General features: G+C 47.6%; 91 protein-coding genes and 1 pseudogene (1 of these 92 running past the window's edge). 64 read left to right on the plus strand and 28 right to left on the minus strand.

The genetic code is table 11. From position 1 onward, the window contains the following. Positions 1–561: 561 nt before the first annotated feature. Positions 562–1,443: a (2Fe-2S)-binding protein gene (locus ASG89_RS12255; RefSeq protein WP_235549736.1), complete on the minus strand. Its 882-nt coding sequence runs from the start codon at positions 1,441–1,443 to the stop codon at positions 562–564. A 370-nt stretch (positions 1,444–1,813) separates the two neighbouring features. After that, complete coding sequence (locus ASG89_RS12260) at positions 1,814–2,614, minus strand: pirin family protein (protein WP_057311002.1); 801 nt, start codon at positions 2,612–2,614, stop codon at positions 1,814–1,816. 163 nt (positions 2,615–2,777) lie between these two features. Here ASG89_RS12260 and ASG89_RS12265 point away from each other — a divergent pair, with 163 nt between their 5' ends. The 6 genes from ASG89_RS12265 (at position 2,778) to ASG89_RS12290 (ending at position 8,300) form a co-directional block, all read left to right on the plus strand. Beyond that, entirely contained in the window at positions 2,778–3,194 is a 417-nt protein-coding gene (locus tag ASG89_RS12265) for a BlaI/MecI/CopY family transcriptional regulator (protein WP_057311003.1), read from the plus strand. 2 nt (positions 3,195–3,196) lie between these two features. Further along, positions 3,197–4,036: a M56 family metallopeptidase gene (locus tag ASG89_RS12270; RefSeq protein ID WP_057311004.1), complete on the plus strand. Its 840-nt coding sequence runs from the start codon at positions 3,197–3,199 to the stop codon at positions 4,034–4,036. Between the two features lie 141 nt (positions 4,037–4,177). Then, positions 4,178–4,738 carry a DUF2231 domain-containing protein gene (locus ASG89_RS12275; RefSeq protein WP_057311005.1) on the plus strand — a complete coding sequence of 187 codons (561 nt, stop codon included), beginning with the start codon at positions 4,178–4,180 and terminating at the stop codon, positions 4,736–4,738. Positions 4,739–4,863: 125 nt separating this feature from the next. Next, positions 4,864–5,118 carry a DUF3813 family protein gene (locus ASG89_RS12280; RefSeq protein WP_057311006.1) on the plus strand — a complete coding sequence of 85 codons (255 nt, stop codon included), beginning with the start codon at positions 4,864–4,866 and terminating at the stop codon, positions 5,116–5,118. Between the two features lie 304 nt (positions 5,119–5,422). Further along, complete coding sequence (locus tag ASG89_RS12285) at positions 5,423–6,127, plus strand: response regulator transcription factor (RefSeq protein WP_057311007.1); 705 nt, start codon at positions 5,423–5,425, stop codon at positions 6,125–6,127. Beyond that, the gene (locus tag ASG89_RS12290; RefSeq protein WP_057311008.1) at positions 6,105–8,300 is read left to right on the plus strand and encodes a sensor histidine kinase; all 2,196 of its coding nucleotides are present in this window, start codon (positions 6,105–6,107) and stop codon (positions 8,298–8,300) included. Before ASG89_RS12285 ends, ASG89_RS12290 begins: the two co-directional genes overlap by 23 nt. Before the next feature lie 141 nt (positions 8,301–8,441). Here the strand turns inward: ASG89_RS12290 and ASG89_RS37135 are convergent, their stop codons facing one another. Further along, a complete protein-coding gene (locus ASG89_RS37135; protein WP_200963466.1) occupies positions 8,442–8,609 on the minus strand; it encodes a hypothetical protein in 168 nt (55 codons plus the stop codon). A 551-nt stretch (positions 8,610–9,160) separates the two neighbouring features. Between ASG89_RS37135 and ASG89_RS12295 the strand changes: the two genes are divergently transcribed. The 3 genes from ASG89_RS12295 (at position 9,161) to ASG89_RS12305 (ending at position 13,475) form a co-directional block, all read left to right on the plus strand. Continuing rightward, the gene (locus ASG89_RS12295) at positions 9,161–10,912 is read left to right on the plus strand and encodes an ABC transporter ATP-binding protein (RefSeq protein WP_057311009.1); all 1,752 of its coding nucleotides are present in this window, start codon (positions 9,161–9,163) and stop codon (positions 10,910–10,912) included. 97 nt (positions 10,913–11,009) lie between these two features. Next, on the plus strand, positions 11,010–13,061 hold the full coding sequence (locus ASG89_RS12300) for an ABC transporter ATP-binding protein (RefSeq protein WP_057311096.1): 2,052 nt from the start codon (positions 11,010–11,012) through the stop codon (positions 13,059–13,061). A 99-nt stretch (positions 13,062–13,160) separates the two neighbouring features. Beyond that, a complete protein-coding gene (locus ASG89_RS12305; protein ID WP_235549737.1) occupies positions 13,161–13,475 on the plus strand; it encodes a hypothetical protein in 315 nt (104 codons plus the stop codon). A 616-nt stretch (positions 13,476–14,091) separates the two neighbouring features. Here ASG89_RS12305 and ASG89_RS12310 read toward each other — a convergent pair. Next, a complete protein-coding gene (locus ASG89_RS12310) occupies positions 14,092–14,712 on the minus strand; it encodes an NAD(P)-dependent oxidoreductase (protein ID WP_057311011.1) in 621 nt (206 codons plus the stop codon). A gap of 200 nt (positions 14,713–14,912) precedes the next feature. On the opposite strand from ASG89_RS12310, the gene rluF reads away from it, so the two are divergent. From rluF to ASG89_RS12325, 3 genes are all read left to right on the plus strand, one after another. Beyond that, on the plus strand, positions 14,913–15,626 hold the full coding sequence (gene rluF / locus ASG89_RS12315; RefSeq protein ID WP_057311012.1) for a 23S rRNA pseudouridine(2604) synthase RluF: 714 nt from the start codon (positions 14,913–14,915) through the stop codon (positions 15,624–15,626). Positions 15,627–15,813: 187 nt separating this feature from the next. Next, entirely contained in the window at positions 15,814–18,012 is a 2,199-nt protein-coding gene (locus ASG89_RS12320) for a hypothetical protein (protein WP_157276625.1), read from the plus strand. A gap of 144 nt (positions 18,013–18,156) precedes the next feature. Beyond that, entirely contained in the window at positions 18,157–20,526 is a 2,370-nt protein-coding gene (locus ASG89_RS12325; RefSeq protein WP_057311014.1) for a YcdB/YcdC domain-containing protein, read from the plus strand. A gap of 101 nt (positions 20,527–20,627) precedes the next feature. Here the strand turns inward: ASG89_RS12325 and ASG89_RS12330 are convergent, their stop codons facing one another. Next, the gene (locus tag ASG89_RS12330; protein WP_057311015.1) at positions 20,628–21,239 is read right to left on the minus strand and encodes a TetR/AcrR family transcriptional regulator; all 612 of its coding nucleotides are present in this window, start codon (positions 21,237–21,239) and stop codon (positions 20,628–20,630) included. A gap of 256 nt (positions 21,240–21,495) precedes the next feature. Here ASG89_RS12330 and ASG89_RS12335 point away from each other — a divergent pair, with 256 nt between their 5' ends. The 8 genes from ASG89_RS12335 to ASG89_RS12370 all read left to right on the plus strand — a co-directional run bounded on the left by ASG89_RS12335 (position 21,496) and on the right by ASG89_RS12370 (position 35,224). Then, complete coding sequence (locus ASG89_RS12335) at positions 21,496–22,998, plus strand: MDR family MFS transporter (RefSeq protein WP_057311016.1); 1,503 nt, start codon at positions 21,496–21,498, stop codon at positions 22,996–22,998. 507 nt (positions 22,999–23,505) lie between these two features. Then, positions 23,506–24,762: a threonine ammonia-lyase IlvA gene (gene ilvA / locus ASG89_RS12340; protein WP_057311017.1), complete on the plus strand. Its 1,257-nt coding sequence runs from the start codon at positions 23,506–23,508 to the stop codon at positions 24,760–24,762. Positions 24,763–25,072: 310 nt separating this feature from the next. Continuing rightward, the gene (locus ASG89_RS12345) at positions 25,073–26,122 is read left to right on the plus strand and encodes a BMP family lipoprotein (RefSeq protein WP_057311018.1); all 1,050 of its coding nucleotides are present in this window, start codon (positions 25,073–25,075) and stop codon (positions 26,120–26,122) included. Positions 26,123–26,257: 135 nt separating this feature from the next. Beyond that, positions 26,258–27,799: an ABC transporter ATP-binding protein gene (locus ASG89_RS12350; RefSeq protein WP_057311019.1), complete on the plus strand. Its 1,542-nt coding sequence runs from the start codon at positions 26,258–26,260 to the stop codon at positions 27,797–27,799. Beyond that, positions 27,792–28,871 (plus strand): ABC transporter permease, encoded by a 1,080-nt coding sequence (locus ASG89_RS12355; RefSeq protein ID WP_057311020.1) that lies wholly within the window; start codon positions 27,792–27,794, stop codon positions 28,869–28,871. The genes ASG89_RS12350 and ASG89_RS12355 overlap by 8 nt, the downstream gene beginning before the upstream one ends. A gap of 1 nt (position 28,872) precedes the next feature. After that, the gene (locus ASG89_RS12360; RefSeq protein ID WP_057311021.1) at positions 28,873–29,856 is read left to right on the plus strand and encodes an ABC transporter permease; all 984 of its coding nucleotides are present in this window, start codon (positions 28,873–28,875) and stop codon (positions 29,854–29,856) included. 158 nt (positions 29,857–30,014) lie between these two features. After that, positions 30,015–32,015, plus strand: a complete 2,001-nt coding sequence (locus ASG89_RS12365) for a methyl-accepting chemotaxis protein (RefSeq protein ID WP_057311022.1) — start codon at positions 30,015–30,017, stop codon at positions 32,013–32,015. 137 nt (positions 32,016–32,152) lie between these two features. After that, positions 32,153–35,224 carry a response regulator gene (locus ASG89_RS12370; RefSeq protein ID WP_057311023.1) on the plus strand — a complete coding sequence of 1,024 codons (3,072 nt, stop codon included), beginning with the start codon at positions 32,153–32,155 and terminating at the stop codon, positions 35,222–35,224. A gap of 109 nt (positions 35,225–35,333) precedes the next feature. On the opposite strand, the gene ASG89_RS12375 is transcribed toward ASG89_RS12370, so the two are convergent. Then, positions 35,334–36,251 carry a helix-turn-helix transcriptional regulator gene (locus ASG89_RS12375; protein WP_235549738.1) on the minus strand — a complete coding sequence of 306 codons (918 nt, stop codon included), beginning with the start codon at positions 36,249–36,251 and terminating at the stop codon, positions 35,334–35,336. A 153-nt stretch (positions 36,252–36,404) separates the two neighbouring features. On the opposite strand from ASG89_RS12375, the gene ASG89_RS12380 reads away from it, so the two are divergent. Then, positions 36,405–37,133 (plus strand): alpha/beta fold hydrolase, encoded by a 729-nt coding sequence (locus ASG89_RS12380; RefSeq protein WP_057311025.1) that lies wholly within the window; start codon positions 36,405–36,407, stop codon positions 37,131–37,133. Positions 37,134–37,444: 311 nt separating this feature from the next. On the opposite strand, the gene ASG89_RS12385 is transcribed toward ASG89_RS12380, so the two are convergent. Next, entirely contained in the window at positions 37,445–38,302 is an 858-nt protein-coding gene (locus ASG89_RS12385) for an AraC family transcriptional regulator (RefSeq protein WP_057311026.1), read from the minus strand. A 221-nt stretch (positions 38,303–38,523) separates the two neighbouring features. Between ASG89_RS12385 and ASG89_RS12390 the strand changes: the two genes are divergently transcribed. The 6 genes from ASG89_RS12390 (at position 38,524) to ASG89_RS12415 (ending at position 47,377) form a co-directional block, all read left to right on the plus strand. Then, entirely contained in the window at positions 38,524–39,705 is a 1,182-nt protein-coding gene (locus tag ASG89_RS12390) for a galactokinase (RefSeq protein WP_057311027.1), read from the plus strand. Then, entirely contained in the window at positions 39,706–40,707 is a 1,002-nt protein-coding gene (gene galE / locus ASG89_RS12395) for a UDP-glucose 4-epimerase GalE (protein ID WP_057311028.1), read from the plus strand. A 330-nt stretch (positions 40,708–41,037) separates the two neighbouring features. Further along, positions 41,038–42,615: a UDP-glucose--hexose-1-phosphate uridylyltransferase gene (locus ASG89_RS12400; RefSeq protein WP_057311029.1), complete on the plus strand. Its 1,578-nt coding sequence runs from the start codon at positions 41,038–41,040 to the stop codon at positions 42,613–42,615. A 715-nt stretch (positions 42,616–43,330) separates the two neighbouring features. Beyond that, positions 43,331–43,774: a MarR family transcriptional regulator gene (locus ASG89_RS12405; RefSeq protein WP_321166496.1), complete on the plus strand. Its 444-nt coding sequence runs from the start codon at positions 43,331–43,333 to the stop codon at positions 43,772–43,774. Positions 43,775–43,812: 38 nt separating this feature from the next. Then, a complete protein-coding gene (locus ASG89_RS12410) occupies positions 43,813–45,609 on the plus strand; it encodes an ABC transporter ATP-binding protein (protein ID WP_057311030.1) in 1,797 nt (598 codons plus the stop codon). Then, a complete protein-coding gene (locus ASG89_RS12415) occupies positions 45,602–47,377 on the plus strand; it encodes an ABC transporter ATP-binding protein (protein WP_057311031.1) in 1,776 nt (591 codons plus the stop codon). The genes ASG89_RS12410 and ASG89_RS12415 overlap by 8 nt, the downstream gene beginning before the upstream one ends. On the opposite strand, the gene ASG89_RS36340 is transcribed toward ASG89_RS12415, so the two are convergent. Together ASG89_RS36340 and ASG89_RS12420 are read right to left on the minus strand one after the other, a co-directional pair. Then, positions 47,355–47,561 carry a hypothetical protein gene (locus ASG89_RS36340; RefSeq protein WP_157276627.1) on the minus strand — a complete coding sequence of 69 codons (207 nt, stop codon included), beginning with the start codon at positions 47,559–47,561 and terminating at the stop codon, positions 47,355–47,357. The genes ASG89_RS12415 and ASG89_RS36340 overlap by 23 nt on opposite strands. Before the next feature lie 118 nt (positions 47,562–47,679). Further along, entirely contained in the window at positions 47,680–49,272 is a 1,593-nt protein-coding gene (locus ASG89_RS12420) for a histidine kinase N-terminal 7TM domain-containing protein (RefSeq protein WP_057311032.1), read from the minus strand. Positions 49,273–49,467: 195 nt separating this feature from the next. Here ASG89_RS12420 and ASG89_RS12425 point away from each other — a divergent pair. The 4 genes and pseudogenes from ASG89_RS12425 to ASG89_RS12440 all read left to right on the plus strand — a co-directional run bounded on the left by ASG89_RS12425 (position 49,468) and on the right by ASG89_RS12440 (position 52,727). Beyond that, positions 49,468–50,458: pseudogene (locus tag ASG89_RS12425) on the plus strand (acryloyl-CoA reductase). A 45-nt stretch (positions 50,459–50,503) separates the two neighbouring features. Next, complete coding sequence (locus ASG89_RS12430; protein ID WP_057311033.1) at positions 50,504–51,361, plus strand: carbon-nitrogen hydrolase family protein; 858 nt, start codon at positions 50,504–50,506, stop codon at positions 51,359–51,361. Between the two features lie 4 nt (positions 51,362–51,365). After that, a complete protein-coding gene (locus ASG89_RS12435; RefSeq protein WP_057311034.1) occupies positions 51,366–52,040 on the plus strand; it encodes a GNAT family N-acetyltransferase in 675 nt (224 codons plus the stop codon). Positions 52,041–52,055: 15 nt separating this feature from the next. Further along, a complete protein-coding gene (locus tag ASG89_RS12440; protein WP_057311035.1) occupies positions 52,056–52,727 on the plus strand; it encodes a hypothetical protein in 672 nt (223 codons plus the stop codon). 60 nt (positions 52,728–52,787) lie between these two features. On the opposite strand, the gene ASG89_RS12445 is transcribed toward ASG89_RS12440, so the two are convergent. Continuing rightward, positions 52,788–53,237, minus strand: a complete 450-nt coding sequence (locus ASG89_RS12445) for an SRPBCC domain-containing protein (RefSeq protein ID WP_057311036.1) — start codon at positions 53,235–53,237, stop codon at positions 52,788–52,790. Positions 53,238–53,330: 93 nt separating this feature from the next. On the opposite strand from ASG89_RS12445, the gene ASG89_RS12450 reads away from it, so the two are divergent. Beyond that, positions 53,331–54,158, plus strand: coding sequence for a helix-turn-helix domain-containing protein (locus ASG89_RS12450; RefSeq protein WP_235549739.1), 828 nt, complete (start codon positions 53,331–53,333; stop codon positions 54,156–54,158). Between the two features lie 367 nt (positions 54,159–54,525). On the opposite strand, the gene ASG89_RS12455 is transcribed toward ASG89_RS12450, so the two are convergent. Next, positions 54,526–55,731: an MFS transporter gene (locus tag ASG89_RS12455; protein ID WP_057311037.1), complete on the minus strand. Its 1,206-nt coding sequence runs from the start codon at positions 55,729–55,731 to the stop codon at positions 54,526–54,528. A gap of 338 nt (positions 55,732–56,069) precedes the next feature. On the opposite strand from ASG89_RS12455, the gene ASG89_RS12460 reads away from it, so the two are divergent. Continuing rightward, entirely contained in the window at positions 56,070–56,951 is an 882-nt protein-coding gene (locus tag ASG89_RS12460; protein WP_057311038.1) for a GNAT family N-acetyltransferase, read from the plus strand. A 67-nt stretch (positions 56,952–57,018) separates the two neighbouring features. Here ASG89_RS12460 and ASG89_RS38210 read toward each other — a convergent pair whose 3' ends face one another. Further along, positions 57,019–57,153 (minus strand): hypothetical protein, encoded by a 135-nt coding sequence (locus tag ASG89_RS38210; protein ID WP_268795616.1) that lies wholly within the window; start codon positions 57,151–57,153, stop codon positions 57,019–57,021. A 2-nt stretch (positions 57,154–57,155) separates the two neighbouring features. Here ASG89_RS38210 and ASG89_RS37635 point away from each other — a divergent pair, with 2 nt between their 5' ends. Further along, positions 57,156–57,299, plus strand: coding sequence for a hypothetical protein (locus tag ASG89_RS37635; RefSeq protein ID WP_157276628.1), 144 nt, complete (start codon positions 57,156–57,158; stop codon positions 57,297–57,299). Positions 57,300–57,359: 60 nt separating this feature from the next. Here the strand turns inward: ASG89_RS37635 and pyrH are convergent, their stop codons facing one another. From pyrH to ASG89_RS12475, 3 genes are all read right to left on the minus strand, one after another. Further along, positions 57,360–58,103 (minus strand): UMP kinase, encoded by a 744-nt coding sequence (gene pyrH / locus ASG89_RS12465; protein WP_057311039.1) that lies wholly within the window; start codon positions 58,101–58,103, stop codon positions 57,360–57,362. Positions 58,104–58,265: 162 nt separating this feature from the next. After that, positions 58,266–59,591 (minus strand): MFS transporter, encoded by a 1,326-nt coding sequence (locus tag ASG89_RS12470; RefSeq protein WP_057311040.1) that lies wholly within the window; start codon positions 59,589–59,591, stop codon positions 58,266–58,268. Between the two features lie 132 nt (positions 59,592–59,723). Continuing rightward, positions 59,724–62,579: an ATP-binding protein gene (locus tag ASG89_RS12475; RefSeq protein ID WP_235549740.1), complete on the minus strand. Its 2,856-nt coding sequence runs from the start codon at positions 62,577–62,579 to the stop codon at positions 59,724–59,726. A gap of 241 nt (positions 62,580–62,820) precedes the next feature. Here ASG89_RS12475 and ASG89_RS12480 point away from each other — a divergent pair, with 241 nt between their 5' ends. Then, entirely contained in the window at positions 62,821–64,002 is a 1,182-nt protein-coding gene (locus ASG89_RS12480) for an EAL domain-containing protein (RefSeq protein WP_162259697.1), read from the plus strand. 610 nt (positions 64,003–64,612) lie between these two features. Here ASG89_RS12480 and ASG89_RS12485 read toward each other — a convergent pair. Next, positions 64,613–67,489, minus strand: a complete 2,877-nt coding sequence (locus ASG89_RS12485) for a DEAD/DEAH box helicase (RefSeq protein WP_200963468.1) — start codon at positions 67,487–67,489, stop codon at positions 64,613–64,615. Further along, a complete protein-coding gene (locus tag ASG89_RS12490; RefSeq protein ID WP_057311044.1) occupies positions 67,477–69,075 on the minus strand; it encodes an SWIM zinc finger family protein in 1,599 nt (532 codons plus the stop codon). The genes ASG89_RS12485 and ASG89_RS12490 overlap by 13 nt, the downstream gene beginning before the upstream one ends. A 194-nt stretch (positions 69,076–69,269) precedes the next feature. Here ASG89_RS12490 and ASG89_RS12495 point away from each other — a divergent pair, with 194 nt between their 5' ends. The 3 genes from ASG89_RS12495 (at position 69,270) to ASG89_RS12505 (ending at position 71,840) form a co-directional block, all read left to right on the plus strand. After that, positions 69,270–69,563, plus strand: a complete 294-nt coding sequence (locus tag ASG89_RS12495; RefSeq protein WP_057311045.1) for a hypothetical protein — start codon at positions 69,270–69,272, stop codon at positions 69,561–69,563. A gap of 39 nt (positions 69,564–69,602) precedes the next feature. Further along, a complete protein-coding gene (gene recQ, locus ASG89_RS12500) occupies positions 69,603–71,414 on the plus strand; it encodes a DNA helicase RecQ (RefSeq protein ID WP_057311046.1) in 1,812 nt (603 codons plus the stop codon). 117 nt (positions 71,415–71,531) lie between these two features. After that, entirely contained in the window at positions 71,532–71,840 is a 309-nt protein-coding gene (locus tag ASG89_RS12505) for a 4a-hydroxytetrahydrobiopterin dehydratase (protein ID WP_082593040.1), read from the plus strand. Here the strand turns inward: ASG89_RS12505 and ASG89_RS12510 are convergent. Beyond that, entirely contained in the window at positions 71,829–72,362 is a 534-nt protein-coding gene (locus tag ASG89_RS12510; protein WP_200963470.1) for a GNAT family N-acetyltransferase, read from the minus strand. The two genes, ASG89_RS12505 and ASG89_RS12510, sit on opposite strands and share 12 nt — an antisense overlap. 205 nt (positions 72,363–72,567) lie before the next feature. On the opposite strand from ASG89_RS12510, the gene ASG89_RS12515 reads away from it, so the two are divergent. From ASG89_RS12515 to ASG89_RS12600, 18 genes are all read left to right on the plus strand, one after another. After that, on the plus strand, positions 72,568–73,041 hold the full coding sequence (locus ASG89_RS12515; RefSeq protein WP_057311047.1) for a GNAT family N-acetyltransferase: 474 nt from the start codon (positions 72,568–72,570) through the stop codon (positions 73,039–73,041). A 28-nt stretch (positions 73,042–73,069) separates the two neighbouring features. Beyond that, positions 73,070–73,906 (plus strand): sulfurtransferase, encoded by an 837-nt coding sequence (locus tag ASG89_RS12520; RefSeq protein WP_057311048.1) that lies wholly within the window; start codon positions 73,070–73,072, stop codon positions 73,904–73,906. 222 nt (positions 73,907–74,128) lie between these two features. Then, complete coding sequence (locus tag ASG89_RS12525; RefSeq protein WP_057311049.1) at positions 74,129–75,082, plus strand: helix-turn-helix transcriptional regulator; 954 nt, start codon at positions 74,129–74,131, stop codon at positions 75,080–75,082. Positions 75,083–75,146: 64 nt separating this feature from the next. Beyond that, positions 75,147–75,701: a GyrI-like domain-containing protein gene (locus ASG89_RS12530; protein WP_057311050.1), complete on the plus strand. Its 555-nt coding sequence runs from the start codon at positions 75,147–75,149 to the stop codon at positions 75,699–75,701. Between the two features lie 41 nt (positions 75,702–75,742). After that, the gene (locus ASG89_RS12535) at positions 75,743–76,162 is read left to right on the plus strand and encodes a DUF1801 domain-containing protein (RefSeq protein WP_157276629.1); all 420 of its coding nucleotides are present in this window, start codon (positions 75,743–75,745) and stop codon (positions 76,160–76,162) included. Positions 76,163–76,454: 292 nt separating this feature from the next. After that, positions 76,455–76,952 (plus strand): hypothetical protein, encoded by a 498-nt coding sequence (locus ASG89_RS12540; protein ID WP_235549742.1) that lies wholly within the window; start codon positions 76,455–76,457, stop codon positions 76,950–76,952. 3 nt (positions 76,953–76,955) lie between these two features. Continuing rightward, on the plus strand, positions 76,956–77,330 hold the full coding sequence (locus tag ASG89_RS12545) for a hypothetical protein (protein WP_057311053.1): 375 nt from the start codon (positions 76,956–76,958) through the stop codon (positions 77,328–77,330). A 33-nt stretch (positions 77,331–77,363) separates the two neighbouring features. Beyond that, complete coding sequence (locus ASG89_RS12550) at positions 77,364–78,083, plus strand: hypothetical protein (RefSeq protein WP_235549743.1); 720 nt, start codon at positions 77,364–77,366, stop codon at positions 78,081–78,083. A gap of 99 nt (positions 78,084–78,182) precedes the next feature. Beyond that, positions 78,183–79,070 (plus strand): LysR family transcriptional regulator, encoded by an 888-nt coding sequence (locus ASG89_RS12555; RefSeq protein ID WP_057311055.1) that lies wholly within the window; start codon positions 78,183–78,185, stop codon positions 79,068–79,070. A gap of 91 nt (positions 79,071–79,161) precedes the next feature. Further along, positions 79,162–79,599: a rhodanese-like domain-containing protein gene (locus ASG89_RS12560; protein WP_057311056.1), complete on the plus strand. Its 438-nt coding sequence runs from the start codon at positions 79,162–79,164 to the stop codon at positions 79,597–79,599. A 542-nt stretch (positions 79,600–80,141) separates the two neighbouring features. Next, a complete protein-coding gene (locus ASG89_RS12565) occupies positions 80,142–81,443 on the plus strand; it encodes an MFS transporter (RefSeq protein ID WP_057311057.1) in 1,302 nt (433 codons plus the stop codon). A 272-nt stretch (positions 81,444–81,715) separates the two neighbouring features. Next, positions 81,716–82,486 (plus strand): ABC transporter ATP-binding protein, encoded by a 771-nt coding sequence (locus ASG89_RS12570; protein WP_082593041.1) that lies wholly within the window; start codon positions 81,716–81,718, stop codon positions 82,484–82,486. Next, positions 82,449–83,549, plus strand: coding sequence for an efflux RND transporter periplasmic adaptor subunit (locus ASG89_RS12575; RefSeq protein WP_082593042.1), 1,101 nt, complete (start codon positions 82,449–82,451; stop codon positions 83,547–83,549). Before ASG89_RS12570 ends, ASG89_RS12575 begins: the two co-directional genes overlap by 38 nt. A 5-nt stretch (positions 83,550–83,554) precedes the next feature. Beyond that, entirely contained in the window at positions 83,555–86,470 is a 2,916-nt protein-coding gene (locus tag ASG89_RS12580; protein WP_057311103.1) for an ABC transporter permease, read from the plus strand. A gap of 1 nt (position 86,471) precedes the next feature. Further along, a complete protein-coding gene (locus ASG89_RS12585; protein ID WP_082593043.1) occupies positions 86,472–87,401 on the plus strand; it encodes an ABC transporter ATP-binding protein in 930 nt (309 codons plus the stop codon). Beyond that, the gene (locus ASG89_RS12590) at positions 87,398–88,876 is read left to right on the plus strand and encodes an ABC transporter substrate-binding protein (RefSeq protein ID WP_057311058.1); all 1,479 of its coding nucleotides are present in this window, start codon (positions 87,398–87,400) and stop codon (positions 88,874–88,876) included. Before ASG89_RS12585 ends, ASG89_RS12590 begins: the two co-directional genes overlap by 4 nt. A 30-nt stretch (positions 88,877–88,906) precedes the next feature. After that, positions 88,907–91,057 carry a hypothetical protein gene (locus ASG89_RS12595; RefSeq protein ID WP_057311059.1) on the plus strand — a complete coding sequence of 717 codons (2,151 nt, stop codon included), beginning with the start codon at positions 88,907–88,909 and terminating at the stop codon, positions 91,055–91,057. A 160-nt stretch (positions 91,058–91,217) separates the two neighbouring features. Continuing rightward, positions 91,218–91,445, plus strand: a complete 228-nt coding sequence (locus ASG89_RS12600; RefSeq protein ID WP_057311060.1) for a helix-turn-helix domain-containing protein — start codon at positions 91,218–91,220, stop codon at positions 91,443–91,445. Positions 91,446–91,494: 49 nt separating this feature from the next. Here the strand turns inward: ASG89_RS12600 and ASG89_RS12605 are convergent, their stop codons facing one another. Both ASG89_RS12605 and ASG89_RS12610 read right to left on the minus strand, forming a co-directional pair. Continuing rightward, positions 91,495–97,194, minus strand: coding sequence for a carboxypeptidase regulatory-like domain-containing protein (locus tag ASG89_RS12605; protein ID WP_057311061.1), 5,700 nt, complete (start codon positions 97,192–97,194; stop codon positions 91,495–91,497). 209 nt (positions 97,195–97,403) lie between these two features. Continuing rightward, positions 97,404–99,602: a YhgE/Pip family protein gene (locus tag ASG89_RS12610; protein ID WP_057311062.1), complete on the minus strand. Its 2,199-nt coding sequence runs from the start codon at positions 99,600–99,602 to the stop codon at positions 97,404–97,406. A 197-nt stretch (positions 99,603–99,799) separates the two neighbouring features. Between ASG89_RS12610 and ASG89_RS12615 the strand changes: the two genes are divergently transcribed. Continuing rightward, positions 99,800–100,690: a LysR family transcriptional regulator gene (locus ASG89_RS12615; RefSeq protein WP_057311063.1), complete on the plus strand. Its 891-nt coding sequence runs from the start codon at positions 99,800–99,802 to the stop codon at positions 100,688–100,690. A gap of 87 nt (positions 100,691–100,777) precedes the next feature. Here ASG89_RS12615 and ASG89_RS12620 read toward each other — a convergent pair whose 3' ends face one another. From ASG89_RS12620 to ASG89_RS12630, 3 genes are read right to left on the minus strand one after another with little or no spacing between them, the layout of a single operon-like run. Beyond that, a complete protein-coding gene (locus ASG89_RS12620) occupies positions 100,778–101,746 on the minus strand; it encodes an NAD(P)-dependent alcohol dehydrogenase (protein ID WP_057311064.1) in 969 nt (322 codons plus the stop codon). Between the two features lie 32 nt (positions 101,747–101,778). After that, complete coding sequence (locus ASG89_RS12625; protein WP_057311065.1) at positions 101,779–102,000, minus strand: helix-turn-helix transcriptional regulator; 222 nt, start codon at positions 101,998–102,000, stop codon at positions 101,779–101,781. 1 nt (position 102,001) lies between these two features. Continuing rightward, positions 102,002–102,448, minus strand: coding sequence for a hypothetical protein (locus tag ASG89_RS12630; protein WP_057311066.1), 447 nt, complete (start codon positions 102,446–102,448; stop codon positions 102,002–102,004). 176 nt (positions 102,449–102,624) lie between these two features. On the opposite strand from ASG89_RS12630, the gene ASG89_RS12635 reads away from it, so the two are divergent. Both ASG89_RS12635 and ASG89_RS12640 read left to right on the plus strand, forming a co-directional pair. Continuing rightward, positions 102,625–104,196, plus strand: a complete 1,572-nt coding sequence (locus tag ASG89_RS12635; protein ID WP_057311067.1) for an ABC-F family ATP-binding cassette domain-containing protein — start codon at positions 102,625–102,627, stop codon at positions 104,194–104,196. A 114-nt stretch (positions 104,197–104,310) separates the two neighbouring features. Beyond that, positions 104,311–104,715, plus strand: coding sequence for a VOC family protein (locus ASG89_RS12640; protein WP_057311068.1), 405 nt, complete (start codon positions 104,311–104,313; stop codon positions 104,713–104,715). On the opposite strand, the gene ASG89_RS12645 is transcribed toward ASG89_RS12640, so the two are convergent. From ASG89_RS12645 to ASG89_RS12655, 3 genes are all read right to left on the minus strand, one after another. Then, positions 104,707–105,219, minus strand: coding sequence for a hypothetical protein (locus tag ASG89_RS12645; RefSeq protein WP_057311069.1), 513 nt, complete (start codon positions 105,217–105,219; stop codon positions 104,707–104,709). The two genes, ASG89_RS12640 and ASG89_RS12645, sit on opposite strands and share 9 nt — an antisense overlap. Positions 105,220–105,367: 148 nt before the next feature. Beyond that, positions 105,368–106,024, minus strand: a complete 657-nt coding sequence (locus ASG89_RS12650) for a DUF2306 domain-containing protein (protein WP_162259699.1) — start codon at positions 106,022–106,024, stop codon at positions 105,368–105,370. 129 nt (positions 106,025–106,153) lie between these two features. Beyond that, the gene (locus tag ASG89_RS12655) at positions 106,154–106,912 is read right to left on the minus strand and encodes an exodeoxyribonuclease III (protein WP_057311071.1); all 759 of its coding nucleotides are present in this window, start codon (positions 106,910–106,912) and stop codon (positions 106,154–106,156) included. A 226-nt stretch (positions 106,913–107,138) separates the two neighbouring features. On the opposite strand from ASG89_RS12655, the gene cysK reads away from it, so the two are divergent. Next, entirely contained in the window at positions 107,139–108,077 is a 939-nt protein-coding gene (cysK, locus tag ASG89_RS12660; protein WP_057311072.1) for a cysteine synthase A, read from the plus strand. Between the two features lie 162 nt (positions 108,078–108,239). Here the strand turns inward: cysK and ASG89_RS37640 are convergent, their stop codons facing one another. Then, positions 108,240–108,485, minus strand: a complete 246-nt coding sequence (locus ASG89_RS37640) for a hypothetical protein (protein WP_057311073.1) — start codon at positions 108,483–108,485, stop codon at positions 108,240–108,242. A gap of 237 nt (positions 108,486–108,722) precedes the next feature. After that, on the minus strand, positions 108,723–109,505 hold the full coding sequence (locus tag ASG89_RS12670; protein WP_057311074.1) for a lipase family protein: 783 nt from the start codon (positions 109,503–109,505) through the stop codon (positions 108,723–108,725). 174 nt (positions 109,506–109,679) lie between these two features. On the opposite strand from ASG89_RS12670, the gene ASG89_RS12675 reads away from it, so the two are divergent. The 4 genes from ASG89_RS12675 to ASG89_RS12690 all read left to right on the plus strand — a co-directional run. Beyond that, entirely contained in the window at positions 109,680–111,395 is a 1,716-nt protein-coding gene (locus ASG89_RS12675) for an ABC transporter ATP-binding protein (RefSeq protein WP_057311075.1), read from the plus strand. Between the two features lie 371 nt (positions 111,396–111,766). Then, positions 111,767–112,843 (plus strand): ABC transporter permease subunit, encoded by a 1,077-nt coding sequence (locus ASG89_RS12680; protein WP_057311076.1) that lies wholly within the window; start codon positions 111,767–111,769, stop codon positions 112,841–112,843. Continuing rightward, positions 112,840–113,796: an ABC transporter permease subunit gene (locus tag ASG89_RS12685; protein ID WP_057311077.1), complete on the plus strand. Its 957-nt coding sequence runs from the start codon at positions 112,840–112,842 to the stop codon at positions 113,794–113,796. The genes ASG89_RS12680 and ASG89_RS12685 overlap by 4 nt, the downstream gene beginning before the upstream one ends. A 658-nt stretch (positions 113,797–114,454) precedes the next feature. After that, positions 114,455–115,343, plus strand: partial view of a methyltransferase domain-containing protein gene (locus ASG89_RS12690; protein ID WP_057311078.1) — the 5' portion only. 11 nt of this gene lie beyond the right edge of the window; only the first 889 of its 900 coding nucleotides appear in the window; it begins with the start codon at positions 114,455–114,457; the stop codon falls past the right edge of the window.

Genomic DNA, 115,343 nt, shown 5'->3' on the forward strand with positions numbered 1-115,343 from the left:
TGAAATATGCAACTCGGTGACGGGTGAAGATGACTCACTCCTGAAGATGGGGAACTGACGAAGGAAAGCCGTGTGCGGGAAATCCGCATGCACGGTTTGACGGGGAGTCCGAGGGAGTAATCCCTCGTCTTACCCTACTGATTACTCTATTCTACTTTACGCGCACTCCACTATTATTAGCTATATAATCATCATCGGCACTTGTAACAACCCAATCCATCCGTAATTCTAACGCCAACGGCAACAACGGTTTGATACAGGAGTGATAGGGGGATGGAGGGGAATTATTCTTTGAAAAATGCAAATAGGCAACCTTTTTATTGAATTTCAAGGAAATCTCCTCAAATCACACTAAATTGATTCCTATTTGCATCAATTCTCAATAAATCAAGGAAAACCTATGTCAAAACTGCATTTTTGCAGTTTTGACAGCACCAACCCGAACCCGAACCCGAACCCGAACCCCAACCCGAACCCGAACCCGAACCCGAACGTCCTTCCAACTAGCTAAACAAACCAAAGCCCCTGAGGAAAATCCCTCAGGGGCTTTGTGTATTCGTCTTATCCAGCTGTAGCTGTGCTCGCCTGCTTGCTTTTGATCGCAATGAACATTTCTTCACGCTGCGAATCCTTGAGGATCGGACAACTGAAGCATTTCGTTCCTTCTTCGCGGCGATAGTACATACAACAGGAGGAGCGTATCAGAACTTTTTTGCCTTCGTGATAAGGGCTATCTATGTACTTCGGCTCATGGACGAACGGATTTACCTTGCGACCAAAAACATCAGCCGTAAACTGTTTCGTCAACACTTCATAGTCGGCAGAGAACTGTTCGCAGACGTGGGGACGCGGGTCATTTTCCAATACGTAGTCACGAACGAATGTCATACGCGCAGCGAATTGATTCCAGATCATAGCCTGATTTACTTTCGCTTGTTCCGCGACGACTGTAATCACAGGACCAATGAGGGTTGAGAAAAGCTTGCGCATCTCCAACTCAATGAATAGGTCACGATCTTCTGTCGGAACTTCCTTCCATTGTACGTTTACAATTTGATATCCGACATGCGAGTGGTCGCCATGATTCTCGACTTGGAGTGCGAGATGATCTAACTCCAAATCCAGCCATTGATTGTATTGAGCTAGAAAAAGGTGGATGGTCGCGACCAAATTGAATAGCGTGAGTCCTAAGTACGACGCAGAAATGTCCAACCCTTTGCCGCGGAGCAGCGTTTGCCCTTGCTGCAAGACGTCCAGCATCACAGGCCCATCTAGAAGCTGTCGTGCAGGAATGTGCAGGAGGGGTTCTTCCATTCCTTTTGGTGAAATATGAAAGTACATCTCAACTAGCGAAAAATCGACGTTTGTTTCGATGGGCATCGTCAGCACGCTCCAGATATAAGAATGATTATCGTTATCATAATATTTCCCTTGATCATACAAGATGCTCGACGATAGTGTCAATTTGGTTTCTTCCAAAAAAGGAAGGCAGATCCTACAATTAGATGGAAAAATTCCATGTAATTTATAGCCTGATTTCTCTGAATCGCGAGGTTAGATGGAAAAAGTACAGCTAATTTCGCAGGTTTGGGCTTTTTGAAGGAATAGGAGAGATTTTAACTGCGTTTTTTCCATCTGTTTCTGAAAAAGATGAGAATAAGCATAAAATAACGGGAGGAAATCCAGTTATTCTGGTGGGAGGGCTGGCTAGTTGGAGAAGGTGTCGCGTTGTTGGAAAGAAGTAGCTCGCTGATGGTGTTGATGGAAAACACCTCCCCATCCTTACAGACGGGGAGGTGCGCACATAAACTGCTTACTTCCGATACAAGGCATAGCCTGGATCTTCCGGCACGTCGATGACAATAATTCGCAGGCCTTGCTCGCTACCCGCCTGAAGGTGAAGAGCTTCGCCTTCACCCGCAGCCTGCGCTACCACAAAATCCTTGTGGGACAGGCTCTTCTGACTTTGCTCTCGTTCTTGCCCTTGCCCTTGTTCTTGCCCCACAACGCCCCCCGCGCCTTCCCCGCGAATCACGAGGAACGCCGTTCTGCGTCCTAGTTCCAAGTCGTAGCTGAACGCCGCGCCAGGCTCAATCTCCCAATCATACATCCGCACATCCGTATCTAACTGGATGGGAGCATCTCCACTGATCACGGTTTTCACCGTTGCGCCAGTGACCTGGCTAACAGGAAATTTCTCGTGCTCATACTGATGATAAGTCGCCGGCTTCTTCACAGTCTCGCTCAAATGCGGCTCGAACCAAATCTGCATCGCTTCGCTGCCCGCTCTGCGGAAGGCCTCGGAGTGATAAACACCCGAACCCGCTTGAATAACTTGCGCGCCGCCGTTCGTCACGGTTTCCAAGGATCCGAGGGAATCGCGGTGCTCAACAAGTCCGTCGATTACGTAAGTGACGATTTCGAATGCTTTGTGCGGGTGCATGCCGATTTCCGAAACATCAGATGCTTTGCCCCATGCCCAGTAGAATAAGGGTCCGACACGATCTACCGCGGTCTTTTCACCAGGGAAGCTGATCGCCCGTTGTTCGACGAATTTGCCGCCATCAAATGCACCAACGCCTTGTTCACTAGCCGAATATATTTCAATGCCCATAGGAATCACTCCTTAACTAACTTATGTTTAACAACTAACTTTATGTAAGTATTATATCGTCTTTGATCCCAGATGTCAAAATATTTCCGCCCACAATATGATGAATCTTGACTTCCGCACTAGGATCACACTACAATCTATAGTGTAAGGAGTGTGGCCAAACGTGAAAATGCACAACTTTAAATTAAAGGAAAGCGGACTTAACCGCTTTTTCGGTCCGCTAGAGTCCAAAATCATGGAAATTCTCTGGACCAGCCCATCGGAAATGACGATCAAAGACGTTCAACAGAAGCTGGATGAAGACAAAGTAATTAATTTTAATACCGTGATGACGGTGATGAACCGCCTCGTGGACAAAAAGATTTTACAAAAGCATTCTGTTGCCAGGTCGTTTCACTATAAGCCTGTTGTAACGATTGAAGAGTTCATGGACACGCAATCCAAAGAGCTGACGTATGACCTGATTGAACAATTTGGCTCGTTGGCAGTTACCCATATGGTTGATGCGCTCGATAAAGTGGATCCTGAGCTGCTTGACCAGTTGGAGCAGCATATTCTACTTCTGAAAAGGGATCGATAACGATGAAGGAATCGCGATTCAAATGGCTGTACGCGGCTGCACTGGTGATAGGAGGCTCGATCCTATGGCAAATGGTGGCCTTCCTCCTAGGGCATATGTTCCACTTGCGACCCTCTCGCAATCTATTTGATTTGTGTATGATTCTGCTTCACTATCTGCATTTGCCAGGGCACGTGCCGATGACCTTAGTCAATCTATTGATTCTCTATACGATGGGAACGATGGCTTGGTTTACGGTCAGGCACAGCTATGATGTGGTCAAAGCGAATAAGCTCGTGAGGAAATATCACGACGCTGCCCTTTCCGCAGAATACGCGGCGATTTTCGATCTTACACCCCAACATCTTCAAATCGTCAGTTACAAAGCACCACTTGCCATGACTATCGGGTTATGGAAGCCGCGGATACTCGTCTCAACGGGACTGATGGACATGCTGGATCCGGGCGAGCTTCGTGCGGTGATTGAGCATGAGAAATGCCATGTACAGCACCGGGATCCTGCGGCGATATTCCTGCTGGCGCTAATCTCGAAGTCGATGCGGTATATTCCTATTTTTGCATGGATCGCGCACAAATATCCGATGATGATCGAGCTCCGCGCGGATAAGTATGCCATCGAACGGATGGAGCAAGCGACAGACCTAGGCAGTGCGCTGCTAAAGATGCTCAAACAAACCGCGAAACCCCGGTTTCCACTCACGCACGCTTCCTTTGCGGAGACTTCGATGAATGTGCGTATTCAGCATATTTTGGACCCTGAGAGGGAAGTTGCCTTGCGCTGGCCGCTTATTCGGATGGCGATATCTGCACTGATCTTTATTCTCGTAATGGGGCTTATTTGAGAAATAAGCCCTTTTTTTCACGTTATAGCCTGCGAATTTGCTTGGAAAAGGGGCTTGTCAGAAAAAGAATTGACAATTCCAACCTTTTACACTACGCTTTGTAGTGTAAACTATTTTCCGATACATAAAGGAGCGAATAGCATGGACTACATAATGAAAAATCTACATTTTATATTTACACACGTACCGATTGCGCTATTGATTTTCAGCTTTGTTTTTGATGTTGTGGCCCTTATTTTTAAAAAGAAAGAATGGCACTCAGCAGGCATGCTTTGCCTTGTCGTTGGTGCGCTTGGCGCGATTGCCAGCGTGTTGACGGGGCCAGAGATGATGATGCGGAATACGACGCTCAGCTCCCATGAATTCTATGCGAGACTAACAATGATCGTTGCTATAATACTAGCAGTAGTGCGCGTAGGCTTGCTTGTTTGGAAAAAGCTCGAATTAGGCCGCAACCCTATTTTTCTCGTTGCTTCCCTTGTCGCAGTGCTGCTCGTTAGCTACACAGGCCATCTTGGTGGCAAAATGGTGCATCGCGACATGCAAGGCGGTCCGGGCATGATGCAGGGTGGACCTGGCGGCGGCGGTCCTGGCATGCAAGGAGGTTCCGGCCAGAATGGCCAAGGTGGGCAAGGTCAAAGGCAAAGTGGCCAGGGCCAAGGCGGTCAGGGTGCTCAAGCGTCCTCTGCACCAGCTAAATAATACTGAAAAGGGATATCCGCGGTGAGGAACTGCTAGTCAACGGTGTAAATCCGCGAATAAAATATCCTCATATACCTCATCCTAGCAGGGTATTACATACCCTTTTGAGGAGGCACAACCCTAAAATGACAAAGGTTGATTCAAGCTTACAATCGCAAAATCCGATCTCATCCGCACAAAATTCCGTTGATAACGTACACCAAGCTGTAAATCACGCCCTATCTCATCCGACAGCTCAAACGACAGAAGAGGCTCAAAATGCTATTGCTAAAGCGAAAAATTCGGTAGATCAGGCGTTTGACCAATCGGATAGCCCCGCTGTGCAGCAAGCTATTGAATCCTTAGAAGAGGATAAGGCGAGGCTGACGAGTTTGGAATAAACACCGTAACCAACCCCCAAGGCCTATGAGGATCCTATCCTGCTAGGTGTTTGAAGAAGGGCCGTATCCCGTAGTTAACAACTACCGTGGAAACGGCTTTTTTGCGTTTTGGAACGATTTCTGCTTGTACAACAGACCTCATGATGAAACGAGCATTTCCGTGCTACACTAAAGAGACGAATAGCTCATCGGTCTTGTCTTCATAATTTCGTAAGAATTATGGTAACTATTTTGTAAATAGTGTCTATTATTATTAGGCTAGTACGGTGGGTTGAAGTGAAATGAAGAAAAAGGGTGCGTGGACGTGACGAAATACCAGGTGCTGGTCGTCGATGACGATATCGACATTCAGGAAGCGATTGAGATTTATTTGAGGGGCGAAGGGATGGAAATCAGCAGAGCAAACAACGGCCTAGAAGCACTGCGTGTACTGGAGGAAAAGGAAATCCATCTAGTCATACTCGATATTATGATGCCGAAGATGGACGGGATACAAGCGACATTCAAGATTAGAGAGACCTGTAATGTCCCGATTCTGATGCTATCCGCCAAAACAGAGGATATGGACAAAATTATGGGCCTGAATGTAGGTGCTGACGACTATTTAACGAAACCATTCAATCCCCTGGAGCTAATCGCTAGAGTGAAGTCGCAGTTAAGACGATACACAACGCTAGGCCCCATTAATTCGCTTGAAAAGACAGTAAACGAAGAATTAAGCGTCCGGGGCCTCGTGCTCAATCCTGTTACGAAGGAAGTGACAGTCGATGGTGAGGAAGTGCGGATGACGCCAACAGAGTTCAAAATTTTGGAGCTGCTGATGGTGAATAAGGGACGCGTGTTTTCTATCGATGATATTTATGAAAAGGTGTGGAAAGATCCAGCCTTTAATGCTGAGAATACCGTGGCTGTGCATGTGCGCAGAATTCGCGAGAAAATCGAAATTAATCCGAAAGAACCTAAATATTTGAAGGTGGTGTGGGGTGTTGGCTATAAAATGGAGAAGTAAATCACTCTCACTGGCGCTGCTGTTCGGTGTTGTGATCATGTGGACATTGACGTTATTCGCGGCAACGAATGTCTATAAGAACAGTGTCTACTTCGGTGAGGACGCCTATTTCAAAAGCGGGGCATTCGACAGGGAAATAAATTCTGTCTATGAGAACATTCAGTTGTATCATCTGGAGGCACCTCATTTTAACGAAAAAACACCAGAAGAGCAGCTAGGCAATAATGATTACTATAATGTGAAGCGTGACGCGGAACAAACGATACAGGATCGCTTCAACAATTTGCAGGAGAAGTATGGCTCGCGCATCAATACGGCTCGCGACCATAATGACAATGCAGAGGTAGATCGACTCGAAGCTGAAAGAGATACGAAAATTGCGGAGTTGAATAAGGAGAAAGAGACGACTTTTCAACAAAATCTGAAGACGGCAATTACGGCTAAACAAAAGCAATTCATGACAGCCAAGTCAAATTTGGATAACCGTCTCAAATCGCTTTACTACGTCGTGAAAAACTTGAGAACCGGCGAAACGTATAGCAATATCTCAACGGAAGCGCTGCAAAAAAAGATAGACCAACAAGCGTTTATGTATACATTGACGTTACCCAAAATCGATGAACCGAATAGATTTACGTACCAAATGAATGTTGACCAGGTCAAAGCTACGTACTACATCTTAAACCCATCACAAGGTTCTGGCATTATTCAAGCGGATTATCTTTCTTACGAGTCTCAAAAGCAGCAAGCAACAGCAACGGTTTTCTGGCTAGCAGCACTCTTGGTTCTTACCATCGGGCTAAGCTATTTGGCAAGACAATATCGGGAAGATACCCTATCGCTAAATGATATCGAAAGAGTAGTAAGGGAACGCTTGCCGATCGATGTTCGGGCTTGGACAACTTTTATTGCGGCTGCTGCTTTGCTGGGTATCCTCTTCAATGCTGAGCTTTACTATTGGTCCCCGAGCTATATCAGCTTATATCAAATTATTATCGTTCTTATCGCATCCGTGTTACTTGTCATTGTGTACAGCGGTTGTCGTGGTGCAGTCGCATTGCTGAAATACCCGGACAATCTCGCCATGGCGTGGAGAAGCAGCTTGACCGCATCATTCTGGCAAACCCTGAAAGATACGCTAGAGCAACGAGGCTTGATCTTCAAGTTAATCGTCTTCATGGCAATCATTGCGATCATGGGCTTCCTGCCTATCTGTATCGTGGCTTCTGGTGGAGAAGAGGTTGTTATCGTCTTTACGTTCGTCTGGTACATCATGTTCCTGCTCGTGGTACTACCTTATATGATGCGGAAAATTAAGCAGCTTCGTGCCATTATCAAAGGTGTGGAACAAATGTCGCAAGGCAACTTCGATGTGACCCTCCCTGCCAAAGGGAAAGGCCAGCTGTCCCGGATGGCGATGAACATTAACAATTTGAAGTACGGCCTGCAACTTTCGCTCGAGAAAACACGGGTCAGTGATCGTCTCAAAACAGAGCTGATTACGAATGTTTCTCATGATTTGAAAACACCGTTAACGTCGATTATCAATTATGTGGATTTGCTCAAAAAGGAAGGATTATCCGCTGACCAATCCACCCACTACCTCGAGGTGCTCGATCGGAAAACGCAGCGGCTCAAGGTCCTCATCGAAGATCTCTTTGAGGCATCGAAGATGGCAAGCGGAGCTACCGAGCTTTATTGGGAAAAAGTCGACGTCTCCGCCCTGCTGACGCAGGCCTTGGCGGAGTTCAGCGACAAAATCGAGGCGTCCACACTGACGTTCCGCGTGAACGTGCAAAGCCCGCATATGTATGCGCTGCTGGATGGCAAAAAAACGTGGCGCGTCTTCGAAAATCTCATCGGCAACGCCTTGAAATACGCCTTGCCGGGGACGCGTGTTTACGTCACATTGACGGAAAATAATGAGCACGTCATTTTCATCATTCAGAATATTTCAACGCATGAGCTTAATTTCGGCGTAGAAGAGTTGTTCGAACGCTTCAAACGCGGTGATCAGTCTCGCGGAACGGAAGGCTCTGGCCTTGGCCTCGCCATTGCCAAGAGCATCGTGGAGCTGCAAGGCGGCACGCTCTCGATTGATATTGATGGCGACCAATTCAAAGTTATTGCCGAGTTTGAAAAGCGGGATGTGCTATCTGCGCAGCTGGAGTAGGCGAATATATTCGCCTCGCGGGTCCCGCGCCCCGTGCGGAGCAAGTCCCGCCCGTGTGGGACCAGTCCCAGGCCACTTCGGCCCAATTATATGAAAGAGAGAGGGCCCCCGCTACATGGCTTATGGGAAGCCCTCTCTCTTTTATTTCAACTCCAACTCCTCCAAGGTATACCGGTTGTCCCACAAAAAAACCATGTCATACGCTGTTGAGTCCTTCGAGACAAACCTAGCTATGGCCGCAATGACAATGCCTATGATCGTTCCGAATCCCACAATCCATCCCATTAATGCAAACACTTGATCGACCATGTGCATTCACTCCTTTGAGGTGTGATGAACTCCTAATCTATCCATATGCCCGATGAATTTGAAACATGTGTGACAGTTGAAAGCCTTCTCATCACGAGTATAGACATCGGAAATGTCGGGCTGGGAGAGTTGCATTTTAATTTTTTTCTCCGATTGACACGTTCAGAAGAGGGATGGTAAGATCACCCTGTAAGAATCGAATAGACAGCTTTTGGAAAAAGTAACAGGCACCTAATGTGCCGGGCTCATCAAACGAAACAGGGGGGTTCACTATGGATAACATGGTTATTGCATTTAGCGCACATCATAAACGGACACACGTCCAACCTAATTTCATAGATGGTAACCCGCTGGTTAGCCCGTGAGACTGCGACTATATGCGCATGTTCGGGAGCTAGCACCCCTTCCCATACGTTAAGTTGTGAAGCGCGGGTTACGAAGTTCGTAACGAGCGCCCCATGTGTTTCTATAGAAGGCATATCGCTGCGCGCGGTATGTCTTTTTGCGTCTTTCGGTGTATATGCACCATTTGAGAGGAGTGACAAGATCGTATGTTTACAGTATTAAAGAAATTAGCTTGGTTTTTCAAAATGAATTGGAAACGCTACAGCCTCGCCATTGGGCTGCTGATCATCGTCGGCATCATTGATGTGCTGCCGCCGAAGCTGATTGGTTACGCGATTGATGGTATACACATGGGCACCTTATCGGGGGCCAAATTAGCGCAATTACTCGCTTTCTGGGGCGCGCTGATCATCGTGAGCTATGGGCTGTCGTACATTTGGCTGTACCAGTTGTTCGGCGGCGCCTTCGTCCTTGAACGTGTGCTGCGCTCCCGATTCATGCGGCAGTTGCTGCGGATGACACCTACCTTTTACGAACGTAATCGTACGGGCGATCTGATGGCTAGAGCGACGAACGATTTGCAATCGGTATCGACAACCGCAGGGTTTGGGATTCTAACCTTCGTCGATTCGACGCTGTTTATGTTAACGATTCTGAGCATGATGGGCTTCTTCATTAGTTGGAAGCTGACCCTTGCCTCAATTTTACCGCTGCCGATTATGGCGGTTGCGATTACGATTTTTGGAAGCCGTATCCATGAGAGATTCATCCTCGCACAGGATGCATTCGGTCAGATGAATGACCGCGTCTTAGAAACCATCGCAGGCGTTCGGGTGATCCGGGCATTCGTGCAGGAGAAGGCGAGCGAGCGCAATTTTGAGACGATGACGGATGACGTTTATCGTAAAAATATCGCCGTAGCTGTTATTGACGCTCTTTTTGAACCGACGGTCAAAATTCTGGTCGGTATTTCCTACCTGATCGGACTATGTTACGGAGGATATCTCGTGTTCCACAGTGAGCTGACGCTCGGAGAGCTAGTGTCCTTCAATACCTTCCTGGGTATGTTGATCTGGCCGATGTTTGCGATCGGAGAGCTCATGAACATTATGCAGCGCGGGAATGCATCCTTAGATCGTGTTAACGAGACTCTTGGCTACAAGCCTGATGTCATAGAAGTGCCGAACGCTGCGACACAGCTGAAGCCGGATTCTATTGATTTTAAAAATGTAACTTTCCGTTACCCGTCTTCATCCATTGATAATTTGGTTAACATGACGTTCCGCTTAGAACGCGGACAGACGCTTGGCATCGTCGGTCGAACTGGAAGCGGCAAAACAACGCTGCTGAAGCAGCTGCTGCGCGAGTATCCTGTCGGTCAAGGCGCGATCACGATTACGGATACGCCAATTGAGCAGATTGCAATCGACACGCTGCACGGTTGGATCGGATATGTGCCGCAGGAGCCGATTCTTTTCTCCAAAAGCGTCCGCGAAAACATTATGTTCGGCAAGGGGCAAGGCACCGAAGAAGAGTTGATGCGTGCGCTTGATCTAGCCGCTTTCCGCAAGGACGTCGAGTTCCTGCCGGAAGGTCTGCAGACGCTCGTCGGGGAAAAAGGCGTCGCCTTATCCGGCGGTCAGAAGCAGCGCGTATCCATTGCGCGGGCGTTGTACGTCGATCCGGAGATTCTTCTGCTCGACGATGCGCTCTCTGCGGTCGATGCGAAGACGGAAGCCGAGATCATTAGCGGCATTCGTACGGAACGAACAGGCAAAACGACCCTAATCACCACGCACCGACTCTCCGCCGTGCAGCATGCCGATTGGATTGTCGTGCTTGATGAGGGTTATATCATCGAAGAAGGCAAGCATGAGCAGCTTCTGGCGCTTGGCGGCTGGTATAAAGAGCAGTACGACCGTCAACAGCTCGAGGAGCAAACAGTGGGGCTTGAATAGATGCTGGGGCCAATCGAGCCCCTAGCTATACGAAACAAAAGAAAAGTAGGTGAGACTCCTGATGACACAAACGAAACAAACGATACAAGCAAAAACAATGAAACAAACCGGGAAACGGTTGTTCCAATACGCAGCCAAATTCAAGCAAACCCTGCTCATCGCGCTGTTATTCTTATCTTTGGCTGTCGCGACTGAACTGGCGGGACCTTTCATTGCGAAGCACATGATCGACACCCACATTCTCGGCATCGAGAAGCCATGGTTTGAGACGCAGTCTGGGACGAAGGGCGAGAAAGCTGTTGCTTTTGAGCAGACGTTTTATAAGCGCGGTGATAACTACTCAGAGGGCGAGCCAAAGGGCAAAGAGGTCCGCATCCTACAAGTGGGGGGCAAGTTCGTGTGGCTGGATCAAGCCCTCCCTTGGGATGGTGTCCGTAAGCTGACGGATGATGGAAAGCTGCTGGTTACACAAGGCACAGAGCAGGCGGAGTATGCCGTGCAGAAGCTGAGTGTGCAGGAGTTGTACAGCTTTTATCAACCGCAATTTGCAGAGTTAATGAAGCTAGCGTGGTTCTATGTGATCTTGATTTTCGTGGGAGCAGGCTTTACCTACGGGCAGCGATATTTGCTGCAAGCAGCAGCGAATCGGATCATACAACGCATGCGTAGGGATGTGTTTGCCCAAATTCAGCGATTGCCAATTAACTATTTTGATAATCAGCCTGCAGGCAAAATCGTTTCACGCATCACGAACGACACCGAGTCGGTCCGAGATCTGTATGTGCAGGTATTGGCGAACTTTTTTACAGGCACGATTTACATTCTGGGAATTATTGCGGCCATCTTTATTCTTGATGTTCGTCTGGCCCTCTTCACCCTGCCGGTTATTCCGCTGCTGATTGTGTGGATCATTGTCTACCGTAAGTATGCATCAACGATTAATCATGAAATTCGCGAACGGATTAGTGCGATCAATGGGATGATCAATGAGGCGATTCAAGGGATGACGATCATTCGAGCTTTTCGCCGGCAAAAGGAAACGACCGAGGAATTTGAGATTCTGAATGAAGAGTATACTCACTATCAAAATAAGCTGCTCAGCTTGAATTCCTTAACCTCTCATAACTTGATGAACGTGGTGCGGAACCTGTTCTTCTTCGGGTTGATCTGGTATGTTGGCGGCAGTTCGCTCAACGCGGTGATTACGGTTGGCGTGCTGTACGCCTTCGTCGATTATCTCAACCGGATGTTCCATCCGATGGTAGGTATCGTGAATCAACTGCCAAATTTGGAGCGAGCGCTAGTATCGGCTGACCGCGTGTTTGAACTGCTGGATGAACAGGGTATCGACGTTGTTGCTGAAAAAGCAGACCGTTACAAAGGCCACGTGAGTTTCGAGCACGTTCGCTTCGCTTACAAAGAAGGGGAGGATGTACTGAAAGACATCACTTTCCAGGCCAAACAAGGGCAGACGGTTGCCTTAGTTGGGCACACCGGATCAGGCAAAAGCTCGATCTTGAACCTCCTCTTCCGCTTCTATGAAGTCAGCGAAGGGAGCATCACGGTGGATGGCCGCGATATCCGCGAGCTATCGAAGCAGCAGCTTCGGCAGCACATGGGCATCGTGCTGCAGGATCCGTTCCTGTTCACGGGGACGATTGCGTCCAATGTCTCGTTGGACGATCCGTCCATCACCCGGGAACGGGTGGAGGCGGCGCTGCGCGAGGTCGGCGCAGCGGAGATGCTTGGCGCGCTGCCGCGCGGCCTCGATGAGCCCGTCATCGAGAAGGGCAGCACGCTGTCTGCTGGGCAGCGGCAGCTGATCTCTTTTGCCCGGGCGCTGGCGTTCGACCCGGCGATCTTGATCCTCGATGAGGCGACGGCCTCCATCGACACGGAGACCGAGGCCATCATTCAGGCCGCGCTCGATGTATTGAAGAAGGGGCGTACCACCTTCATCATTGCGCATAGGCTGTCGACGATCCGCAGCGCCGACTTGATTCTTGTGCTCGACCATGGCGAGATTGTCGAGCGCGGCACGCATGAGGAGCTCATGGGGATCCTCGGGCGGTACTACCAGATGTACCAGCTGCAGGCTGGACATCCGGAAATTGCTGCCGCTGGCGAATCGCTTGGGCAGAAGATCTAGGTCGCGAGTCGTAGATGAATCTCGACAAAAGGCTAACGACGCTAACTTTCCAATATGCTACAATGAAGCAAATTGATGCTTGTGGGAAGTGGAGGAGAAATGATGCGTTCAGATACGATTCGTTTGCTTAACCTGCTGCAGCTATTATCCGAAATAGCTATTGCAGTAGGGTATTTACTGGGGTTAATCCCATTTATGTATGCATGGTCTTGGTCATGGGTTGTTCCGTTGGTTTTTGTGAATTTGGTGTTTGCCATCCTCACGGGCAATGGGACGACGTTGAAGACTGTCATCAACATTGCCTTGGCCTTCTTAAGTTTCATTCCTGTTCTCGGTTTCATATTCCGCATTGGCGGAATCGTCGTGTCGGGCTTGAATATGAGAGATTTGTCCAAGAGAAGAAACAACTACTAGGAGTAATGAAAAAACGGATGGCGCCTAATTGGCGCGCATCCGTTTTTTTTACCACATAAGAATTTATAAGTTTCCGGGGCTCGGAAGAACAAATTCTTATTAGCGACAAAAACCACCATATATAGGGTTCTTTGGTCGGAGACCAAAGTCTCTCCGCTGAAACGCGGCCGCTCATCCTCGAAGGACTTTGATAGAAGTTTTTCTCATGTGATCTGAACATGGAGCGCCTGCTTTGAACGCTTGGTTGCACCAGTAAGGCGCCTCATTTTCACCACGCTATGTCCACCGGGGTTCAATCATGGATTAGATGGAAAACTTGCAGCTATTTACATCCAATTCGGCTGAAATAGAACAGTAGATGGATTTCCTCCAGTTAAATCTGCTCCAATAGCCTATTTGGAAGAAAACCCTTGAAATTAGCTGTAGGAAATCCAGTTATTCGACTAAAGTGACGGTATTGGCCAGATTTAGCTGCATAAAATCAAGTTAATTGCTCAGTAGTGGTCGAAGAGCGTCGTTTTCTACTGTTCCTCGGTTCCTGGGTTCCTCAGTTCCTCGGTTCCTCCTTTTCTCGGTTTCGAGAGTGGAGATTGTTTAGGTGGAATGTTGGACGTTGCTAATACGCCAATCCCACGCGACAGCCGACATACGTATCCTCCACCGCGACGCGGTAGGTGAACGCCGCGGTGTCGCCGACGGAGATGGACGTGCCGCCGTCCGGCAAGAAATCGCGCTCCGCGCGGAACTGACCCTGCGCTTCGCCGTCGGGCAAATACGTTGGACACACGACCGTCCAACTTAGGCCCGACGCAGCGAGCAGCGCCCACGCCTGGCGGTGCTCCTCCGCCGCGCGTGTCGATGAGCGCCGTGTGTCCGGCGCTTCAAAGCGGAGCAGACCCGGATGCTCCCGGCTCTGCAAGATGCCGGCTGTGCCGACGGTGACCACGCGGCTCACGCCAGAAGCCTTCATCGCCCCGATGAGCAGGGGCGTCGCCTCGGTCAGCACCGTGCCGCCATCGGTGCCAAGGCAGCTTATGACCGCGTCTACGCCGGTCATGGCGCCCTCAAGATCCCCTGCGGAGCAGGCATTACCTTGCAGCAAGGTGAGCTGGTTGGAACGCAGTGATAGTTTATCCATACTCCGCACGACTGCGGTTACCTCATGTCCATCCTGCAGCGCTTGAGCTAGAACGCGCTGACCCACGCGGCCAGTTGCTCCTAATAGTAGAAAGTGCATCATCGTACTCCTTCGGTATGTCATCTGTTTTCTAGTATAACAAACAAAGTGTAAGAAGTAGAAAACCGAAAACCGTAACTCTCCTCCTCGGTGTTTCCTGCGGACTGGTTGCAGTGGCGACTTGAACCGTCGCCTCGAATCCAGCATAATAGAAGGTATTGAATACTAATGAAGACGGAATAGAAGGGAATTTCAGGGGCATGAGAATTAATAAGTTTATTAGTGAGACCGGCGTGTGCTCCAGACGTGAGGCGGACAAGTGGGTTGAAGCTAGGCGCGTGACGATCAATGGTGAAATTGCGGGACTCGGCAGCGTAGTAGGTCCCGGTGATGAAGTGAAGGTTGACGGACGGGCAATTGGAGAGAAGAAAGAGCACGTATACATTGCGCTTAACAAGCCTGTGGGCATTACCTCAACAACAGAAGCGCATATTCGTGGGAATATCGTAGATTTCGTGGGGCATTCGGAGCGGATTTTCCCTATCGGCAGATTGGACAAAGACTCAGAAGGGCTTATTCTACTGACGAATAACGGGGATATTGTGAATCAGATTCTCCGTGCGGAGAACAATCACGATAAAGAATACATCGTAACGGTGAATCGGCCGATTACTCAGATGTTTTTGAGGGGAATGGCAAGTGGGGTGCGTATTCTGGGCACGATGACGAAGCCTTGTGAAATCATTCAAGTCAATGAACGGGTATTTCGTATTATTCTCACGCAGGGTCTGAACCGGCAAATTCGTAGGATGTGCGAAGCATTCGGATATCGTGTAGTGCGCCTGCAGCGTGTTCGCATCATGCATATTCATTTGGGCGCTTTGAAGGTTGGAAAGTGGCGGGATTTGACGCAAGGTGAATTAAAGGATCTGATGCATATGCTTAGCCAAGAGAAGTCGCAGACGAATCCGTAACTGAAAACGAATCACATAACAAGGCTTGAACATTCCGTGTAGGATGCTCAAGTCTTTTTCTATTATACGATAGAATCTAACAAGGATTTCCAATATAAAGAGGAGAAATATATATAGTGGAAATGGTTGGGAAATGTTTCTGATGATGCGGAAGCGAGATAAAGCTCGCTCGGGGAAAGGGGAAAACATGACTCGTCCATTTGCGAATGCTCGTGAATCACATGGTTCACGCAAGGAAGCAACGAGACAAGCAGACACTCAGACACAACAACAATCTGAATCTATTACACAGAAGCTCGGAGGGATTCGGGGCATTATGAGCCTGCAATCCACGATAGGAAATCGTGCAGTTGCCCAGCTTGTTAGAAATCAGGCACGCAGTCAGCCTCAACAAGTTGTTCGACAACATGCAGGGGACATGCACGTGCAGTTGATGCCTACGTTCCGAAGCGAAAAAGAGGCAATCTATTATTTTGAGGATTGGGAGGAAGATACCGTATTCACGGAGCATGCCCGTGAGGTGAAGCAGTTATTGCTGCTAGCCCAAAAAAATGGTTGGGAGGATTTAAAGGAACGAATCGAATATGCACAAAGCGAAAGTGAACTTGTAGCTATGGAGCAATTTAAGACTTGGGACTTATCGAATGACGCACTATTACCAGCGGCCATGCGATTGCTGGATAAGGCGCAGAATAAAGGCTGGGAGAAGCTTGAGGATCTTGTTATCGCTTATGTACGCAAATCGGAGGATTCACGGGATGAACCATCCATAGCATCGGACGGTTTGCTTCAGAATCAACGCGATTTTCTAATACGGTGGGCCACGAACACGCCGATTCCAAAAGAGTTGTTGAAGAAGCTCGTTCTTCATGCGGGAGAGACGGATGAGGGGCTTGCTTGGCTAACAGCGCTATTACAACTGCCGATTCCAACCTTGACCATTCCTCAATTCGACCTCATTACAAGTTATAAAGCAGATTTGAGTAGTAACGAGAAAGCGTTACGTTGGGTGGTGCGAACTGTTCATGACTCAGAGTCGATAGAGAAGGCCAAGGCATTCATTGAATTAGCCAAGGAATTCAATTATGATATGGCATTTGCCTTAGAGGCGGTTGCGGGCTCGGAAGCACATGCGGATGGCGTCAGGGAGAGTGAGTTTCAGAAGATTCGGGAGAATAAAGAGCGGCAGAAGCAAAAGGTAATGAAAATAGGCTATGAAAAGGCTTTAGAATCATTAACCAGGGCGGAGAGAAAAGAAGTAGAGAAGAACCTTATAACCGCTGAAACCAAAAGCAAAATAGAACAGAATCAGAATAAGTTCACGGAGTCCATTAATGACTCGATTGATGAGAGGGCGCAGGAAGCAGAGCAGGAGGTCATCAAGGTGATTGGCCCAGAAGCCTACGCGAAGCGGAGAGACGAATATCTGTTCTTTTTCCAACTCGTTAATTATGACCCAGCAACACTTCCCGCCCTAGAGTTATGTGGTCATAATTTCAAAGTCGCGGAGCAAATCGTCCACGACGTGCAGCAAGCACCTAATTTGTTAGCTTTTATTGGTCAAGAAGAAATCAACATGAAGCTATACGAGCGTTGTATAAGCGAAGTACAGTTGCCTACCCTGAATATGCTTCTAACCCAAATTAATGGCACTGAGTTGCTTAGCTACGCGGAGAGCGGGCCCTGCCTGCAGCTGTTAACTATGCTTCATCTGAATAATGTACCTGTCCCCCATATGAAACAACTTGCCAATCGCCCGGAGCGGCTCCAATATTGCGATCCGCAATTCACGGCGGATTACTCGCAACTGTTGGTTCACTATACGCCACACCAATTCTGCCAATTGATTGACCTAGTACCAGAAGGAGCTCAATCAACGGTAAGATTCCTTCTTACACTGCAACCGTTCGCAGCCTCATCTGCTGATCTACTTACCTGTTTGAATTTGGCTAAGCGCATGTACTGGGACCAAACCCATTTAACGACGCATATTTGTTCAATGGCACTAGGCAGAACAGGGCCACAGCTGACCGCCCAAATTTACGCTCAGAGGCTCATGGTATTCGATCGGGACACGAAATTCCATTCGTGGGTTAATACGGTAGGTATCTTAATGACAGATGAGGGATACACCGTGACTGTGGGCGAATCATTCCAACTTTCCGGGATCAACACGTATGAACGTAAGTGTAAAATCCTGGATGCAGGTGGCGTATCTCGAGGTAAGTTTGTCGTTCACTATCACCCGGGAGCTAAGCAAAGTGTGCAGCATCCTTATGGCTCAGGTGCGCATATAAAGCCAAATCGTGGAGATTTACAGACCCCAAGAATCGGAAGGGAGTTCTTACCGGAAAGCTTGAGAGGCGTAATCCCGTTGAAGAAATAAGTTATCCATTACTATTGGTATTTTTTTCACGCGTAATTGCAACCTTTTTCCAGCGTCCCCCGTCAAGTAATATATGGCAGTTGGACGCGTCCGAGCATGTGGGTCCACATGTTGTATGGAGATCACTTAAGGAGGAAGAAGACTTTGAAATTATTAAAACAAGCAGGCACGATGGTACTCGCTTCAACATTGTTGCTGACAGTTGCTCCGATGGGGGTATGGGCGGCGGAAAATGTAAATGGTACAGCTTCGGCCAGTATGACATCTCCTGCCTACCCTGGGCAAGCCGATATCTCGGCGCAAGATGCCAAAATTACGAAAGAACAAGCGCTTGAGCATGCGAAAGCTTACATAACACTACCCGCAGATTATAGTCTCCAATCGATAAGTTTAAATGCTTTTTATAGCAATGATGGTCACAATATTCCGACTTGGAATATCAGCTACTCCAAGAAGGTGAAAGATCGCTTCTATGGCTCAGCTAATATCGCCATCAATGGTTTGGATGGATCGTTGACGTCTTACAATATGAATGACAGTGATCCTGAACATAAGCCAACATATCCGCCTAAGGTGGATTTTCAAGCTGCGAAGGAGCTTGCCGCAGCATTTGTAGCCAAAGTAAACCCATCGAAGCAGAAGGAACTGTTGTACGATGACTCGGTTGAGAAAGCGTTCCGTACCCCGCTTGACGGCAATTATCAATATAACATTCGCTATGATCGATCCGTTGGGGGAGTTCCTTTCTCGGGGAATGGACTTAATGTCAATGTCAATGGTGAGGGTCAGATTACGAGCTATTGGTACAATTGGGACGATAAGGTGATATTTGATAAGGCAAGCACACCGATTTCCAAAGAGAAGGCAGATCAGTTGTTTCGTGAGAAGACGGAGCTTTCCCTCCAATATCTAATCCCTTATAACACGCAAGGGAAACGAGCTCCGATCATTTCCTACTTCATGAATAGCTTTGCTTTGGATGCTGCAACAGGCGAAATTTCGCAGCCATTTCCGAGTTTAAGTGGTGACAACAAGCCATTAACAGATAAACCGCTGGGAACGAAACCGACAGCAACGTTGAATTTGACGAAGGAAGAAGCAGTCAAGAAAGTGGCAACAACGTTTAACCTATCCTCTGAGTTCAAGCTGCAAGAAGCTTCTTATAATGAAACCAAGAACGCTGAGACTGGCGAGACTTCTTCGAGCTGGAACATGAGCTGGACCAAGGCAACGTCAGATACAGCAGCTTCTGGGAAAATGGTTGCAGGAAATACCGTTTGGGCATCTGTGAATAGTAAAACCGGCGTTATAACTAATTTCAATTTCTACATTCCTTATAGCAGTGATAACGATAAGCCTATCGAAGGCAAAGTTTCGTTGGATGAAGCGATTGCGAAAAGCACGGATTTTGTCAAAGCGCAGCTTCCTGGTTCTACCGATCAGTTAGTGCTGAATGTCCAAAAAGAGTATTCCCAGGAGATGCTGAAGCAGATGCGTACTTGGGAAGTAAGCTATAAACGCGTTATTGATGGTGTTCTTGTGAACAATGAAGAGGTGCGAGTAAGCATCGACCGTGTAACGGGAGCTATCTCGAACTATTATGTATCGTTAAGTGATATCGCGTATCCTGCTCAAAAGCCTGAGGTCATCTCCATTGATAAGGCCAAAGAGCTGTGGCTGGCACAATTCGATGTGAAGCTTGGCTACGTATTGGAGAGCAATGCTTACTTCGGCCCTATGCCAATTGAGAAGTACCGCGTGATGGTGGCGGCAGGGGAGATTCCTCCAACAGCGGCCGCGGGTGCCAAGACGGAGTTAAAGGCTAAGCTTGTGTATTCTCTGGTTCCTAAAAATGTGAATCGGGACAGCTTCCTTCTGGATGCCGAAACTGGTCAATGGCGCAGTGCGCAATCCGGCGAGGTTATCTCTTTGGATAAAGTGATTGTCAGTGATATTGATAAGCACTGGGCACAAAATGAACTTCAACTGATGCTGGATTATCAAGCTTTGGATGTGAAGGACGGCAAAGTGAACCCAGACCAAACAATTAAGCGCGGTGAGTTAGTCAAAATGCTTGTCATCGCCATGAATGGCGGCAACGGCGGCATCTATTACGGAGCTGAGCGAGCTGCTTCCTTCGCGGATGTGGGCAACGGTTCTAAATATTTTGCCTATGTGGAGAATGCCGTTGATCGCGGGCTGCTTGATGTGGGGAAAGAGTTCAATCCGGAAGCTACGATGGACCGTGAAGCGATGGCAGAATTGATCGTGAAGGCGCTAGGATATCACAGCTTAACGAAATTTGACGGTGTCTTTAATAAAGATTTCTTGGATGTTGGAATGGTAACGAATGTTGGCGATGCTGCAATCGTGTTAGGGCTGAATATTATGACGCTCAGCGATGGTAACTTTGCCCCTAAGGAAGAAGTGACGAAAGCACAGGCAGCTAGCGCGTTCTACCGCTTCTTGCAAACGAGAGCGGAATTGCAAGATAAGCCGCGGTACTACTATTAATCTTTCTATCGTGAGTCGCATAAGTGAAACGAATAAAGACCTCTCAATGCAATATTGAGAGGTCTTTCGGCTGCCCAGGCAAGGCATTTATGGCAAGAGAGCTAATCTCTTTTGAAAAGAGAGCAGCACAACTGACGATAATGTGCCTTCATATGCTCTTTCGTATAGGCTTTCTCGTTTTTGATATGAAAATAGCCGATCGGTGAGATGGAGCAAATGATCGTGTGTGCTGCAAAATCGGGCTCCGTTTGCTGATCTCGCTTGGGTCCAAGGGATTCGAGAATAAGCTCCGACAATTTATTACGTATGAAATGGTATACAGGGGATAGGAAGAAGTTGCCGCGACCATCCTCGCAGTTCATCTCAAGCTTGGTTGACATTGCAACGATTAGCTCGGCTTTTTCTTCAATTTCATCAATCCATAAATCCAAAATGCCTGTTAGACGATCAATGGGTGCGGCTTGTTTGTGTTCTTCGAGATATATCATAATCTCATTGGTAAATTGATTACCATAATGTTGAAGGATATCGAAGCAAAGGTCTCCTTTATCTGCGTATCTGCGATAGAGGGTTGCTTGTCCAATGCCTGCTGTTTTGGCAATTTGATGCATGCTGACCGATTGAACGCCATAATCATGAAAGAGTTGTTTGGCGGTTTGGAGAATTAATTGGCGATTTTCCATGGCGTCCTTGCGTTCATGACGAATGGACATCTGTAACCACCTCTCTAGATGTGAATTTATTGTGTTCGTATTGACAAGGAAACGAAATTTCTGATAGCATCATGAATGTAAACGGACATCTGTCCGTTTACAACAGAGGTTATTGATGTTCGTGTATGTCTGCCACTATTGTATTGTACAGGGTATACTATATACGGTCAACGATAGACAAGAGATAGACAAGAGATAGACAAGAGATAGACAAGAGATAGACAAGAGAGAGTAATTAATCGGATGGAGGGATTGCATGTCTTCACAAGCAACATCGAAAGAAACAGAAGCCCCGTTCTCAATGCGCAGCATTCTAGGGCCACTGATAGCGATCGTAGTCGGTATTTTCATGGTTATTTTGGACGGAACAGCGGTAAACGTTGCGCTTCCTAAGCTGCAAGAAGAATTTAATTTGCTCAATTTATCACTCGTTCAATGGACGGTTATTGGTTATGCATTAGCACAAGCCGCAGTTATTCCATTAGCAGGTTGGTTATCGGATCGTTTCGGTGCCAAGAAAATATTCTTGATTTCCGTTGGTCTCTTTACTATAGGCTCTGGCCTATGTGCATTAGCGAACTCGGTTGAAATGTTGATTGCTTACCGAATTATTCAAGGTTTAGGCGGCGGTGTCGTCGTGCCGATTGCTATGGCTTTCATTTATCGTTTATCCCCTCCAGGCAAAGTAGGGGCCGTCATGGGTATGATGGGTATTCCGATCTTACTAGGTCCAGCTCTTGGTCCAGTCGTGGCAGGTTGGTTAGTTGAGTATCACAGCTGGCAGTGGATTTTCCTTATTAACCTGCCTATCGGTGTTATTGGTATTATTTTAGGTATTCGTACATTGCCTAATATGCAGCGTCAGAGCGTTGCTTCTCTAGATTTGTTGGGCATGTTGTTAGGGCCTCTAGCTTTCGCGGCACTTGTTTATGGTGTTTCCAACGGTGGTATTGATCCAATTACGGGGAAATCCACATGGACAGATGCAGATACGCTGATCGGTTCTGGCGTTGGTGTCATTGCACTTATCCTATTCATTATTGTTGAATTGAAACAGAAGAATCCGCTCTTGGAGCTTCGTGTATTCCGTTCAGGTAACTTTACTAAAGGGATTATCGTGCAGTGGATTTCTCAGATTGCTATGTTCGGTACGATGTTCCTTGTACCACTTTTCTTACAACAAGCACATGGCTACAGCCCATTGAAAACAGGATTGATCATGCTTCCCCAAGCGTTGGCTTCCGGATTGTTCATGCCAATCGGCGGTAAGTTGTCCGACCGTTTCGGTGCTCGTCCGCTCGTTATTGCGGGGATGGTTCTTACAACGATTTCGGCGCTGTTGCTTTCCAATATTTCTGGTGATTCCGGTGTAGGTACAGTTATGCTGCCGCTTACGCTACTGGGAGCGGGTATGGGACTATTCATGATGCCGCTGAACAATCACTTGATTCAATCGGCGCCGCAGAATTTGGTTGGTCGTGTAACGTCCTTGACGAACGCGGCGCAGCAAGTTATGATGTCTTTCGCCATTGCGATCTTGATGACGATTTTCAGTACGAAATTTAAGGATTTGATGGTTGAGTCAGGCGCACAAAAGCCAGATGTAGGTTTATATGCTTCGGCATTCGGACATACGTTCCTCATTTTGCTGGGTATCGCTATTGTTGGCGGTCTGCTTGGTTTGATGCTGCAGAAGCCTAAGAAAGTGGAAGGTCAGTCCGAGAATGGCGCTGAAATTCCGATGATGGTAGGTCATTAATTCTATATATAGATGCTAAGGAGCCGCACCTCAAGGTCTATGGACTGCGAGGGGGCGGCTTTTGTTGTACGACGGCGAGGGAAGGCTGTAGTGATGAAAAACATCACTAAAGATGAAAGGCCGCGGTACATCATGGTGAATCTCCCRCGRTAGTGATGWAAAACATCACTATTGTCACAGAAACGCGAAAATGCATCTCCATAGTGATGAAAAACATCACTAAAGATGAAAGGCCGCGGTACATCATGGTGAATCTCCCGCGATAGTGATGAAAAACATCACTATTKTCACAGAAACGCGAAAATGCATCTCCATAGTGATGTAAAACATYACTAAAGATGAAAGACCGYGATACATCATGGTGAATCTCCCRCGATAGTGATGAAAAACACAGATATAAATGGAGAAGATTACTTCCTACGATATTTGCGTACAGAACGCACCGCATATGTTACAATACATGTTAAAACTTAATGGAAGCTTCAAAAAAGAAAGGGTGTTGGAAAGATGGTTGTATCTGGTAAAGTGGGTTTGGAAGATATTATTAGAGCCAATCATGTGCTCAGCAAGGTGATCGAACCGTCACCATTGCAACGCAATGAGCTGCTCTCCAGCCAGTATGAATGTAACGTTTACCTCAAACGTGAAGATATGCAAATCGTGCGTTCGTTCAAAATCCGCGGAGCTTACAATGTCATCCAAAGCTTATCGGCGGAAGAGCGCGCAGCAGGGGTTGTGTGTGCGAGTGCAGGCAACCATGCGCAGGGTGTGGCTTACTCCTGTAAGCAGTTGGGCATTGAAGGCAAGATTTTCATGCCGACAACGACACCACGCCAGAAGATCTCGCAAGTGAAGCTCTTCGGCGGCTCTTTCGTGGAAGTCATCCTCACAGGCGATTCCTTTGATGATTCCTCAGCTCAGGCCAAGGCCTATTGCTTGAAGGAGAATAAGGTGTTTATCCATCCATTCGATGATGTTCGCACGATTGCTGGACAAGGGACAGTCGGGCTGGAGATCATGAATCAGATACCGGAAACGCCGGATTTCATCTTTGCCACGATAGGCGGAGGTGGACTAGCTGCAGGTGTCTCTACTTATGTGAAGAGCGTATCCCCGCGAACGCGCATTATTGGTGCAGAGCCGGAAGGTGCGGCAAGCATGACAGAAGCATTAAAGCAGGGGAGCGTCGTAAAGTTGTCTTCCATTGAGAAGTTTGTTGATGGAGCAGCTGTAGCGCAGGTAGGCGAGATGACGTTCGATATTTGTAGAGAGAATCTAGAGGATATCGTGATTATTCCTGCTGGTAAGGAATGCACAACGATACTAGAGTTGTACAACAGCAATGCGATTGTCATCGAACCCGCAGGAGCGCTTCCTGTTGCTGCACTGGATGCGTACCGCGAGCAAATTCGTGGCAAGAACGTTGTCTGTATCATCAGCGGTGGGAACAATGACATTGATCGGATGCAGCATATCAAAGAGAGATCCCTAATTTATGAAGGATTGAAGCACTACTTTGTCTTGAATTTCCCTCAGAGGGCAGGAGCGCTGCGTGAATTCTTGGAGGAAGTGCTAGGTCCTTCCGACGATATCACACGTTTTGAATATACGAAGAAAAATAACCGTGATGATGCACCAGCGCTAGTGGGGATTGAGCTTAAAAATAAAGACGATTACGAGGGATTGATTGAGAGACTTTCCCAGAAAGATTATGGTTATATCGAAATCAATAAGGATCCTAAGCTATTTAACCTTCTCATCTAGAGAAGGTTTTTTTTGTATATAAAAAGTGTCATAAAATTCACATCGTACTATCTAGATTTAATTAACCGCTGGATGTATAATCAATAATTGGGGCTTTGAACCTATATTGTCGGGAAAAACAAAAAGTGGCATGTTAACTTGTGTGACATGACGAATTGCGTGAATCATTTAGAAGATTCGCTTTTCTGATAGCAATCCAGATGATACACTTAAATTGAAGTCAACTTACATAATTTAACTGAATTTGGTCAACCTACAGTGTGGGGCTTCATGGTTTCAATTAAATGATGATACGATGGGGGTAAAATCGATGAAGAAGATTTTTTCAACAGTTCTGATGACTGTAACGGTTTCTGCATTAGTGATTTCCGGTTGTGCCAAAAAAGAAGAGACAGGTTCATCCGCATCACCAGCAGCAAGTGCAGCAGCAAGTGACAACACAGGTAAAGACTTCAAAATCGGCATGGTTACAGATATCGGTGGCGTTAACGACAAGTCCTTTAACCAAAGCGCTTGGGAAGGCTTGACACTACTGAAGAAACAAACAAGCGCTTCCGTGAAAAACCTTGAAAGTAAAAGTGATGCAGACTATACACCTAACTTGAATCAATTCGTTAAAGATGGCTACAACCTGACTTGGGGTATTGGTTTCTTGATGGGTGATGCTGTTAAAACAGTAGCAACTCAAAACCCTAACGCAAAACTTGCGATCATTGATAACGTTGTAGAAGCTCCGAACGTAGAATCCGTTACTTTCTCCGAGCAAGAAGGTTCTTACCTTGTTGGTGTGGTAGCAGGTCTTACAACAAAAACAAATAAAATCGGTTTCGTTGGCGGTATCGACATCCCGGTTATCAAACGTTTCGAGGCAGGTTTCGTAGCTGGTGTTAAAGCAGTAAAACCAGATGCCAAAATTCAAATCAACTACACAGGTGCTTTCGACAAGCCTGACCTTGGTAAAGCAGCGGCAGCAACGATCTACAACGATGGCGCTGATATTATTTTCCACGCAGCTGGATCCACAGGTAATGGTGTGTTCAACGAAGCGAAAGATCGCGCGAAAAACGGTAAAAAAGTATGGGTTATCGGTGTAGATAAAGACCAATCCCTTGAGTTTGGTGATGAAGTAACACTTACATCCATGTTGAAGCGTGTTGATTCTGCAGTCCTTCGCGTATCTAAAGATGTCATCAGCAACAAATTCCAAGGTGGTAAAGTCGTTACTTTGGGTCTGAAAGATGATGGTGTAGGCCTTCCTGAAACATCCAAGAAAAACGTTTCTGCTGACATTTTGAAAAAAGTTGACGAGTACAAAGCCAAAATTATTAGCGGCGAAATCAAAGTTCCTGAAAAACCATAAGCGTCGAACTGACGTTAGTGGTAAGAACGATAGGTTTGCTTCTGTACAAACAAGGCTAGTTATATTAACTAGCCTTGTTCTTTAGTTTTAGCCCGTATTTTTCGTATTAAAAAAATTGATCCTTAGGGTGATCTGATGAGTGAAACAGTCCCAGTTGTTGAACTTCGCAACATTACAAAACGGTTTCCAGGCATCGTAGCGAATGATGCTATTAGCTTGAAGCTGAGAAAAGGCGAAATTCATGCCTTGCTTGGTGAGAATGGTGCAGGCAAATCAACACTGATGAATATTGTGTTCGGTTTATATCAACCGGATGAAGGTAGTATTTATGTACAAGGTAACGAGGTTTTCATCGACAGTCCGAATCGAGCCATTGAGCTCGGCATCGGGATGGTGCATCAACATTTCAAATTGGTACAACCCTTTACAGTAACGGAAAACATCATCTTGGGGATGGAACCCAAGCGTGGTATGAATGTGGATATTAAAACAGCACAAGATAAAGTGCGCAAGCTATCCGAGCAATATGGTTTACGTGTGGATCCAAAAGCCAGAATTGAAGATATTTCTGTCGGTATGCAGCAGCGTGTTGAAATATTGAAAACGCTGTATCGCGGCGCCGATATTCTCATTTTTGATGAGCCTACAGCTGTACTAACGCCGCAAGAGATTAGTGAATTGATGGTCATTATGCGTAACCTTGTGAAAGAGGGCAAGTCCATTATTCTCATTACACATAAGCTTAAAGAAATTATGGAGATCGCCGACACGGTAACGATTATTCGTCGCGGTAAAGTGATCGATTCCTTGGCATGTGCCCAGGCGAATCCGCAAATTTTGGCCGAGAAAATGGTCGGACGTGATGTCTCCTTTAAAGTAACGAAAGAAGCTGTGAAACTTGGCGAACCTGTTCTCCAAGTGAAAGATTTGATGGTGCGTAATCAGCAGGGATTAGCTTCGCTTAAAGGGCTTAATTTTGAAGTGAAGGCTGGAGAAATTCTGGGTATCGCAGGTGTAGATGGCAACGGTCAAAGTGAATTGATCGAAGCGTTGACAGGTTTGCGTAACGTGGATAGCGGCAAGGTGCTGCTCATGGGCAGCGACATTACGAACCAAACACCGAGGGAGATCTCGGAGGCCGGATTATCGCATATCCCTGAGGATCGGCATAAACACGGGTTGGTGCTTGATTTTACGATGAGTGAAAATATGGTGCTGGAAACGTACTTCCATCCTGCGTATAACAAAGGCGGTTTTCTGAACTATGAGGCCATCGATAAGCATGCGGAGGCATTGATTAAGCAGTTCGATGTGCGTACACCGAGCATTTACAACAAGGCACGCTCCTTGTCTGGTGGGAATCAACAAAAGGCGATTATTGCGAGGGAAATACATAAGAATCCAAATCTGCTGATTGCGGCACAGCCGACTCGTGGTCTGGATGTAGGTGCGATCGAATTCGTGCATCGGATGTTGATAGAGCAGCGGAATAAAGGGAAAGCGGTGTTGTTGATTTCTTTTGAGTTGGATGAAATTATGAATGTTTCGGATCGCATTGCCGTTATCTACGAAGGTCAGATTGTTGGCGAAGTGATGCCGCAGGATACGAACGATCAGGAGATCGGTCTGCTCATGGCAGGCAGTAAGCGCGCCGAGAAAGGAGCCCTTCATGAATAAAATTGTTCGCGTTTTTACAAGTGAATCAGCGGTCAATCCCTTGGTGGCAATCGTACTGGGGCTGCTATTCGGAGCGCTTGTCATGCTGGCTGGCGGTTACAATCCTATTACTGCGTATGGATCATTGTTCTCTCGGATTTTGGGTAGTCCGTATGATATCGGGGAGTCAATTCGGGCGATTACGCCACTTATTTTGACCGGTTTATCCGTTGCCTTCGCTTTCCGTACAGGGTTGTTCAATATTGGTGCGGAAGGTCAGTTCGTGATGGGGATGACGGGGGCTACCTTTATTGGTGTCAAAATCCATGGCCTGCCATGGATCATCCACGCTCCACTTGCAGTCATTGTCGGCGCGTTAATCGGCGGCCTATGGGGCGCTATTGCAGGCTATTTGAAAGCGAAGCGAGGCGTTAACGAAGTGATCACCACGATCATGTTGAACTGGATCTCGTTGTTCTTGTCCAACTATATCGTGAATGCATTCCTTCTTGAGCCGAAGCAGCAACGTTCTTATATGATTCAAGACTCGGCATCACTCAGTATCGGCTGGTTGTCGGAAGCGATGAACCATGCGAGGCTCCACTGGGGAACCTTGATTGCCATTCTAGCCGCAGTCGTCTTCTATCTGATTCTTTGGAAAACGAAGCAAGGCTACGAACTGCGTGCCGTAGGGCATAATATCGATGCGGCGAAGTATGCGGGTATGAACGTGAATAAGAACATCATTAAGGCGATGTTTATCTCCGGAGTGTTTGCAGGACTTGCTGGTGTGTTCGAAGTTCTCGGTGTCTTCCATTATCAGGTCGTTGCGGCAGGCACGCCGGGGTATGGATTCGATGGTATCGCGGTATCCTTGCTCGGTGCCAACAATCCGATAGGTGTTGTGCTGGGCGCTGTCCTTTTCGGTGGCTTATCTTATGGTTCTGCGGGGATGAGCTTTGGTGCAGATGTACCGCCAGAAATTATCCGTATTGTCATCGGCTCGGTGATTTTCTTCGTTGCTACCCAAGGTATTGTCAAATGGGTACTGATCCCGTTCTACGGCAAACGCAAGAAAGAGAGGGCTTCGTAATATGGACCTGCTCAGTATGCTTAATGCGTTCTTTACGAAATTCAGTGAACTTATTAATACAACACTGGTGTATTCCACGGCGCTTATCTTCGGGGCTTTGGGTGGTATATACTCGGAGCGCTCTGGTATCGTCAATATCGGAATCGAGGGTCTGATGGTTTCCGGCGCGTTCGCTTCTGCTGTTGGTACTTACTATGCGGAAGAAGCGAACATGGGTATCTGGTCCCCGTGGATTGGACTCTTATGTGCGCTGCTATTCGCCTTGATCTTCGCTTTGATTCATGCGGTTGCGACGATATCGTTCAAAGCGAATCAAGTCATCAGCGGTGTGGTTATCAACTTCTTGGCAGCTGGCGTGACGTTGTACTTGGTGAAAGTATTATTCGACGGTGCGGGTCAAACCGAAACCCTGAATGATGTATTCTCCAAATGGGAAATTCCGCTTCTCTCCAAGATTCCGTATATCGGGTATGCGCTTTTCACGGCGTACCCAACGACGTACATCGCGTTAATTCTCGTCTTCGTGACGTGGTATGTGCTGTTCAAGACACCTTTCGGGTTGCGCTTGCGCGCCGTTGGTGAGCATCCGAGTGCCGCAGATACCGTTGGGATTAAAGTGAAACGCATCCGTTATCTCGCTGTTCTGATCAGCGGACTGCTAGCTGGTCTCGGGGGGGCGACGATTACGCTAACGACAACAAGTGCGTTCTCGCATAACACGATCTCGGGGCAAGGCTTTATTGCGATGGCGGCGATGATCTTCGGCAAATGGCATCCATTTGGTGCACTGGGCGCCGCGGTATTCTTCGGAATGGCGCAAGCACTCAACAATTTCATGCGGTTGTTCGACTTCTCCAAGGACATTCCGCAGGAATTCCTCTACATGCTGCCTTACGTACTGACAATCCTTGTATTGGCAGGAGCTGTGGGCCGCGCGAAAGCACCATCAGCACTGGGCGAGCCGTACGATCCAGGCAAGAGATAGATTGATGAATAAGCACCATCATGGGATTGATCCCGTGATGGTGCTTTTTTATTGCAAGATGTATCGCAATAAGGAGGGGTTATGTCGAATTATGGAGAATTTTATATCTAACTGACTATTCAAAATTTTAATCGTCTGACAGAAGAAAGGATACCCTCATGCCAATTTTACGGAATATATTCAGTACCAAATCACTTAAGAGAAAATTGACGCTCCTGTTATTGGCAGTTTCGTTGATTCCGCTTCTTATTTCTATGCTCATTCTGAGTGCCCAATCCGCATCAACCATCGAGTCGGAAACGATGCAGCATCAGAAGCAAATGGTAGAGTTTAATGCAGCTGAGATCAATTCTTGGTTGAATAGTAAAATCACCTCCATACAATCCATTGTTAAAACACATCCCGAATTTATGGATAGCGATACGAAGCTGATTATGCCTGTGCTGAAGGTAATGGCGGAGAGTGACCCTGAAGTATATCGTTTTGCTTATGTTGATCCTAAGGGAATGTCCACAGACACAGCAGGAGGCAAAATAGATGCAACCAAGTTTGATAACTACAAGAAAGCTGCTGCAGAGAAAAAAGTGGCGGTTTCCGACATCATAAAAGAGGAGAGCAGTGGCAAGAGCATTCTCATAATCGATGTCCCTCTTATTGATAATGGTGGAGTATTCCGCGGGATCGTTCAGGCCTTCGTGAGTCCAGAGCAAATGCAGTCGATTATGAAACTGATTAAATTCGGAGAAACAGGGTATGGTTACTTGCTTTCACCCACTGGGACGTATCTCGTACACCCTAAGAAAACGGGGCAAAAGCTAGAGGAATCTTCCACAACAGAGAAATTAAATCTGTACAAAAATACAGTCTTTGCTGAGAAGGAAGGATATATTGAATACAAGGAGCCAGACGGTACTGCGAAATCTGCCGCATTCAATACGATCGAGGCGACAGGCTGGAAAATCCTTTTAACTGCTGAGAAATCTGAGGTGTTTCAAAAGGTTGATCAGATTCGGAACGTTTCCTACCTCATTTTAGTGATTTCTGCCTTGCTTGTTGCTGCGTTAGCTATCGTTATATCTCGTGTGGTCATCCGACCAATTACCCAGATTTCCACGCTTATGCAGCAAGTTGGTCAAGGTAATTTATCTGGAAGACTCAGCTCCAAAGGGAAAGATGAAATCGCCGCAATGCGCAACAATATTAATGCCATGCTAGATTCCTTTACAGCCATCATTAGCAAAATATCGGATGCCGTTTCACATACGGCTGCCTCCTCAGAGCAGTTGACTGCGATAGCGAGCGAGTCAACCAAAGCATCAGACCACATTAAACAAGCTGTTCAGGGAGTTGTACAAGGTTCTGAAGCGAACTACGAAGCTTCAGAGCAAATATCCACTGCGATGGGGGAGATGGCTGCAGGCATACAAAAAATTGCTGAGTCTTCTGCCGATGTTTCGGAAACAGCGCAAAATGTTGTTCAAGAAGTTATTCGAGGGAATGCTGAGATCCAACAGGCGATTACTCAAATGAACAGTGTAAGTCGATCAGTTGTGCAAACGGCTGAAGTTATGCGCCATTTAGAGGGGAAGTCGGAACAAATACGGCACATTGTCGGTGTTATTTCCGAGATTGCGACACAAACCAACCTATTATCCTTGAATGCATCCATTGAAGCAGCAAGGGCAGGGGAGCATGGCAGAGGCTTCGCTGTTGTTGCTAGCGAGGTCAAGAAGCTTGCTGAACAAACCAGTAAGGCGACTATAGACATTACCACAATGATAGGGGAGACGATTGATGCAACGAATGAGGCCTCTACGTCAATGCAAGGTGGACTAATTGAAGTTGAGAAGGGCTCCGCACTACTGGAGACAGCTGGAGATGTTTTTAATTACATTCATAGCTCCATTCAGATGGTTAATGATCAGATTCAGGAAGTCTCCGCGGCAACTCAGCAAATTTCTGCTGGAACAGAGGAAGTTGCAGCATCTTCTCAGGAGACAGTCATTATCGTTAAACAGGGACTAAATGAGTTGCAGTCCATTGCATCGTCAGCATCTGGGCAACTGCAGTCTATGGAAGAAATAACTTCGTCTTCAGAGTCGCTGAGTGAGCTAGCTGTAGCATTACAAGAACAAATCAGCCATTTTCGATTAAAATAACGATAGAATGCTTCTTCCATTTGTCGGAAGAGGCGTTTTTTTTGGAGAATCGGGTGTCTTTGGTCATGATTTGAATAGTTCATTTATACTATAGCGAAAGGTGATATGTTATAATCGGCTTAGAGGGGTGAGTCTAAATGAAAGCGGCTACTTTGATAAAGTCGATGTGGACTTTTATCATCATCATTGCTTTACTAATAGCAGTCATTGGGACGAACTTCTATCAGATGTTTGCTTTGAAGGGGACCCTTGACCATGTCAAGTCGAATTGGATGCCGAGTATTGCTAGAATTGTAGAGATGCAAGAGCTCATTACACAGGAAAGAGTTCTTTTGCATAAAATGTTACTGGAAACGGATAAGAATGCCCTTCTTACCGTGATTATCTCATATCAGGATGTCCGCCGACAGTTTGATGAGAAGTATCGCGGCTATGAGTCTTTCATCAACTCCGAGAGTGAAAAACAGATTTATATGGAAGTGTCGGGTAAAACAATAGATTATTTGCAGAAGGGTCAGCTTATCATCGATGCCGTACAATCCGGTGATTATGTCATGGGGAAGAGCTTGTTGGACAAGCTTGCATCGAATCGAGAGCTAACCGATGCAAGCTTGCAGAAGTGGATTGCTTACAATTTGATGGGAACCCAAAGGGATGTAGATCGTACATCCAAGCAACGTGAGCTAGCGCTTTGGATGGGGAGTATTTTCACGATTTTGGCCATAGCCGTTGGGACTGCTCTTGCGATGCAGACGCGATCCGTGCGGAGGAAGGGCGAACAGAAGTTGATGAAGGAGAAAGAGAAAGCGCAAAGCTATCTCGATCTTATTGATGTCATGATTGTTGTTTTGGACCGAAATGGCCGAGTGGAGCTGTTGAATCGTAAGGGATGCAAGGTGCTGGGTTATGAGGGAACCGATGTCTTAGGTAAGAACTGGTTTGATGTTTGCGGGCCCGAGCATCTCTTAGAAATGAGAAGACGGCGATACCAAGAATTCATGGATGGCGATGCTTTGTCGGACTATTTTGAGTCGCCCATCGTAGATAATTCTGGTGAAGAGCGCCTTTACGGGTGGAGCAATAACTTGATTTGGACAGAAACCGGAGATGTGGGCGGTGTTATCTTTGCGGGTGTCGATATTACCGAACGTAAGCAGGCCGAAGAGACTCTGAATCAGTACAAAGACCATCTTGAAGTGTTGGTGGACGAACGTACATCAGAGCTTGAAAGCAAGAATCTGCTTCTTGCTGATGCCAAGGAATTAGCTGAATCCGCTAACCGGGCAAAGAGTGAATTTCTGGCGAATATGAGCCACGAAATACGCACACCTATGAATGCAATCATCGGACTCAATTATTTGCTGCAGCAAACAGATCTAACGGAGCGGCAGAAGGATTACGTCGGGAAGACGGTGCTTTCGGCCAAAAGCTTGCTGACGATCATCAGTGATATTCTTGATTTCTCGAAAATTGAAGCGAAGAAAATTGTTCTGGAACGCATCGATTTTGATTTGTATGAAATTATGAGCAATATATCGAATATCATCGGATTTTCGTTGTATGAGAAAGGATTGAAGCTGCATTTCTCCATCCATCATGAGGTACCTCAAGTATTGAATGGTGATCCGTTCCGATTGAATCAAGTTTTACTCAATTTGGTGAATAACGCTTTGAAATTTACGGATGAAGGTGAAATTGGGATTACGGTAAGCGTTTCCTCTCAAGATGACAGCGGGGTTTCGCTTCGATTTGAAGTGCGGGATACAGGCATTGGGATGACACCTGAGCAGCAAGCTTTATTGTTCCACGGATTCACACAAGCGGATATGTCAACGACTCGTAAATACGGAGGAACAGGTCTTGGTCTAGTCATCAGCAAGAGTATCGTAGAGTTGATGCAGGGGGAGATGTATGTCGAGAGTGAGCTTGGGACAGGGAGTTCCTTCATCTTCACAGTGAAGTTCGAAGTAGGCTCGGAGCATTTATTCAGTGCGCCAGTAGCGTCGTATTTGAAGTTTCTGCGGGTGCTTCTCATTTGTGATGACGAGGAAATGCGACTTGTTCTGAAGAGTCAACTGGAACAGTTCCAGTTTATTGTGAATGCAGTAGATTCTGCTCAAAGTGCACTGGAACAAATTAGTGTAAGCGGCCGTTATGATCTGGTTATGATTGATTGGAACCTTCAGGATGAGAAGGCACACGCCTTGGCGGAGAAAATAAAGCTGGAGTATGCGACACCTGTGCAAGCTATCGTACTGATCAGTTCGTATCATGAATCGGAGCTTCAGCTGAAATCTCAGACGGCGTCTGTGAAAAAGGTGCTCTATTATCCAATGAGCCAGTCTCAGTTATATAATCAAATAACGAACTTGTTCCAAGAACAGCTACAGATGAAAATCGCATCACCACAGAGTGAGAATGAAGCCAAAAAACTGCACATGCTCCGTAACACGGAGGTCTTACTAGTGGAAGACAATGAAATCAACCAACAGGTGGCGCAGGCTATTCTTCAGGAGATGGATATTCGAGTGGACGTAGCAGAGAATGGCATCGAAGCGTTGAAGAAAGCGTCAACTAAGCAATATGATGCGATCTTAATGGATTTGCAGATGCCCTTAATGGATGGTTTTGAAGCCACTAGAAATATCCGAGATTTTGATCAAGAAACGCCGATTATTGCGATGACAGCCGATGCGATGCAAGGGATTAAAGAACAAGTGTTGGAAGCAGGCATGGATGCGTATATTTCAAAGCCATTTGAGCCTATTCAGTTATTCAGTGTCTTACAACGGACGATTCAGAGCACGCGAGTGAGAGGTTATGCCGAAGTCGCAGCAGCGAAACAAATCGAGGCTTTGCCTGCACTGAATCCGGAAGAAGCGTTAGGACGTCTGGGACAAAATATGAATCTCTATGAGCGGATTTTGCATAAGTTTGTTTCGAACCATGCAGACGCGATAGAGGGAGTGCGAGAGGCGATAAAGGAAAAAGACTATTCCGAAGCGCTATTGATTGCTCATACACTGAAGGGTGTGGCCTCCAACATCGGAGCAACACCACTCAGCCATACGTCTGATGAGCTTCAAACGGCGATCCATCAGGGTTCTGTGGAGTTGCTGGAAGGGCTTCTGGAGACAGCGGAGATCAGGTTGGTTCAGGTTAATCAGGCTATTGCGGAGTATTTGGCAGCAAATGCTCAAGAGAAATAAAACCCAAACAAAGAAACAGCGGTGGCCATGGACGGGGAACGAATGTCCAGGGCTGCCGCTGTTTTTATTTTTTTTATCAAATTTTGACTGCGTTGATGTACTGGTAAGTTCAGCGAAGATAAAGTATTCGCATAGCTTCAATTTTTTGCTGGATGTATACCGTGGCCTCAGCGGGGGCCACTACTTTGATTTCATCCCCGAATTGCCAGATGGAGTCCACATAGAAACGCATATCCTCTGCCGCTATTTGCATAGTTAGGGCTCCGCTTCCATCTTCATTCTGCATGATGAATGGACCAAAGCGAGGGTTCGATTCCAACAGCCATCTTCCTTTGCCTGTCATCTCAAGTTCGAGTGTAGTCTGTTCCTGATCATCCTTAGCGGGTTTATCCAATAAAGTCTTCTGGCTTATGTCTGCTCGGCAAGGAATGGTTTCGTTGAGCGCAGCGGAAAGGATCCGATCTGCTCTGAACTGCCTTATGTCCTCTTTATTGAAGCAATAAGCGGGACAATACCAATAACCCGAACTGGCGTACAGACCGATCGGCTGAATATTCCGCTCCGATACACCGCTGCTCGATTTGTACGCGATGTTGACTACACGACCGATCATTAGAGCCTTCAGGAGAGTTTGAAGAATTTCTGCTGACATGGATCGATAAGGATTCCAGAACATGATTCTGTTCTTCAGCCGGTCAATTTGTTCCTTCACATCAGCAGGCAAATAATGATAAAACTTATGAAGTGCGGAGTCTGCCCCCTCGCCAAAAGGTAAAGCGCTGAAATAATCCATCGTCTGACATGCAAAAAACATGGAGATCGCTTCACCCTCTGTAAAGCTGATGGGTGGTAGAAGTCTTTCTTGGAGCAGCCTGAAGCCTCCTCCTCTTCCCTGAATGGCATATACCGGAACACCGAGTTCACTTAACTCCAGCAAATCCCTCGTAATCGTTCGAGTGGACAGACCGAATTCATCAGCTAGTTCTCTAACGGTAAAATGGGGTTTGGCGTTGATCCTCATTATCATTTGGATGAGACGCTGTGATTTTTGCAAGGGCCCACCTCATTTCTAAACATTTATTTCATTATATTTTATTAATAAGACATAAGCTGTCTTATTTAATTGCTACTATTATCCTATAAGTCATCTAAACCAACGAAGAGCGGGGGCATGATCAGGATGGTTAAGCAATCAGCACAAAAAATAGGTTTCGTCTTCATCAATGGGGCAGGCTTGGAAGGTCTTGTTTGGAGTAAAGTTGTGGAGGGGTTCGAACATCCTTGTTTACTTGCTGAGTTTCCTCAGAGGAAAGGTTCCTTTGATTCAAGAAGCGATCTTTCTTTGGAGGATTATGTGACACAAATGAAAAGACAAGTGGATGAATGGGGGACTCATCACAACATTGTCATTGTTGCACATTCACTTGGGGGCGTTTTTGCGCTTAGGCTGGCCTCTTTAATCCAGGACCGATTGGCGGGGATTGTAGCTGTAGGAGCAGCAATTCCAAAGCGCGGCGGTTCATTTATATCCATTTTGCCGGTTGCTCAGAGGATTCTAATGTCTGTAATTCTGCGTACCCTAGGCACAAAACCTCCGGAGTCTTCCATCCGCTCAGGGTTATGCAACGACCTTTTACCCGACCAAGCTACGGATATTGTAAATGGATTCATTCCTGAGGCCGTACGCATATATACCGATAGAATCAACGCGCCTGTTCCGAATGTACCAAAACTGTATGTGAAACTCAATAAAGATAAAGAGCTCAGTCCTTCATTACAAGATAAGATGATCTCAACCTTTGCCCCGCAATCTGTACGAAATTTGAATACGGGACATTTACCTATGATTAGTAATCCGGAAGGTTTGCGAACAATACTTTTAGACTTTGTAACAAAAGAACTAAGGTAGCTTTACTTGTTGTGTAGAAAAATTTGCAGTTACTTGTGGTAAGGTTTCACAGTATCCTATTCAACCTCAAAAATTGAATCAATAATAAATTGTTAGTTATGGATTCAATAAAAGTATAAACCGAGATCGATTGTCGGGTGTCATCCCCGTTCTTACTACCAATTCTCCTCTTCACATAATTCACGATTACCATGCTGTTCATTTAATTCGATATTTCCCCAAAAATTCCCCTCAAAAACTCGAAGAAGAGCGTGCGGGGTGACTCCCGCCGTCAGCCATAGGCTGATTTTATGTTGGGTACCTTCCTACAATCAGAGCAATTTGATCTGACTCCGATACTCGCTCGGCGAGACGCCATACCAGCGTCTGAACTGCTTAGAGAAATACAGTGGGTCATAGAAGCCTACAGATGCCGCAATCTGCTCAATTGTGAGCTCTAGCCGTTCCCGTAGCAGCAGCCGCGCCTTATCGACGCGGAGCTTGAGCAGGAAGGTTACCGGCGTCACCTTGGTGTGCCGCTTGAACATGCGCGACAGATAGGCGCGATTGTAGCCCAAGCTCTCAGCCATCATCTCGATGGTGATGGGTTCCGCATATTGCGTGGACAAGTAGTGGATTGCCTGCTGCACGATACGGTCGCTTTCATCTTCCGTTACGAGTCCTGTTATTACAGGAGTAGAAAGGGTTTCGCAGTATTCGCCGAGCAGTAGGCTGAGATAGCCCGTCGCCTTAAGCTGCGCATTGGATTTCTTCGATTTGAGCGCGAGCTGGATCTGGCGAAAAAGCACAGGCATATGCCGATTGCGCGCGTTGTGGATGATGGGGTTCGCGGGCGTGAGACGAGCCTCACCAACGAGCTTTGCCGCTTGCGCGCCATTAAAGGCTATCCAACAATAATGCCACGGATCCAACTCATCTGAGACGTAGCTAATTAGTTGTTCCGGTTCAATGACGAAGCTGTCACCAGCGCCGATGGCATACTCTTCTCCATGTGTAGAGAATACGCCGCGGCCCGATAACACATAATGGATTAAGTAATAGTCATAGACTTTCGGTCCAAGGCGATGCTCTGGCTTGGTCTGGCTTTCCCCTGCAAATAATACGGTGAAGTCGCTCTCCCCAGCAGGAAGAGGGTTGGATACAACATAATAGCTTTCTGGTTTTAGCATGACGATTCCTCATCTCCGTTCGAAGACCATTCGTTCCCTTCACTGTATCATAAATCTCACATAAAGCGGAATCGGCAAATCACATTTTTCCATGTAGAAATAACATGCCTCCATAGCCAATCCTTGGCGTATCTCTTATACTTAAACTATGAAGTTACACAAACAACATAGCTAACAACAACCCAGCAAACATACCAATACCACAAAAGGCGGTGCCACACATGGCAGATTTGCAAGCTCTAAAAGACACGTTTATTGAAATTTACGGAGAAACGGCTGCGAAAATCTCAGCATTTCACGCTCCTGGTCGAGTGAATTTGATCGGCGAGCATACGGATTATAACGGTGGTTATGTATTCCCGGCAGCTTTGACGTTCGGAACGACCTTGATCATTCGTCCAAGACAAGATCGTGTGATTGGCTTCGCGTCCACCAATTTGGCACTACGCAAACAAATTTCCATAGACGACTTGTCCTACCAAGAAGAAGATGATTGGATGAATTATCCGAAAGGGATCTTCGTTCACTTAGCGAAAGCAGGCTTTCCAGTTACGCAAGGTTATGATCTTTTGTTCCACGGTGAAATTCCGAATGGTGCAGGACTCTCTTCCTCCGCTTCCATCGAGGTTGTGACAGCTTACAGCTTACTGACACTAGAGAAATATCCAGTGGATACAGTCAAAATCGCGCTGCTCGCACAAGAAACAGAAAACCAATTCGTTGGCGTAAATTGCGGCATCATGGACCAATTCGCTGTAGCGAATGGCAAGAAAGACAATGCGATCCTATTGATGTGCGATACGCTGGAGTATCGTCATGTTCCTTTTCAAAGCGGCAGTTATAAGCTTGTGATCGGCAACACGAATAAACGCAGAGGTCTCGTCGACTCCGCTTACAACGAGAGAAGAAGCCAATGCGAGCAAGCGGTTACCTACTTGCAAAAGCAATTCCCAGACATCACGCTGCTTGGTCAATTGAACCTTGAGCAGTTTAACGAATATAAACATCTGATCCCAGACGAAACGGTTCGTCGTAGAGCAGAGCACGTTGTGGAAGAGATTGATCGCGTGTTGAAATCCATCGAAGTTCTGGAGAAGAATGACCTTGAATCCTTCGGCAAGCTGATGATCGGTTCCCATGATTCCTTGCGTGACCTGTATGAAGTAACGGGCGTAGAGCTTGATACGATGGTAGCAGCAGCATTGAAGGTGCCAGGTGTGCTTGGGGCGCGGATGACGGGTGCAGGATTCGGCGGTTGTACGGTTTCCTTAGTGCATGAAGACAGCGTTCAAACGTTTATCGACCAAGTGGGCGCGGAATATACAGAAATTACAGGGCTTACACCAAGCTTCTACGTATGTGATATTGGCAACGGTGTAGAGCAACTTGAGGAGGCGTTGTAAATGGCAATTCTAGTTACAGGTGGAGCGGGATATATTGGATCGCATGCGGTAGCAGAGCTTCTGGCCAAAGGTGAAGAAGTTGTTATCGTCGATAATCTACAGCAAGGTCACAAGGACGCGGTGCTTGGCGGTAAACTTTACGTTGGCGATCTGCGCGATGGGGAGTTCATGGATACGGTTTTTGCTGAAAATAGTATCGATGCTATCATTCATTTTGCAGCGAATTCTCTTGTCGGTGAGAGCATGACGAATCCGGCGAAATACTACCATAACAATGTGTACGGCACGCTTTGCTTACTTGAAAAAATGACGCAATACGGCGTGAAACGCATCGTATTCTCGTCAACGGCTGCGACTTACGGCGAGCCTGAGAACATTCCAATCCTTGAAAGCGATCGTACGCTGCCAACGAATACGTATGGCGAAACGAAGCTGGCGATGGAAAAAATGATGAAATGGTTCGATACTGCGCATGGTATCAAATATGTGTCGCTGCGCTACTTTAATGCAGCTGGCGCACATGCTGGCGGCAAAATCGGTGAAGACCACAGCCCGGAAACGCATCTGATTCCGATTATTTTGCAAGTAGCGCTGGGTCAAAGAGCGCACATCTCGATTTTTGGCGAAGATTATGCGACAGAAGACGGCACTTGTGTTCGTGATTATATCCACGTCAGCGACCTAGCGAGCGCACATGTGCTTGCAGTAGAGAAGCTGCGCGGCGGTGCGGACAGCAACATTTACAACCTTGGCAACGGCACAGGCTTCTCCGTGAAACAAGTGATCGATATCGCGCGCAAAGTAACAGGCCATGCGATCCCTGCGGTAGTAGAGCCACGTAGAGCTGGTGATCCAGCAACGTTGATTGCATCTTCAGAGCGTGCAAGAGCGGAGCTTGGTTGGAAACCAGCGCTGGATTCCTTGGAAGCGATCATTGAGAGCGCGTGGAATTGGCACCAGAAGCACCCGAAGGGGTACGCGGCGGAAGTAACGAGTTTGTAAGTTGAACTGAACCTCGGAACCTATCCCCTTATCAGGCTTTTAAGGTTGATTAGTGTGGGGAGCGGGGATTGGTAGGATATAGTTTGATTTAGACCCTAAACCTACTGTTACTACGGAAATTGGTAGAATAGTTCGGTGAAATCGGACTATTTCACAATTTGGGGCAGTCAGAGTGCGTTTAAGTGGGATATTTCGGACTATTGGGGAATAAGTGCACGTATTTACTCGTTCGGACTCCCTTTGTCGGGGGATGTAAAGGTAACTAGGAGTAGGATAGCTGAGCATGATTGAGGTTCTAGTTCCGTGCTCAGTAGAAAGGGAAGTGGCAATATGGAACGCACATTACACACGCCGCAACACGCAGCGTTAACGATAGAAAGACTACTGCAATTCGCTACCCAAAATGGGTTGATCGAACAGCTGGACGTCTACACCTCGCGCAATGCTTTGCTGGATTTGTTCGGATTGGCTGAGCCATTCCAAGGGGAAGTACCTGCGGAGAAATTGAGCAGCCCGGTTGGCTTGCTGGAAGAGCTGCTCGACGCAGCTTGGGAAGCCGGACTACTGGAAGAGAACACGATGACGTACCGCGACTTGTTAGACGCGCGCATCATGGGACTTATGATGCCTCGTCCATCCGAAGTGGTAAGTGAATTCTGGAAGATCGCCAAAACGCAGAGTGTAGAAGCGGCGACGGCTTATTTTTACAAGCAATCCATTGATTCGAACTACATCCGGATGGATCGTATTGCGAAGAATGCTTACTGGTTGGCGGAAACAGCCTACGGGGATTTGGAAATTACCATCAATCTCTCAAAGCCAGAGAAGGATCCGAAGGAAATTGCGCTGCTCAAAACGCTGCCACAAAGCAGCTACCCCCTATGTCTACTATGCGTAGACAATCTAGGCTACGCGGGCCGTGTGAATCACCCGGCTAGACAGAATCTGCGCGTCATTCCACTTGAGCTGGATAGCGAGAAGTGGTACCTGCAGTATTCACCTTACGTGTATTACAACGAGCACAGCATCATCTTCCATGAGAAGCATATTCCGATGAAAACAACGGCAAATACGTTCTACCGTTTGCTGGATTTCATCGAGCAATTCCCGCACTACTTCATCGGGTCCAATGCGGACCTACCAATCGTTGGGGGTTCGATCCTGAACCACGATCATTTCCAAGGTGGGCGTCACAAGTTCCCAATGGAAAAAGCGCCAAGTGAGAAAGCATTCTCACACGCAGATTTTGCTGGCGTGAAGGCCGCTATTGTGAAGTGGCCGATGTCGGTGCTGCGCCTGAGCGGGCACAACAAGCAACAGCTGTACAAGCTGGCTAGCAAGCTGCTCGACGACTGGCGTGCTTACAGTGATGCGGAAGCGGAAGTCCTCGCGTTCAGCGAGAAGGACGGACAGCGGATCCCGCATAACACGATTACACCAATCGCCCGCAACAATGCGCGCGGCGAGTACGAGCTTGATCTCGTGCTGCGGAACAACCGCACGAGCGCAGAGCATCCGGATGGGATCTTCCATCCGCATCAGCACTTGCACCACATCAAGAAGGAGAACATCGGCTTGATTGAGGTCATGGGGCTGGCGGTGCTGCCAGGCCGCCTGCAAGAGGAGCTGGCGGCTATCGCCAAGCTGCTCACCGGCGAAGCCGAGCTCGGCCGCGAGACGCTTGCAGATAGTGGGCATCCGCTGCATAAGCATGCGGATTGGATCGCGGCGCTGCTCGCGAAGCACGGCGCGTCGCTGACGGCCGACGCGGCGAATGCGGTGCTGCAGACCGAGGTCGGCAGCAAGTTCATGGACGTCCTGCTCGACGCAGGCGTCTTCAAGAGAGACGAAGCCGGGCAAGCGGCGTTCGGACGGTTTTTGGCTGCGGTGGGCTTCGCGCAGCAATAGGTTAGAGCGGAATCCCTGGTCGGTGGACCAGGGATTTTTTGTTGTCGCGCGCCGCAAAGTGGTCGCGCGTGGGGATCTGGGATCCGCAGATCCCAGGATGCCTCCCGTGCTCATGCTCCCGTACTCCCATGCTCCCGTGCCTCCCATGGCTGAATAACTGGAAAACCTACAGCTAATTCTAAGGAAAACGCATGAATTTGGAGATTAACTGGAAAATCTACATCTAATTTCCCAAAATTCTCCCAATCGGCGCTAAATGGAGGAAATTAGATGTAGAAAATCCATCTAAATCGGATTTTGTGGGGAAAACAGAAAAATTAGATGGAGATTTTCCATCTAAGTGATGGCTGAGCTACTCAATTACTCCCCAATCTACTCCACCCTCAGCCGCCACATTCCCCAACAAGGCACTCGCATCCGAATCAAGCTAATCACTCCCCGACGGACTCCCACCATCAGCCGCCACATTCCCCAACAAGCCAATCGCATCCGAATCAAGCTAATCACTCCCCGATGGACTCCCATCATCAGCCGCCACATTCCTCAACAAGCCAATCTACCTCCGTTCCTTCAGACGTACCCTCCCTCCCTTGGGCTTGGAACATTCTTATCACCATGTTTTGTCCCACATACAATTAGGAAAATCGTATTGACAGGATGTGCAGCGCTATCTAGAATATTAATTAGCCGACTAACTAAAAAGGAGAGTGCTTCATTGTCGCGTCACCACCATAATCCAGAATCGCTTACTCATTTGATGTCACATTTGCTGAAAATGCACCGACATACAATTGATCAAATCATTCATCCTTATGATGTTTACCCGGGGCAACCCCCGTTGCTGCTTGCTTTGTCCGCAGAGGATGGACTTAGCCATAGCGAGCTTGCTGCTCGCATCCACAATAAACGCGCGACTCTGTCCGTCATGGTGGACCGCATGGAAAAAACAGGCCTCGTCGAACGCCGCCCTGACGAGAACGATCAACGGGTTACACGTGTCTACCTGACTGAGAAAGGCAAGGAAGTCACCGTTCATGTGAAGGAAGCGATCCAGACGGCGGATGAGATGACGTTTGCGCATTTTCTGCCTGAGGAAAAGCTGCTGTTTCGCCGCCTTCTGCTTCAAATGAAAGATAATCTTCGTCCTAAAGATGAATAAATTAGTTAGCCGACAAACAAAGGAAAGGACATCCTACCATGTGGAAACTTCGATCGTTTGTTAAACCGTACTGGTTCATAACGCTGCTTGCTCCTTTGCTGATGGTGATGGAGGTATGCATGGATTTATCCCAGCCCCGCCTCATGGCGACCATTGTGAATCACGGTGTTGCCGAAGGCAATCTCGCCTTAATATGGTCTACAGGCATACTTATGTTAGGCGTGGCAGTCATTGGCCTAATCGGTGGTGTTGGCTGTACGTTTTTCACAGTGAAGGCAGCACAAAACTTCGGCGCTGACCTGCGGCTAAGCGTATTTGAGAAGGTGCAATCCTTGTCGTTCCGACAATTGGATACCTTCTCAACAGGATCGCTGATCACTCGTTTGACCAGTGATGTGATGCAAATGCTGAACATCCTGCAGATTTTGCTGCGCCAATTTACACGTGAAGCTTCGCTGCTTATTGGCAGTTTGATCATGGCTGTGGTCATCTCTCCACGCCTTTCCTTGATCCTGCTAGCCGTCGTACCGATTCAATTCGTCATTCTGTATGTATTGATGAAACGCTCGACGCCGCTTTTTCGCCAAATGCAGACGAAGATCGATCGCGTAAACACGGTTATGCAAGAGAGCACGACGGGTATCCGTGTGATCAAGGCTTTTGTACGTGCCGCGTTCGAGCGGACGCGTTTTGGCAAAGCGAACACGGACCTGCTGAACGCTAGTCTTAGCTCCGCTCGCGCCTTGGCTACAAGCGGGCCGCTGATGACGTTGATTTTGAACATAAGCATCGTGGCCGTTCTCTGGTTCGGCGGTGCTCAAACATGGAGCGGTTCGATGGCTATCGGTGATTTGGCCGCATTCATCATCTATATAAGCCAAGTGTTGTTTTCGCTTGTTTCCATTACGAATACGTTGATGAATATCTCCCGTGCGCAGGTTTCTGCTGAACGGATTCGAGAAGTGCTCGATACGAAAGTAGATCCGAATGAGCCTGCTCAGGATCAGGATCGGGAACGGGAGCAGGATAAACCAGAAGCTTTGGAATCACACCAATCTTCGGCGTTATCATCCCCTGTGGTGGGGTGTGAGTTAGAATTCGAGCGGGTTTCATTCGTGTATGAAACAGCTCCCGATCAGCAAGTGCTTCAGGATATTTCTTTTAAGGCATTGTCAGGTCAAACGATTGGCATTCTCGGGGCGACAGGTTCGGGTAAATCCACCCTCGTCAGCTTGATCCCCCGACTTTATGATGCTTCCAGCGGACATATCCGCCTGAACGGCGTTGATGTGAAAGAATTGCCTGTCGAGCAGCTGAGGAGTCAAGTGGGTATTGTGCTGCAGCAGTCCATTTTGTTTAGCGGGACGATCCGCGATAACATTCTATTCGGTAAGCCAGGGGCATCGGATGCTGAGATAACGGCTGTTGCCCAAGCAGCAGAAGCTGATAGCTTCATCTCCAAACTGCCTGAGGGTTATGAAGCCAAGTTGGGTCAACGAGGCGTGAATCTGTCTGGTGGTCAAAAGCAGCGAATAGCCATAGCACGTGCCTTGCTTCTGCGATCTCCCTTACTTGTGTTGGATGACAGCACGAGTGCGATTGATCTAGGTACAGAGAAACGAATCCAGCGTTCACTGCAAGCGTTGATGGCAGGCAGTACACGCATCATTATCGCGCAGCGCGTTTCCTCTGTCCTGCAGGCCGATCAAATCCTTGTCTTAGATGAGGGACGCATCGCTGCACGCGGAACCCACGAAGAATTACTGGCGACAAGCGCGCTGTACCAAGATATTTACAACTCCCAGCAGGGAAAGGAGGCTGCTCTGCATGGCTAACAAGCAAGCGCGCAAACCTCGCGCCAAAAACATCGGAGCAACCCTCCTTCGCATGTGGGGCTATCTGAGGCTTCAGCGTACCGGGCTGGTCACTGTTGCGATTTTGACGGTTGTCGGCAGCGGCCTCGCCCTGCTCGGACCTTATTTAATTGGCAGAGCCATTGACGATTACATCATCCCGCGAGACCGAAATGGGCTTCTTGGACTCTGTCTCCTTCTACTAGGCTGCTACGTAATTAGCGGAGCCGCATCTTGGATCCAATCCTATCTGATTGCTGGGGTATCTCAGCGGACCGTGTGGCAAATGAGGCAGGATCTTTTCCGCCACCTGCATAAGCTGCCAATCAGTTATTTTGACAAGACTTCACATGGGGAACTCATGAGCCGCACGACCAATGATGTGGACAATGTTGCAACCACGCTCAGTCAAAATTTAACGCAAATTATGACCAGTATCATTATGATTGTCGGGTCTTTGATCATGATGATTACGTTGAATATTTGGCTTACGCTGATCGCCTTAATCACGGTGCCGGTCGTACTATTCACAACCAAGCAAATCACGAAACATACACAACGCTTGTTCAAAGAGCAGCAGCAGCGGCTCGGTGAACTGAATGGCTTAATCGAAGAGACAATCTCTGGGCAAAAGATTGTAAAAACATTCCAACGCGAAGCCGCTGCCGTCGATCAACTCGCTGCAATTAACAAACAGCTTCGGGTCGCTGGTACTGGCGCACAGCAGCTTTCGGGCATGATGGGGCCGAGCATGAATATGATCAATCATTTTAGTTTCATTTTACTGGCTGCTATCGGGGGATGGATGGTGCTGAGGGGATGGACGATGGTTGGCGTGATTATTAGCTTTTTGAACTATTCGAAGCAATTCAGCCGTCCGATCAATGATCTCGCTAATCAATATAATATGATTCAGTCAGGTATTGCGGGGGCGGAGCGAGTTTTTGAAGTGATGGATAAGGAGACGGAGTACGAAGCGAACCAAGAGGGAATCCAGCTAACGGATGTCAAAGGGGAAGTTGTGTTTCAAAACGTTTCTTTCAGCTACAGGGACGATGTGCCCACGTTGCATGAGGTTTCGTTCACTGCGGAACCTGGCGATTTGATTGCCCTAGTGGGTCCCACGGGGGCAGGCAAGACCACAATCATCAATCTGCTAACTCGGTTCTATGATATAAAAGAGGGCTGTATTACGATAGATGGACTCGACATCCGTGATATGCAAAAAGACAGCCTGCGCAGCCAACTCGGTCTCGTGCTGCAGGATGTGTACCTGTTCTCGGGGACGATCCGAGAAAATATCCGCTTCGGCCGCTTGGACGCGACGGACGAAGAAGTGGAAGCCGCTGCGCAGCTAGCTAACGCGGACGGGTTCATTCGCAAGCTGCCGAGCGGCTATGACGCTAAGTTGACCGCCGGAGGCGGCAACTTGAGTCAGGGCCAGCGGCAGCTGCTCACGATCGCGCGGGCGATTCTCGCCGACCCCGCGATTCTGGTGCTCGACGAGGCGACGAGCTCCGTCGACACGCGCACCGAGCTGCACATCCAGCAGGCGATGGGCGTGCTCATGAAGGGGCGAACGAGCTTCGTGATCGCCCACCGGCTGAGCACGATCCGCGAAGCGAGTGCGATTCTGGTCATCCACGGCGGCGAGATCGTGGAGCGCGGCACGCACGAAGAGCTACTGGCTCTTCGAGGGCATTACTATGATTTGTATGCGAGCCAATTCAGCGAAGCGAGTTCGCTTTGACGGACATGGCGTCCGGCACGAAATAGAGAGGGAGTTGCCGTTGAGGGCAACTCCCTTTTGGTATGGTGCAGCACGCACCAGTCCGTCGTGTTCCTTTGCTAGTCGACGCTGATTCCGCTACATTCGACAACCCCATCCGTCCGCCGCCAAGCCCGCCACAATCGCCAACACTAGTCCTCTCCAAACTTAGCTACCTGCTAAACTTCAACTCTCCTCTACCAACCCGCCACATTCACCAATACTGCCACCAGCCAATTAACTGGATTTTCTCCATCTATTCCAGCACCTTTTCCAGTTAATGCTCACCGTGAGGTGCCGAACGATGCTTCTAGAGGACCGTCAAATACTCTCACCTGGTTCCGGCCAGCTCGCTTGGCCTGATATAAGGCCATATCTGCATGCTTCAGAAGCATCTCCAAGCTGTCTCCGCGATGGCTTGCTTGAGTTAATCCGAAGCTCGCAGTTACGGCAATCGAACCAAAACTACCGCTCATCGGCTCCACTGCGAGCTGTTCACGAATCTGTTCGGCCAGCAAGGCCGCCTCATCCAGCGAGCAGGCAGGTATTGTCATGACAAACTCCTCACCACCATATCTGGCAAGCAGCACGCCAGGCACGTCTGCCTCAATCCTTCTCGCCACCTTCACCACGTGCTGAATCGCGAGATCGCCAACATCGTGACCGTAGGTATCATTAATATGTTTGAAATGATCGATGTCGAATAGAACGATGCACATTGACAGCTGGTTACTCACAACAGCTTCTTCCAAAATCATCTTGCTTCGACGGAGAAACTCAGTTCGGTTAAGCAGCTTCGTTAAGCCATCATAGTAGGCTAGCTGTTTCAATTGATCTTGGAGCAGTCTCTGTTCTGTAATGTCGATGAGCATGAGCAGACTTCCGATGGGCTCTCCATTGCGTCCTCGTACCACAGAGGAACGGATCTGGTAATAGAATTCCTTGCCATCATCAGCGCGCCAACTGAATTCTTCCTGCGAACCGTCTTGTGATCGCACTACGGGAAATGGTGCACCCGACAATCGAGTCCAAATTTCATCGAGTGTTAATCCAAGCATGTCGGTTGTGAATCCGGGAAACATCACGTTAATCACACTGTTGGTATCTACTAGCCGATCTGCGAAGTCCAGCACAATAGCGCCTTCCCGCATACTTTCAAAAATACGATCCTTCGCAATCGGAATAATTGTTAGCATCTTGGTCGATACAATCGCCCAAATGTACATGGTAGAGGTTATACAAAGAATCATCGGTACGGGGTCAATACCATATGGCGTTAAGCCCATCAGATAAACGAATGCACCGGTCATTGGCATGAATTGGCCCATGATTAGGGTGACGAGCTGTAAACGATAGGCTTTTTTAGTTTGACGCCATCTGCGCAGCAGCAAGACGACGGCTGCGAGCATACAACCGAATATATAAGCCCCGTGTACGATGTAATATTGTCCGATAACGATATCTGTCGTGAGGAAGGGAGCATTTTCGCGAAAATACATATCTTTATAAAATAAATGATGATAATCATTGGTGATCACCATGACCAAGGTGATGGCTGGAATGACGAAGAGCGCGGCGATCTTGGTGCGAGTTAAGTTCACGCCAACATATTGCATGACAATCAGCAAACCGATGGCTGGCGCAGCCCCGATGCCAATATATTCGAGAATCGTCCAGCGTTTAACTTCGACTATGGTATCACTGGCCATTTCAAAAGCATGAGCAAAAATATAGATAGCTTGTGTAGTCGTATAGATAACAAATGTATAGGCGCCAGGTATGTCTTTGCGCTTGATATAGGCATAGATGCACAGAAAGACTGTAAAAACACCCGAGGTCGCGATGAGTGATATGAACATAGTTAGTGTAGGATCCATGAGTTGAGCTCCAGTAGTTGTAGGATTTTCAGCTAAATTGTCGATTTAATCGTATCACATCCTTGCATACGGTCATAGGAAATGCATGGAAAATATGAGGGGATGCATAGAGACGCAAGAATGGCAAGGAGATACAAAATTTAGTAAACTAATAGAATCAAGTGAAATGATGAGAAACAGTTTGGAGGCGCGAATATGGATAGCTTTAACGCAATCGTCGTGGAGCGAATACAGGATCAGTTTGCTTGCCAAATAAAACAAATCCGCATGGAGGATTTACCCGCTGGGGAAGTGACGATCCGCGTCGCTTACTCTGGCATTAATTATAAAGATGCGATGGCTTGCAGCCCATCGGGGCGAGTCGTGCGCCAGTACCCCATGGTACCTGGCATCGATCTGGCGGGTACGGTCGTGGCCTCGTCAGATCCCCGCTATCGCGAGGGAGATGAAGTGCTCGTGACCAGCTACGAGCTGGGCACAGGGCATTTCGGCGGGTTCAGCGCGTATACGCGCGTCCCCGCCGATTGGGTCGTGCCACTCCCGCAGGGACTGACGCATCGCGAAGTGATGATTCTCGGCACGGCGGGATTGACAGCAGCCCTATCCATTCACCGAATGGAGCAGAATGGGCTGCGCAAGGAACAGGGACCCATGCTCGTGCGCGGGGCAACGGGTGGTGTTGGCAGCAGCAGCGTCTCGATTGCTCGCCGCTCTGGGTTATGAAGTGGAGGCAAGCACAGGGAAGTCCGCTGACCACGCGTATTTGCTAGAGCTTGGTGCGGCGCGTGTGCTAACTCGGGAGGAGCTTTCGCCTGCCGATAGTAAGCCGATCAGCAAGGAGTACTGGGCTGGGGCGGTTGATCCGGTCGGAGGCCCAGCGCTCGCGCACGTGCTCAGTCGGATGAGATACGGCGCCTCCGTGGCGCTGAGTGGATTGACGGGCGGAGCGGACTTTGCGGCGACAGTGTATCCTTTTATCCTGCGAGGTGTGAATGTACTCGGGATTGATTCTGTCTATTGCCCGTCTGAAGTTAGGAAGACGCTCTGGGAGCGGATGGCAACGGAGCTGAAGCCGCGGTTGCTCGAGCAGACGGTGTATAAGGAAGTTGGACTGGATGAGGTTGCTGAGGCGGCACAGCTCGTTTTGGAAGGCAAGGTTAGAGGCAGGGTATTGGTCAGGCTGTGATGGCTTGGTTTGGTTTGAAAAAATGTGGCGGAGGAGTGTTGAATCATGAAAATGCGGGTATCCGCTGTTCAATATCATTTACATACGATAAACAGTTTTGAAGAGTTTGCCGCACAGGTGGAGCATTATGTGAAAGTGGCGCAGGAGTTTGAGGCGGATTTCGTCCTATTTCCTGAGTTGTTCACCACGCAGCTGATGTCCATTGGCGATGAGAACGGCAAAGCGTTGCCGATCGAGGCACTGCCTTCTTTTACAGAAGCCTATCTCAAGTTATTTCAAGGACTTGCTCAGCAAACGGGCATGCATTTGATCGGGGGTACGCACATTACGGCAGAAGGGGAGAAGCTGTTCAATACAGCGTTCTTGTTCTACCCAGATGGACGAATTGGCGAGCAGAAGAAGCTGCACATTACCCCAACAGAAGTGAAGGAATGGGGAATGGGTGCGGGGGATTCGCTGCAGGTTTTTGATACGGACAAAGGTCGGATTGCCATTCTCGTCTGTTACGATGTGGAATTTCCCGAAATTGTGCGAATGGCCAGAGCCCGTGGGGCTGATGTGCTCTTCGCCCCTTCGTGCACGGATGATCGACATGGGTTCCATCGGGTTCGATATACGTGTCATGCCCGGACGATTGAGAACCAGATCTACGTCGTAACAACAGGGACAGTTGGCGCTTTACCAACGGTTGATTTCATGAGAGCGAACTTCGGGCAAGCTGCTGTCATTACGCCAAATGATGTACCGTTCCCGCCGAAAGGCATTCTTGTCGAAGGCGAGATTAATGGCGACATGGTTGTGACCGCCGACCTCGATCTCTCGCTGTTGGCAGTCGTTCGGGAGCGGGGCTCCGTCACTACGTGGCGTGACCGTCGTACCGATTTGTACACGGATTGGTCATGATGAGATGAGAAAACATCTCTATGTGTTCGATGGTGATACCCCCGTAGAGGCGGTCATTCGCACCTATGGCGTGGCGGATTTTGATGCATTGATTGCAGTTCAGCAGGCGAGTTTTCCACCTCCTTTTCCCTCCGAACTCTGGTGGACGAAGGAGCAACTGACGGAGCATGTGACGCGGTTTCCCGAAGGGGCGCTGTGCGTGGAAGTGGCAGGTCAAGTTGTGGGCTCGATCACGGGACTGCGTGTGGACACTGAGGCTATGGCGGCTAGCGCTGATCACAGCTGGTCAACTGTAACGGATGATGGGTATATCCGCACGCATCGTCCAGATGGGGACACACTCTACATTGTGGATGTATGCATCATGCCGGCTTACCGTAAGCTTGGGCTAGGAAAGTGGCTTATGCAGTCCATGTATGAAGTGGTCGTTCAGTTGGGGGTGGCGCGGTTGCTTGGAGGCGGCCGGATGCCTGGCTATCATAAGGTTGCAGAATCGATGCGTGCAGATAGCTATGTGTCGGCCGTGATGGCGGGGACGATGAAGGACCCGGTGATTACCTTTTTGTTACGATGCGGCCGGACACCAGTAGGTGTGGTTGCGGGGTATTTGGAGGATGAGGAATCGCTGAATCATGCTTTGTTGATGGAGTGGCGTAACCCTTTTACATATCAAAAATAGGAGTGAGTTAACCTTATGGAATTCATACGTATAACGAGTATTGAGGACCCGTTGTTTCGATCGATGCATGATCTGATGAAAGAGGTATTTCCGCCAGAGGAAGTACTCGAATATTCATTATGGAAAGAGCCATTGGAAGACCCGGGCATTCGCGTTTTTGTTGCAGTACATGAGGGCAAAGTGGTCGGTACGACGGAGTACCGCTACTATGAGGATTGGCAAGTGGCGATGACGGATTTCACTATTATTGGTGGGGCGGGGCTTGGGATCGGTCGGTTTTTGGCAAGAAAAAGGTGGCAGGATTTGGAGCAATTGGCCGCTGAATCAGGTAAGCAGATAGCAGGGATGTTCGCTGAGATTTACGATCCTTATCGGATCGAGGGGCATGCTTTTGGCGGCGTGAAACCGATGGACCCTTACGTTCGACGTGAGGTGCTGTCGCACCTTGGCTATAAGCGGATTGACTTCCCGTATGTGCATCCTTCTTGGGAAAACAACGGGGACGCTGTCGAGGAGCTAGATCTATGCTTCCTGCCGACCGATGAAGATAAGACAGAGATCAGCGCTGCTTTGGTCGCCAAGTTCTTACGCCGGTATTATGCGGTGCTTGCGAATAAGCCGCATGCTTGGGAATCGATGGTTGTTGGGTTGGAAGGAAAAGAAACGGTGGCGTTATTGCCATTGTAAGCTCTGTGCATGCAAAAAGGAGTCCGAATGGACTCCTGTATTTCTTTCTAGGTTACAAGTCTACCAACCGAAATCTAGCGTTTTACCCGTCTCGGCTAGCGTCTTGATGTTGCTGAGAATCATCCACCAACTGGCTTTAGTCGACTCAAAGCTCGGGTGATTTGGCGTCCATTGATCGTTCACGAGCGTCAATTTGGTACAACTGCCTACGGTTTCTAGGGTGATTGTCATGCGTGATTCGAACTCAGCATGGTTCTCACGATAAGAAGGCCCAGCATGCTCCGTACAGCTAAGTAATTTCTCGGGCTCATAGGCCAAAATTTTGCCATACACATGCACCGTTTCATCCCCATCTTGACCTGGGCCAATATAGGAATAATCCGAGCCAATTTCAAAGGTTGAATGCAGCACGCTGCCGAACAATATTTGCCGTGTCCCCTCAGGGGTGATGAGAATATCCCACACTTGCTTCGTACTTGCACCAATATAAAATTCATACTTTAGCTCCATAATCGCACGCACTCCTTCGCTTCTGTGATCCTACCTATCATAATGCCTCTACTATTCCTATGTATTGTAAAAACGCGACAAGGAGTGTTCGATATGTCTACGAATACGAATTTAACTACGAATAACGCCATGCCTAGCTTGGGGATTATCAATTTTCAGCAAGGTGGGCACAAATTTCAGCTTTCTCGGTATGCACCAGCAGATGATGTAGGTTTTTTCGTTCGTCATTATTGGGTAGTCAAATGGGATTTGGCCGGGGAAGAACCCTATACCCAGCATGTTATTCCTAATCCCTGCGTGAATCTCGTTGTGGAACCAGAGCGCACAGCGATTTACGGTCCAGGCAAAGAGAAGTACGGACATCGCCTAGAAGGGCAGGGGAGTGTGTTTGGCGTGAAATTTAAGCCAGGCGGATTTTACCCTTTTGTCAAGGAAAACGTGTCTAGCATGTTAAATAATCCGCTGTGTATTAGCAATGTTTTCGATACGGATCCGCGATTAATAGAAGCGCAAGTGTTCAGTCACAGTGATGATGGGCGGAACGTTAGTCTTGTTGAGGGGATGATTCGGTCCAAGCTGCCTGCTCAGGATGAACAGGTCACCTTGGTGAATCAAATCGTAGACTATGTGTACGGGCAACCCGACATTACCAAGGTTGATGCAATATGTGAGCATTTTCAAATGAATATCCGCACGCTGCAGCGACTCTTCGATCAATATGTCGGTGTCAGTCCGAAGTGGGTAATCAAAATCGCTCGCATCCAAAGCGCAGCAGAAACCACTGACGGTACTGACACGCATAATTGGACTAAGCTCTCGATGGATCTGGGCTATCATGACCAGTCTCATTTTATTAAGGATTTCAAGTCGATTCTGGGTCAGACGCCGGAGGAGTATGTGCTAGGGAAGCGGGCAAAGTGAGTGCAAGGAATAGGCTAATCGGGACGTCGCTGTTGCAATTCCGCTACTAAGCAATCTATGTGATACCGCAGCTACGGGATTGCTACTCGGCACCTATGTGTATAACTGATCTCTCCCAGCACTTCGTGCATACTACGACAAAGATAACTGGAAAACCTCCAGTTATCTTTGTGAAATTTCACCGAAACGAGTGATTAACTGTAAAAATAGCTACTTAGCGCAGCCGCTACTCGCCCGATCACCAACTAAGCAATCCTTCCACACTGAGCTCCCCCATACATTCAGTCTCCAACAACCCCATGCATTAGCAGGCACCGAAGGCACCGGGTGCGGTCGCACCTAGCGAACTGCTCCTTTCCATCATTTCCTACATAGCCTGCTGCTTCGCACTTTCTTGTTTTTTCTTAAGAAGCGGGCCTAATAAAACGACCCCCGCGAACAGCAAACAGCCGCTTAAACCATATACGGTAAACAACGATGTTGAATCCTTCAAATAACCGGATAAAGCCATCCCCGCTAGCATCATCCCCATGAAAATCGGTGTAATCGTTCCGCCAACTCGCCCCATAAACGGCCCATCGGTGTTCCGCATAATCAGGGTTTGAATACCGACATGGATGCAAGGATAGAATAATCCACTCACGATCTGTAGGATCAGCGTCACAGATACGAGGGTTGAGGCTCCGACACCGATGGTGCAAACAGCACTTACAAGCAAACCTGCGGCAAGCAAATATTGCGGTTTAACCTTCTTCGCAACTCCCATAATGACCATACCACCGATAAGCATGGCAGCCCCGTTCGCCATTAGAAACCATTGCAGCGATTGTTTGTTTAATCCTAGTTTCTCAATGGCTATGAATATCGCGAGCGGCTGAACAAGACCTGCAGCTAATCCAGTGACACCGAAGGTCAGGCTTAGTGTTCGGAGTGAGTGGTTGGATTGCACATAACGCAGGCCAGTCACCAGCTCCTTTAAGAAGTTGCTGCTTCCCGCAGATGCCTCTTCTTTCTCGTCTTTTGGGAGAGAAGTAAGCACCAGGGATGAACCGAAGAACATTACACCTGTGAGGATAAGAGAAGCTTCGATACCGTAGTTCAGATAGATGAACGTACCCATCACAGGGCCCAAGACCATGAAAATAGCAATGAGGGACTGAGACATCGCCATAACACCTTGGAGGTGCTCCGCGGGTACATTCTTTTTATAGAGCTTCATGGCGGAAGGTTGTGAAAATTGAGATAAACTGGCGGAAATAAACGTCCCGATCAGTAAAGCATACCAAGAGCCAGATAACAGGGTAAACAATACAAGGAATACCGTTACAGCGGATAAAAGATCACTCCAAACCATGGTCCGCTTCGGCTGCCAGCGATCAGCGAACGTGCCGCCAATGAAGGCGAAGATGAAAATAGGCGCTGTCTCCACAATGGAAATCAAGGATACATACTGCGGATTATTGTGGGTAATGTCCGAGATATAGAGGAGGATAGCGAAATTACGGATCCAAATACCGAGCTGTAGGAGCACACGGGACAGGAGAATGGTACGAACATAGCGATTGGTTAACAAAGGTTTCAGTCCTTTCGATGTTTTATTTACTGAATTACTAATTTACTAAGTTAGTAAAATTACATCCAAATCATAGCTCACTCGACCGAAGGAAGTCAATATTGATTTTGAATTGGAAATAAAAAACGGCTGCCCTAGGGCAACCGTAATCATCTTCCAAGTGATTGAACATCCTCTCTGTCTGGTTTCATAGATAGTACGAACAGCTCATGAAGATCGTTCACGGCTACACGAAAAAATATGTAGAATGATTTATTAGCTTACCACCTCAGTGCTCAGACATGTATAATGACAGCAGGTAAGTCCATATGAATGAGATGACTAATGGAGGACAACATATGAAACAAGGCATATATGCAAGAGCGGGACTATCCCCTGAAGAGTTGGAGGAGGTTCGAGTCTTATGGGAGATGTGCAACGCGCACGAAAATATCGACATTAAACTAAACTGGGGCACGTTATCCAGCCGTCCTGCTGGCATGACGAATGATTTTGTTTACTACGAAAATGACCGGATTGTCGGTTTCCTAGCGATTTACAGCTTCTTATCTACCGAAGTGGAAATCAGTGGTATGGTGCATCCAGAGGCGAGGCGCCGGGGGATTTTCGGACAGCTTGTTCACAAGGCCATGGAAGTGTGTGGTGGAAGAGGAGTACCAAAGCTGATTTTCATCAATGAGCGTGGCTCGGCAAGCGGGAAGGCTTTTTTGACCAAGCTTGGGGCAGAGTACTCTTTTTCCGAATATGTGATGGAGCTGAAAGATCAGGTCATCCCGCATGCCTCCACACCAACAGAGTTATCCATTCGCTTAGCAGATACTTCGGATACGGAGCTGTTAGTCAAACTGAATATGTCAGGCTTCAACATGTCAGAAGTGGATACCCGTGAGTATGTTATTCAAACCATTACGGGTGACAAGGAACGGACGTGGATTGCGGAGCTAGGAGCAAATAAAGAGCCGATTGGAAAAATTGGTGCGATGGTGGAGCCGGGTGTTAGTGGATTTATTTATGGTTTTTGCGTGTTGCCTGGGATAAGGAGCAAGGGGTATGGTCGTCAAATATTGAGTCAAACGATTACAGCGTTGAAAGAACAAGATCAAGCGGAGCATATCAAGCTGGAAGTGTCGGTAGAGAACGAGAAAGCACTCGGCCTGTATGAATCCTGCGGATTTGCAACGAAGAACGCGAATGACTATTACGTGCTCCTACGCGCTTAAAAAAAGGATAGAACAGCGGATTCGCTCTGCTGTCTATCCTTTTTTGCTATTTGAAGCTTTATGCCCGTCATATGACTGGCCAATCACCAACAGCCTTACCAACAGCCTCACCAACTGACATCATCACCCGCCACCAACGAACTTGCCCTCCCACGCCACCGCCTGCCGAGTTTAACTGGAGGAAATCCAGTTGTTTTATCAAATGTGAGAAAAGTAGCAGAATTAGCTGTAGTTTATACAGGTAATGCCGCGGTCGCGGTGTTGTGTTGTTCAACGATGCGAAGCTGCGGTGGTGGTGCATGGTTCGACGATGTGAAGCCGCAGTGCTGCGAAAATACGATGGTTTGAAGCTACATTCACCGGAAACCGCAATCGCGCGAAAAAGTAGAGAGTATGAGGTGAAGCAATCTATTCATGGTAAATGAGTTCAGATGATGCGCTAATTATGGTGCCTGTATTCAGCCCTGCACAGATATCCTTCATCGAGCCTGGCTTATCAAAATTAAACACATGAATCGGTACATGGTAGTCCCGCGCTAGAATAAAGGCGGACTGATCCATCACCTTCAAATTGTGCTGAATCACATCGTTGTAGTGGAGGGATTTGTACTGGAGTGCCTCCTGATGGTGCTTCGGATCTTTGTCGAAGACACCGTCCACGCCTTGTTTGGCCACGAGAATGGCATCGCAATTGACTTCAATCGCACGTTGCACAGACGGATAATCCGTCGTAACGAAAGGCTGTCCGTTTCCGCCAGCGAAAATGACGATGTACCCTTTTTCCAAGTGATGAATGGCTCGTAAACGGATGAAGGGCTCCGCCACTGATGCGATCGGAATGGCTGTCATGACACGCACTTCGGCATTTGTTTTCGCTTTCAGCACCCCACGCAGCATCAGGCTGTTGATGACCGTTGCTAACGTACCGATATTATCAGCTTCCGCTTTCTCGATGCCCCAGCTTTCACCCATATTGCCGCGGAAAATATTACCTCCACCAATCACAAGACACACTTCAACGCCTAAATTCACGACGGTCATAATTTCATTGGCGATATGATCGAGCTGTGTAGGGTCAAATCCGAAAGAACTATCACCTGCGACAGCACCGCCGCTAAGTTTAATAAGGACTCGTTTGTACCGTAAAGTCATTACCATATCCCCTCTCTGATGAGAACGCCTGTACGATAGATTGTGTCTGACAAGGAAGTGTAGTGCGGCAACCGACGGATGCTTGCAAAAAAACACTAAAGCCTTAAATGCTTTAGTGTTTGCTGTGCCTGCTTCCTCATGTTAGAAGTAATTGTACATGAATTAAGCGGGATTTTGCAATTTCTGCGGAACTCGCATATGGACGATGAGCCCAATGATGACTAGGACCAGTAAAGAGCCAAGTGCGACTCGACTCGCTAAATTCCCCGTGGAGGCCATTGCCCATGTGATGGAGCCATACAGTAGGGGTCCGACAATGGAGGACACCTTACCTGAGAAGGCGAAAAGGCCGAAAAATTGACCGCGCTTTTCTTCGGGCGTTAGCTGTACGATCAATGTACGAGAGGTCACCCACATCGCACCCATAGAAACACCATATAAGCTGCCTGCCACCCAGAAGATGCTTTGACTTGTTGCTAAGGAAGCGAGGGAGATGGCCACAATGAGGATTAAAGCGACAATGGTTACCGCTTTCTTAGGTCCAATGCTGCGTGTCACATAACCGAATAGGAAGGAGCCGACCACGCTAGACACGGTAGATACAAGATAAAGTAGAATGAATTGCCCCGTCGAGAAGCCCATGACGGTATTCGCATAAATGGCCATTACTGCAATTGCTGTAGCAATGGCATCGTTGAAGAAGAAATAGGCGATCATGAACGTGAAGGCGGCTTGGTACTTCCGAGCTTCTTTGAATGTCGTCCAGATATCACGATACCCGCTAATCAGGGATTTGTTGCTAGCCACAGGTTTCTGACGTTTCTCTTTGTACAGGAACATGATCGGTAGTGAAAAGATGAGGAACATGACCGCACTTGGGATGAATGTACTTTCGAAGTGATTATCATGAACGAATAAGAAAGCAATAAGGCCCACGAGCGTACCTACATAACCGACGGCTACTCCAAGTCCAGAGATCAAAGGAATCTCGCGTTCATTGCCCAGGTCAGAGATCATGGAATCATAGAACACTAAGCTTGCGTTATAGAAGAATTTGGCGATCATGAAAAATAAAATGACACCGAGAATTGATGTGTTGAGTCCTAGCCATTCTTGGTCTGTCTCCCATAGAGCGGATGCCCCCATTAGAAATGTTGCGATGATCGCGATCAGTGTGAAGGGGACGAGATAGGCTTTCTTTTTGCCCGTACGATCAATCCAGACACCGAATAACGGAGATAGAAGAACTAAGAAGAAGCTGGATAACGAATTGGAGTAAGTGATGAACGTACTTGCGATCTGGTTCATTTCCTCACTGCTGCCTAAGGTTTCTTTTAAGTAAAACGGATAGAACACAGTTACGATATTGGAGGAAAAAATGGTATTTGCAAAATCGTACATCGCCCATGCGAAAATTGGCAGGGAGAAAAATAACGCCAAAACACTTCGTCCACGTGCTGGGTTGGAAGCGGGTTCAAGTTTTGCCATGTGGGCACACCCTTTCTCTTCACTTTCCTCTATTTCTCTATTATATTGGCGATTCTGTAGGGAAATCCCTCTTCTTCACAATAATAATAAAATCTCCCCCACCTAAGATAGGTAGGAGAGATCGATGAACGATTATTTGTCCGATGGGGGCTTTATGATATCAACCTCAATCATGTCCTGATTCTCTTGCATTTTGAGCACGTTAATGCCATTGCGTTCTAAGGTAGTGGAGAGGGCTTCTTTGTTTTGGGCAGGAAAAACATAAGCTAAGCTGCTTTTATTGTCGAGTAATCGTTTCGCTACCTGCACGAGTCGTTCCATCGTGAACGGCTTCTTCAGATATTTCTCAATCTCTTTCTCATGATAATCATGAGGCGGATCAAGTGCTGTTGAAACAATAACCGGCGTTTGTGCATGCACAGGATGTTTATATAGGTCTGCGATGAAATCCCAACCTGTTTTCTCGCCTTCTAGGTGAATGTCTACGATGAATAGAACAGGGCCTTCACCCTCACAGCGACGCAGTGCGATCATGCCTTCCTCTGCGGAACGCAGCTGGATGGAGGGGAGACTCAGCTTATGCAATGCGACTTGAATTAATTTGGCTAGGTTATCATCATCTTCGAAAATAACGATTTTCCCGTCTAAACCGGAAATCTCATATTGATCGAGTTCAATGCGGAATGTGGTCCCATGGCCCATTTCGGACGTATAGGAGATGTGCCCGCCATGGCCCTCGACAATTTCTTTCACAATGGCGAGTCCGAGGCCTGTGCCACCGATCTGACGGCGGTCGGAGTTATCAACACGGAAGAATTTCGAGAACATATGCTCATTCGCTTCTGGTGGTATACCGAGCCCGTAATCTTGAATGGCAATTGTAACTTTACCGTCCTGTGTCAACAAGTGAATGTCGATGTGGTCTGCTGCCGGCGAGTATTTAATAGCATTGCTAATGAGATTATCAAATACTTGGCGAATACGATCAACATCTGCCCGTACCCAAAGCTCAGGCTCTTGCTGGTGAACGATGATCTGATGCAGCTGTTTATCCTGCCATTGCTCTGCAATCTCAGTGACGAGGGACTGCAAATGAATCGGTGCGAAGTTGTACGATTGACGACCGGACTCCATCCGCTGTAGATCTAAGAAGTCATTAATTAAATTGGACAGACGCTGAGCTTCGTTATAAATGGTTTCCATGTAACGTTTCTGCTTCTCTTGCGGCAGGTCGCGATGCAGTAAGATCTCGATAAATCCTAGCACACTGGCCAGTGGAGTCCGCAACTCATGTGAAACAATGGAGATGAATTCATTCTTCATTTCATCGACGCGCTCTTCTTCCGTACGGTCACGGAAAACAAAAAGGTAGCCTTGCTGCTCAGTGCCTTCGCTAACAACGGTAGCGTAGAGCTCCGCATGTTGGAGCTGCTCGTCCTGTTGGAAGCTGAAGCGCTGTGTCAAATGAGACAGCGAGCGATCAATCAAAGCTTCGATGGAAGCCGCTACCCCATGAAAACTAGGTGATTCAGCTACAATCTCAGAGCTGCAACTAACAAGGTTCTCGCCAATCCGTTCATTCAGCGCAAAATACTGATTCATACGATGATTGGAAAAGAGAATCGTACCCTCTGAATCACACATCATCATGCCCTCGTGGGCGGATTCTAAAATATTTTGAATAAGGTCATGTTGACCTTCTAAAAGCAGCTTTTCTGCCGTGAGTTGATCGTTCAGTAAGGCTAGGCTTTCGGCCTGCTTTAGTTTCTCATCATTCACGACCTGAGCATAGAACGCAAGTCCGAATTGACGAACTAAGCCTTTGGTTAGACGTTGATTATCATCTTGATAGAGCGAGCTTTGGTAACTCGTCAGTAACAGAAAACCAATAACTTCTAGTTTGTCATCTGTGAGCGGAATGTAATGATCGATAGCTCGTGTCATACCGTTATGGACACCTTGCTCATTGCCTGTCACATCACGGGTATGTGTGATCGCCACGCCCTCATCGAATACACGTCTGGCTGGACCGAAGAGCTCGCTGCGCGAAGCTTGAATATGTCCCTTGGGATACCCGATGGAATGAATAATTTCGTAGGAGCTAGCTCCATTCTCTGAGCGATTCTCAAGGACAACCAAGGCAGCATCCTGCACAAGCGAATTTAATAAGGCAGGCAGCGTATGTTTCAAGAAATCTGCTAATTTCACATAGCCAGTGAGCTTTTCTTGGTACGAGGAGATGAGTTCCAAATCCCGTTCGCGCTCAGACAGCTTAGCCAGTGTAACCTGTTGTTCCTCTTGTTGGGCAATAATTTCCTCGTTCTGGGATTCCAGACTTTCCGCCATATAGCGGTAAGTTTCCTCACTTTTGCGCAGCTCTTTTTCCGCTTGATAGGAGCGTAAGGAGATGATGATGGACATACCTCCTGCAAGTAGAGCGATCAGGAAGCCGACAAGTGTGATCAAACGGGAGGTTTGACCTGCTTGCTGAGAAGCCTCATAGGCTGTAGAGGTAATCTGTTCGATATTATTTTCTATACTCGTATGAATAACACGATAGCGGTCCATTAGTGTTTTGCCGCCAATGACACGGGCTTTCGCTTCTTCAATTTTACCCGCACGGAATAATTCCAAGGTCGTATCATAGTACTTTTGCAAATTGGTAATGGCAGGTACCGCTTGGGTATCAATAATGATTTGTAGGGTGGGATATTTCTTGTCGTAGGTCGAAAGTGTGTTTAAATCCATGGCGACCTGTTCTCTACCTGTGGTATAAGGTTCCAGAAACTGTTCACTTCCGCCTAATTGGTAACCGCGCAGTCCCGTCTCCTGATTGATTAAGCTGGTCAGTAAACTATTGGCCGTTGTTAGAATCGGAATCGCCTGATTCACGATCGCATTGTTTTCTCTTTCCATATTTCGAGAAGCCATGTAGTTCGATACACTGACGAAAGCTAGTAAAAGGACTATTAATATGACATATAGCATGGAGATCCGCGATCTCGTGAAGGTTTTCATCCCAATCGGTCACCTAACTTCTAATAGAATAAAAGATCACCTAGAAATTCGACAAAGATCAACAAAATCCTCTAAAAATTAATGATGTTATGTTTTCTTCCATGAATGATTGCAGAAAAGGGCGATGTCGTTTAAAATATGAGTCAATAACCAAACAGGATGTCAATTCATGTGACATGATAGGTATACAAGAAGGAGGCGCACTGTGCAGGTGAAAAACATCAAGATTCCGCCGCGGCATGAAGTACGTCCCTATTTTCAACCAATTATCTCTTTACAGAGTCAACGGATAATAGGGTATGAAACTTTAGGCAGATGGGTTCGCGAGAGTGGTGTGGAGAGCTTAGGTCCCTTTTTCAAAGATCCTGATATTTCCGAAGACATGCAGCTGATGATTGATCGTCATTTAAGAGAGCAAGCCATAGAACGAATAGCCGCTGCATCGGATGATAGCGAACTGTTTATTAACCTTAAGCCCTCTTGGATATATAGAACCTACAAGCGAACGGGTGTTTTGCCGACGATTGAATTGTTGAAGAAATACCAGATTAATCCTTCGCGGATCGTCATTGAAATCACCGAGGAGGAATTTACGGGCAAGCTCCAGGAGCTGACATGGATTGTTGAATTATATCGTGAATTCGGATGTACGATTGCCATTGATGATGTCGGAAGCGGCTTTAGTAACTTCGATCGAATTGCGAGTTTGCAGCCGAAGATATTGAAAGTTGACCTGAATATTTTGAAAAAGAGCATCGTTCACGATGGCTATAAGGCAGTTATGCAGTCTTTCTCTATTGTATCTGCGCAAATTGGGGCTTCCCTGCTCGTTGAAGGTGTCGAGACCAAGCAGGAGCTGCGCAGTGCTTTACAGGTTGGGGCTAGATATGTGCAAGGCTTTTTATTCTCCAAAGCAGAGCCAGACCTGCAGCGACCGGATGCGTACAAAGCCATGCTGGAAGAGGAAATTAAATCGTTCGGACAGGATGAATTCCACAGATATCATCACCTGTTGAGTGTATATCAAAGGCTGGATGCGGTAATCAATTCTTCCGTTCACATCTCAAATGCGGAGGAGGCTGATGCGGTGATCGAGCAAACGATCAGTAACGTCACGGACAATTGCATCCGCATGTACATCTGCCAAGGGAATGGCTACCAGACTTCCTCTAACTACACGCGTTCCGAAGATGGGTGGGGGAAAGACGAGAGTTACCGACAAGCGAACTGGACGTGGCGGCCCTATTTCATCTCTAACATCCTGATGATGAATCTGCAAAAGCAAGGCATTCTCTCCCAAGCCTATACCGACTTGGATACCTCGCGTCAGATTCAGACTTACTCGTGTGCGATTGGTGAGGGATATTATTTGTTTTTGGATTTGTTGATCTAAGTTGGGAAAGGATCGGGGCGCATAGCATATTCGTAGGCATCGCCAGGCGGCGGGCGCGAAAGATTCACCAACATCCTTCATATTCGCGAATAGATGGAAAAAGTACATCTAATTCGAGCGGAGTTTATACAGTTAACTCTATGGATTAGCTTGTTGGTGGATGAGGTAGTGTGGAAGGTTAATAGTGAAAGGTGAGTAGTAGGGAGGACGTGCAAGTAGAGTAGATCAGATATAGGATCGCGAGTTGCTGGAAAGAGATAGAACGATACGTATGCAGCACAAAAGAGGTTATCCCAGGTGAAGCTTGGGATAACCTCTTTTGTGTGTGAATCACTATACGATCTCTCACAAGGCTACTCGCATAAATAGCGCTATGGCATAACGTTAATTGGGTTACTAGCGTATTTGCGAAGAAAATAGAATGATGGCGTAACGCTATTTCTACTTTTAATTGGATTAAGCGTCTGTAGAAGGACAATAGCGCTATACCATAACGTTATTGAAGCTATATTCCTAATCTTTTAAGGTGTAGGATGATAGCATAACGTTATCTATAACTCCAACAATTGGGTATGGTGATGGTGTTACGCACGTGAGTGAGTGATAGCTGCTACGCCTCGACCCACTCGCGGCGGAGCGAGAACAGATCGCGCAGCTCGTCGGTCGACAGTTCCGTTATCCAGTTCTCGCCTGAGCCTACGATCTGTTGGCTGAGGCCGAGCTTCCGCTCGATCATCTCGTCGATGCGCTCCTCCAGCGTGCCCAGCGTCACGAACTTGTGCACCTGCACATGACGCGTCTGCCCGATCCGGAAGGCGCGATCCGTCGCCTGATTCTCGACGGCGGGGTTCCACCAACGATCATAGTGGAACACATGATTCGCCGCCGTCAGGTTGAGTCCGATGCCGCCAGCCTTCAGCGAAAGAATGAACACATTTCGCTGCTCATCCGCTGGATGTTCATCGGTGTCTTGGAAGTGCGCGATCATCTCATCGCGCCCATTCTTCGATGTTCCGCCGTGCAGGAACAGCACTTTCTCGCCGAGCTCCTGCTGAAGCACATGCTGCAGCAGGTTGCCGGTCTCGACAAATTGCGTGAAAATCAAGCATTTGTCGCCCTCTTGGCGCAGCTCCTGCACCATCTCGAGCAAGCGCTCTAGTTTGTTGGAGCGTCCGCTCCACGGGGCGCCGAGCCCTTCCTTGAGCAGCAAAGCAGGGTGGTTACACACTTGCTTGAGCTTCGTCAACGCGGCGAGGATGAGTCCGCGCCGCTCCATAGAGGAAAGCTTATCCAGCCGATCAAACATATCCTGGATGTAGTTCTCGTACAACGAGCCTTGTTCCGCTGTGAGCGAGATGAACGTTTTGGACTCGTTCTTCTCTGGCAGATCCAATTGGATCGCCGGATCCTTCTTCTCGCGCCGCAGCAGGAATGGGCGGATCAGCTTCTGAACCTTGCCGATCGTGGCCTCATCGCGCGTCTTCTCGATGGCGTTCACATAGCGAGTCGTGAACTCGCGCACCGTGCCGAGATAGCCTGGATTCGCGAAGTCGAAGATCGACCATAGCTCGGTCAGACGATTCTCAATCGGTGTTCCCGTCAAGGCAATGCGATGAAACCCATTCAAACGGCGAATCGCTGTAGCCTGTTTCGTATAAGCGTTCTTGATATTTTGAGCTTCGTCCAAACAGATCGAGTTCCAAGCAATCGCGCCCAGTTCACTCTCATCTAGATGGGAAAGCGTATAGGATGTCAGTACCAAGTCGTATTTGCCAACGATTTTTTCGCTAAAGGCAGGCCCTTTTAAACGCTGCGGCCCGTAGTGAAGATGGACACGCAAGGAAGGGGCAAATCGTTTCAGCTCCATCTGCCAGTTGCCCAGCACGGAGGTCGGACAGACTAGCAACGATGGTGTATCGGGCTGCTCGGTCTCTTTGACCGTGAGCAAGTACGTGATCCATTGGATCGTTTTCCCGAGACCCATGTCATCGGCTAAGCAGCCGCCAAGGCCAAATCTGCGCAAGAACAACAGCCAAGAGATGCCATCCACTTGATAGTGGCGAAGTGAGCCATGAAAGCTAGGCGGCGGCTCCATCGTCGGGATCTCCGAGGTTTGCGTCAGCTGGTCAATCATATGGCGCAATTGTTCGTTCAGTTCAACTTCCATGTCGAGGTAGCGCATCGCGTCAGGATCATCCTCAGCAGGCAACAAGCCGCCTGCGTCACCAGCAAAATGCAGCTCTAATACATCGCGGAACGAAAGCCCCTGCTTCTTGTGCACTTGCTTCATAATCTGCTCGACCTGTGCCATGAATTTCGGGTCGAGTTGAATCCAGTTGCCGCGAATCTGGATCAGCTTGCGCTTCTCCTCCAGAAGCTGGCGGAATTCCTCCTCCGTCAGCTCCAAATCCCCAACAGCCAGCTTCCAGTCGAACTGCATCAGCTGGGTCAGCCCGAACATCGTCTCCCGTCCAGAACCGACGGAAGACTTGATCTTCGCGCGCAGCTTCGGCCGCATCTTGCGGATGCGCTCCCACCAAGCCGGCAGGAACACGCTTGTTCCTGACTCAACCAGTCTGACGCTTCCCTCTGCGAGGAAGCGCCAAGCCTCCTCTTCCGTCACCGTCTGACGGAGGACGCCCTCGCCCGCATCCAGCCACGGCAGGATGCGCACCCACTTCGCCACGTCGCGTTCGACGCGGCTTAGATCAGGCAGCCACGCCTCCGGCAGTGGCTGCTCCCCCAAGACCGGCTCGCCGACGGTCGTCACGGTGCGCAGCACCTCCGGCGCCAGCCGGTCCTGCAGCAGCACGCGCAGCTGCCAGCCTGCGCCGTGCGCGAGGTCTGGCTCGACGAGCTGCAGGCACGTCCGCATCGGCGTCCGATCCTGGCGCCAACCAATGCTGACGAGCCAGTCCTCCTCGTCCAGCCACACCTCTGCGCTGACATCGCCGCGCCGCATTAACGGATACGCAGCTTCCAGCTTGCGTAAATTGTCCTTCATGATCCCGTCGGCATCGACCCATTCCGGGATCAGTGCATGAATCCAGCGTGAAACCGCTGGTGTCTCAAGCACCTGCAGCTCTTCGGGCAGCTGCAGCTTCCAACCGATCTCGCCAGCCTTCCATTTCTCGTAGTCTGGCATGAAGCGACCTGTCGCAAGTGACTCGCGAATAGCAGGAGCCAGCGCAATGACATCAGAGCAAGAAGCATGCCACTTCAGTTGTAAGTGCTGAACAGGCTGCGGCTCGCTGAAATAATCGAGCGCTTCAAGCGGCAATAGTTCGATGCCTTCCCGATTTTGCCATTCACTCGGTTCCATGAAGGTGCCGAAGAAGGAGGCGCGATGCCAGGCGAAGAGCATATGTTTTAAATCAAGAGCATCCCAAATACCGCCGTTTTCACGGGAGCCCCATAGAAATAATGACCCGTTAGGTAAGGAACTAACGTGTATGGTCAGCGCGCTGGTTTCGATCATCGAATCCATTTTCCTTTCTTGAGCTCTTCTTGGAAAGCACGCAAACGTGAGAACTTATCCGCTAAGCGGTAAATATAGTGCTCCCAGCGGTCATCCTGGCCGATGTGTTTATAGATGCTATGCAGCTTCTTAAGCAGACGAACTGCTGTCTTGTAAGAAGCTCTATTTTTCTCCAGAACAGCCCGTTCGGCTGCTTGATGATAGAGCGGAAGGAGCAGCGCAGAGTCGTGCTCTTCGATCGCTTTGAGCTCCATCCCATATAGATTCAAGGGGGAAATCCGATTCGCCAGCTGCAAATCCACCCATTGACGGTATCGTTTCGTTTGCAGCAAATACGCGGTGTAATAGTAGTAGGAACGCGGGAGTAAGGACTCCATCACCTGAACCCACTCGCTATCGTTTGCCAGATGCTTCGTCGTATCTAGCCAATATTGGCAGAACGTGCGGAAATCATCATGGTTCGCATTCGTTATCGAAGGGAATAGCCAGCGCAGCCAGACCAGCATGTGATCCCACTGTCCATCGCTCGCGAATTTATTTAAATAGAGGAAGAAATCCTTCGCATGTGGATGAGCGAGTTGCCCAAGCCGTTCGAAGGCTTGCTCGGTATGCCCCTGCATAATATCGAAATGCGCCCTAGCTGCAAGTAACGTATCCTTCTTCTTCGGAAGCAGCTCCTTCTTAGCCAGAAGAGTGTCGAGACGTGCGATTTCTTCTTTCTGTGCACTAGGTTGATCGGTCAACTTCCACCAGATGAAACGATACACGAACAGCCAATCAACTGGACTGTCCTTGCCTTGCAGGGCGGATTCTCCGACCATTTTCATCGTGGTCAACCATATCTTAGGCTCTGCTAGGAAAGAGCGGTTTACATCGATGCGATCGACGAATTCGACAAGCTTATCTTCACAGTTTTTGGCGGAAATTTTGCAACCATTTTCATGATAGTAGCTCAGGTAAGAGCTCTTCGTTTCTTGATAAAATTGTTCGATCTTCCGCATCATGAAAAGCACAATGTGGAACATATAGAGCTCACGCATCGTATCGCGCCAATTCGCTGCATAAGGCGGCAGGGACTCCAAGGCGGACTCATAGAAGGTTTCTATGGAATGCTGATGCGAGATGGAGAAGCCATGAAACTTACCTTCAAAGAAACGATGCCATTCACTAGGCATACTCTCTTCCAGAGGCACGTTCGCCTGTGCAGCCGCTTTGCGTTCTTGAATGATGGAAGCAGCTGCACTTCGGGCTGGCTTCTTCCGTGTATGGATTTGCTGCTTCAACTGCTGCAGGACAAGCTCTGGTCGACCATAGGTGGCGTACAAGCTAAAAAACGTAGCACCAATGTGCTGACAGAAGCCCACAAAGGAGCAAGTGCAGGCACTCGCAGCGAAATTTTCTAAATGAACTTCTACTTTATGGACCTGTTTACTTGTGACAGTTGCCAGAACACTAAGCCCTTTGAGATCAACCTCGGTCACTCGGCCTTTATGATAATACTCCCAGCCTTGCTCCAGACGGGTGGCGTCAAAGTGCAATGGGATTTGCTTGATGAGGTAGTTCATTCGATTTTTGGGAATTTGAAGTTTCAACATGTGATCGTTCCTACCCTCCGAGCGGCGCATTCCTTCTTCCATAGTAACAGATTTTTTCCGAAATTGCCCATTTCCACAGTTTATGCCAAAGGTGATATTTTTAATCCGTACTGAAAGGGGTTAACCCTGCATTCTTACCTAGAATATGATAAAGTGAAGCTAGATGAAATGCTTCTTGAAGGGAGACTGCGCGAGTGGGTATTAAATTTGGTCGTGAATATAAGGATATTGTTACTGATTTTGTACGCGGAATCGAAATGGTGAATGGCTTCTATGAGCTGCTTGAGATGAATGCAGAAGACTGGCAGGAGCTGGATGAGACCGAACAGGAAGAATGCCTGCGTACGCTGGCTGACGATATATTTTACGGGCTAGGCAGTTCACCGGTCATGCATGTTGGGGCAGGTTCGGTTCGGCATGATGCAGGCAATCACGTGCTAAAAGTCCATGATGGTGAGAAGTTGGTTTCGGTCATCTACTTGGTCTAAAACAGGAAGAACTGCGATATAGAAAGGTGTAAAGAAGCTATGTTGGATGGCGCAAGAAAGGTTCTACAACAGGTTTATGGATATCCCGAGTTTCGTGAGGGCCAGAAAAATATTATTACGAACCTTCTCGAGGGTAAGGATACCTTAGGTATTATGCCAACGGGCGGAGGGAAATCGATCTGCTATCAAGTGCCGGCGCTGCTGATGGAGGGAGTGACGTTAGTCATTTCCCCTCTCATCTCTTTGATGAAGGATCAGGTGGATGCGCTCGGCGCGCTCGGTGTTCCTGCCACATTCATTAATAGTACGTTGGAAGCTAGAGAAGTGGAACAGCGCATGCAAGGGGCTATGCAGGGCAAGTATAAGTTGCTTTACATTGCACCTGAGCGCCTGGAATCGGAGCGATTTCGTGCCAGGATGGCGGCGTTGAATTTGCCGCTGGTCGCAATTGATGAGGCACACTGTGTCTCGCAGTGGGGGCATGATTTCCGTCCGAGTTATGTCTCGATTGCACCGTTCATTCGGCAGCTGCCGAATCGGCCGATTGTGGCTGCTTTCACAGCAACGGCTACTGCTGAGGTTACTGCGGACATCGCTCGACTGTTGGATCTGGATGCGGCAGGGATTTTCATCAATGGCTTCTCGCGCGACAATTTGGAGCTAACCATTCTTCGCGGAGAGAAAAAGCGGGATTACATACAGAACTATGTGAAGGAACATACCCATCAGCCAGGCATTATTTACGCTGCGACGCGTAAGGATGTTGAGGAGTTGTATGAGGCGCTGCGCAAAAAAGGCTTCGCCGCAGGCAAGTATCATGCGGGCATGTCCGATGATGAGCGCTCCTACATGCAGGAAGCGTTTCTCTATGACGATATTCGCGTGATGATCGCGACGAATGCGTTCGGGATGGGGATTGATAAATCCAACGTCCGGTACGTGATTCACTACAATATGCCGAAAAATATGGAAGCTTATTACCAGGAAGCAGGCCGTGCGGGCCGTGATGGTGAGCCGAGCGAGTGTATTCTGCTATTCAGTGCGCAGGATATTATGACGCAGAAGTTCCTGATTGAGCAGAACCAGCTCTCGCCTGAGCGCAAAGCGAACGAGTACAAAAAGCTTCAAACGATGATCGACTACTGCTATTCGCCGCGTTGTTTGCGGAATGCTATTTTACATTATTTTGATGAGCAAAATATTAAGGATACCTGCGGGAACTGCAGTTCCTGCAAGGATGATCGTGACACCGTCGACATTACAGTCGAGGCGCAAAAGATTTTCTCCTGCATTCGCCGCATGAACGAGCGGTTCGGAATTTCGATGGTTGCCTCTGTATTGAAGGGGTCCAAGGCGAAGAAGATTATGGACTATCGATTCGATCGACTGCCGACACACGGGATTATGAGCAATTTGCCCGAAAAAGAGATTGCTGAATTGATTAATGTGCTGATTTCCGAAGGCTTTTTACAACTGTCCGAGGGTCAATACCCGGTTGTTCGGTTGATGCAGCCTGCTGCCGAAGTACTTCAGGGCAAGCTGCCCGTGAATCAAAAGGTACGCAAACAGCCCGTTCGCACTGTTGCCGCGATGGACAATACATTGTTCGAGCAGTTGCGATTGCTGCGTCGTGAAATGGCTGCACGTGAGAAGGTGCCGCCTTATATTATTTTCGCCGACAGTACGCTGCGTGAGATGAGTGAGAGCTGTCCGACGACGGAAGCCGCGATGCTGCGCATCAAAGGGGTCGGTGAGGTGAAGTACCGCAATTACGGGAAGCCATTCCTGGAGCTGCTTCGCACGTATGCGGGAGAGAGTGATATGGGCGTAGTTGCCTATGATTATGAGTGAGGGGCAGTACCCAATCATCCCCGCAATGACATGCTGCGATTCACTCACGATCCCAGAATTGCGCATTCCCCAGTAGGCGTCCTTGAACGAGAGTAGCTAGTGAGGGAGCGGAGGATGATGGTGAGAGTGAAGCTAGAGAGAGTGGTTGTGGATAAGCGGTTGGCCACGTTGGGAACGTGGAGCCTTGAAGCGGAGGAGAGCAAGTGGATCGTGCGGAAGTATCGGTTTACTTCTTTTCCTCAAGGGATAACGTTCGTGAACGAAGTTGCTCGCTTGTCCGAAGCGGTTAACCACCACCCCATGATTGCCATTGATTATAAAATGGTAACGCTGCGCCTGACCTCGTGGAGTGCTGGCGGTTTGACCGAGCTCGATTTCTCGACTGCTGCGAAGTTTGATCAGGCTTATATGGAATTAAGGCGCTAAGATGACGGACGGACCTGTATAGACCATGCAATGGACTTGGGCGGGCCCGGTTGGCGTCAACTTCTCGTAGGTATCTGTGATCGTGAATCCCACTCGCTGGTAGGTGCGAATGGCGCGTTCGTTCCAGACGAGTACCTCGAGGTCGATTTCATGCTCGGCGTTACGGTGCTGTGCTTCTGCTATAAGCAGCTGAACGAATTGTTTGCCAAGTCCACTGCGGCTAGCTACGCCTTTGCCACAAAGATCCGGTCGAAGTCCTAGGCCTAATCGGGTAACACCAACGATCGGAAAAAACTGAACAAAACCTTGTAAGGTTCCCGATTCATCCACTACACCACAATATTGTTCATCCCTAATTCGGGGATCAGCGAATTCGGATTGGTTGTCGAGCATCGTGGCCCAAGACGGCCAGTTGTAAATTGCGTAAGGAGCAGGATAGCTCCATGTGCACAGCTCCTGGCTAGCCGATTCCGTTAGCGGAACGACGCGCCAAGGTGAATTTAAGGTAATAGGTTGTGGCATTTCTTGGGCAACCTTTCTATAGGTAGTATTTGGCCATCGTTCTATTCTAGACTAACAATTCCCCTTATTCTACTCGATGTCTGAGAGATCTGGAATGGATTCTCAGCAAATTGCGGAACCAGGTTCCGCAGCTATAGAAGTGGCCAGCAATTTGCGTTTGTTCGAACGATATTTTATATCAATTACAATAAGGAGGGCACCCGTGATGACACAAGTGACCATTCGTGAAGCCGTCATGTCCGATATTCCCCAGCTTAAAACTTTGATGCTCGCTTATATTGTGGATTTCTATCAGTACCGCCAACCGGAGGATGAGAAGCTGAACGCTTTGATTCATGAATTGCTCGAACAGAACATAGGTATTCAATTTGTAGCTGAAACGGAGGAGGGGGCGCTAGTCGGCTTTGCGACGCTGTATTTCACCTTCAGCACGCTGCGTGCCGCCAAGATTGCCGTCATGAATGATTTATTTGTTGTGGAAGCGGAGCGTGGACAGGGAGCAGCGGCGAAGCTCTTTGCAGCTTGCAAAGGCTATGCAGCTAGACATGATTATGCCAAATTAACCTGGGAAACAGCTCCAGATAACTTACGCGCGCAAGCTTTTTACGATAAAATAGGTGGAGACCGAGGTCATTGGCTGACCTATTCTGTGATTCCCACAAGTGGGATGGGCGATTAATTAAAGGTAGGGGAAGGTGGCAGAAACCGTGGAAAATATCGTAAGTCAGTCGTGGTTGCTTGGACAATTGGGTGATGCGAATATCGTCATCGCGGATTGTCGTTTTGCACTTGGTAAGCCTGAATCAGGCCGTGAACTGTATGCACAGGATCATATTGAAGGCGCCGTGTATGTCGACTTGGAGAAAGACTTATCCGGTGCTTTGATGGCGCACGGCGGGCGACATCCGCTGCCGGATCTCGGTGCATTCTCGATCCTCGTCGGCAGTCTCGGCATTGACGGCACGAAGACCGTCGTTGCTTACGACGATCAAGGCGGAGCAATGGCATCGCGCCTGTGGTGGATGCTGAAATTCCTCGGCCACTCCGAGGTATACGTATTGGATCAAGGGTATACCGCATGGAAATCCGCGGAATACCCTGTCACAGCTGAAGTGCCTGCGGTACTCCCGCGCACCTTCTCACCGAAGGTGCATCGTTCCATGTTGGCGAGCATGGATGAAGTGAAGGACAAGCTCGGTCGCCCAGGCACCGTGCTGGTTGATTCGCGCGAGGAGCGTCGCTACCTCGGCCTCGAAGAGCCAATCGATGCGGTGGCTGGCCACATCCCGGGCGCGCGCAACTTCTTCTGGAAAGGCGTTCTCGGCGAGAACGGTGCTTGGTTGTCAGCTGCGGAGCAAGAGCAGCACTTTGCCGCACTGCGTGACGCTGATGAAATCATCGTCTATTGCGGCTCGGGCGTGACGGCGTGCCCGAACGTGCTGGGACTTAGCGAAGCGGGCTTCGATAACGTGAAGCTCTACAGCGGAAGCTGGAGCGACTGGATTTCGTGGGAAGATAACCCGATTGCTACGGGTGAAGAGTAAAGTAATACCCCGAATACCCGTTAATGAGAGAAGAGCCTGTCAGCCACCGCGCAGACAGGTTCTTAGTCGTTTAGTCAACTCCGGTAGAAATAAAAAACGCATTTTATACAAAATTAACGAGGAAGCGTTTAACGTGTTATCATCGAATATAAACGAATTGGTGTATCCTACCAAATAATGTTATAAACTTTTTGCATATTCAATGTGATGGGGGTACATACTGTGAAGTTAGAAAGACTCTTATCCATAATTATTCTGCTTCTGAACCGCCGTGTGGTACAGGCCAAGGAGCTCGCAGAACGGTTCGAGGTGTCCGTACGAACAATATACCGAGATATCGAAGTAATTAATGGGGCTGGGATCCCCATCGTTACCTATCAGGGGACGAATGGTGGCATTGGCCTAGTGGAAGGTTACCGCTTGGACCACAATGTGCTTACTAATAACGAGCTTGCAGACATCGTTACCGCCCTCCGCAGCATCTCAACCTCATACGGCAACGAGCAGCAACTGCAGTTATTGGAGAAAATCAATAGCGTTGTCCAGCCCGCATACTCCGAAGAATTTCAACATAAGACGAACAGCGTGTTGATTGACTACTCCCCTTGGGACGGCAACGAAAGGCTTCGCCCTAAACTGCAGCTATTAAAGGAAGCCATAGATAAGTGTCTAATAGCTGGATTTACCTATTCCAATGCTGAGGGTGAAATATCATACCGTACGGTAGAGCCGTATATGCTCATCATGAAAGGGAGACAGTGGTACCTGCAAGCCTACTGCCTGGACAAAGAGCAGTTTCGGTTGTTCAAGCTAAAGAGAATGAAGGAGCTGGAGATAGCCCCGGGAAGAGTGTTCATTCGCCGAGAGCTTCCGAAGCAGGAACGCGACACAGGCCAAAACCCATGCGAGCCGTCACAGGTGACAGAGATCGTCTTGCGTTTCCACCCTGCCTCTCGTCATTTGGCGGAGGAATGGTTTGGCATCGAAGGACTTTTGCCGGTTGAAGACGGCAGTTGGCAAGTGAGGCTGGCATACCCGGAAGATGATTGGTTGTATAGATTCATTCTCGGCTTGGGTCACCATGCAGAGGTGCTTGAGCCACCCCATCTGCGGGATATCATCGCTAGTCGTGCAGAGCAAGTTGCGAAAATATATAGCAGAGATAAATCAACTTGACAGATAGATGTCAAGTTTGTTGTTTTATACTAAACTCATTCCAATACAAGGAGAATGATTAGTAATGAAACAAGACCAATCTGAATTGAAATCCTCGCTGCCGCTAGATTCGGCGACTCGCAAACCAATTGAGCCTGCACGTGTTGAGGAACTTCCCCCTTTCACACTAGCTGGAATTAGCGCCGTCACAACAAATGAAGCCGAATTAAGCGATAATGGCAAAATCGGCAAACTGTTTGAACAATACTACATACACAATATTGGCGGACAACTGGCCGACTATGTTAAGCAGCCTGGTCATTATAGCTGCTACTTCAACTACGAACAGGGCGATGCCGGACGGTATGAAGTAATGGTTGGCGTAAATGTTCGGGAAGAATGTCAGGATCCATATCCCGAGTCCATTAGGACGTTCACAGTTCCCGCTGCGAAATACGCCGTATTCGTCACAGAGTGGGGACCGATTATAGAGGTGGTGCAGCGGGCCTGGGGCGATATTTGGCAATGGTCGCGACAATCCGGCAATGATCGAGCTTTCACAGGAGATTTTGAGTATTATGGTCAGAATATCAATCCGAATGACGGGCAAGCTGAAATTTATATTGCTATACGCCAATAGCCCTGCTTTGCTTATAAAAAATAAGGAAAGGAATGATCACTATGGGTTCGATTGAAAACAGTAAAGTGGCAGCTGTATTCGACAATTATCCAAAACGTATTCAACAGAAGATGTGGTTTCTTCGCGAACTAATTCTGGATACTGCAACTGAGACCAGTGGCGTTGATACCGTGGAAGAGACACTAAAATGGGGTGAGCCTAGTTATCTAACAAAAAACGGCAGCACAATTAGAATAAACTGGAAGAAATCGAACCCGCATCAATATGCCATGTACTTTAACTGTCAGACAATGTTGGTTGACACATTCAAGGAACTTTTTAGAGATACATTCAAATATGAAGGCAATCGGGCGATTGTGTTCGATGAAAACGATCAAATACCTGTCGACGAATTAAAACAATGCATTTCATCCTCTCTCACTTACCATACCAGAAAGCATCTTCCAATGTTGGGAATATGATAATGGTGAGCATGTTGCGGTTGTCTGGTGTCCAGGCATAGCGATATGCAACGCTAATTCGTAGCTGTAGCAGACTGCCATTTGGCAGGTTGCTACGGCTGTTTCTTTTACCACTGAACCTCCAGCCAGGACTCTCTCAACGCTGCACAAATTTTGTGAGATTTTGATCTATTTTGTCGCCCCAATATGCTAGAATAAGAGAATTAGATGGGAATATTAGGCAGAGGGGTTTATAGATGAGGAGCAAGAGAGGGATTCTCGTGGTAGGTTTCTTGGTTTTATTGGCATACTGGTGCTGATTGCGGTTATCACAACAGCCGTTGTATGGGGGCAACGGGGGACGGCGATTGCGATGGATGAGCAGATCAAGTCGCAGCATGTCGCGAATAAGTCAAACTACGATAACATGTGGAAACGATTCAAAGAGATGGCGCAAGTCACCGACATGCAGGCTGATGATATTAAAAAGGTGTATACCGACCTCATTGCAGGCCGTTACACGAATACACAAGCACTTTTCCAAGCGATTCAAGAGCAGAACCCGCATATGAGTAGTACATTGTATACGAAGCTGCAAAACGAAGTATCTTCAGCACGAACCGAGTTCGACCGGAATCAAAAGAAGATTGCCGATCAAGTCCGTGAGTATAACACGCATATTCGGAAGCATGTGCTGATGAATGCGATTTTCCATTTCGAAACGATGGATGCGGAGAAATTCATTATTACCTCAGACCGTACGAGTGACGCGTATCAAACAGGCAAAGATAACGAAGTGAAGCTGAGGTAGCAGATGGCGTATTGGGCAGCGTTATTTCTCGTTCTGATTGTTGGTTTTGCCGTCGAACTTGTGACGGCCCGCAAATGGAGGCGGTATGTGCTGATCATGCTATTGGCCGGCATCCTTTTTGCAGGTGTAGTAGCTGGTGACTTTTATCTGCGGACGGTCGATACGGAGGTCTGGTCGGGGCGTGTTACGGACCTAGAACACATAGAAGAGTGGGACGAGTGGATCCCAGGTAGAGTAGAATGTTCCACGGACGATGATGGGGACAAGAGCTGTACCAAAAAGCCAGGCCACTTCGAGCACCACAGGGCCAAAAACAAGATTAAAACCTCGGATAATGGATGGTTTGAGGTGGATAAGTCGATGAACGGAGTGACATAGTTTAATGATCGTTCTCCTAATACGACATCAGAGTTGGCCAAATACTATCCATTGGGGACACCTTCGGCCTCCGTACACTTGTATGTGAATAAGGTGAGGAGCTCTTATAGCCTTTTTAAACATACCGATATTGATCTGAAAGATTACCCCGAACTGCCGGAATACCCAAGCCACGTCTCGGATGTGCTTCATGTCGATCGGATCGTGGGTGATGTACCGAACAAGCCTAGAGCGTTGGCGGCGTTGGCAGCCTGGAATACCGAGCTTAACAAGGTAGTGCCAGACCCTGAACAACCTGGAGAGATAAAGTCGTGGAAGCAGGTTAATTTGATTTTTGTGAATATGGGGATGGATCTGCCGCAAGAATATGGCTACGCCCTCCAGGATAAATGGAAGAACGGCAATAAGAATGATTTCATCGTCAGCTTTAGTCCGGCTTCGGATGGCTCTATGAAGTGGGTGCACGCTTTCTCATGGAGTGAAGTGGATATGCTTAAGCTTGAAGTGCAGGATTATATGACGGAGCAGGGATATGGCAAAGATTTTGTGCCGATCGTGGAACATGTGGCTCAGATGGTGGCGGATCAATTCGTGAGAAAGCAGTTTGCAGACTTTAATTATTTGCAAATTGAGGTCAGTGCTACATCGATCTATATCATTTGGGGACTGGAGATGTCGCTGCTTGCATGCTACATGTACAAATGCATCAAAATCTTCCTTCAACGTCGAAGGAATATGACATTTTATTCATAAGTGAAAAGCGTTCTCTCACCGGGTGGTGTGGGAGCGCTTTTTTGAGTATGCTTAGAATAGTCGGGTTGAGTTTTGATTGGAGAGGAGAGGGAACGCCTAATGGAACTAACGTATTTGAAGACCTTTCGCGAAGTGGCCAAATGGGGAAGCTTCACGCGGGCTGCGGAAACGCTCGGTTATGCCCAGTCCAGCATTACAGCCCAAATTCAGAAGCTCGAGGAATCCTATGGGGCTATTCTCTTGGAGCGTTTTGGGAGGAGTATGAAATTAACGATGGCTGGAGAAGCGCTCCTGCAATACGCGAATGAAATCTATAGGTTGCATGAAGAGTCCAAGGAAGTCGTATCCCAGCAATCCAAAGGGACGCTCACGATTGGGACGATAGAGACGTTAGCGGCTTTCTACCTACCCCCGTATCTGCAGGCGTATCGTCGCAATTTCCCGGACGTCAACATTGTCATTCAACCAGGGAATGAACCCTTCATTATTGAATCGGTAAAAGAAGGCGTTCTGGACATCGGGATCATTCTGGACCCGCCATTTACGGACCCAGAGCTGGAGAGCCGTATGTTGAGAGAAGAACCGCTTGTCATCATTGCTTGTCCCGATCATAAATTGGCTGGGCACAATGAAATCCACACGGAAGATCTGCAGGATGAATCTCTGATTCTGACTGAGGATGGATGTACGTACAGAGCGATGCTGCTCAAAGTATTGAAAGGACAACAGGTAAGTTACAATCTGTCTTACGAATTTGGCAATCTGGAGGCGATTAAGCAGTGCGTAATTTACGGTCTTGGCATTGCATTATTGCCCCGAATTGCCGTTGCCGAGGAAATACGCAAAGGCCAGCTTGTGGCGATACCATTCGTTGATCCGGCGTGTAAGTTCTACACACAATTGATCATTGCTAAGAAAAAATGGAAATCTAAAGCCCATCTAGGCTTTCTAGAGCTGCTCGGTGGCGCCAACTATCGAAATGAATGAAGTATAGTATTAATAACTATCGATAACTCCAGTGTTTGGGGCTGTGTTACAGTCATATCAAGAAATCAACAACCCACTGGAGGAAACGCAAATGACTATTCAAACAACCCAATCGCTCGTACTCGAGACGCCAGCTGCATCACCAGAGCATACACATCAACATTATATGAATAAGCTTTCGGTGGAAACAGACGTTGCGGATGTACGTTACGACATGCAGCATGGTTACAATGACTTCCTGCTGATCGATGTTCGCAGCGCAAAAGCCTACGGAGAATGCCATGTTCCCGGTGCGATAAACCTGCCTTCCAACCAGATCAGCGCCGAAACGACGGCTTCCTTTTCGAAAGAGCAAACGATCGTCGTCTATTGCTGGGGACCGGCTTGTAATGGCGGCACGAAAGGAGTAGCTCGTCTCTCGGGTCTCGGTTTTAAGGTAAAAGAGATGCTAGGAGGGATTGAGTACTGGAGAAAGGAAGGCAATGAGGTAGAAGGAACGCTTGGTCAAGCGGCCCCTTTGATTGGGTGAATATGGGTGAATATAGGTGAATATAGGTGAATGAAAGGAGGCTGTCTCAGAAGTCAATTTAGATATTTTGAAACAGCCCCGTTGTTCGTTAATGACCGATGAGTAATAAACCGTTTCCCGTAACTAACTGGATTTCCTCCATCTATTTGAAACTGATTTGGCGAATTAGAAAGATTAAATGTACTTCCTGTAGTTAAATTCCCTCGATTTGCTCGATTCTTCAAATTTCATACAAATTATATGCACTTTTTCCATCTAATCACAAAAATATGTCAGATTTAAGCAAATTAGCTGTAGTTTATACATCTAAAGATGAGTGAGTGGTCACCTTTGTTCGCTCGCCTTACGCGATTCGATTACCCAAGTCTTCTAAGATTCCCATAGGAACAGCCTTCGGTATATTGTTTCCTAGAAAACAATACAGCATGACCGGCAGGCGAAGGCAATAAGTAAAGTAAATTGAAATAGCCAATAACGCCAGACATAGGTATGATAGTGACAAATGGCATTTCGTTATGTAGTAGGGGGAGGAAGATTAGGAAATGGCTGAAGACAGCGAATGGATTCGAGCATATAAGGATTCCCCGGAAAAACAGCAGCGACTCTACCGCACAACCTTACGTACCGTCGTCGTCGCTCAACTATTCGGCGGAGCAGGGCTTGCCGCAGGTGTGACGGTTGGAGCGCTGCTTGCGCAAGATATGTTAGGGACGGATAGCTTGGCTGGTATCCCTTCTGCTTTGTTGACGCTAGGCAGCGCTTCATCCGCATGGATAGTTGGACGCCTATCGGGGCGATACGGCCGAAGGCTAGGTTTAACAGCCGGCTTCCTCGCTGGAGGTGTAGGGGCCATGGGCGTCGTATTCGCAGCTATAGCGAATAGCCTGCCACTTCTGTTCCTATCGATGTTGATTTACGGCGCAGGAACATCGACGAATCTCCAAGCACGCTATGCAGGAACGGACTTGGCTCAGCCTAAGCAGCGAGCAAGAGCGATCAGCATAGCCATGGTCTTCACGACGTTCGGTGCGGTTGCAGGACCGAACTTGGTCGGGGTGATGGGGCGATTCGCGACATCACTCGGCGCGCCAGCGCTGGCGGGGCCATTCATGCTGGCAGCTACGGCTTTTGTGCTGGCGGGCTTGGTGTTGTGGATTTGGCTCCGGCCAGATCCCTATCTCGTGGCTAAAGCGATAGCCGAGGCGCAGAAAGCAACGGCCACGCAAGGGGCGGTTTCCGCGAATCCTTCAGTGCCAGCTGGGCGTAACCGGGGCATTCTCATTGGAACTACGGTGATGGTGTTGACGCAGATTGTCATGGTAGCCATCATGACGATGACGCCAATCCATATGAAGCATCATGGACATGGCTTAGAGGCAGTCGGCATGGTAATTGGCATCCATGTCGCCGCGATGTTCTTGCCTTCTTTGGTAACAGGTATACTTGTGGACAAATTAGGGCGCATCTTTATGTCCTGTGCATCGGGGGTTACGCTGCTATTGGCCGGACTGCTTGCCGCATGGGCGCCAGCAGATTCTATGCTCTGGCTAATAGTCGCCTTAGCCTTGCTCGGACTTGGCTGGAACTTTGGTTTGATCAGCGGTACGGCGCAGATTATTGATGCGACAACACCGGCAACACGTGCGAGAACGCAAGGAACTGTCGATGTCTTAGTTTCGTTGGCGGGAGCCTCCGGCGGAGCTTTGTCGGGTATGGTTGTTGCGCATTCAAGCTTTGCTTGGCTCTCGTTGGCGGGAGGCTTCCTATCCCTGTTGTTGATCCCTGTCGTGATTTGGTCACGAAGAGGGAGTGGCCGCGAAGGTGTGTTGAACCCTTTTAAATAATCATTTTTCATAAAAATAAACATATGTTTTATTCAAAAGATGGTTCATTGCTAAGAGGTTAGCGGTGAACCATCTTTTTGTTTTGTAATAAAATAGGTAATTAGTTGTATGGATGTATTTTCCAATTAATAGTATATTCCAATAGATTCAATTAAATGGCATTTTTATACAAAATAATTAGAGGATATTACCATTTCTGTGGAACTTTTTAACGTCTTGCTCCGTCTACTTTATCATACGTAAAATTTGGAAATGAAAGGGAAACTAACCATATGGCAAGCTGGTTTCGTAAAAGAAGCACATTAGAGGCTTTTTCTGTCGAAGAAGAATCGCTTTCCAACAGCGTCTACTCTCGCATTATCACACCCCATTCACCTGTGTTGACGGTTCGTGATGTACATCGCTCTTTTCAAGTGGGAGGTGGGCAGTTAGATGTTCTGAAAGGGATTGAGATGGAGCTGAGGCCGCTGCAACTTGTCATGCTCAAAGGGCGATCAGGTTCGGGGAAAACAACACTGCTCAATTTAATCGGAGGGCTGGATCTGCCAACGAAGGGGGAGATTGTGTTTCAAGAGCATGCCTTTCACCACAGCAGCGATGATGAGAGGACGTTGATCCGTCGTAAGGAGATTGGGTTTATATTTCAATCCTATGCGTTAATGCCGTTACTATCTGCTTGGGAAAATGTTGAGTTAGCACTGCGGATGGCAGGCACGCCTCGCTCTCAGTGGAAAGAGCGGGTACATCATTGTCTTGACCTAGTCGGTCTTGGCAAACGGATGCATCATCGTCCCTATGAGCTTTCCGGTGGTGAACAGCAGCGTGTCGCGATCGCCAAAGCTATTGCACATAGGCCAGCACTCATATTGGCGGATGAACCGACTGCTGAACTGGATTCTCAGATGGGAGCGCAAATTATGTCGGTTTTTCGCAACATCATCGCCACAGAGCAAGTCACGATTTGTATGACAACACACGACCCTACAATTTTGGAGGTTGCCGATCATGTTTATGAAATGGTGGACGGAAGATTCGTCACGTAAGTGGATGATGAGGCCGCTAGCAGCACTGCTTTTAAGTTCTACACTCCTTCTTGCTTCGGGGTGCTCACTGTTGCCCAAAGAACAGGATGAAGAAACGCTTCCGACGATTAATCCACCGAAACTTTCCAAAAAGCCTGAATATCCGGTGAAAACGGAAACCCTTGAGACGAAAGTGAGAGGGAGTGGACGATTAATGGCCTTGCAAGAGGAGAAATTGTTCTTCTCCGAAGATATGTCTGCCAAACGGATAAGTGCCATACTTGTGAAAAACGGCGACTCCGTTGAACAGGGACAGCCGATTGCCGAACTCGACGTATCGGATATAGAGAGCGATTTGAAGCGAAAGAAGCTTCAAACACGCAAGGATGAGCTGACGATGATCGAAACACTTCGTAAGGCTGACGAAATGTCACCAGAACAAATTGAGCAGGCGAAGATTGATTTTGAACTGAAACGTGAGGAACTGACGAAGCTTGAATCACAAGTGGGTAAAGCGAAATTGCTTGCACCGTTCAGCGGGACGATTGTTACCGTAACTGCTAAGAAAGGCGATACCGTGAAGTCTGGAGAATCCGTAGCAACGCTCGCCGATTTGAAAGAACTAACTGTCGCCGCAAGCATTAGTGCTGATGATGCCAAGAAAGTGGCTGTCGGTATGGAAGTTCAGGTAGATATCAATTCAGCTGGTCAGCACAAAGGGAAAGTGAAGCTGCTTCCAAATCCGCAAGCTGGGAACAACAATAATAGCGGTGGGTTCCCTGGTCAAGGACAACAAGGGGAGCAGGATACGATTGATAATTATTTGGTCGTACAGCTGAATGAGTTTCCCAAAGGGCTGAACCGCGGTACGCCGCTAAGTGTAACAATTATTACCCAAAGAAAAGAAAACGCCACGACGATTCCTCTGGCGGCACTTCGTTCCTATTCAGGCCGAAATTATGTGCAAGTCATAGATGCCCAAGGAAATAAGAAGGAAGTGGACGTAGAAATCGGTCAGCAGACATCAACGGATGTGGAAATCATAAAGGGCCTCACAGCCGGACAGAAAGTAGTGGGTCGCTAATGTCCATGCCGATGCTGCGGTTTTTATTTCGGAAAATGTGGAATACCCGCTGGCTAACGCTCAGCACCTTGCTTGGTCTTGTCATGGCGGTTGCCTTCACAACGAGCATTCCGATGTATGCCGATGGGTCACTGAAACGTGTCGTCGCCAAATCTCTAGAAGCTAAGAGTGAGGGACTTCCCGCAGGCTCACTCCTTATGCGGTATCAAGCAGTCGGGACAGAACGTGCAGAGTTGGAAGAGCTGAAGAACGTCAACGCGTACATACAAAATGATGTCCCAACAGATATTGGCTTTCCCATACATACTTATGCGAGCAGCTATGCCATCAAAGGAGCACAACTATCTCCCGCGGAAGGGACGAAAGCAGATCCAAGTAAACGTCGTCAAATGACGTTAACGTCAATAAGTGGCTTAAAGGAACAAGTCGATTGGTCAAATGGACAAATGGCTTCTGGGCAAGTACAGAATGGCCAATTGGAAGCTGTGGTTCTGGAAGAAGCGCTATTTCGAAATGATTTGCACCTAGGGGATGTGTTTAATTATTCCGTTGCAAGTGCAAGCGGCAGTCAATTGCTCAAGGTGAAGATCGTTGGTTCCTTCAAACCGAAGGACGAAACGAGTGCTTATTGGTTTCAAGGGCTAGAGGGGCTAGTCAATGCACTTATAATTAGCGACGATGTATTTGTGAAGACGTTGCTGACGGAGAAGAAAATTCCTCTTCAGCTCGCCAATTGGTACTATGCTTTCGATCTGCGCAACATTCAAACAAGTCAATTGTCGCCACTGGAAAGCCGTTTGGAACGACTGGATATTAACTTGTTCCAACAGCTTAAGAATACCAAGGTAGATGTATCCTTCAAGCCGATTCTAACTGAATTTAAAGCGCAGAGCCTGCAGATGCAGATATTATTATTCACATTGGCGGCGCCCATGATTGCCATGGTTTTCTATTACATTATGATGAATGCCAGACAATCGCTGGATCGACAGCGCGGAGTCATTGCGATCTTGCGAAGCCGTGGGGGCAGCACGAAGCAAATAGTAGGGATCTATTTTCTAGAAGGATTGTTATTAGGCGTGATGGCGCTTTTGACAGGGCCGTTTATTGGTTGGTTCATGGCCAAAAGCATTGGATCCTCTAGTGGTTTTCTAACATTCGTGGATCGCAAATCGATTCCGATTAGTTTTACAACACAAGCGATGCTCTACGGTGGGATCGCAGTTCTCATTGCGATTCTTGCTAGTGTTATTCCAGCTGTGCTTTTCGCACGATCTTCGATCGTAAACTATAAGCAGCAGCTCGCAAGGTCAGACCGTTCGCCACTATGGCAGCGGTATTTCCTCGACATTGTTCTGCTGGGACTTGTTGGGTATGGCTTCTACTTATTTGACCAACGTCAAGTATTATCTGTGCAAACAGGAATGACAACCGATCAACTTCAGGTACACCCGCTGCTGTTTTTCGTGCCGGCACTTTCGATCTTTGCACTGGGACTTTTCTTTCTACGCATCTTTCCGTGGCTGCTGCGATTGTTCGGTTGGCTTGGTCGAAAGTTCCTGCCTGTGCCGCTATATTTAACGCTTGTTCAGCTTTCCCGTTCAGCCAAAGCGTATTATCCGCTTATGCTTTTGCTCATTCTTACGCTAGGGCTTGGTGTGTACAATTCCTCGGCTGCACGTACGATAGATTTGAATTCTTCGGAGCGAATCTTATATCAATATGGTACTGACGTCGTGATACAAACCGTATGGGAAGGTTTCTCCGACGATTTGCCGCAGGATCCAAACGCCGGAGGAAACGGTGGCGGAGCTCAAGGAGGCAATGGGGCAAATGGCGGGTCTGGTTCAGGCGGTGGCCAAAGCCAAGGTCAAGGTCAAGGTCAAGGTGGGCAGAAACCTGGTGAGGAAACCCTCACCAAGATACGTTATGTAGAGCCGCCATTTCAAGTATTCCGCGATTTAGAAGGCGTTCAAGCTGCTGCTAGAGTGATGCAAACCAAAGGGAATGTAGTCGTTTCCGGTAAATCTACCGGGCAGGGAATTATCATGGGGATCGATAATACGGAGTTCGCTAAAGTAGCGTGGTTCAGACCTGATTTATTCCCAGCCCATCCGAATCAATATTTGAATTTGTTAGGCAGCTATGAGCAAGCCGTTATCATTCCTTCCGGCTATGCCAGCAAATACGCGCTTAAGGAGGGGGATTTGCTATCCATTACAATCGGACAGCAACCAGTGGAATTCGTGATTGTTGGGATATTACCGTATTGGCCTGCTCAATATCCGGATCAAACACCCTTTTTCGTAGCAAATCTGGATTATATCTACGATCAAGCACCAATTACACCTTATGAAGTATGGCTCAAAATGAAACCCGATGCTAAAGTGGCTCCGATCGTTACCGCTTTACAGGCCAAAGGGATTGAAATGGCGTCCGTTAAGGATGTTCGCAACGAGCTCATCATCCAGAAGAAGCTCCCAGCAAGAGGAGGCGTGTTCGGTATTCTTAGCTTGGGTTTTCTCGTTTCTGTCGTCGTATCTTTAATCGGGTATATGCTGTATTGGTTCTTTAACTTATCTAGCAGGGTCGTACAATTCGGTGTCCTGCGTGCTATGGGGCTCTCCCGTAAGCAATTGACCGGTATGTTGTTGCTCGAGCAAGGTTTCACGGCTGGACTATCCATCGTGCTAGGTATCGCAATTGGCAAGCTAACGAGTTATTTCTTCTTACCCTTTCTGCAAACTTCCCAGAATGTGAAGACGCAGGTGCCGCCGTTCCGAGTCGTATTCGATTCCAAAGACACCTATCAGTTATATTTCGTTGTTGCATTCATGATGCTAACTGGCGCACTGTTACTGTTCTTACACATTAGAAGGTTGCGCGTTCATCAGGCTGTGAAGCTGGGGGAGGAGAAATAGCATGATTACTTGCGAGGGTTTAGTGAAAATTTACAAAACCGACGAGATCGAAGTTGTTGCGCTGCAAGGACTTAATATTCAGATTGACGACGGTGAATTAATGGCCATTATCGGAAATAGCGGAAGCGGTAAATCTACGTTGCTGAACATTTTAGGAGGTCTTGATCGCCCTTCCGCAGGTCAAGTAAAGGTCGGAGAGTGGGATTTGCTGAAGATTACAGATAAGCAGCTCGTTGACTACAAACGGCATACAGTCGGCTTCATTTGGCAAAATAATGCGCGAAATCTCGTTTCTTACTTGACTGCTCTTGAGAATGTGGAAATGCCCATGATGCTTAGCGGAAACTATGATCCCGCCTACGCGAAGCAATTGCTTGAATGGGTTGGCCTTAGTCACCGCTTGAATAATAAACTGCAAGAGCTTTCCGGTGGTGAGCAACAGCGTGTGGCTATTGCGATTTCGCTTGCTAACCGTCCGCGTTTGCTGCTTGCGGATGAACCGACCGGATCAGTAGATACCAAGACAGCCGATATGATTCTTTCTATTTTCCAACGATTGAATAAGGAGCTAGGTGTCACGATTGTAATTGTTACTCACGATATGTCCATGGCGGGCAAAGTAGGACGCGTCGTTGCTATTCGAGATGGGATGACAAGCTCGGAGTTTATCGCCCGTGACCCTTCGATATCAACTGTAGAGGGAGCATGGACTGGGCTCACAGAAGAGGCTCATGAGGAGTATGTCGTATTGGATCGTGCGGGCCGACTACAGGTTCCGAAAGCGTATTTAAACGCTCTGAACATTGATGGGAAAGCTACGATGGAATTTGATGGCGAGACGATCATGATTAAAGCGCCAAGAGCATTACCTGCTGTATATGAAGAAAAAGAATCATCTAATTCAGGAATGGCCGGAGGAAAATCAAAATGATAAAATTGAAACGTAAAATGATGGTTACAACCTTAACCTTAGCCTTAATGGCTCCACTTGCTGTTGCTTGTACGAAAGGCGAGAAAGCCGACGATAATCAAGAGCGTGTGCTGAAGATTGCGACGAATATGGGCTATGGTGGCAATTATGAATATTTCAGACAGCAATTTACCGAAATATTTGAATTTGCTAATCCCAATATCAAGCTAGAGATCATTTCAACGATGGATGAAAGGTTCCAGAACGGCGGCATCCAGCCAGGTGAGAAGTTCCCGGATCCAATGGAGAAGCTGAAAGAAGTGATGCAAGGCGATAATCCGCCGGATGTGGTTGTGCTTGGTTATGAACAGCTGCCAGAAGTTATCGAAAGTAATCTGCTATTACAGTTGGATTCTCGCATAACGAAAGATAAATTCGATACAACGGGCATTGTTCCAGCTGTGATAGAGGGAATGAAAAGTGCAGGCGGTGGCAAGCTGTATGCCCTTGCTCCAACATTCAGCTCTTCTGCACTTATTTACAATAAGAAAATGTTCCAAGACGCAGGGGTCGATTATCCGAAAGATGGCATGACATGGGATGAGACATTTGATCTTTCTAAACGATTGGCGAAAGGTGAAGGGGATAAGCGAATCAATGGGTTCTCTTTTACAACACAAGCTCAGGGGGGCGATCTGTTCTACGGCATGCAAATGTATACGGCTCCTCTGCAATTAAGAATGTTTGATGATGCTGGTGAGAAGATGACGGTAGATACGGACCAATGGGAGAAAGTATGGGCCAAAATGGCACAGCTGCAAAAAGATAATGTTTTCCCAGCGGTAGCCGATCCGCAGAAGCAAATGAATCAAAGGTTTGATCAAAATAATCCTTTTGCGTATGATGACTTTATGTCGGGTCGTTTGGCTATGGGGATTCTCAATTATGGCCAAATTCAACAGCTAACGAACGCAAATAAAAATGCAGCCAATTATAAAGGCTTCACACCGATCGATTGGGATGTTGTAACGATTCCTTCTCACCCCGAAGCCAAGGGCGTTGGCGGCTCTATTTATATGAATGGCATTATGGGCATTAACGCCAAATCGCAAAATCCAGACGATGCTTGGAAGTTCATCAGTTTCGTTAATGGAGATGAATGGGCCAAACTGAAATCGCGTAGTCAAAACACTTTAGTGGCTCGCTCCAAATATTTGAAACCTACGGATGGATTGGATTTTCATATGGAGGCTTTTTATAATGTAACACCAGCTCCAATTGAAGATAATTCGAAAATTTATCGCAATAATCCTAATATTTATCAAGTGAATGAGATTGGTCGTAAGCTGTTTGGCGATGTCCTACAAGGAAAAATGACGGCTCGAGAAGCGCTTAAGAAATGGCAAACGGATGGCGATGCGATGCTCAAGCAAATGAAAGAGAACCCAACTGCACCCGGGCAGCCAATGATGAATCAGGCGGTTCCCGCAGGATAAGATTGATATAGAAGGAGGCGAGATTTCATCATGATCATCAAAATTCACCACAAGCGCTTAGCAACTATAGCCTTGTCTGCGCTGCTTGCGCTAGGAGCTGCTACCCCCGTCTGGGCTGATAGCAGCCCCTCCACGCCTGTACTAGATGTGGGGACGGTAAACATGACTGGAAGTAGTTACTTTGAGTTGAAACAAATTCATCTTCTACAGGATCATAGTGGGAAGCTAGCGACATTTACCGTAACCATCCATAACGAGGGCAGTAGTGAAGTGCAATTTATTGATTATTGGGTGCGTCTGAAAAGTAAATCCGGCAATCAATTTACAGCTCGATTACTTCCAGCAGATAAGGACAAGAACCGGGTAGCTCCCGGTTCAACGACAGATGTAACGTTTTATGCAAATGTTAATGCCAGCACTAACTTACAAGATCTTGTTGTGCAATTTATTAAGTGGGATTTCAACCAATCTAATTTTGAACGAATTTTAGGTGAGGTAACCGTTCCCGATGACTATACAGATGTAACACCTGCTGATCTAGCATCAGTGATTTCTGTCGGTGGTACTAACGTGAAGGCTTCGATTAAAAAGTTCGTCAGTAACAAGAATGAGAAATATCATGTTCCAACGGTATATCTGAGCTTGGAGAATGTTGGAAGCCAAACCGTCAGTATTCCTGCGTACCTCTTCTCTATCCGCACTTCTGAAGGGCTGATGTATCCGATGGAAGCCAAAGGATTAAAGGATTTGCAAATTAATCCGAAGGAGACGAAAGAAATTCAGCTCTCTGGTTCGATTCCGGTTGCTGTCGCTACGGATAATTGGCAATTAGCAATCGCGGAGACGATTGCAGACTTGAAATTGAATGTCGCGGTTGCGAATTTCCAGCTGCCAACTGTTTCTCAGTCCGAAGGCGGCTCCGTTGGTAAGGCATATACCTTCACTAATAAATCAGGTGTGTATACGGCTGAGTTGAACGGTTTGCACAGATTGCCGTGGGAAGATCAGGACCTGCTTACAGCTGATTTAACGCTGAGCAATAACGGTGAAGAATCACTGCCTATCCCGAAATTATCCGGGTATTTCTTATTGGATGATGCAGTGAAAATTGATGCCAAGCTTATCCAGACGGCGAAAGTGATTGGGTTGGGAGCGGGGGCAAGCGTCAATCTGCAAATTGCAGGTAAAGTACCCTATACGTACGAGTTTTCTCAAATCAAATTAGTTCTCCAAGAGAATGAGGGAGAAACACCAGGTACAGGAACGGGTACAGGCAGTACGGCAGCAACTGATGTACTGGAGTTCTCGACACAAGCGGAACTCCAAGCCATTCCATTGATGGGAATGGGGCAATTCTATACATCAAATGACATCGGGCGGAAAGCGAAGTACGGCGTTCGAAGCGTATCAACCTATGCGGATAAAACGAATATCATGTACTCGGCGATGGTGGAAGCGACCAATTTGGAGAAGCGATTCACGAATGTGTCCAAGTTCGTTGCCAATTTCCGTTCATCGGACGGTACGATATTCCCGGCAACTGTTGCCGAAGTGAAGAATAAGATTAGTCCTACTGGCAAAGCTCTGTTAAATGTTTGGGCATCCATTCCCCAAGGCTTCCCTACAGCAAATATGAGTTTACTTCTAGGAGAAGCTGTCACCGAAGGCAAGCTGTCGGAAGGTGAGAAAGCTGTTGCGGATGCCTATGTGAACCCAGTAGCTTACTTGCTGCCAGACGAGAAGAACCAAGTAGCAACCACACTCCGCAATGTTGAATTGTTCCCGTATACGATCTCAATTGATAAAATAGGAACATCCATTTCTAACAGTGTATTTACGTTGAAATTCAACTACGAGTTAACCAAAGAGAAAATGACAGAAATTAATACCGAAGGTCATAACTTACTGCTTGTTTTTGAAGATGGCGGCGGAATTAAGCGGTTTGAGAAGAAATTTGATTTCAAAGATTTTGATGTCATTAATGGCGACTCAACGGCGGATGAAGATTCTAAGATTCGTCTTGGCAAGAGAGACAATTTCGAAATAGCCATTACAGACGCGGGCCTCATTTATAATACTCAATTTTTGAAAAAGTACACATTCAGCATCTATGACGAATTCCAAGGTCAAAGAAAGCTGATGGCCACACAGCAGGCCGATTGGTTTATAACTTCGGACTAATGATTGAATCAAATTAGAGTAAGATACCTGTCCATGCGAGTAAAAAACCACCTCTACCATGCACTTCGTGCAAGCTTAGGGTGGTTTTTTAACTGCGAATAAAAGCCCCTAACCTTGGCAAGGCTGTGGGTAATATTCTTTTGAACAGGGGATTAAGCCAATGAAATTTGAACTTGGACGCTGCTTGCTGCAGGAGCGACTGGCAGAATACGAAATCTCGAGAGAAGAACTAAGCCGTGCATTGCTGTATAAGCCTGAGCGGATCGTCGACTATATGGAAAATAAGAGAATCATGCCCTTACAAGTGGCTATTTCCGTTGCGGATACCATCGGTTGCCAGGTGAGAGACTTGTATGAGTTGATTGAGGTGAGCTCTGGGCCTACTTAGCACAAATCCCACCCTCCAAAGTAGGAGAGTGGGATTTATTCATTTGTTTTTATGAAGAGGAGTTCGTAAAAATAATTTCAAAATCTGGCACAACGGAATTATCACTGCTGTATCTCAACTTTTCTGTTGAAGTGGAAATATATGAAATAACGACAGGGAAAGTTGATGCGTGTGCGAATGTGAAGTTATACAAATTGGAAGAATAGCCAGTTCCGTTTATAAGTAAGTAACCGCTCTGGTTACGTGCAGTTACCGAATTAATTAAACTTCCAGTTATATTTTGGTAAAATTCAAGGTTGTAAGTGTCTGTGCTAGCAGACTGGGTTTGATGATAAGAGCTTACAACATGCATACCATTAATAATTCGGCGGATCGAGCTTTCTGTAAGCACATGGCCATGTGCAACGTAGGCCGATTCCAATTTAGATGCAAGCTCAATAAAGTTAAGTCCAAGTATGCTTGGCAGATTGCCTGCAGTAAATAACAGTCCATTTACGATGTTCAGTGTTTGGTTCGCGACGGATTGCTCGATCAACGCAGCCTGTCTATTTACTGAAATATCGGTTGCAATCGGTATATCTGTGTAGCCAACCCGAACCGTTAACGCCTCGATCAGGAGAGGACTCGCCAGAGCAGATTCCAAGACTTCAACACTGTATACACCGCCACCAAGATTTAGGAAGTTCGAGAACTTAGTGGTGTCGTCTAAAGCTTTTAATACCCCACCGATGTTTGCTTTCACATCCTGCGAAGTAAGCCCTGTATTACCCTCGTTGTATAAATTGGCAACTTTGAATGTTACGACAACATTGGAGCCCGCACTATTCAGATGTTGGCTTATCATTTGAGTGGCATAAACAGTTGGATTGTAATCTCTAATGGAGAAGCTAGGCACGTTAGCGACCAATGTATTCAATTGTGTGCGACCGAATGGACCGCCATCTTCTATAAATTTATCCAAGATCACTTGCTTGACATACTGGAAGTTGGTAGCATCCGTTTGATAAACGCCCAAAGTATTTAAATCATCTTTATTCAATGCATCCCAAGCTGTATGTTCGTTGGGGTTATAACTGTATAAAACTTGGTTAAGAGCTGCGGTAGAGGTGTACTCACTAAATATGTCTTGTAGTAAATTAGAAATTTGATAGTTTTGTAAGCCCGCGAATTCGCCGCGTTTTGCTACGATGGCTCTTTTGTAATTCTCAAATGCACTATCCACGATGTTACCGACACATGTATTCTTTAAAACTTCCAAGGTTAAGGATGAAGTTCCTCCGCTTGCTGCGTAAGCCTGTACGGCACTCAGTGCAGAATCAGTATCTACAGCTTCCAGTTCTAGTGTCTGACTTATCCCAGATAGCGGGTTTGTTGCTGTGAGTGTGAAATGCCCAATGCCTGTAACATTCAGGTTCCCTTGTGGGGTGATTGTGGCAATCTCACTTGGATCAACGCGCCAGACGATATCCTTATTCGTTGCCGTAAACGGCGCAATAATTAAGGTGACTGTACTGGAACTACGGGTAGGAATACGAGTAGAGTTCGTATAAATACTCAAGTTAATCGATGTAACAGGCACTCCTGGACTTGGTGTCGTTACGGGTAACGCTTCTCCTTGGATGACTGTTCCACGAAGTGACAGATCCGAAAGTGTATACGTTGTCGAACTCTCGCTGCCTGCAAACACAATTTGATAGGAGCTGCTGTCAGTATCGTATGCAAACGAAGGGAAAGTTTCGGTATTGCTTAGGTTTATTTCTTCGCCGTTAATCTTAACAGTAAGATCATCCGCTGTGTAACCTTTCAATGGAATTTCTTTAGAGTTCGTAATAGTAAAATTGAGAGCTACACGTCTCGTTCCGAGTCCTTGTTGAAGAGGTGTTCCTACCCAGTTGGACAATTCAGGCGACGGCAGTGTGTCATGGATGGCCTCTTGAATTTCAGTCTTTGTTAGAAGTTTATAATTGCCGCGCTGGAAGGCCAGCTCCATTAAATTCTCTGCTACAGCAAGCTGTGAAGTAGAGGAAATGCCAGTTAGCTGATAAGCACTGAGGATGGCTTCAGCGTTAGTATTGAGCACTGACCAGTTGTAAGAGCTATTGTTTATTCCCGACATTAACGCTCGTTGAATGATCGGCGCGGTATTCGCAGCATCCACCCAGCTCTGTATGCTTGCAACAAAATCTTGATCACTTGAGGCTGAAAGCAGTGCGTTTTTATCCATCGAGAGTGCGAATTGATACAACTCGAGCTGTTCTCCGTCTATGTTTTGAATTCCTGCGCGTTTGAAATCATATTTGGTTATCCAAGTCATATTAGCTATTTCCAAACCATAGCGGATATCCGATAAGACCTTCGATACAGATTTATGCACGTTAATCGTTGCAGACGCTGCTGAGATATTGCCAGCGGGGTCAACGGCATACAGTATATAGTCACCTGGAGAGACTGACGTTAACTTTACGGAAGCTTGCCCGCTAGTCGAGGCAAACACACTTGAAACTGCGTGAGAGGTAATTTCTCCTAATACGCGTGTTGTTCCTTCTGGCACCAAGTAAAGCGTGGCGGACTCATTCAATGTGGCTGTGAGATCTTGTAGGTCTAGCTCCACGACACCCGTAGAGACAGCGGTTAGGATAGGCGGTACCGTATCGTGCTCTGGCAATAATCTGACATTCGTCAGTTGGACTTGGCTAGTATTGGAATAGCTGTCTTTTTGAATTGTTTTCTCCGATTGGCTAATAAAGTGAATCGGACGGTTTGGAAAATCTAAATTGCCGTAGGAATTGATGTTTTCAGCTACATAGATCGTTGAAACATCTGGATTAGCAAGTGCATTTCCTAATCCTTCAGCGTTGTTTACAAATGCAGTGAGATTGCTAGTACCATCGGTGATGAAGTAATTCTTTTGAGATACGATTCGGATGAACCCATCATAATTTCCTAGACCGTTTAACTTAATTGCCCCTACGAAGCTGTAAAGTGCCCCTTGAAGTTTCGTTTCGTCATTGCCAACTTCGCAAAATACATCTAATCCACCCCACCCGACACCATCAGATGAAATTGAAAATTTAGGAGACGTTAGCTTGATGTTGGAATTGGAAGGTGATGCCCCTCTGAGCGAGATAGCACGGTTGAAATGGAAAGGTTCCGTTAGATGGATATCATTAAGCAGTAAAATATATGGAACACTAGGATCAGCATATGCCGCTAGTAGCTGGATTTCGTTAGTTACAGCTACACCTTGTTGTAGTAGAAGTTGTTGGGAATAATTATTGTTCCCCCTATTAACAACAAACGGCTGCAACGGATATAAAATGTAGCCTGCTTTTTCAATAGTAAGGGTATAACTTGCATTTGCAGGGATATTTGTAAAGCTGAATGCACCTTCAGCATCTGAGGTGACTGTTTGCATAGAGCTACCGCCAATAGCCTGCAGAGTGACCGTCACATTCGATAGCACAGGATTATTATTGGCTGCATCACTTGCTCGTACTACGCCTGTTAGTGTTCCCACGGGTTGAAACTCTAGTGTGCCAATACTGTTAAGATTTGGTGTAACCGTAATCGCGGTTAGCGGAAGTTTTGGCTGGTACTCCGCAATAGCGATCTCTTGAATAGTATATCCCACAGGCAGATTATAGAATGTGAATTGACCACTTTCGTTTACATATGCTGTGTAGCTAGTTCCTGGAATTGTAGCTTGTACATGCGCTATCATCTCACCGGTTGTAGATCTGGCGTAGCCCTGAACAGTAGCTGTTTGATGTGTAAGGTTTACAGAGACTGGCGGACTCCCCGTTTGCAGGACAGTGACAGATATGTCTTGCCCTACATAATTCTCCGCTGAAATCTGAAGCGTATGACTGCCAACTGGAAGGTTATTAATTGTAAAATTGCCAGATTCATCTGTGTATACCGTTGTTTCGGTTCCTTTAACATGGATTTGAACGGATGCTAGGCTGCTTCCCGTAGTAGAAGTCACATTTCCTGAGATATTGCCTTTGAGTTTCTGTATCACAAGACTGCCAAGATCCTTGGTTTCACCCGGTGATAGGTTAAAAGGAAGCCAAAATACAGTCTCGTAGTTTTCTTTCGTGATCTCTAATTGTGTATCGTTCCGTGGCGTAACATCGCTGAACGTAAATTGTCCAGYCTCATTGGTGCTCGTGGAAACGCCGTCGAGTGAGACTAGAGCTCCGCTAACGGAATGTCCGTCCTCRTCAACTAACGTCCCTGTTACACTACCCGCAATCGGAGTGAGGCTTATTGTAACTGGTGTAATCTCGTTTCTTGTGACCGTTACCGTCAAGCTTCGCCCGATGTAGTTCTCCACAGAAACCTCAAGCGTATAGTCGCCTACAGGCAGGTCATTTATTGCAAAATGCCCATCTTCATCAGCTTCAACCGTACGCTCAGATTCTACTAGTGTAATTATTGCAGATGCTAGATTACCACCGAACGGCAAGGTAATAYTTCCTGAAATACTGCCTTTGGATTTCTTAATTACCACATCGTTAAGATCCTTGGTTTSACCCGGGGTTAAATCAAAGGTAGGTACCGTTGCCGTCTCATAGTTATCTTTCGTAACGATAAGTGTCGCGCCGCTGCGCGCCGTAACATCGCTGAACGTAAATTCCCCACTTCCATTCGTGGTTGCCGAAACGCCATCAAGTGAGACTAGAGCTCCGCTAACGAAATGTCCGTCCTCATCAATAACCGTTCCGTTGACAATGCTTTTAACAGGAGAGAGTCTGATAGTTCCTGCATCGTACACATGTTCTGAAACGTTAATACCGGAAATGATTCTAGGTTGGTAACCTTCTTTTACTATTTGTAATTGAACTATTCCCACAGGTATGTTGGAGAGAGCAAATGACCCATTATTATCTGTCGAGATGGAATAGGTAGTACCAGTGACACTAACCAAAGCATCACCTAGAGGCTGATTATTGTCTGACGTAACCACACCTTGAATGCTGCCTGTCCGTTGTGGACTATCCGCTTTGGCAAGCTGAATGGTAGGTATAGTCGTTGAATTGTCCTTAGTTACGTTAAAAGGAAGTGTAATTTCCTTATAGGTATCCTTCGTTACGGTGAGGTTTTGGTCGCCAGTCGGTACTTGGCTAAAGACGAAAAATCCGGTAGAACTTGTATACCCAGTCAAATGGGTAGTGGGGTTATCGATTTTAACAAATACTGACGCCAGTGCCAAATTGTCAGGGCCATACACATAGCCAGAAACGGAACCGTAGGTAGGGGTTTTTCTCAAAATCATATTGGGGAAATTACGAGTGTCTCCACTCTGTATATTAAAAACCTCTGAGGCAATCGGGTCGTAACCTTCCTTCTTAACTTGAACCTTCGTCTGATAAGTAACGGGGACATCGTTGAATTGAAATTGACCAGATACATTCGTCGCTATGACCATATCGGTCCCATCTAGCGTGATTTCAGCCTCACTAACCGCGGCCCCAGTCTCATCCGTCACGAAGCCTGAAACGGTCCCATGGACAGCATACTGACTATTTTTGGGCGCAATTTGGCTTAATAAGTTGCGAACATCTGCTTGATCATATGTGCTTTTCCCTGTAATCGTACTCATTGCTTGTTGATTTTGAAGAGCCTTCATCACATCCTCAATATCAACACCTTTATCACCCTGATCGAGTTTATAGCTGGCAAGTACCGATGTCGGCAAAGTGCTAGACAGTAAACAAATACTTATAATAATCTTAAACTTTTTCATATGTACATCTCTCCTACAGAAATCTGTTCTTGATCCTTTGATAGTTCTTTAGATACACAAATCGTATCATAAATTGGGATTTATTTGTTGGTTTTTGGCGATTTTTATTAGGTCCAGTTTAAAATTTGCTCCTCAATCGAAGATGAGTACTTGTACGAACAAAAAGGGCTAAGAATCACCCCAATGGTGACTCCTAGCCCTTTCCATATTCACACTGTAACAGGCATCAACTGCTCATGTTCATCATCGTTATTTTCAGTCTTTTTACGGGTAAGGAAGTAAACACTTGTGAGAATCAAGGAACCGACAAGGTAAATACTCAAGTAGCCCACTTGATGCCACATCTCGGCGTACTGGCCGCTAGAGATGACATATCGGAACCCTTGAATCGCATACGTCATAGGCAGCCAAGGGTGTAAGGCTTGGGCCCAATCTGGCAGTAGCTCGAGTGGATAAGTCCCGGCGCTTGAGGCCAATTGTAAGATCATCAGTAGCAGGACCACGAATCGACCTGGTTGATCCAACCAAGTGACGAACATTTGGATAATCAGCATGAAAGTTAGGCCGACGACGAAGGTAAAGATATAGAACAACGGAATGCTCTGCACTTTCAGATCTAGCACATAGGTGAGGACAGTCGTTGCAATTCCAGCTTGGAAAATACTCATTAGACTAAAAGTAAGAAGCTTGCTTATCAGTAATCGAAACCCTCGGGCCCCTGGCGTGAATGTACTTCTGGCTGCGTAGATCGTCGTGAACACTAGCGAGCCTGCAAACAGTGCCATGGATATGAAGTAAGGAGCAATGCCGTTCGCGTAGATCGCAACCTTGCGGTCATCATTGGCAGTAATCTTCACGGGCTCTGCCAGCATTTTAATCGTGTTGTCATCCGCTTTGACTGCTGCGGTTTGCTTCGCGGCATCGTTCAATTTCGTGGCGAGTTGTCCGCTGCCATCGACCAACTTCGGTGCGCCTGAGTCAAGCGCAGTCGCTCCTTCATTTAGCTGCGCCGCGCCGCTGGCAACTTTGTGAATACCCGCGGTCATTTGCGTCATGCCGCTGGCAAGATCTGAAGCTCCGGTGCTGACTTGCGCCGCGCCGCTTTGCAGCTTGGTGCCGCCAGCGGATAGCTGCGGCAAGTTCGCATTGAAGGTGTGCAAGCCATCAGCGAGCTGCTGCCCACCTGTTTGAAGTTGCGTTGCTCCAGCAACGAGTTGCTTGTTGCCGTCTCGGAGCTTCTCAGCGCCAGTGACTAGCTTTTCCGTGCCAGAAGCGACAGACTGCCCTCCTGTAAGGAGCTTCTTCTCGGCATCGTGCAGCTTCTTGTTTCCTTCTGCGACGTTCTTGCTGGCTGCAAGAAGCTTGGTCACTGCCTCATTCGAAGCGAGATCGGGGTGCGCCGCGACGAAGGCCTCAAGACCTGAGGCAAGCTGTGCGGAGCCGTCTTCCAGTTTATCACTAGCGCTTAGGGCTGAGGTAAGACCCTCTACTAATTGTGTGCTTCCTTTGGAGGAGGAGGCTAGGCCAGAGGCCAATTGATCGGCTCCTGTTTGGGCGGCTTGCAGCCCCGAAACTAAGGAAGCTGCGCCTGCAGCTGATTTCTGAGCACCTTGTTCTAGCTGTGCGCCTGCGTTTTGCAATTGGCTCACCCCGCCAGCCAAAGTAGCTGCACCTTTACTAACCTCCGCTGCGCCTGCACTTAGGCTGCCGGCCCCTTTTTGCAATAAACCAGCACTATCATCCAATTGCTTGGTGCCGTCCGCAAGAATTGCCAAATTCGTTTTTACCTCATGAATTCCGTCACTTAAGGTTTGTGCACCAGCCTGAAGATCGGAGGCTCCTTTCCCTGCTTCGCTGAGCCCATTCGAAATGGTTTCGAATTCGGAAAGAATGCTCGTTGAGTAAGCTTCCGTCAGTGTTTTGGATAATTTATTTTTTAACTCCTTCGTTGCGCTTTCTCCGATTTGACCGGCGACAAAATTGTAATAGCTATTGGATTCGAAAATAATTTCTGCCTGCTTCGGTGTTGTGCTCGTAATGGAGGCTGCATCTGTTGAAAATGTGGGGGGGACGGTAATTGTTGCATAGTAGTGATTATTTCTCATCCCCTGTGCAGCTTCATCTGCACTCATAAATCCCCACGAAAAGCTGTTGTTTTCCTTCAGCTCATCGATAAACTCATTACCTACATTCCGTGACTCGCCTTCGAAATCCGCGCCTTGATCCAAATTGACGACAGCGATCGGCAGTTTCTCCAGTTGACCGTAGGGATCCCATGTTCCTTTAAGCAAGAATCCACTATATAAAATAGGAACTAAAGCGACAGCTACGAAAGTGATGATCATCATAGGGTTCCTAATAAAGCGGCGAAATTCAGCTGCAAATACGCTTAACATGTTTTTTTTCAATTGCAATGCTCCTTTACTTATGACAATCGCGTCGTTAATGATGTTCCCTTTTTTCAATCAATTATTCGAAAGCAGCAAGGTTTCATCTTGGGTAACTCGGCAAGGTGAATAGGATTACTGTATAATACCACTGATGAATGATAAAATATATTTAAGTTAAATTTATTAATATTAATAAAAAGTTAAGGATGAGTGCTTTGAATATTATACAGCTTCAGTATTTCGTTGATTCTGCGGAGTCGGGCTCGTTTACAGAAACGGCCAAAAAGCACGGAATTACCGTCCCTGCCGTCAGTCAATCCATCAGCCAGCTTGAGAATGAATTAGAAGCTACTCTTTTTACCCGATCCAAAAAAGGGATTGCTCTTACACAGGATGGTTTTAAAGCTATGCAATATGCACGTACCATACTGACCAATGTCCGCAATATGAGAAATGAACTCTCGAAGTCCAATTCAATCAACACAGGCAATATCGTAATCGCGACCATTCCGGGTATGGTTTCGTTAGTAACGGACACCACGATTACCTTTATGGGAATCTATCCTCATATTAATGTTCAACTTTTGGAGGGCGATAATACAGCGGTGATGAATCAGGTGATGAAAGGGGAAGCGGATATGGGGTTCGTCTCCTTGTCGCGCGAGAGCCAAGATGACTCCTTCACATGGGAGCCTGTGATTCGCGGAGAAGCGGTTATTGTGGTGAATAAGCAATCACCTTTGCGGTTTTTAACTGCGATAACGGGCTCCGAACTTCATAATGAAGTATTCGTTATTTATAAAGATGCTTATATTGAAAGGATTGCGTCGGAACTAATTTATGGGGACTCTGGCAATCGGATTGCATTAACGACCAATAACACCCAAGCCATCATGCAAATGGTTAGCCGCGGCAATGCCATCACCATCGCGACAGATTATATCGTGACTACGATGCCAGAGAAATTCAAGAATGAGGTCGTGTCGATACCGATTGGCAAGTATAAAAAATACCCGAACTATCTCTGGCGAATTACGAAGAAGGATGTTAAAGTATCTGCGATCATTAAGGAGTATACGCAGCATCTGTATGCGAATTTGGAGTGAGGGGTATGAATCTGAAATTTCTTCAGAAAGAGCCGGTCAAGAACTTTAGAAAGTTCCCCAGCCTTCACTAAATAGTTACCTCTACATCTAGCCCCCAAACGTAATCACCACATTCCCTTTCTTACGCCCTGTTTCTACATACCTATGAGCCTCGGCCATCTGTTCCAACGGAAAGCGTCTATCCACCACAGCTTTCATCTGACCTGTCTCAAAAAGCTCCGCGAGAAACGCGAGATTCCCTTTCTTTTGTTGTAAGCCCGAAGCTGTAAACTTGGCTTTTTGGTTGCTGAACTTAGATGTCCATAGCATCTGAAGCATAATGCCTAGCGATGGAACCGTAGTGAGATAGATCCCATGTGGGGATAGCGAGCCTCTATATTGTGAGAATGATCCTTTACCTACCGCATCGAAAATAACATCATAAGTCCGACCGCTTTTGGTAAAATCCTCTCGGGTATAGTCAATGACCCCATCAGCCCCCAGAGATTTCACTAAGGCTGCATTATTGGAACTGCATACCCCCGTTACTTCAGCCCCAAAGTATTTCGCTAGTTGTACCGCATAGGCCCCCACGGAGCCAGACGCGCCGTTGATCAAGATCTTTTGTCCCCGTTGAAGTCGTGCCGTATCTCGGAGGAATATCAGGGCCGTTAAGCCGCCGTCACAGAGACCTACAGCCTCTTCATAGCTCGCATGGGCTGGAAATGCAGCGAGGGTGCCTGCTTCAGGTACGCATATATATTCAGCGTAGGCACCGAAAGTAGTCGGACTAATACCGGACACGCGATCGCCAGCACGGAAGGACGTCACACTTTTGCCCACTGCATCAATTTCCCCAGCAAACTCCACGCCGAGTATCGTATGTTTGGGCTTGCGTAGTCCATACATCAATCGGATGATGAAAGGGTCAGCCTTGCGAAAAGCACAATCCGAAGGGGTGACAATGGCCGCGTGCAGTTTAATCCGTACTTCATCATCTTTAGGTTCTGGCTGATCTACCTCTTTGAATTGAAGCACATCCGGTGACCCGTAGGTGGTACATACAATCGCTCTCATGGGAACCCCTCCTAGATGGGAAATGATCTTTCTCATACGTGTTCTTCTTCCATAAAGAAAACATCTTCCAGCGGCATCTTAAAGGCTCGCGAAATACGGAAAGCCAATTCCAAAGAAGGGGAGTATTTGCCCTGTTCGAGGGCGACGATGGTTTGTCTGGTTACCCCAACTTTATCTGCCAGTTGCTGTTGCGTCATTTCATCTTGATTAAAACGTAATTTGCGTATGTGATTGCTGATCAGACTTTTGCCCATCTTAAACTCCTTTCCGATAAAGGTAGAGCGATGTGAACACACCGGCCATTTCTGACAAGAACCCAGAGAAGAACAGAATAATGAACATCGTGGTAGGCGTCATATCCATCAAGAGGGATCCCATAGCTAGCAGAAATCCAAGCACAAAAACATAATGCGAATTTCTTGTCGCTTTCAAATCAATTAATTTGTCGAGTTCGTCCGAGAAGGATGGTTCTACTTCTTTAGTCGTTATGCGATAGATGATATTGAAAAGGATAGCTATGATGATTTTGGCTACGATGGACACCGGAATTAAGATTAAGATGGCAGCCGCCCAAAAGCGGAGAGTTTCTGTTGTATCCATGCTCGTATCCTGAAGTTTTTGAAAGACATACCAACAATAACAACTGAAAATCAGTAAAGTGCTTATAAATGAGACGATATGCTTCTTCTCTTGATAGGACATGACTTCATGCCTCCTGTATGTTAATTTTTACCTTTAGTAAAATATTCTATACATAATGTAACTTATACTATACATGAAGTCAACTGTACAATACACCATTAATTAAAAATGTCGTGAACGTAAACATGGTATAATCAGCCTAGAACTGAAGCAGAAGCAGGACAAAGGGGATAGCCATGAGTGTAATTCGGTTGGAGAACGTTACGAAGAAATATGAGGACGCGATGATTTTTCGCGATATTTATTTTAAAGTGAGTCAAGGTGAGCGAATTGGCTTAATAGGTCGGAACGGTGCGGGGAAATCGACGGTTTTTAGACTGATCATGGGGAAAGAAGAGCCCACGTCGGGCAAGGTAGAAGTTGATCCTCAGGTGAAAATGGGGTACTTCTCGCAATTCTCGGAAATGACCGGAAGCTTGTCCGTTCAGCAAGAGTTGGAAATGTGTTTCGAGCAGGTTGCGCTAATTGAACGCGAGTTGCAGGAAGTTGGAGAGAAGCTCGGTACCGTTACGGATGACGTCGAGATGGATAAGCTGTTGACGAGGCAAGCTGAGCTATTTGAGCAAATGGAACATGTGGACGGGTGGAATGTATCCGTTGAGATTAATACGGTTCTAACGAAGCTTGGGTTTAATGATCGGTCACGTCATCAGCCTGTCGATGAGTTGTCCGGAGGGTGGAGAAACCGTGCAGCGCTTGCCAAAATGCTCATCGAGCAACCTGATGTTGTCCTACTGGACGAGCCGACCAATTACTTGGATATCGAAGGGATCGCTTGGTTGGAGCAATGGCTCTATCGGTTCAAAGGCGCGATGATTCTGATTTCCCATGACCGGGAATTTATCGACAAAGTGGTCACGCAAGTGATCGAGATCGAGAACTATCGCTTTCAGGAATATGAAGGCAATTACACCGACTATATCCGCAAAAAGAAGATGCGCAAAAAGGAGCTCGACCGCCAATTTGAGTGGGAAGAAGAGCTGCTCCTTATGGAGTCGGAGGCCATTGATAGCCGCGGCAGCAAGAAAATGTCCAAGGACCGTCTCTCGCGCCAGCTCGCAGATAACAAAAAACGGATCGAACCGCACCCCGTCAACGTGCTGATCACGGATATTTATGAGCGCCTGCGGTTTCCGGACAAGCTGGTCGAAGTAAAGAGCATCGGACAGACGTACGTGGATCAGACCATCTTTCAGAACGTCAGCTTCGATATTCAAAAAGAAGATCGCCTAGTCATCGTTGGCCCGAACGGAAGCGGGAAATCCACGCTCATTAAGGTGCTTACGGGACAGGAGAAGCCGGAGTCCGGCGAGGTGATCTGGGAGAAAGGCGTCAGCTACGCCTACTTCAACCGGATGTGGGAGGAACTGAATCCGAAAGATACCGTTAGCCATGCGGTGAATACGTACGGTCTAGGACTGGATGCGCCGCGGAAAAAGGTGAACAAATTCCTCGCCATGCTGCAATTTTCGGAGATGGATCTTAGCAAGTTTATTGGCAACCTCTCCGGTGGTCAGAAGGCGCGGGTCGCGCTAGCGAAGTGTCTCCTCTCCGGCGCAGCGGTCATCATCTTGGATGAGCCGACCAATCATCTCGATCTCATGAGTATTCAAGTCATGGAACAGGCTCTGATTCATTTCCCTGGCGCAGTAATTACGGTCAGCCACGATCGGTTCTTTATTGATAAAATCGGCACGAAAATGCTGACGTTTGACCCTGCGACGGGGGTCACTGAGCAGAATTTATAGTTGGAGGGGCGCCTTGTATCGGTCTCCGATGCTAACGCAATAAGAACACTTGATCCCATATTGTTGTGCGTGTTACAATTTTAGGAAATAGATGAGGGACGGTGGGATTGTAACATGAGAATCCAATTAGAAGGTATCACGATGCTATCGAAGGATGTTGCACGACTAGCCCGTTTTTATCATGATGTGCTTGGATTTCGAATCGTGGTGGAAGAAGCGGATTATGTCGAATTTAATAATAACGGTGTCCGTCTAGCCATTTGCTCGACGCCACTTATGGCGGATAATACGAATAACCATCCTTCGTTTCTGGAAGAGCGCAAAGGGCAATCTTTCGAGTTCAATTTTCAATGTGATTCACCGGAAGAGTTGAACGCTCTTTATCAGGAGTACGTCTCCAAAGGGGCTGCTGCGATTTTGGAGCCAAAGGTGAAGCATTGGGGACATGTGACGGCCTTTTTTGCTGATCCGGATGGGAATATTCATTCGTTGTTTGCGGTAAATCCTGAATCAGTGTAGTACCACGAACGCATCAGGTTGATTCCGGATGTAGGTTGCTATGCCTTGTTGAGTGATCTCCGAGGCTTCTAGTAAGGCTGTATAGAGCGGTTGGACCTCCGACAACAGTTCAAAGTCTTGCTCGAGATCCGTTGTAGATATCTCAAAGTTAGTGATATTCCTCGGGTGATTTCGTTGCCGAAGAAGCTCTTCCATACGCTCGACGATCGGCAGTGTGGCGCTGTCATCGAAAAAGCGCAGCCCACTTAGAAGACCTGCCCATCTCGCTGGTTGGGCGAGAGAATAGGCACTCCACCAATAGAAATCAGCCTGCGATTTAATTGCATGGGTGTAATAGACGCTGAATGCGAACAGGGCTCGTTGACCTGGTGTAAGCTCTTGGAATAATCCGGAGCTGAAATCCTCACCGCGCAATTGAATCTCTTTATAGGCATCGATGATCGGTTGGAAGCAGGCAGATATAAGTGCCTTCTCTTCTAAAAGCTGAAAAATATCGGGGCTCATTTGTACTAAAATAGCAACATCACTCCTTCATTCCTATTATACAGAAAATGGGAAAGAAGCATAATCATAAACAAGCAAGAGAGGCCGTCTCAAAAAGTCTACGTGGACCTGTGAGACAGCCTCGTGTCTTGTGCAGCTAATGTTAACCTTACACGTTCAATGGTTGCGGCACTCTGCGAAGCCTAGCACGAATGATCATCTCCGCGAGAAGTAAATTCGGCAGCCAGCAGATCCAAGCAATGACGCCGAACGTATCATTGGTATCCGTAAGCCCCCAGAACACTGCGGCTAACGGCGTCATGATACGAAGAGAGATCGCTGCGCAGGACAGTGCGTAATTTCGCAGCATCCATTGACCGTGCGTGCGCGGGTTGCGATCGGCAATAATGCTTCTGAGGCTTTGGTAAAGCGTGTACAACCACATGAGAGATAGGGCTCCGAAACCAATCTGAGCACTCAAGCCACCGCTTGTGTAATAAGCCATGTAGAGACCGGTCACACCTGCTATTGTAATCATCGTTGCATACACATAGCCAATTGCGCGATGGACATTCGGCGCTCGGAGTCGAATCCTCTTGATGAATTGCAGCCAACCAATGCCGAGTGCAATGCCGCCAGAAACGGCGTGGAACCACAGCACGTTATACCACAGGTCAGGCAGGGTACCTTTCGCGGTAACGAAGCCTTGATCCTTGATATCGTCCGGGTTGCCATACAGTAACAAGGCATAAGCCGCGATCCCAACGGCTAGGAAAGCTAGAATGCCAAACACCCAATTCCGTCGTCTTCTTCGGTTTCTCTTCACTTCGCATCCCTCACAGCTCATCGAATTCTTGTTGATTCGATTTTACCACTCAGGGAGTTATTTCCAGAAGCGACCATGGTCGGAGCGGGTGCTCCTCCTTAAGTCGGGGATTGGGATCAGCCAAGTGCTCTAGGCCAAATCCAACTCCAAAACCACCGGACAATGATCGCTCCCTAGAATGTCACAGGCTATCGACGCCTCCGTGATGTTAGGTGCTAATCGCGCAGATGCGAGGAAATAGTCAATCCGCCAGCCCACATTACGTGCACGAACGCCAGGCATATTGGACCACCACGAATACACGTCGGTTCTCTCTGGGTATAGGTGCCGGAACGTATCTAGAAAGCCTGCTGCCAACAAATCAGTCATTTTGCCACGCTCTTCAAGGGTGAAGCCGGAGTTGTTGTGGTTTCCTTTGGCATTTTTCAAATCGATCTCATGATGGGCGACATTCAAATCGCCGCAAATCAACACAGGCTTAACCGCATCCAAACCGACTACATAATCGCGAAACCGATCCTCCCACTCTAAACGATAAGGCAACCTGGATAGATCGCGCTTCGCGTTCGGTGTATACACGGTCACGAGGTAGAATTTCTCAAATTCCAAGGTCAGAATGCGACCTTCGGGCTCAGCATCTTCCTCCATGCCGTAACGGACAGAAAGTGGCTCAACTTTTGAGAAAACGGCCGTGCCAGAATACCCTTTTTTCTCCGCATAGTTCCAATATTGCTTATAGCCCTCACCTAGATCGAGGTCGATTTGGCCCTCCTGCAGTTTCGTTTCCTGCAAGCAGAATAGATCCGCATCCACCTCTTTAAAATAGTCTGTAAACCCTTTATTCACGCAGGCTCTCAAGCCATTTACATTCCAAGATAACAGTTTCATTTTCGTTTCTCCTTGCTCTCCATTTATGATGGTTATCATCTAAAAACCAGTGTACCATATGTTCGCCCCAGGGTCGTCCTAATCAAACAAATCCTCCAATATAAGAAAATACCACACTCTTTTATCAAGATTATTGATTTAATATCCCTCTTGGCAGGTGTTATACTTTATATATCCAACTAAACGTATAGGTTTAATATTACAGATATGAAAGCGAGGGTCCCCCATGACCAAAATATATAATAATTTAACAGAACTCATCGGCAATACACCGTTGCTGGAGCTCTGGAATTTCAATAAAAGGCAAGAGCTTGAAGCTCGCATTGTCGCGAAGCTGGAGTATTTCAACCCAGCGGGCAGCGTAAAGGATCGCATTGGTTATGCCATGCTGAAGGATGCAGAACGCAAGGGGAAAATCAATCAGGATACTGTGATTATCGAGCCAACGAGTGGGAATACGGGCATTGGTCTGGCTTTTGCAGCAGCTGCTTTGGGCTATCGGTTGATCATCATTTTACCTGATTCGTTCAGCGAGGAGCGCCGCAAAATTGTAAGAGCCCTAGGCGCCGAGCTTGTGCTCACTCCTGCTGCGGAAGGCATGCAAGGTGCCATTCGCAAAGCCAAGGAATTAGCTGCCGAGCTGCCTAATTCCTATATTCCGCAGCAGTTCAGTAATCCAGCCAACCCTGAGGTTCATCGCACGACCACCGCAGAAGAAATATGGCGAGACACAAGCGGAAAGGTTGATATCTTTGTAGCAGGGGTAGGTTCAGGAGGCACGATTACAGGTGTGGGAGAGATTCTAAAACAGCGACATTCCGATGTTCAAATTGTGGCTGTTGAGCCTGCGGATTCCCCTGTGCTGTCCGGCGGCACACGTGGTGTGCACCAGATTCAAGGGATCGGCGCAGGTTTTGTGCCTAATAACTTCAACCGGGCCATCGTGGACGAAATCCTCACGGTCAGCAATGAGGAGGCGATGGAAACGGCTCGCCAATTGGCAAGAAGTGAAGGGCTTCTCGTCGGCATTTCGTCTGGGGCTGCAGCCTATGCAGCTGTTCAACTGGCGAAGCGACCTGAGAATAAAGGGAAGACGATCGTCGTTATCCTGCCGGACACCGGGGAGCGATATTTGTCATCCGCGCTTTTTGCAGAGCTCGAATAAATTGCGCCCCGCCATTCACGGTCGTTTTGCATCTACAAAGTAAATCAACGCTAGAAGGATGCTGTGTAGCTGGCTTCGGTCAACCTTCGAAAGCCAGCATTCACGAAGCTTGCCCTTAGCATTTCTCAGATGCAGAGGTAGCTCCGTCGAGATTCATGTCCACTATATCCAATCCCAATCCAGATAACGGATGATCGCATGCCCGGAGAAACCACTTCGAATCTCGTCCAATTGCAGAAGGAGGTTGCGAGTACCTGATTGTTTGCCTCCCTTATTATCTATATATGTATATGTTAGTTCGAGCGCACAAGAGTACGTGTTACAATTCTCCGCGACCGTCTTCCCTCTGATAGAATATTCATTTCCTGAAGCTCTCAGTTCCGTAATTAATGCTTTCCAACGTGCCATGACAGCAGGGTCTGGCGAAAGCATCCTGAAATTCGTCAGATCAAGTGTCCTAAAAACCTTTATTCTAACTATAAAATGTGTTAAGCGCTTTTCAATCGCGGATAGTAATGGTAGTACCATAAAATGGATGTAATGTGGTTTTGAAAATTCTCGTCAGTTGTGATCAGATCAAGGTACCTAGTAATCTGATGTTCACAACGAGCAAAAAGAGACTATAGGGTCACCCCATAGTCTCTTTCAGTTCGGGCAGAAGCCCGGCGTCTTGACGCAGAGGAGTTTTGCATATTTCGGATCGAGCTTAGCCAGCTCTGTGAAATAACTGCTTACGGCATGATTACCAGCGAAAGAGCCAGTTGGAAAATCGAGCTCCACTGCTTTTTTTACATGAATATAGTGATAGAGGTCGCCGGTACGAGGCGATTTGTAAACGAGAGGCGGCAGTGAAGGAACCATATCGTTGCGATTATACACGCGATAGTGAGGACCTGTTTTGCGGTTAAATTGACCAGCGAATGTCGTATTACCGACCCTGGGTGAACCGAAAGTGTAGACGGATGGGTCTTTGAACTTGGTGTTCGTTGCCAAATCTGCTGCACATAAAGTAGCTAATGAGCCGCCGAGACTATGCCCAGTGAGGTAGAGTTGTTTGTGAGAGGATAGTTTGCTCATAGCACTTACTATTTGTTTGCGGGCGGATTCATAAATGTCCAGAAACCCCTGGTGTACGAGACCGCCCTCTTTGGCATAGGGAAAATTAGTCTGTCTGGCAATGGCATCCGAGATCCAGTCCGATGTGGTGGATGTACCTCGAAATACAATCACAATCTGACTATCGGATTCTGCAATAAAGCCAAATAACTCACGTCCACCAAAGGCGGAATTCGCCGTAAAGGAAGTCACGATTCGGTAGGCAGCGGGTAAGATAACCCCTTCCGTTCCTTGTTCGAGTTGGGTATAACTTTGACCGCACATCGCTGCGAGGCGAAGAGCAGTTCGCGTATCCATAGAGTTGTTGAACATGATGACATGCCTCCACAGCCAGGATAAGATATACCTATTCATATGAAAATATTGGATACATGTCCTCCGACAACTGCCTATTTGTGGATGATTTCAGGTATAATAGGCAATGTTGCAACCATTACAAGTGCGAAGTGATTATTGGTTGTCAACGATACGAAAGGTGGAATAGACATGTTGAGAAGGTTTTTTTCATACTATCGGCCCTATAAGCACTTATTTATTTTGGATTTTACTTGTGCGGTGGTGGCTGGGTTACTGGAGCTTGGGTTCCCGTTGGCCGTCAATCAGGTTGTCGATAAATTGCTTCCTGCAGGGAATTGGACGTGGATTATTTGGGCGTGTATAGGATTGTTGGCCGTCTATGCGCTGAATACGCTGCTGCACTTTGTTGTTACGTATTGGGGTCATATGCTGGGGATTAACATTGAAACGGATATGCGGAAAAAGATGTTCAATCATCTCCAGAAGCTGAGCTTTCGGTACTACGACAATAACAAAACGGGACAGTTAATGTCGCGTATGTCGAATGATTTACTGGAAATTGGCGAGGTTGCTCATCATGGTCCAGAGGATCTGTTCATTGCTGTGATGACACTCATTGGCGCACTTGTCCTCATGCTGCAAATTAATGTGAAGCTAGCTCTGCTAACGTTTGTTATTGTGCCGTTCCTACTGTGGATTGCGGTGTATTTTAATCAGAAAATGACCAAGACCTTCCGTCGCATGATGGGCGATCTTGCCGATATTAATGCAAGAGTGGAAGATAACATTGGCGGTATTCGTGTGGTACAAGCGTTCGCGAATGAAGCGCATGAGAAGAAATTGTTCGAGGTGAACAATGGTCGGTTCCGATTGACGAAGCTGGCTTCTTATAAAATCATGGCGTGGAACATCTCCTTAAGCTACATCTTGATGCGTTCCGTTACGGTATTCGTGCTCATCTGCGGTACGTGGTTCGTTATTGATAAGCAAATTACCTATGGCGAGTTTATTGCCTTTGTCCTGCTAACGAATGTTTTCTTAGGGCCCATTCAGAAAATCAATAATGTCATTGAGAGCTATCCGAAGGGGATTGCTGGCTTCAAGCGCTATGTAGAAGTCATCGACACCGAGCCGGAAGTAGATAATCATCCGAATGCTCGGAAGGTGGATCATCTAGAAGGACAGATCAAGTTCGAAGCGGTCTCATTCGGTTATGGGGTTGAAGATCGCGTGTTGAACAACATCTCTCTCTCTATTCGAGCGGGAGAGACTGTCGCATTCGTCGGACCATCCGGCGCAGGCAAAACGACAATCTGCTCCTTGCTCCCGCGCTTCTACGATGTTAGCGAAGGCAGCATTACGATTGACGGTCTCGATGTCCGTCAGATCGAGCTTGAATCGCTGCGCCGCCAAATCGGCATCGTGCAGCAAGATGTGTTCCTGTTCTCCGGCACGATGCGGGAGAACATTGCTTACGGCAAGCTGGGCGCGACGGATGAGGAGATCTGGGACGCTGCGCGGCGCGCGCAGCTGCAGGGTTATATCCAGTCCCAGCCGAAGGGACTGGATACCGTGATCGGAGAGCGCGGCGTCAAGCTCTCCGGGGGGCAGAAGCAGCGCCTCGCGATTGCGCGCATGTTCTTGAAGAATCCGCCGATTCTCATCTTAGATGAGGCGACATCGGCGCTGGATACCGAGACCGAAGCGGCGATCCAGCAGTCCTTGGCGGAGCTGTCGAAGGGCCGCACGACGCTCGTCATTGCGCATCGACTCGCGACGATCAAGAACGCGGATCGCATCGTCGTTGTGACCGAAGATGGCATCACCGAGCAAGGCGCGCATGAGGAACTCATCGCCGTAGGCGGTGTGTACAGCCGGCTGCATCAGGCGCAGTTCAGCACTTAAGAAGCTTTCGCCTCCCTGTTTGTTAGGGGGAGGCGGAGGCTTTTTCTTTTTAGCGGTATCGTCCAATGACATGGAGCAGAGGCTCATTCGCAAAGATAACGTTACGAAAACACCTTATTCTCTCTTTTAATAGAAAATTTGGAAGAATAGTGTTATGCCATAGCGTTATTCAGCATAAGCGGCCGAATTTCGCTTCATTTGGTCGAAATAGCGCTATTACGTAACGTTATTTATCCGTAGAACATGCGTGTGGAGCAAATAGCGTTATGGCAAACTCTTATTTGGAATTACATGTGACCGCACCTTCGTGATAAACTAAGACCATACAATGATTATTTACCTAAGGTAAATTACAAAAGAGGTGGCACGGATTGAAGTCGATAGGACGATGGCTATTACTGGGTGCGATCACACTGATCGGTATTTTTTTGCTGAGTAATATTAGGCAAATGTTCTTGTCCGTTCAGCCCGATCAGATCAAAGTGACGGTCAATTCCAGTATTAGCATGCAGAAGATCAGTGAGATGCTGCCTGGCAGTAAGATTTTGAATGAGAAAAGTGGTCTGTTAGAAGTCCCTTACGGAAAATTCTGGGAGTACCAAGGCACGGCCATGACGATCAAAGGAGTGCTGCGATCCTCGGTCATACCACTAGAAAAGCCTATCATTTCATGGCGTTATTATGGCTACACCGTCAAAGATCAGCTTAAGGGCTTCTTGCATGGTGATTTTGGGAAATACCGCGATCCCTATACGCGCAAGGAAGTACCGATGACGACAGCGATTCCGAAGATGCTGCTCAAAACCTGCACCTATTTCATACCTGGCTTGGGGCTCGCAATTCTACTCAGTATGCTAGTTGCTCTGTGGGCTTCCATATCAAGGCGGATCGGCATCGTGCTGGATGGTATTCATGCGCTGCTTGTTGGATTACCCGACTTTTTCCTGATCGTGCTGATTCAATTAGCGGCGATTTACGCGACGAAGCTCCTCGGTCACTATGTGCTGCTCATCGTTCAAGTGGGAGACAGAACGCCGTTCCTCATTCCGTTTCTGACGATTGCGTTGATTCCGTCGGTGACGATTTATGGGACACTTCGCGTCGCGATTGCACGGGAGTTGGGTCAGGATTACGTTATCACGGCACTGGCCAAAGGATTGACCCGGCGCGAGGTGCTCTTCTCGCATGTGCTGCGGAATGTGATGGAGGATGTGTTGGCTATTTTGCCAAGAGCTACGACATTAGCTTTAGCTAGCATGGCCGTTGCGGAGGCGATTTGTGGTATTGGGGGCTTGGGCGGCTTCATTATTCTGCCGATCTACCAAGGGATTACTTCGATGTCTGCGATCTGTGTCGTGCTTGGAGTGGTTGCCATGTCTTTTCATATCCTGTATGCGCTGCTGCGGAAGCGGTTCGTGGTACGTGCGGAGGAGGTGGTTAGACCATGAGAAAACGTCCTTCTACCGCCTTTTATATATCCATCGCAATCTTGGCGTTATTCCTGCTGGTGATGGTGTTCGGGTCCTGGTTGAAGCCGCATGGCATTTCGCCAGAGGACAAAATCAACATGATCCAATACCAAGAGGACGGGAAAACCAGATACGCAATCCCGCCGTACGCGCCTAATAGCACCTTCCTGCTTGGAACGGATCACCGTGGATTCGACATGCTCAGCCTACTATTAAATGGGTTGAAATACACATTAGGCACGGCGCTCGGTTTGACCTTGCTTCGTTTTGCCGTGGCGATGCCTTGGGGATTATGGAGTGGAATGACGAGCAGAGGAAGAGCACTTCTCCGATCCTTACAGTGGGCAGTTGCGGCGGTGCCGGCATTTATTTTCCTCTATCCGCCGCTTGCGGGGATGTATTACGGGCTAAGGCTTGATCTCGGCGCCAAAGCGGATCCACACAATAAGCTGTTGTTCAGCATCACCTTCATTATCTTAATTACGCTGATCGGCATATTTCCATTGGCACATCAGATTGCAGAACGGACACGCTATTATAGTGGCAAAATGTTTATAGAAGCCTCCCGCCTCATGGGCGGTTCGTTCTGGCATCGGACGCTTCGGCATATTTTCCCTTCGATGCGCAATGAAATGATGTTCATCTTCTTGAGCGAGTTTATGCAGGTGCTGTTCCTGCTGGGGCAGCTAGCCGTATTTAATATTGTGCTCGGCGGTACAGAGACGATCGGTGACGAGGAAGCTGGGTTCCAGATCACGATTAGCACCTCCGGTGAATGGTTGTCGCTGATCGCCTACGGCGCACGCTATATTCGTCTGCACCCGTGGATCATACTGAGTGCGGGCACAAGCTTCGCGTTGTTATTCCTTTCACTGCAATTTTTCTTGAATCAGCTCAAGCGCCGCTATGGCGAGGAACGTCAGCTGATGTAATAGAGTCGAGCTTCATCCTAGGGATGGGGCTCGGCTTTTTGGTTGTTCGTGTAGGGAGTGGAAGTGGAGGAGGTGCGAGTGCAGGTGCGACGACGACGGCGACGGCGACGGCGACCACGATCGCGACTCAACGGTAGGCACCTACCACACGACGCCTCCAGCACGGTGGCTGTCATAACCGTGAGCTGGTACTGTTTCACTTGGATGGCTACTAGTTCCTTTCAATTTACGCGAAAAAGGGGCAGTACATCTTGATTAACTGGAAAATATACAGCTATTTTAGAGCTAAATGGGCAAAAATTACAAATAAATGGATTTTATGTCGTTATTTCTCCCGTATCTGCCCTGCACACTGGAGAGAGGAATAATTAACTGTATTTTTTCCAGCTATTCGCCAAAAGAAGCGAAATCACGGGAATTTAACTGTATGTTTTCCATGTATTATTGTGGAAGGCCCCTCAACCGAGCTACTTTTACACACCTATCATCCCACCTAAGCCACAATTATCTGACCACGACCTTTATTCCGTACATTTGACGCTGATTTGGTGTTTGAATAGGAGGGAGTCAGCGAATCACCATTAGAGTTAGGATATAATAAGTGTCACTATGGTATATATTATATGTTATAATTCAATGAAAAGGAGGCAATCTAACCATGGAGGACAAACAAGATAAAACGAAACGACTCTCGGTTTATTTGCCTGAGAAAGTGAAATCCGAATTAGAACAGATGGCGGATGCAACGGGCCTATCGATGACACAGTTGATTGTCATGGCGACGCAGGGACTGCTTGCGAATTATGCCGCACAGGGTGGTGCGATTTTTGCGGATCTGCTGTCTGCGAGACATCGCATCCTTCACGAAGTGAAGGAGAAGCAGACGCTCCTCGACCAGGAAAAACTGAACATGCAAGCCTACTACGGCGCACGGGCAGAGGAGTATGAACGGATTTATCACCGCGAGGATGCGGAGTATCAACAAGAATTGGCCCTTCTGTCTGATATCCTGAAGAGGCAGGTAGAGGGACGCCGTGTGCTGGAAGTCGCTTGCGGCACAGGCTACTGGACACACATTGCTGCAGAAACGGCGACACAGCTTGTTGGTGTAGACATCCGCCCTGAGGTACTGCGCATCGCGGAGTCGAAGTCATGGCCGAAGGGGAATGCGGCCTTCAAGGAAGGGGATGCGTATGAGCTCTCCGAGATCAGCGGGGAATTCGATTACGGTCTGGCAAACTTCTGGTTCTCCCATATTCCGCGGAATCGAATCGACAGCTTTTTACATGGCTTCCATGAACGATTGGGCAGCGGAGCGCAGGTTTTTATCGCTGATAATGTGTATGTGCCTGGCAGAGGCGGCGAGCTCATCACCCATGAGGATAGCGAAGACACCTACAAAAGACGCGAATTAGCCGACGGATCCAAGCATGATATCCTCAAGAATTATTTTAGCTACGAAGAGTTAAATGATATTTTTCGACCCTTGTCACAGCATTTACGCATCTTTGTGGGGGCCAGCTTCTGGTACGTCAGCTATACGATCA

The organism is Paenibacillus sp. Soil766 (assembly GCF_001428105.1).
Classification (GTDB): domain Bacteria; phylum Bacillota; class Bacilli; order Paenibacillales; family NBRC-103111; genus Paenibacillus_E.

Excerpts from the sequence above, each read along its gene's own strand:
- ASG89_RS12260 (WP_057311002.1), bottom strand. The coding sequence starts at position 2,614 with ATGGGCATTGAAATATATTCGGCTAGTGAACAAGGCGTTGGTGCATTT.
- ASG89_RS12270 (WP_057311004.1), top strand. The coding sequence starts at position 3,197 with ATGAAGGAATCGCGATTCAAATGGCTGTACGCGGCTGCACTGGTGATA.
- ASG89_RS12275 (WP_057311005.1), top strand. The coding sequence starts at position 4,178 with ATGGACTACATAATGAAAAATCTACATTTTATATTTACACACGTACCG.
- ASG89_RS12280 (WP_057311006.1), top strand. The coding sequence starts at position 4,864 with ATGACAAAGGTTGATTCAAGCTTACAATCGCAAAATCCGATCTCATCC.
- ASG89_RS37135 (WP_200963466.1), bottom strand. The coding sequence starts at position 8,609 with ATGGTCGATCAAGTGTTTGCATTAATGGGATGGATTGTGGGATTCGGA.
- ASG89_RS12295 (WP_057311009.1), top strand. The coding sequence starts at position 9,161 with ATGTTTACAGTATTAAAGAAATTAGCTTGGTTTTTCAAAATGAATTGG.
- ASG89_RS12300 (WP_057311096.1), top strand. The coding sequence starts at position 11,010 with ATGAAACAAACCGGGAAACGGTTGTTCCAATACGCAGCCAAATTCAAG.
- ASG89_RS12305 (WP_235549737.1), top strand. The coding sequence starts at position 13,161 with ATGATGCGTTCAGATACGATTCGTTTGCTTAACCTGCTGCAGCTATTA.
- ASG89_RS12310 (WP_057311011.1), bottom strand. The coding sequence starts at position 14,712 with ATGCACTTTCTACTATTAGGAGCAACTGGCCGCGTGGGTCAGCGCGTT.
- rluF (WP_057311012.1), top strand. The coding sequence starts at position 14,913 with ATGAGAATTAATAAGTTTATTAGTGAGACCGGCGTGTGCTCCAGACGT.
- ASG89_RS12320 (WP_157276625.1), top strand. The coding sequence starts at position 15,814 with ATGACTCGTCCATTTGCGAATGCTCGTGAATCACATGGTTCACGCAAG.
- ASG89_RS12330 (WP_057311015.1), bottom strand. The coding sequence starts at position 21,239 with ATGTCCATTCGTCATGAACGCAAGGACGCCATGGAAAATCGCCAATTA.
- ASG89_RS12335 (WP_057311016.1), top strand. The coding sequence starts at position 21,496 with ATGTCTTCACAAGCAACATCGAAAGAAACAGAAGCCCCGTTCTCAATG.
- ilvA (WP_057311017.1), top strand. The coding sequence starts at position 23,506 with ATGGTTGTATCTGGTAAAGTGGGTTTGGAAGATATTATTAGAGCCAAT.
- ASG89_RS12345 (WP_057311018.1), top strand. The coding sequence starts at position 25,073 with ATGAAGAAGATTTTTTCAACAGTTCTGATGACTGTAACGGTTTCTGCA.
- ASG89_RS12350 (WP_057311019.1), top strand. The coding sequence starts at position 26,258 with ATGAGTGAAACAGTCCCAGTTGTTGAACTTCGCAACATTACAAAACGG.
- ASG89_RS12355 (WP_057311020.1), top strand. The coding sequence starts at position 27,792 with ATGAATAAAATTGTTCGCGTTTTTACAAGTGAATCAGCGGTCAATCCC.
- ASG89_RS12360 (WP_057311021.1), top strand. The coding sequence starts at position 28,873 with ATGGACCTGCTCAGTATGCTTAATGCGTTCTTTACGAAATTCAGTGAA.
- ASG89_RS12365 (WP_057311022.1), top strand. The coding sequence starts at position 30,015 with ATGCCAATTTTACGGAATATATTCAGTACCAAATCACTTAAGAGAAAA.
- ASG89_RS12370 (WP_057311023.1), top strand. The coding sequence starts at position 32,153 with ATGAAAGCGGCTACTTTGATAAAGTCGATGTGGACTTTTATCATCATC.
- ASG89_RS12375 (WP_235549738.1), bottom strand. The coding sequence starts at position 36,251 with ATGATAATGAGGATCAACGCCAAACCCCATTTTACCGTTAGAGAACTA.
- ASG89_RS12380 (WP_057311025.1), top strand. The coding sequence starts at position 36,405 with ATGGTTAAGCAATCAGCACAAAAAATAGGTTTCGTCTTCATCAATGGG.
- ASG89_RS12385 (WP_057311026.1), bottom strand. The coding sequence starts at position 38,302 with ATGCTAAAACCAGAAAGCTATTATGTTGTATCCAACCCTCTTCCTGCT.
- ASG89_RS12390 (WP_057311027.1), top strand. The coding sequence starts at position 38,524 with ATGGCAGATTTGCAAGCTCTAAAAGACACGTTTATTGAAATTTACGGA.
- galE (WP_057311028.1), top strand. The coding sequence starts at position 39,706 with ATGGCAATTCTAGTTACAGGTGGAGCGGGATATATTGGATCGCATGCG.
- ASG89_RS12400 (WP_057311029.1), top strand. The coding sequence starts at position 41,038 with ATGGAACGCACATTACACACGCCGCAACACGCAGCGTTAACGATAGAA.
- ASG89_RS12410 (WP_057311030.1), top strand. The coding sequence starts at position 43,813 with ATGTGGAAACTTCGATCGTTTGTTAAACCGTACTGGTTCATAACGCTG.
- ASG89_RS12415 (WP_057311031.1), top strand. The coding sequence starts at position 45,602 with ATGGCTAACAAGCAAGCGCGCAAACCTCGCGCCAAAAACATCGGAGCA.
- ASG89_RS12420 (WP_057311032.1), bottom strand. The coding sequence starts at position 49,272 with ATGGATCCTACACTAACTATGTTCATATCACTCATCGCGACCTCGGGT.
- ASG89_RS12430 (WP_057311033.1), top strand. The coding sequence starts at position 50,504 with ATGAAAATGCGGGTATCCGCTGTTCAATATCATTTACATACGATAAAC.
- ASG89_RS12435 (WP_057311034.1), top strand. The coding sequence starts at position 51,366 with ATGAGAAAACATCTCTATGTGTTCGATGGTGATACCCCCGTAGAGGCG.
- ASG89_RS12440 (WP_057311035.1), top strand. The coding sequence starts at position 52,056 with ATGGAATTCATACGTATAACGAGTATTGAGGACCCGTTGTTTCGATCG.
- ASG89_RS12445 (WP_057311036.1), bottom strand. The coding sequence starts at position 53,237 with ATGGAGCTAAAGTATGAATTTTATATTGGTGCAAGTACGAAGCAAGTG.
- ASG89_RS12450 (WP_235549739.1), top strand. The coding sequence starts at position 53,331 with ATGTCTACGAATACGAATTTAACTACGAATAACGCCATGCCTAGCTTG.
- ASG89_RS12460 (WP_057311038.1), top strand. The coding sequence starts at position 56,070 with ATGAAACAAGGCATATATGCAAGAGCGGGACTATCCCCTGAAGAGTTG.
- pyrH (WP_057311039.1), bottom strand. The coding sequence starts at position 58,103 with ATGACTTTACGGTACAAACGAGTCCTTATTAAACTTAGCGGCGGTGCT.
- ASG89_RS12470 (WP_057311040.1), bottom strand. The coding sequence starts at position 59,591 with ATGGCAAAACTTGAACCCGCTTCCAACCCAGCACGTGGACGAAGTGTT.
- ASG89_RS12475 (WP_235549740.1), bottom strand. The coding sequence starts at position 62,579 with ATGCTATATGTCATATTAATAGTCCTTTTACTAGCTTTCGTCAGTGTA.
- ASG89_RS12485 (WP_200963468.1), bottom strand. The coding sequence starts at position 67,489 with ATGGATTCGATGATCGAAACCAGCGCGCTGACCATACACGTTAGTTCC.
- ASG89_RS12490 (WP_057311044.1), bottom strand. The coding sequence starts at position 69,075 with ATGTTGAAACTTCAAATTCCCAAAAATCGAATGAACTACCTCATCAAG.
- recQ (WP_057311046.1), top strand. The coding sequence starts at position 69,603 with ATGTTGGATGGCGCAAGAAAGGTTCTACAACAGGTTTATGGATATCCC.
- ASG89_RS12505 (WP_082593040.1), top strand. The coding sequence starts at position 71,532 with ATGGTGAGAGTGAAGCTAGAGAGAGTGGTTGTGGATAAGCGGTTGGCC.
- ASG89_RS12510 (WP_200963470.1), bottom strand. The coding sequence starts at position 72,362 with ATGCCACAACCTATTACCTTAAATTCACCTTGGCGCGTCGTTCCGCTA.
- ASG89_RS12515 (WP_057311047.1), top strand. The coding sequence starts at position 72,568 with ATGACACAAGTGACCATTCGTGAAGCCGTCATGTCCGATATTCCCCAG.
- ASG89_RS12530 (WP_057311050.1), top strand. The coding sequence starts at position 75,147 with ATGAAACAAGACCAATCTGAATTGAAATCCTCGCTGCCGCTAGATTCG.
- ASG89_RS12535 (WP_157276629.1), top strand. The coding sequence starts at position 75,743 with ATGGGTTCGATTGAAAACAGTAAAGTGGCAGCTGTATTCGACAATTAT.
- ASG89_RS12545 (WP_057311053.1), top strand. The coding sequence starts at position 76,956 with ATGGCGTATTGGGCAGCGTTATTTCTCGTTCTGATTGTTGGTTTTGCC.
- ASG89_RS12555 (WP_057311055.1), top strand. The coding sequence starts at position 78,183 with ATGGAACTAACGTATTTGAAGACCTTTCGCGAAGTGGCCAAATGGGGA.
- ASG89_RS12560 (WP_057311056.1), top strand. The coding sequence starts at position 79,162 with ATGACTATTCAAACAACCCAATCGCTCGTACTCGAGACGCCAGCTGCA.
- ASG89_RS12565 (WP_057311057.1), top strand. The coding sequence starts at position 80,142 with ATGGCTGAAGACAGCGAATGGATTCGAGCATATAAGGATTCCCCGGAA.
- ASG89_RS12570 (WP_082593041.1), top strand. The coding sequence starts at position 81,716 with ATGGCAAGCTGGTTTCGTAAAAGAAGCACATTAGAGGCTTTTTCTGTC.
- ASG89_RS12575 (WP_082593042.1), top strand. The coding sequence starts at position 82,449 with ATGTTTATGAAATGGTGGACGGAAGATTCGTCACGTAAGTGGATGATG.
- ASG89_RS12580 (WP_057311103.1), top strand. The coding sequence starts at position 83,555 with ATGCCGATGCTGCGGTTTTTATTTCGGAAAATGTGGAATACCCGCTGG.
- ASG89_RS12585 (WP_082593043.1), top strand. The coding sequence starts at position 86,472 with ATGATTACTTGCGAGGGTTTAGTGAAAATTTACAAAACCGACGAGATC.
- ASG89_RS12590 (WP_057311058.1), top strand. The coding sequence starts at position 87,398 with ATGATAAAATTGAAACGTAAAATGATGGTTACAACCTTAACCTTAGCC.
- ASG89_RS12595 (WP_057311059.1), top strand. The coding sequence starts at position 88,907 with ATGATCATCAAAATTCACCACAAGCGCTTAGCAACTATAGCCTTGTCT.
- ASG89_RS12600 (WP_057311060.1), top strand. The coding sequence starts at position 91,218 with ATGAAATTTGAACTTGGACGCTGCTTGCTGCAGGAGCGACTGGCAGAA.
- ASG89_RS12620 (WP_057311064.1), bottom strand. The coding sequence starts at position 101,746 with ATGAGAGCGATTGTATGTACCACCTACGGGTCACCGGATGTGCTTCAA.
- ASG89_RS12625 (WP_057311065.1), bottom strand. The coding sequence starts at position 102,000 with ATGGGCAAAAGTCTGATCAGCAATCACATACGCAAATTACGTTTTAAT.
- ASG89_RS12630 (WP_057311066.1), bottom strand. The coding sequence starts at position 102,448 with ATGTCCTATCAAGAGAAGAAGCATATCGTCTCATTTATAAGCACTTTA.
- ASG89_RS12635 (WP_057311067.1), top strand. The coding sequence starts at position 102,625 with ATGAGTGTAATTCGGTTGGAGAACGTTACGAAGAAATATGAGGACGCG.
- ASG89_RS12640 (WP_057311068.1), top strand. The coding sequence starts at position 104,311 with ATGAGAATCCAATTAGAAGGTATCACGATGCTATCGAAGGATGTTGCA.
- ASG89_RS12645 (WP_057311069.1), bottom strand. The coding sequence starts at position 105,219 with ATGAGCCCCGATATTTTTCAGCTTTTAGAAGAGAAGGCACTTATATCT.
- ASG89_RS12655 (WP_057311071.1), bottom strand. The coding sequence starts at position 106,912 with ATGAAACTGTTATCTTGGAATGTAAATGGCTTGAGAGCCTGCGTGAAT.
- cysK (WP_057311072.1), top strand. The coding sequence starts at position 107,139 with ATGACCAAAATATATAATAATTTAACAGAACTCATCGGCAATACACCG.
- ASG89_RS37640 (WP_057311073.1), bottom strand. The coding sequence starts at position 108,485 with ATGGCACGTTGGAAAGCATTAATTACGGAACTGAGAGCTTCAGGAAAT.
- ASG89_RS12670 (WP_057311074.1), bottom strand. The coding sequence starts at position 109,505 with ATGTTCAACAACTCTATGGATACGCGAACTGCTCTTCGCCTCGCAGCG.
- ASG89_RS12675 (WP_057311075.1), top strand. The coding sequence starts at position 109,680 with ATGTTGAGAAGGTTTTTTTCATACTATCGGCCCTATAAGCACTTATTT.
- ASG89_RS12685 (WP_057311077.1), top strand. The coding sequence starts at position 112,840 with ATGAGAAAACGTCCTTCTACCGCCTTTTATATATCCATCGCAATCTTG.